Below are 114,159 nucleotides of genomic sequence, written 5' to 3'. Positions count from 1 at the left end.
TCAAATCCGAGCCGACCGGGTTACCCGGTTTATCGAAACGCTCAATCAGGCCAGAGAACTTGGCTTGTCTGTTACCGAGACCACCGAACGCAGCCTCACTCTGTGCCTACCATACAACGACCGAATAATCGGTAACCCAGATACCGGTGTGATTCACGGCGGCGCCATAACAACGCTGATGGATACCACCTCGGGGTCTGTTTTTATCTGTGCGTTGGAAGAATTCGAACTTTGCCCCACGCTGGATCTGCGGGTGGATTACATGCGCCCAGCCGAACCGCGCAAACCCGTTTACGCCCGGGCCGAAGTCTATAAAATGACCCGTAACATCATTTTTACCCGGTGCGAAGCCTATCAAGAAGGCGGCGAAACCGTGGCCAACTGCGTGGCCACCTTTATGCGCATCGGCCCCGAAGCCCTGCCAAAAGCCTACCGCGAAAAAATCACCGGAGGTCCGGTATGACCGACCCAGAAATCCTGCACTACACCCGCGATACCGGTGATTTCTCCCGGCTGATACAAAGCATTCCCTATGCAGGCTTCATTGGTTTGGAGTGCGACCAGTTCGGCGACGACCTTATCTTCCGCCTGCCGGCAAAAGACCGAAACCTAGGTAACCCAGTATTGCCCGCGATTCACGGCGGCGTCATCGGCGGCTTCATGGAGCTTTCTGCCGCGATCTACCTAATGCTCGCCCAAGAAAGCACCCGCATGCCTAGAATCGTCAACTTTTCCCTGGACTACCTACGCGCCGGCCTCGACCGAGAAACCTACGCAGAGTGCCAGCTAACCCGCCAGGGAAACCGGGTGGCAAACGTAATGATCACCGCCTGGCAAAAATCCCGAACCAAACCCATCTCCACCGCAAGAGCACACTTCCTGCTAGAAGACTGATCTCGTTCGCGTGCCGGGGCTTGAAATGTCCCTGCACGCCCCCACTTTTGCTGCATGACTAATCCCCTCACATGCTCAAAGCAGGAGAGACAATTAAAATGACGGTTGAATCGCAAAAAGAGACGTTAGGCTTTCAGACCGAAGTGAAACAGCTACTTCAGCTGATGGTCCATTCCCTGTACTCAAATAAAGAAATCTTCCTCCGAGAGCTGATATCCAACGCCTCCGATGCCGAAGATAAATTGCGCTTTGCCGCCCTGAAAGACAACGCCCTATACGAAGGCGAGTCCGAACTACAGATCCGTCTCGACTTCGACAAAGAAGCCAACATCATCACCCTGGCCGATAACGGCATCGGCATGACCCGTGACGACGTTGTACAGAACCTAGGCACTATTGCCCGCTCGGGCACCGCAGAATTTCTCCAGCAGCTCTCCGGCGACGAAAAGAAAGACAGCAAACTTATCGGCCAGTTTGGTGTGGGCTTCTACTCTTCGTTTATCGTTGCCGACAAAGTGGATGTGTTCACCCGCCGCGCAGGCGCGCCAGTTGAAGAGGGCGTGCATTGGCAGTCCTCAGGTGACGGCGAATTCACCATTGAGCAGGTTGTCCGCGAAAAGCGCGGCACCGAGATTGTTATCCATCTCAAAGAAGAAGCCAGCGATTTTGCCGACGGCTTCCGCCTGCGCAACCTGGTGAAGAAGTACTCTGATCACATCTCCTTCCCAGTGATCATGAAATCTGAGCCGACGGAAGAAGGCGAAGAGAGCAAAGACGAAACCGTTAACGACGCAACCGCGCTGTGGACTTTGCCCCGTACCGAGATAAAGGACGAGGAATACAAAGAGTTCTACAAGCACATTGCTCACGATTTTGAAGATCCGTTGATCTGGTCTCACAACAAGGTTGAAGGCAAGCTCGACTACACCAGCCTGCTGTATATACCAGCCCGTGCGCCGTTTGATATGTACAACCGCGATGCGCCCCGTGGCCTGAAGCTGTACGTACATCGCGTGTTCATCATGGACGACGCCGAACAGTTCTTGCCGCTGTACCTGCGTTTCGCCAAGGGTGTAGTCGATTCCAGCGATCTGTCCCTGAACGTGTCCCGCGAGATTCTGCAGAACGATGCGACCGTGGATAGCATTCGCACCGCGCTTACCAAGCGTGTGCTGGACATGCTGTCGAAGCTGTCCAAGAAAGATGCAGACGAGTACCAGAAATTCTGGGGCGAGTTTGGCACCGTTCTTAAGGAAGGCGCGGCGGAAGACTTTAGCAATCGCGAGAAAATCGGCGGCCTGCTGCGTTTCGCCTCCACACACACAGGTGAGAGCATTCAAAACGTATCTCTGGACCAGTACATCGAGCGGATGAAAGAAGGTCAGAACAAGGTCTACTTCATTACTGCTGATAACTTTATGGCCGCCAAGAGCAGCCCGCACCTGGAAGTCTTCCGCAAGAAAGGCATCGAGGTTCTGATTCTCTCCGATCGTATCGACGAGTGGATGACGGGCTACTTGACCGAGTATGACAGCAAGCAACTCCAGGACGTTGCCCGTGGTGATCTTGATCTTGGCGAGGTGGAAACCGAGGAAGACAAGAAGCACAAGGAAGAAGCCGCGGAAGAGCACAAAGGCCTGCTCGAACGCATCAAAGCAACACTCAGTGACCGGGTTCAGGAAGTGCGGGTAACCAACCGCCTCACGGATTCACCGGCGTGCTTGGTAACGGCCGACTTTGATATGGGTGCTCAGATGAAGAAGATCATGGAAGCGGCGGGCCAGAAGGTTCCGGACAGCAAGCCGATCTTTGAAATCAACGTGGACCACCCGCTGGTTCAGCGCCTAGAAAGTGAGAAGGGCGATGAGCGCTTTAACGAGCTCTCTGCGGTTCTTCTGGACCAGGCCACACTGGCCAGCGGCGAGCAACTGCAGGATCCGGGCGCGTACGTAACCCGCCTGAACCGTCTGTTGCTGGAACTGGCTAACTAAGCTCTATGCACCAGATTATTGTGGACATAAGCATCAGCCCTGAAGAGTGGATAAAGCTCTATCAGGGCGTTGCTGTCGATGTTCGCACTAAGGCCCGGGACGGGCGTTCCGTCTGTTTTCCGGCCCGAATTCTTTCCCGTTTTTATCTCCTGGACGGTGTGCGGGGTAGCTTCCGCATTCTGTTCGACGATTCCGGCAAGTTCTCCTCTATCGAAAGGCTTTGAGCCATTTTGTTCTCAAATATGGCTCGATATCGATAACCAAAACCTTTCAGGTCTTTATTTTTAATTAATTGTTTCTGTATGACTCAGGGGATTAACCTCATTTGGTAGAAGATGATTTTTGCTAATGATGCAGGAAAAGGAGAATACGATGTCTGAGAACAATACGGGTGGCAAATGCCCCGTGATGCACGGTGCTACGTCTACCGGAAACCGCAGTGTCATGAATTGGTGGCCAGAGGGTCTCAACCTCGACATCCTGCACCAGCACGATCGCAAGACCAACCCGCTTGGCGAAGACTTTGATTATCGTGAAGAGGTTAAAAGTCTCGACTTTGAAGGAATCAAAAAAGATCTCCACGCACTGATGACAGACAGCCAAGATTGGTGGCCGGCAGACTGGGGTCACTATGGTGGGCTGATGATCCGTATGGCCTGGCACTCAGCGGGCACCTACCGCATTGCGGACGGCCGTGGCGGCGGTGGCACCGGAAACCAGCGGTTTGCACCGATCAGCTCCTGGCCGGATAACGTCAGCGTAGATAAGGCCCGCCGTTTGCTGTGGCCGGTCAAGAAGAAGTATGGCAACAAAATTAGCTGGGCTGACCTGATTATTCTGGCCGGCACAGTAGCCTATGAATCCATGGGCCTGCCTTCTTACGGCTTCTCTTTCGGCCGGGAAGACATCTGGCACCCGGAAAAAGACATCTACTGGGGCGCTGAGAAAGAATGGCTGGCGCCATCGGACGAGCGTTACGAAGACGTTGACAAGCCCGACACCATGGAAAACCCACTGGCAGCCGCGCAGATGGGTCTGATCTATGTGAACCCAGAAGGCGTGAATGGCCAGCCAGATCCGCTTAAAACAGGTGAGCAGATACGAGTAACCTTTGCCCGTATGGCGATGGACGATGAAGAAACTGCAGCCCTGACTGCTGGCGGACACACCGTTGGCAAGTGTCACGGTAATGGCGATGCCAGCGCGCTTGGCGCGGTGCCTGAAGCTGCCGATGTGGAAGACCAAGGCATGGGCTGGAGCAACCCCAACATGCAGGGCAAGGCCAGCATGGCAGTGTCTTCGGGCATTGAAGGCGCTTGGACCACACACCCAACCAAGTTTGACATGGGCTATTTCGACCTGCTGTTTGGCTATGAGTGGGAGCTGAAGAAGAGCCCGGCCGGTGCCTGGCAGTGGGAACCCATTGACATGGAGGAAGAGGTGAAGCCGGTGGATGCCAGCGATCCCTCAGTTCACCGGAATCCGATTATGACCGATGCGGACATGGCCATGAAGATGGATCCGAAGTACCGGGCCATCTGTGAGAAATTCATGGCCGACCCCGAGTACTTCAGGGACTGCTTCGCCAGTGCCTGGTTCAAGCTGACTCACCGCGATCTGGGGCCGAAAGCTCGTTATATTGGCCCGGAAGTACCGGCCGGAGACCTGATCTGGCAGGACCCCGTTCCAGCGGGTAACACGGAATACTGCGAAGAAGTGGTTAAGGCAAAGGTTGCCGAAAGTGGCCTGAGCATTGGCGACATGGTCAGCACCGCGTGGGACAGCGCACGCACCTACCGTGGCTCCGATATTCGCGGCGGTGCCAACGGTGCCCGCATCCGCCTAGCTCCGCAAAAAGACTGGGAAGGTAACGAGCCTGCGCGTCTGGCCAAGGTTTTGAAGGTGTACGAGCAGATTTCTGCTGACACCGGTGCCAGCGTGGCAGATGTGATTGTTCTGGCGGGTAGTGTGGGTATCGAGCAGGCTGCAAAAGCCGCCGGCCACACCATTCGCGTTCCGTTCCTGAAGGGCCGCGGCGATACCACTGACGAGATGACCGATGCGGCATCTTTCGAACCGCTGGAACCGGTAGCAGATGCCTTCCGTAACTGGCTGAAGGAAGATTATGTAGTCAAACCGGAAGAGCTGTTGCTCGACCGTGCTCAGTTGATGGGCCTTACTGCACCGGAAATGACCGTTCTGATAGGTGGTATGCGTGTGCTTGGCACCAACTATGAGGGTGCCAAGCTCGGCATTTTAAGCGACCGTGAAGGCCAGCTGACGAATGACTTCTTCGTTAACCTGACCGACATGGGCAATACCTGGAAGCCTGCGGGTAACAATCTCTATGAGATTCGCGACCGCAAGACCGACCAGGTTAAGTGGACCGCGAGCCGCGTGGACCTAGTGTTCGGTTCTAACTCCATCCTGCGCTCATACGCTGAAGTGTATGCCCAGGACGACAACCAGGAGAAGTTCGTGAAGGACTTTGTTGCTACCTGGGCCAAGGTCATGAACGCTGACCGTTTCGATATACAGAAGTAAGCCGATAGCAACAGGCCGAACGCTCTCATAGGAGTGCACATAAGAGAGCGTTCGGCTACCAACTTTCCGCTAAATTCCTTACAATCCGCTCCGCCTGATTTTTGATCAGCTGCATTTTCTTTTTTCTTTCAGTTTCTGGAGCCTTCATGCGAATCATCCTTGCCCCGATGGAAGGGCTGGTCGACGCACCTATCCGTGAAACCCTGACCAAAGTCGGCGGTATTGACCGGTGCGTAACCGAGTTCATTCGCGTGACTCACGGCATGTTGCCGCCCCGGATTTTTTACAAGTATGCGCCCGAGCTTAATAACCGGTCCCTCACTCAGGTGGGTACGCCCGTGGCTGTTCAGCTTTTGGGATCGGACCCCGAAATGATGGGTCGTCACGGGCTGAGGGCGGTGGAGCTGGGCGCCACTCAGGTGGATATCAATTTCGGTTGTCCTGCCAAAACAGTGAACAAGCACAAGGGTGGATGTGTGCTGATGCGGGAGCCGGAGTTGATGCATGAGATTGTAGCGGCGGTACGTAAAGCCGTTCCCGCACATGTTCCGGTAACAGCGAAGATGCGCTTAGGGTATGACGATCGCTCTATGGGTGTCGCCTGCGCTCAAGCGCTGGAAGCGGCCGGAGCAGAAGAAATTGTTATTCATGCGCGCAGTAAGGTGGATGGCTACAAACCGCCGGCGTACTGGGAAGAAATCGCCAAGGCCCGGGAAGCGGTGAAGGCCAAAGTGATCGCCAACGGCGAGATCTGGACCGTGGCAGATTACTGGCGTTGCCGTGAGGTTTCCGGTTGTGAGGATGTGATGATCGGCCGGGGCCTGATTGCGCGGCCAGACTTGGCGCGACAGATCAAAGCCAGCCAGCAGGATGTACAGGTTGAAGATATGACTTGGCTAGAAGCGGTGGTACTGGTGAAAGAATACGCCGGAGTGCTTCAAGGTTGGCTGGAAGACAAGTACGTGACCGGTCGCATTAAACAGTGGCTGAACTTGCTACGGCGGGGGTTTCCAGAAGCGGAAGCTCTGTGGCCCCAAGCCCGCAAAATTCGTGAGGTTGCGCCCATGCTGACGTGCCTTGAACAGGCTGTACCCGCTTCAGTTGTTGCTTCCGGGGCTGCCGTTCAGGCAGCCTGATCTCCCTCAGGTTTCCATATCGGAAGTATACTGGCCTTTTGTTGCGGCACTGTTTAAACGTGCCCGCTTGAGCATGGCGGATTGGGTGTCTGAACGATTGCTCAGGTTTCCGGCCCATGCTTTTTGTGCGGGTTCTTGCAGCGCGCGGCCGTAGGAAAAGCTCAGGTGCCAAGGAAGCTGCCCCAGGCTGTTCAGGGCGTTCAGGTTGAGCGTGGCTTCTTCAGGCGTTTGCCCGCCCGAAAGAAAGCTGATACCTGGAACCGCCGCAGGCACAATTTTGCGGAATACCCGCAACGTGGCTTCCGCCACTTCCTCCGGCGATGCCTTCGCACATTCCTTGCCAGGGGTTACCATGCTGGGTTTCAGAATCATCGTTTCCAGTTGCACGCTGTGACGGCGAAGTGCGTTGAAAACCTCTGTAATGACCGCTTCGTTCACTTCCGCAGACCGTTCGATGGTGTGATCGCCATCAATTAAAACCTCTGGCTCCACAATCGGTACAATGCCCATGGATTGGCAGAGTGCGGCGTACCTGGCTAACATTTCAGCGTTGGCTTCCATCGCCGCGCGTGAAGGCAAGGTGTTAGAAATGTTGTACACACCGCGCCACTTGGCAAAGCGGGCACCCTGGTTTTTGTAGACTTCCAATCGGTCGTCTAGGCCGTCTAAGCCATAGGTTATTTCATCACCGGGGGCGTTGGTCAGGGGCTTCTTTCCCTTGTCTACCTTAATGCCTGGCACAATACCCTGACTTTCCAGCAGCTTTGCCATCGGCACGTTATCCAGACTTTTCTGGCCAAGGGTTTCCTCAAAAAGAATCACACCACTGATGAACTCCCCAATCCCCGGCGTGGAGAAAATCAGGCTGCGGTATTCCCGGCGCTTATCTTCTGTGGGTTCAACATCAACAGCGTTGAAACGCTTGGCGATGGTGGGGTCACTTTCATCGGCCGCAAGAATGCCTCTGCCTGGCTGAACAAGCTCCTGAATCGTTGAAAGCAGTTCGCTTTGAGTAGTCATGCTGGCTCCTTTATTAGGTGTGTCATGGCGTATTGCTTTGGGCTATCGCAGCTGGCTGTCTTTACTGCCTCGGCGGTTGATGCCACCTGAAGCCGTGTCCTGCTTTTCCAGCTCTGCTTGGCAGGTTACGCACAGGCGAACACCGGGAATGGCTTTGCGCCGCGCTTCCGGAATAGGGCAGTCGCATTCTTCACAGAATTCCGCGCTTTCACCTGTGCTCAACCGGCTACGAGCCTCGGCAACGGCATCTTCCACACTTGCATCAATCTGATCCTGCACAGCCCCATCGCGGGCCCATCCACCAGCCATAATGTTGCTCCTGCGAAACGCTTAACCTATCGTATGCCCATAGCATACCAAAGCCATAGTGATCGGGCTAAGGTGGCGTTCCGTAAATGATGTGGTGTGAATTTTCGACCCCCAGCTAAACGATCCTCGATTATAAAAGGAACCAGAATGCTTTCAAAAACAAACTCATCCCGCCGTGGCGGAAAATGGCCGTTGGTTACCGCCTTGCTTAGTGTGATTGTGCTGATAACAGCAGCGATGCTGATGGTTGGTTCCGGGGTAGCCTACAAGGCTGAGTGGATAGGATTAGGCACGTCTTTCACATGGCTGCGCCAGGGTGCGCAACTTTCGGTAGCTGCCGCCGCGGCAGGCCTGATAGCACTGGTTGTTGGTGGAATCTGCCGCCGGTGGCGTCCGGCACTCACCGGTGCACTCGTGAGCTTGGCGGTGGTCGCAATGATCGCCATGCCCATGCAGCTGAAACAGCGAGCCCAAAGCGTACCTCCCATCCACGATATCACCACTGACATGGAAAACCCTCCCGAATTTAAGGCGTTAGCCGCGGCTCGTGAGGAAGCGCCTAATGCAGTGGACTACCCCGGAGAAGACACGGCGCGCCAGCAACGTGCAGGCTATCCGCAATTAAAATCGATCGTTCTCAATATGCAGCTGGCAGACGCGATGGACGCCGCCACAGCAACTGTTCAGAAGCGTGGCTGGGAGGTTGCAGAAACCACCGAGAGCACCATCGAAGCGACGGCGACCACGCGTTGGTTCGGTTTCAAAGATGACGTAGTGATCCGCATGACTGAGACGGGAACCGGCGTGCAAGTTGATATGCGTTCCGCCTCAAGGGTAGGGAAGAGCGACGTAGGCACCAATGCCGAGCGGATTCAGGCGTTTTTGGAGGACCTGGCGAGCCGGCGAGTCGTTGTTAATGCACAACATGGGTATACTCTGAAGGTATAGGATTTTGCCGCTTCTTTTCATAGGCTGGCAGAGGGGGGTTGACCCAGGACGGGGAAGGAAAACTAAATTTAGTCGGCGTATGGAAACACACGGGTTTAGCTACTCACACGTTAAACCAGAGCATACCGACTACCTTGAACGGCCGTTCAAGGGACATATATTGAGGTTTTGGCGGGGCGATGTGCAGAGTTTTCCGACCATCCTTTAAGGTCACCCCAAGGTTAGGATAGCAAAGCAAATAGCAACGCCCATTATGAATTAATCGCAACACAGGAATCATTGCCAAACGACGAGCCCTGTGACAAATTGAAAACCGATGTAACGGATTGTTGTAGGAACGACAATCCGGATATTCCTTTCATTTTGGCGGTGTTCTATTTTATGCACGGCCCTTTTAAGGCGAGGAGCGAGTTATGAATAATGACATCATTGAAGGTAACTGGAAGCAACTCAAAGGTAAGGTACGCGAGAATTGGGGCAAGTTAACAGACGACGATGTAGACGAAATCGCCGGCCGCCGCGACCACTTTGTTGGCAAAGTTCAAGAGAAGTACGGCATGAAAAAAGATGAAGCTGAGAAAGAATGGGAAAAGATTTCTGACTTCTAAGTATTTATAGCCGTTACGGTATAAACAAACCGGCGCCCGCTTTCATGCAGGCGCCGGTTTTTTTGGATTACACCAATACTTGACGAGTGTTAGCAATGTAGTGATGAACCTGTCGCTCAATTTCAGGCTCAACCATATTTTCTGGGCGGCGATCGTTTGGGCAGGGCATACTTGGTGTTGTGCCGAACAATCGGCAGACCAAAGGACGCTCCCCGTAAACAGTGCAACCATTAGGGCCAAGGTGTACGCAACTCAGGTCATTTAGCGCCGCTTCATGTTCGGCGTCAGTTTTCACCGGCAGGCGCGACATTTCTTCTGAAGACGTGGTTACCGGACCGCAGCAATCGTGACAACCTTTCACACACTCGAACGTTGGAATGCGCTCGCGCAGTCTCGCGATAATATCTCGATTTTTATACATGTATACCCACCATCTGTGCAGCTGACTACAATCAGTTCTCTACACACAATTCACTATAATGTAGCTACTTCTTTAAAATTTCAGTGCAATATAAAACGCCAAAGCAGCGGGCGGCGAAACCGACCCGCTGCTTTGGGCGTTATGTGCTATCGCTTAAAGTGGAACCACTTTATTTGCACACGGGCCTTTTTGACCTTCGCCAACTTCGAATTCAACAGCTTGGCCGTCATTCAATGTTGCGAATCCGCCGTCTGCTTGAATTTCAGAATAATGAACAAACAAATCCTTGCTTCCGTCTTCTGGAGTAATAAAGCCAAAGCCTTTATCTGGATTAAACCACTTAACTGTACCCTTACTCATAGCGTTCTCTTTATATTGTGGTGAAAAATATAATTCTGTTTTAGCTATCACCATTACAAAAACAGACCTTGAATCGCGTTATGCACAAACTCGCCTGACCCAGTTTTTAGAAACCGGTCAGTTTTTCTTCTCAAGTGCTTCCTTAAGGCCGGCAAACGGATTGTGCGTAGCCGCTTCTCGCCTTTTCTCCGAACTGCCACCGTAGCGCACGAAATCTTCAAACTTACTGTGCTCTTCATCGTGACAGTACACGCACAATAACTCCCAGTTACTGCCATCGGAGGGATTATTGTCGTGATCATGATCAACATGGTGCACGGTTAGCTCCCGCAAATTTATGCGGGTAAACTCGCGGGCGCAACGCCCGCACACCCACGGGTATATTTTCAGGGCGCGTTCACGATAACCGCCTTCGCGTTTCGCGATGTACTCACGCTGCTCAGCCAGTAACTTATCCAGCTTGCTTGTGTCGCCGACGTTCTGGCTCACGAGTGTTCCCTTCCGTGTGATGTTCTCAATTCAGTGTTCTCCAGTGAGGTACCTTAAGCATAGTCACCCTCCGTGGCTATCAATAACTTTTTACCGCTCGATTATACCGCCGGCGAGACCCCCGTGGATTCAGCGGGCTGAAGGGAGGTGCCTCCCAGCATGTTTTCAACCACTGCCGCATTATAGAAGGCTTCCATCGTGTGGATCTTGTCGTCCCGCACACGAAACCAGACGGCAAGCCGCACATCCCCAATCGGTTCAAAGTTGGTCTGATAATCCAGGATCGCGAACACGTGCTCACCGTCGGCACTGAGCTGACGGAGAATTAGGTTTTTCTGGATGGCGGCCATACCGAATTGATAGGACATTATGTCATCCGGGCTAAGAAAGCGCATATTCGGCCCGACATATTCAAACCCTTCAGCAACCAACAAGGTTTTTGCCTCATCAAAACGCTGGGCATGGATGTCAGCGATAAACTGCTCCACGATGGTTTTCGGCTGCATTATTAGACTCCACTTCTAATACGGGGATGATTTGAATGCCCTGTATACCAAAAAAAGACAGACAACACATGTGTATGTGCGCGCCGATAGGTAAATTCGGGAATCCCGGAGATGTTGTATTGCTGAATTATTTGCTATGTTGCGACGCAGGATAGGATTCATTAAAAATCCGACGTGTTAGCGGGAGAGATCGAATCGCACAACTGTGTGGTCGGCGCCGAAGGAGCAACTGCCCCGGAAACTCTCAGGCAAAAGGACCGTTAACATGACGACTTTCCGAAGAGCTGTCGGCGACTGCGTTAGCCGGCACACCGAAGGAGCAAACGGCCGTTTCCGTTGAAACGGTGCGCGAATCTCTCAGGTCCCGTGACGGAAGGGGTGCTTTCTACCGCTAGGCGTAGAGAGGAAACCCTGGACGCTCTTTGGAGATTGCTATGAAGCGAATTGCCGTAATTGGGGGTGGTATTACCGGTATCACGACCGCATACACGCTTGCCAAGCGTGGTTTGGATGTCACAGTTTACGAGAAGCACCGTTATGCGGCGATGGAAACCTCCTTCGCCAACGGTGGACAACTTTCGGCGTCCAATGCCGAGGTCTGGAATAACTGGCAGACTGTCGCCAAAGGCATTAAGTGGATGTTTCGCAACGACGCCCCATTGCTGGTCAACCCCAGGCCTTCTTGGCATAAGTTGAGCTGGTTTGCCGAGTTTGTTGCCGCGATGCCCCAGTACGAAAAAAACACCACCGAAACCGCACGTTTGGCGATTGCCGCCCGTGACTTCCTTTTTGAGTGGGCGCAAGTAGAAGGTATCGATTTCGACCTCAAGAAGCAGGGTATTTTGCATATCTATCGAGACAAAGCCGGTTTCGATCACGCGGCGAACGTCTCAAAACTGTTGGCCGCTGGAGGCCTAGAGCGCCGGGCTGTCTCTCCCGAGGAAATGCGTGCAATCGAACCCACCTTGGCCGGCACCTATTACGGTGGTTTTTTTACCGAAAGCGATTCAACCGGTGATATCCACAAGTTCACCAGCGGTCTGGCAGAGGCCATCCAACGTCTTGGGGTCAAAACCTGCTACGGACACACGGTAACCGAACTGAGTGCGGATCAAACCAATGCGTGGGTAACCTCATTTGACGGCGAACAGCAAACCCGTGAAACCTACGATGGCGTGGTGATTTGTGCAGGCGTTGGTAGCCGGGACCTGGCCGCGAAACTGGGAGACCGCGTTAATATTTATCCGGTCAAGGGCTATTCCATTACCGTTGAGCTGGACGACGAGGTTTCTCAAAACGCAGCGCCGACCGTCAGCCTGCTCGACGATGCCACCAAGCTGGTCACCAGCCGGCTGGGTGATACGCGTTTCCGGGTGGCGGGTACGGCCGAATTTAACGGGTACAACCGCAATATCCGGGATGATCGGATTCAACCGCTCACCCGTTGGGTAGAGCAATGCTTCCCAGGGGTCTGTACCCGGCGTGTTGTGCCTTGGGCGGGGCTGCGCCCCATGTTGCCCAATATGATGCCGCGAGTAGGGCCAGGCAGCCTTCCTACCGTGTTCTATAACACGGGCCATGGTCACCTGGGCTGGACCCTGTCGGCAATCACGGCTGAGATGCTGGCTGATACCGTTGAAGCCGCATCGGCTGGCCATACGGTCAGCGCTACCCGCTAGTTTCCGAATTTAGCCGTCGCTCTGTCTCGCTAAGCGAGGCGGGCGATCTGGCTATCATGGTATTTAGAGAGCAATGCCAAGGCAGAGATAGCCCCAACTAACGCCAGCGCCATATCCGATTGTGTATCCCAAACATAACCCTGAGTCCCCAAAAAGGCTGTAGCCACCATCGCCCATTCACAACACGTTTTCTGATTAAAATTTCTCTGGCAATCAGCGCAGGCACAAAACCCTGGAAGAAGTGGCCGAGTTTGTCGTAGTTGTTTCTTTCCGCGCCAAAAAGACCATCAAAGAGGGGAACCTCTGCATAGGTGTAATGGCCGCCAATCATCAAAACGACGCAATGCGCCAAGATAAGAAAATACACTATTGAGGTCAGCCGGAAGCTTCGATAAGTAAACGCCAGAGCAACAGCGCCGAGCACTGCAGGAAGAACCTCCAGCATCCACGTTATTTGATCTTTTGGGTTTATCCCTGACCAAATTAATACGGCCAGGAAAATGCCAATCCATAGATTTTTGATTGTGCTTCTCCTTGCAAGTGCTTCCTTGAGACAGGTGATTTACTGATCCGAGGCCGAATCTGGCCCATCCACCAGCCGGGCCCGAACACGGGGTAGGTATTCTGGGTAGTGATTCTGGACGAAGGCCACCAGCCCCTCCCGCACTGCGCAGCGCAAATCCCAGGCTTGGCTGGAATTCGAGGCGCTCATGAGGAAGCGTATCTGCAAAGCCCGCTCGCCGGAGTCGGTTACCTGCACTGTCTCTGTTTTTCCGTCCCACAGGGGCGATTGCCGAAGCAGGCGTGCGAATTCCTCGCGCAACGGCTGAACTGGCATGGCGTAATCGAGCGAGAGAAACACCGTACCCATCATGTCTGCGGTATTGCGCGACCAGTTCTGAAATGGGTTCTCGATAAACCATTGCAATGGCACGATCAGCCGGCGCAAATCCCAAACCCGCAACACCACGTAGGTCGCGGTCACTTCCTCCACCCAGCACCACTCGCCCTGAACATGAAGAACATCGTCGATGCGGAACGGCTGGGTCAGTGCAATCTGCATGCCCGCCAGCAGGTTACCCAGCACCGGGCGGGCCGCGAAGCCCAGCACAATGCCACCAATACCCGCGGAGGCCAGCAAACTGCCACCAACGTGGCGCACGCTTTCAAAGGTCATCAGGGCTGTCCCCAGCCCTATAATCACAATCAGGATATTGAGGCCGCGAACCAGAAAACGAGTTTGTGTTTCGACTTTACGGGCACGTTTCCATTGGCCCTCAAGCACCGGGTTGAGCGTGACAATCACATCCCCAATGGCCGAGGTGCAGCGAACCGCTGCCCAGGTCAGCGACAGGATCAGCAGCAGTGTGGCCAGATGCTGCAGCTCCGTCAGCAGGGGAAGGCCTTCGGGTGCGGTTTCCAAGACCCCGTTCAATACCAGCAGACATAAAAACACGCCCAGGGCGCGGGCTGCGGCGTCGAGAAAAATACGGGGAACGGCCTTGGAGCGCGTAAAGCGGCGTGTAAGTGCCAACGCAATGCGATAGGTGGCGTAGGTTGCCACCAGCGCCAGCAACGCAGATGCCCCCGGCAACAGCCATGCGGCGAGACCGGCCTCGATCGACTCCAACATTCTGTACTCCCCGGATAATGACTCTGAAGCCCCAAGTGTTAACCCCGAGCTTTCCCTATGCCTCGACACTCATCAAATGGCAGATTGGCCAGAAAACCTTCTATTTCCAACCTTGAAGCCAGTTGCTATCATTTTTAAAAGTCGTCCACTCTATTGGCTCAGAGCGATTGGATATCACGGCCTCTATCAGACAATAAACGACATCACCCTCTTCGTCGAACTCCAGCGCTGTTACAAGGAAATGCTTCTCCTTATTCACTGGATGGACCGCAGTCCATTTACTATTCAGCAACTTCTTAGCATTAATTTTGTTCACGGATACTTCCTTACCATTACCTGGTGCCTACTTTCCTGTGGTTTGGGTTTTTTTAAGTTGGGTGTTCACGTGCAATCGCCCGTGGCGAAGTGCTTTTATGACAGTGTGCTACGATAAATCATCAACATTGCAAAACATATGAACCAAATCAAAGAGGGCCTGAAGATGTCGCAATTTCAGATACGAAAAGACGATTTCTCACGCAACGCTTGGTTCCTCTTGATACCAACACAGTCGCCTCACCACTCGCGCCCGGACACATCAGGCTTGCGGTAGACAGCTTCTCTTTTACCGCTAACAACATTACCTATGCAGCAGCCGGTGACATGCTCGGCTACTGGCAGTTTTACCCGCCTGCGGGTGAAGACAGCGATGGCTGGGGCGTCATCCCTGTTTGGGGTTTCGCAGACGTAATCGATTCTAGCTGTGATCAGATAACCGTGGGCGAGAGGCTATTCGGTTACTTTCCTCCGGCAACACATGTCGTCATGCAGCCGACACAGATTACTGAGCACCGGCTTGGCCTTTGCACTGGCAGACGACCCAGACGCACCATCTGCGGTTGCGCTCACTTCGTCACACAACCTCCCCCTAGTAAAGCAGCTGGCCCAACTGCTGGGTGAAAACCTGAATTACAGTATCAGAGTTGGCCTGACCCATTGGACCGAGAGCCGAGGAGATGCCGGACTGGACGAGGCTAAAAGCGAGTTTTCTTTGCGCCTACGTACATCTAGAAACGCATGAAAGACTGGGGGCCGCAGGGCTTCTCTGAACAGAGTGAGCGCTTTATGCATGCCTCGGCCGCCTGGAGCCGCAACTGGTTAAAAATCAGAACGGTGCAAGGCTTGAGCGGACTGACAGAGATCTACCCGGATATTTGCCAAGGTAAACTGGCCGCAGACGAAGGAGTCATCGTCGCACTCGCTCCGTTAAACTGAATCGGGGCTTTCTGCAGCCGCACTGCCTAACTTGATGCGATGCAGAACCTGATAGGGGCCTTGAACGTCTCTGGTTTCATATTGAGCGAATACGATTTCGTTGACCATGAGTTCGATATCGTGCGAGCTGATCTCAGAGATCTTTTCCGCGTTTCCGTGGCCTGGCTGGCACCAACTACCTGGTCGACGCGGTTCTCTCAGCCATTGTCCAGTCGATCCGCACCAATCCGATATGGGAAGCAGAGATGCAACGATACTGGCAGGATCACAATCGCAAGATGCAGAAAATTAACAGCGATATCAACGACATAATTGTCGGTGGTTACAAGGAGCGCTCCGCGGCCAGTGATCGTATTCAGGAGCAATACGTGGACACCATACGAGAAGAGACGCCGTACACCACACCTTCAGGTGAGACAATCAAGCTCCCCAGCTTCTACGACCAAGTCTATACTGATGGTAACAGCACCTATATTCTCAATAGCGATGCGCTCTACAACCCCAACACTGACTCGACGGTCAATAACGTCAACTGGGACCGCATTGAAGCTCAGCGCTGAAACACCAATCAATTTTGATTTACATCGGTTAAATAAATCTGTTCTGCTGGTAGTACATCCAGTAGGAAGGGAGAAGGTATAATGGCTAACGTTACTCCGAGCATCGTGGTCGCTTGCGACGGTTCAGATCAATCGTTAAAGGCAGCAAAAATGGCAGCCGAACTGGCAAAAGCCACCGGTCACCCATTGAAGCTGTTATCGGTATTTCCGGGCTCAAAGGTAGAGAGGATGATTATCAGCGGCGCAGCCCCCAGCGATCTTGAGGAAGAACAACAGGAGTATGGGCGCAAAGTGTTCGACGCCGCGAAAGAGGCCGTAAGTGGGAAGCTCAATCCAACCGAAGAAATCCTGCTCAAAGGTGATCCCGCTCATGAAATCATTGAATATCTGGAAGCCAATCCCGGTACTCACCTGGTTTTGGGAAGGCGCGGCCATTCGGCGGTGCGCAGCCTGACTTTGGGCAGTATCAGTGAAAAGGTCGTCAGGCACGCCACTCGTCCGGTTACTGTTGTAAGCGAGTAACAGCATGGAATGCCCGAATATAAGGTATCTCACTGTGTGGAGGAAACGGACATGAAGTGGATCATACTGATCATTATTGGCGCTGTTGTGGCCTTCTGGCTTTATCAGGGCCGTCGCAAGAACAACATTGAAGATCCTGACATGAAGACATTCGAGGAAAAGGATTACTACCTCAAAGCGGATGACAACTCATCCGATGACGATTCATCCTCTGGTGACAGTAACCCGCGTCACTGAGTTGCTGCTGGAGTGCACTGCCAAATGGGGATGACGTTCGATACCGCTCAATTCCGCGTAAAAGAGGGGCGTGCAGTCGATCTCGGCCAGTGGCCGACGAGGGTGGATCCCTTTTACACCTCCAAGAAGGACTATAAAAAGCAGCTGCAAAGCCAAGTGGCTGAGCTGAGTGATCTTCAACAACTGCATTATGCCTCTAACCGTTATGCGATGCTGTTGATTTTCTAGGCGATGGATGCAGCGGGCAAAGATGGCGCCATTCGCCACGTAATGTCCGGCGTCAATCCGCAAGGCTGCCAGGTTTTCAGCTTCCAGCGTCCCAGCGCCATGGAACTGGAGCACGACTTTCTTTGGCGCACGAATAAAGCACTGCCGGATGCATTACTCGACAAAAACACCCTATGGCAGGGCCGGTACCAATCCATCGCCGACATGGAAGCGCACTTACATCGTAACGGTACACGCGTTTGTAAGTTTTTCCTGCACATTTCCAAAGAAGAGCAGCGCCAGCGATTTCTGAGCCGCATTGATGACCCCGATAAAAGCTGGAAATTCAGCTTGGCCGATAGCGAAGAACGGAAATTCTGGGATGACTATATGAGGGCCTATGAAGCCTGCCTGAGCAACACCAGCACTGAGGATTCGCCTTGGTATGTGGTGCCCGCCGACGACAAGAAAAACGCGCGGCTGGTGATCGCTCAGATCATCATCGACACGTTCGAGAGCCTGCAGATGGCCTACCCAAAAATCACCCCCGAGCGCCGGAGCGAACTAGAACAGATACGCAAAACGCTATCTGATTGATTGGAGGGAGCGCCGAGTTGAGATAATAATGCTGCATTCTTCAGTGGCAAGAAAACGTATATTTTCCATGTCAGCGAAGCGGTATATTCCGAGGGTAGGGTATGACACTGAATATATTTGCGGATGTATCGCTGCGTTATGGATGGATCAGGCTTCACCATTCCCGGTGAAACGCCCTGTGCGGAGCCGTCGGTCCGACGCATCGGTACAGGGTGTTGTGGGGGCTGAGGGTTAGATACCCCCGGCTACCCGATTGAATGCTCTTGGTGCAACGCTGGACATGCCGGCAAGTACCAGCACGGGGAATTCCATTTTTCTGACCCAGACGGAATAAATGGCGAAAACGAGCATAGATGCCTGTTCAATGGCCAAGCATGTGCACTTAGTTGCCTTCACGTTGAGAGCTTGGCTTAAAAAGTTTAAACCAAGCGATTAAGCCCGCTATAGACCCAAAGCCTAGAAAAACGAAAAATTCTTCGACGTTAAAGTCGCCAACTTTATACATTAGCCCCAGGAAAACTAAAAGAAACGTCCCAATGGTGCCGACAACCCTTAAATTCATATTTTTGTCCTCGAAATTTTTGGACTCACATAACGCTAAACACAGCGGAGGCTGAAATTCGTCCGCTGCTGTGACTTGTGTACGCCCAGCATGGGCATGAACTAATGGGGTGAAAGTCCCCTGTGGGAAGGTCACCGCTCAGCCGGTTTTAGCCGATTGAACGCTAACCACTAGCGAATGGCAAGGGCCAATCCGTGAGGATCGGTCTCCGGAACGCCGGCCGGAAGTAAGCCGCTAGCAAAACTGCGAGCGGATGAACAAGAACATCATATGAGGCGTAGGCCGGAGGCGAGTTGGCACAAGCCGACGGGGCGGCCTTCCGCGAAGCCGCGTGATCTAACGGCCACCGTAAATGATGCAGTTGTGCAATGAAAGTTCATGTTCTTATCTGGGGCGGTCCGACGCATCGGGGTCTGCTCAACAAGCAATCGGTCAATTACCAGTCAGGCCACTGGTCGATCAAGCCTGGGCGCAGCCGTTGCCATCGGCGGTTGCGAGCGAACGAGGTGGACACCGATAGCGCCGATGGGGGTAACCCTGCCGGTGATTGAGCAGAAGTCAGCAGACGGCATAGTAGCCAAACGCCCATCGTAATGGTTGGGACACGGTGAAGGCCTGAACCCGAAAATCAATGAGGAGCCTGTGCAGCCCAACGATTCCATATCCGACCGGACTGAGGAACGTTGGCGCAAAATCAGAAGCCATCATTGGGGTAGGAGGAGGTAATCGGCCATCTTACTCTGAACGTTTTCGGGAAACGCCCTGTGCGGACCCGCATGCAGGGTGTTGTGGGGGCTGGGGGTTAGATACCCCCGGCTACCCGATTATGTGATGGAAAGTTGGCACTGGCGACTGATATTACCTAGTACTCGCAGCAAGACGTACACCCAAGGTTACAAATAATGCCCCAAGGCCTCGATCCATCCAAAGCCCAACTTGCCGATTTTCCTTCAAAAATGAACCCAGCCGAGAACCTGCCAGAACCAAGGGAGGCTCTATGAAAGCTGCGACAACGATTATGAGGCTTCCGTGGAGAAATAGCTGAGCACCATTGGAGCCGGCTCCCTCAACAACAAACTGTGGCAAAAAAGCGAGGAAAAAAATGGCCACCTTCGGATTAAGTGCTGAAACCAGCACACCTTGCCAATAGACCGAGTGTTTACTCTGATTGTTTGGGTTTTCATTCGAGACAAATGAGTCGCCACGCGAAAGCAGCATCTTGATTCCAAGCCATATCAAATACGCAGCGCCTAGCCATTTAACGATTGAAAAAGCCAACGCTGAAGTTGCGAGGATTGCAGAAAGTCCGGCTGCTGCCATGACCACATGCAATCCAGCACCTGTCCAAATACCGAACATAGCGGCGAGGCCCTGTCGAAGACCATTGCGCAGAGTCTGACCCAAAATGAAGGCAATATCTGGCCCAGGCGAAAGGTTCAAAAGAACCGCTGCCGACAAAAATGTCATCCAGTGTAAAATCGTATACTCAAACATTCCAAGGCTCCCATTGTAGCGACCATATAATCAGCAGCGCGGTATACACATAACGCTTGCAGCACGCGCGCCCTTGAAATGGAGCCGAAGGCGCAATGAAAAGGGCGTCGCCGTGCCTGCACTTGTGTACGCCCAGCATGGGCATGAGCTAATGGGGTGAAAGTCCCCTGTGGAAAGATCACCGTTCAGCCGGTTTTACCGATTGAACGCTAACCACTAGCGAATGGCAAGGGCCAACCCGCGAGGCGCGGTCTGGAGGAAGCCGCTAGCAAAGCTGCGAGCTGATGAACAAGAACATCATATGAGGCGTAGGCCGGAGGCGAGTTGGCACAAGACGACGAAGCCGCGTGATCTAACGGCCACCGTAAATGATGCAGTTGCGCAGTGACAGTGCATGTTCTTATCTGGGGAGATCTGCTCAACGAGCGATCGGTCAATTACCAGTCAGGCCACTGGTCGATCAAGCCTGGGCGCAGCCGTTGCCATCGGCGGTTGCGAGCGAACGAGGTGGACAACCGATAGCGCCGATAGGGGTAACCCCGCCGGTGATTGCGCAGAAGTCAGCAGACGGCATAGTAGCCAAACGCCCATCGTAATGGTTGGGACACGGTGAAGGCCTGAACACTTAGTTGAATAAAGGAGGAGCCATGACAGACTTGAACACACGAACACCGTCCGGTGATGACGTGATTCAGCGTATGGATATGAAGCCAGCCTTTAGCGAAGATCTACTCGGACAAGCGTTGCAACCTGAAAACCTTCAGGCGGCATGGAAACGCGTTCGAGCCAATAAAGGGGCGGCTGGCATCGACGGGATGACCGTTGATGAGTTCCCCTCTTGGGCAAGGTGTGGCCGTTGGAAAGAGGTCGTTGAGGAACTGGAAACAGGTCTCTATTATCCCTTTCCGGTCAGACGTGTTGAAATAGATAAACCTGATGGCGGCAAACGCCAATTAGGGATACCCACGGTCACTGATCGTGTTATTCAGCAAGCCATTGCCCAAATACTAACTCCCATCTTCGATCCAGACTTCTCGAACAATAGCTTCGGGTTCCGTCCAAATCGTAATGGGCAGCAAGCGGTTAAGCAGGTTCAAGGCATCATCAAAACGGGTCGCCGTTTTTCTGTTGATGTTGATCTGTCTAAGTTCTTTGATCGAGTTAACCATGATTTACTGATGACGTACCTTGGCTACAAAGTGAAGGATAAACGGCTTCTTAAATTGATTAAGCGTTATCTCCGAGCTGGGGTTATCGATAACCAGCTCTATAGTGAAAGTCATGAGAGTGTTCCTCAAGGTGGGCCTCTTTCGCCACTATTGGCGAACATCATGCTCGACCCACTAGACAAAGAACTTGAGAAGCGAGGCCACAAATTCGCCCGATACGCAGACGACTTTACGATCTTAGTGAAGAGTAAGCGTGCAGGCGAACGTGTACTTCATAGTATCAGTAAATACCTGCAACGCCGTTTGAAATTGATCGTTAACACGATCAAAAGCCGCGTCGTTAAAACCAATGATAGTAAGTTCCTGGGATTCACTTTCCGATCAGGGAACATTCATTGGCACCCGAATACGTTGAATAAGTTCAAACAACAAGTTCGGAAACTAACGAATCGCAACTGGGGTGTATCAATGCGATACCAACTCTTCAAGCTGAGCCAGTACTTACGTGGCTGGATCAATTACTTTGGTATCGCCAAAGGCTATCAACTCTGTGTCGATCTAGATCAATGGATTCGGCGCAGGGTCAGAATGGCTTACTGGCGACAGTGGCGCAAGCCACGAACCAAGGTAAGAAACTTGATGAGACGAGGTGTGCATGTGCAGTCAGCAGTTGCGTGTGGCATTACCAGCAAAGGGCCATGGCGTAGCGCTAAAACTCCAGGGATCAATCAAGCATTGTCTTTAAAATATTTGAAATCTGAGGGGCTTTATTCGTTGCGTGATGGTTGGATCAAGCTTCACTATCCTAAGTGAAACGCCCTGTGCGGACCCGCATGCAGGGTGTTGTGGGGGCTGAGGGTTAGATACCCTCGGCTACCCGATTAGGTTTTTTATCTTGATTTTGCATACTGTTCCAACTGATCTAATGTGTTTATAGGTTGTTGACCACCTAATGGCTTTTTAACCACCCAGCCGTTGCCTCTAGATAGGAGCCAATAACCTTTTGAGCGCAATAAGGCTTCAGCATTATTTACTCTTTTTTGACGCTCGATGGCCGGTACATTTTTGCGGTTGTACTCTTCCTGTTCTGTAACTGCCTCGGCAATTTCTGATTCATCTTTTATAGATTGAACCCTATATTTGATATACAGAGATTTGGCTTTTTCTTCCGAGCCATCACTGTTTGCCATTGCTTTTGCCCACAATCCGTCGCGCCTTTGACCTTGTGATAGCTCCATGACAACTTGTTCATACAGTTGCTCTTCTAAGAGCCTTGCTGCTGCGGAGTTGCGTCTGAACTTTTCGAACAAATCTCGATTCCTCGTTTTTGAAACCTAACGCCGCATTCAGCGGCTTGTCCGCTGCAATGCCTTGTTGAACGAAGCCGCTACGCGGCAGAGGCCAAATTCGACTGTACTTCTCTGACCCCTTCCATTTCGGAGGGCTTGTCAGGAGAAGTGTGATGAACGCCAACGAACACGCTCGTTTTCAAGCACTGCACCAACGCTACCTCACCGAACTCACCCTGCGCGGCAAAAGCCCCAAGACCATCGATCTGTACACCCGTTGCCTGCGACAGGTCTGCGACTATTTCGAGACCTGTCCCGATCAGCTTAGCACCGATCAGCTCCAGCAGTATTTCATGCATCTGGTCGAGCATCGGTCCTGGAGTCTGGTCAAGATTGCCCGCAATGCGTTGCAGAGTTTCTATCAGTATGTACTGGGCAAGCCCTGGGAATACGTCCCTATCGTCAAGGCCCCCAAGGTTCAGACCCTGCAGGACGTGCTCTCCCTGAAGGAGGTCGAGCGCCTGATTAGTCGCACACGCAAACTCAGTTATCAGGTCTATTTCCTCACCACCTACAGTCTGGGCCTGCGACTGAGCGAGTCCCTGAACCTGACCATCGCCGATGTCGACAGTCACCTGATGCGGGTGCATGTGCGCTGTGGCAAGGGCAAGAAGGATCGCTTCGTGCCTTTACCGCTGATGACACTCAAGGCCTTGCGGCGCTATTGGGCCACTCACCGTCATCCGGACCTGCTGTTTCCCGGGGGGCACCCGCCGTATGCGTCGGTTGCCACCTCCGGCAAGCCCCGGGTGATGGACCGGGGTGGAGTGCAGAAGGCCATCAAACAGGTCGCTCTGGACTGCGGTATCCGCAAAAATGTGCACATTCACTCCCTGCGCCACAGCTTTGCCACCCATCTGCTGGAAAATGGGGTGAACCTGCGCTCGATTCAGACTCTGCTCGGCCACGCCAGCCCGGTAACCACCGCCCGCTACACCCGGATGACCCATGAGGCCCAGCAGAACAGTGCCCTGATGATTAATGCTCTGGTGGAGCGCCTGCAGGTTGACTGGGTGACCCCATGATCACCCTGGCGCAGATTCTGCGCGATCATGAGGCCAGCCTGAAGCAGCACGTCGGGGCACGTATGCGACCGGAACATCACGCCGCCCTGCGGTCGATTCTGGCCTGCCATACGCCGGACTGTGGCGAGGTTCGCTATCACTGTCGCGCCTGTCAGCAGGTGCAACAGGCGTACCCGTCCTGCGGCCATCGCAGTTGCCCTGCCTGTCAGCACGGCACCAACAGCCAATGGCTGGGCCGGCAGCGGCAGAAGCTGTTGCCGGTGGATTATTTCCTGGTGACCTTCACCCTACCGGCCCAGTTGCGGGGCTTTGCCTGGCACCACCTCCGATGGACCTGTCACGCTCTGTTCCAGGCCGCCCGGGAGACGCTGTGCCAGTTCGCCCGCAACGATAAACGCCTGGGCAACCAGCTCGGGCTGGTCGGGGTGTTGCACACCCACTCCCGCCGCTTGGCTTTCCACCCCCATGTCCACATCGTGGTCCCCGGGGGCGGGCTGACGGGCCATCACTGGCACGCCCGGGCCGGGCGATACCTGTTCAACGGCCGGGCCCTGGCCACCGTGTTTCGCGCCAAATTCCTCACCCGGATGCGCGAGCAAGGCTTTGCCTTGCCGGAATCGATTCCCAAACACTGGGTCGCCCAGTGCGAGCAGGTCGGCCGTGGCGACCAGGCGCTGACCTATCTGGCCCGCTATCTGTATCGTGGTGTGCTCCGGGAGCAGAACATCGTGGATTACGACGGTGAGCAGGTCACCTTCCGCTACCAGGACAGCCAGACCCGGCGCTGGCAGACCCTGACCGAACCGGCGAGTCGGTTCCTCTGGCGGGTTCTGCAGCATGTCCTGCCCAAGGGGCTGCGACGGGTGCGGGCATACGGGTTCCTGCACGGCGGTGCCCGCAAAACCTTACACCGGCTGCAGTTGCGCTTGCAGGTGGCGCTACCCGGGATCGTCACCCAACCCCGGAAACAACGCGTTTGCCCCTGTTGTGGCGAGCCCATGGGCATCACGCTTTGGCGGCGACCTTGCCGGTGGCCCGGGCCGACAATCCGGCGACGATGTTTAGCATAGACCCACATCCGTCCGACATGCACCTCACAGGGAGGGATCAGAGCACCCTATGACACCACCAGGACAGATCGGCTATCGGTTTCACCGAGGGTCACGGGAACCTCTGGCCTGACGAAAATGACCGCCCAATGCCAGGGCCAAAGCACCTCTCAGTTCGCCGATGATATTTCCTTAATAGAGAAGCACCGGGCTCGTCCAACACCGGATCAGGTCGCGGCTGCGCGCGACCTATCCTTATTTGTTAGCGCAGTTTCTACGCTGCCAGTTCAATAATGTTTGATCTTGACTCTGTGCAACATAGCAGATCTTACTAGGGTTAATAAATTTATCGGTTCCATATGCCATTTTGTTCCAGCGCCCAATATTTTTTTGATGTGACTGTCCATGATTTATTAATTTGTTAATTATTGACGATAAGAAAATTGGCATGTCCGTGTTGGACGATGAAGCGTCAAAACTATTTCCTGGTATCAAATGAACAGGGCTTTTTAGGCTTTCCTCACCAACAGAGGATAAATCTTGATCGCAAAAAAGGAAGATCATTTTTGGAACTATTACAAGAAAAGCATTTGGCAGATTACCCTCTTTTGGCAAGCTCTCTCCGTGTGCCGCAAGACTTAGAAGATGATTTACTCCTGGTAGAAAATCACAGTCTTGCGTTATTTCTTGATGAACGTAAGGATAAATAAAAATACTTTTTCCGACCTTTGAGTTATCTCGGATTGCATCTTCTGCTATTTTCATTACACATTCTGAATAGTCATGGTTCGCCATTATTGGGGACGTTTCTATGAAATGGATAGAATAGCGATATGCTAACGAAAGTATGAAATTTAAAGACTCTTCATTACTCCAATGATTGTTAGCATTTAGAGGCTCCCTCCAAATCTTGCTTGCAAAGAAATCCTCCCATCCGCTTATCACTTCGTTGTCACATGTTCGACAAAAATACGGCCCCTTGTGCAGATCGTGTTTTGGCTTTTTGTTCCATAAATTTAGCATATAGCCAAATGGGCTATTTTTCTTTATGTGCTTACTCATGAAGTTTGGGACAACATGACTATTGGCTATTGGAGGGGCGCTTTTGCAGAAATAGCATGTCAAATTAGAATCCTCTATTGTTGGTCGCTAACGCTTAACATCACCGGAAAAATAAAGCGTAGTGAGGAACGAGCGCAGCTTTATTTTGTCCGAGTGCATGTTTTTGTTAGGTGCCTTGCTTAAATAGTAAATCACCATAACCCCAAATTACTGTGCCCAATATTACTAAAGTGTGTGAGAATCGAGAAATAAAAACTTTATCTTTTGATGGCTTCGCTTTGAATGGTATGGAAAGATTTATTTTTGTACCCAGAAACATGGCTTTTTGAATTTCTGCGTATATTGAATTAGAAATTCTATACTCAACTATTACTGATACCAACACCATTATAGAACCTGATCTAGAAAACAGTGAATTAGTGCAAGTAGTAAAATCTATATAAAATGATGCCATAACAAAAGACAGAGCCAACAATAAAAATATATAATCCAATTTATACGACTGTTCTTTCATAGGTATTAATTGCAGTAAGTATAAGTTTCAATGACATTACAATATGTTGTTCGCAAATTTAATAACATTGGGTAATGCCATAATTGGTATAACAAGTTGTTGTTTTATTATTTTGTCTTTTCGCTTCACGAGCTGATTTTCTAGCGGCTGATGCTGCTGCTTCCGCTGCCTCTGTTTGTCTAAGTTGTAAAGCGTATCCAGCATCTTGAGAGTAACCATCCCCACTTGGTCTATCCAATGTAATAATTGTCCCACCTTGAGGGTATACTTTTAGATTTAAAGGGTAACTTTTTCTCGCACCGCTAACCCAGTTTGCACTACAGTCACTTACATTTAGAGAAGATCGTTTTTTAACACTTTAATCATAGTAAAGTTTTGTCGGGGTAGGCCCCCAGTTCTTACCACTACAAACTAATGAAGCCCCTTTCGGATTGGAATCAAATGTGACCACATATTTACTTGAGCAACCACCCAAAATAAATACCATTATTGCAATAAAATATATTTTCATATTATTTCTCCATACCCTGTTGGACTTCAAATGAAGATGCATGGGCATTATTGCACCTAACGCTGAGCACAGCGGCGGCACGTCAGTGACGTCCGGCGGCCGTAGGCCGCGCACTGCTGCGATTTGTTAGCTGGGTGTAACTGATAACCCAGCCCCTGGCACTCAAAGTGATAGCCTACTCCGCTGCTGCTCTTGCACCAAAATCCGCCGATGCACAGTGTTAAAAAGCACCGCAGCCGATGCGGCTAACGAACCTGAACGCCAGATTACCAGACGCAGACCCAAGTTTGCGCGGACGGCCCCACACGGCGAACACCAAATTTTATGGCAGTGCCGGTGAACGATTGAACTGCCAAACTGACCACGGACTCAGACGGCCTTGGCGTAGCTGCAAGTTACCAGTTTTGCTACGAACCTGGGGCCAAGGCCACTGGCACCAAGCCACCCAAAAGGTACAACATCAATCCAGCTAACACCTAAGCATTTAATGGTCGTGCGCAGCATGACCTTTAAATGTCTGTTGGACTAAGCCGCCAACGCCGCAGCTATCGAACGGTGCCTAAGGATAAAGTAATTTGGAGGCGAGGCCTGAACGGTACATCTGGGGCCGGGCGGGAAGCAATGCCGGCGGGTTTTAGTCTCATTCGATCCTTCATGAGGCGGTTCCTTGTTGTGATTCCCCTCAGATTACCTTTCAGATACCCCTTTTTCCAGCGTCGGCCCGCAGAAATGCCCAGCTCCTTTAGAACTGCTGTTCTCCTCGCATCGAACCAGGTGGGGATGGGTTAGCCCGTTGGGATCACCGCTGGTTTAAATCGTGGGATCTGACGAATCATACGAACCAGACCGTTGTCACAGAGGAGACAGGGCCAGCACCGCTGAGACGCCGGGCTCTCCAGTGTCGCTTCTGGTTTGGGCGGCTGCGATAAGCAGTGCCGGATAACAGCCAATTTTCGTCGCCGGGTTCGATTGCTCAGGTAGCCAAAATGGCGAATTCGCATGAAGCCTTTTGGCAGAATGTGCATTAGGAACCGCCGTACGAACTCCTGGCCATCCAGCCACTGGGTCTTCAATCGTGAATGATCTCGATAATCCTTATAGCGGAAGGCGATCCGGTCATCCTCCATCGTCAACAAGCGCCCATTGCTGATGGCGATTCGGTGCGTGTAGCGAGCCAGATAATCCACTACGCTCTCGGCCTGGTTCAGGCAGTGTCGAGTGTAGACAACCCATTCCTGCTGCATCAGGCCGTCGAGCACACCATCAATCTCACCGTTGCGGGTCACCCGGTGTAGCTCACCTGCGTTCACCGACGCTCTTAGCAACGACACCATGCGCCCTCGAAAACGCCGGGATAGAGCCCGTACCGGGAACAGGTACTGGCTTTTTGCCTTGTGCCAGTCACCGGTGCCGGTCAACACTCCGCCTGGGATCAGGCAATGCACGTGCACATGACGGCTCAGGTTCTGCCCCCACGTGTGGAGCACCGCCGTCATGCCCAGCTCGCCGCCAAGGTGCCGGGTGTTGCGCCCAAACTGGTTAAGCGTGTCCCAGACTGCGGCGAACAGACAGCGATAGACCACGTCGGGATGGATCTGAACCCAGCCGTTCAAGGTGTGAGGTAGCGTAAACACCAGATGGAAGTAAGGCACCGGCAACAACAGGGATCGCTGACGTGTACTCCACTGCTGACTCGCCCGGCCCTGGCATTGCGGACAATGCCGGTCCCGGCAACCGTAATAACAGACGGAGCGGGCCTGGCAATGATCACAACGCATTTCCATACCGCCCATGCGGGCGGTTCGGCAGTCCGTTAGGCGGGCGCAGACCTTACGGCGGTGACTATCCAGTGTCTGACCCGGCAGAAATCGCGCCAGTATGCTTTGAACGCTCAGTGTGCCCGTCATCACGCACCTCCGAGACTTGCGATCAGGTCAACGGGACCCCCGTTTTGGGGTGTGACGCCTGGCAACCAGTGCAGATACCGTTGAGTACTGCGCAAATCGCTATGCCCCAAGAGCCGTTGCAGCTCGTGAACGGGCAACCCCCGCTCCAGCTGGTGCGTGGCGTAGGCATGGCGCAAGGCATGAATGCCACCGCATTTTTCAATACCACTGGCTGTCTTGGCTGTGTGGTAGACCTTCTGAGGCGTGGTGATATGAAGGTGTCTGTCCGGGAGCAAATCACTGGGAAACAACCAGGTCATTGGTCGACGGATCCGCCAATACTGACGAAGCGCTCGGAGCAACCCGGGGGACAGCGACACCATCCGGTCTTTGGCGCCCTTGCCTTGTTCAATCCGCAGCAGATGGCGCTCACCATCAATGTCTTTCACCTTCAACGCGACCGCTTCGCTGACGCGCAAACCGCATCCATAGGTGACGGATAACAGGGCTTGGTGCTTGGGGTTAAGAACAACGGCCAAAAGGCGTGCAGCCTCCTGACGTGTCGGTAATTCCGGAATACGCTGGGGTCGCTTGGGCAGCATCAGGGTTACATCGAAGTGCGCCCAGTGCAGCACCTTCAGATACAGAAACCGGATACCATGGAGGTAAACACGGCAACTGGCCGGTGACAGGGAACGCTCCTGAACCAGATAGTTGAAATAGACTTGCAAGTCTTCAACCTTCAACTGATCGGGCGAGCGCCGATAATAACGGGCCAGCGCGGTGACGACATAAAGATAGCTGTGCTGGGTTCGGGGGGAAAAGCCATGTTGGCACATGGCCTGGATCATGGTCTGACGTAACGGTGTCATGACGGTAACTCCTCTTTTGAAAGCCCACTTGGGCTAATCAAAAGTATCGGTCAATTCACCTGATCTCGCAGGAAACTTCCAGGCTTACTCGCTACCGCGAAGCGGTTTAGTTCAACAGCGTATTGGGCAGCGCTCTTCGTTATTCAATATTATGACTTCTGCATTTTCACCCACCACGATTACGCACTTCTTAAGCAACCCACGCACAAAACTACTCTAAAACCAAACAATTACCACCGCAGCCTCGTCAAACTTCGTAATATCACCGCGCAATAACGAAGCTGTCACGCGAATACCAGCGGGCGGTGCGCAAGGCCATAAAAAAAGGCCCGAAGCGTCACGTCAACCCCGGGCCTCTTAATCACATACCGGTCAATGACCTCAACCGCACTTACTATCACCACAAGACAAGCAAGTCGCACAACCGTCCATCACAATCACCGCCTTGGTGCTGCACTTGCCGCACATGGTGGAGTTGGGCGGGAAGTCGCCGGCCTTGTCGTCGTTGGTCGCCGTGGTGCTGGCTGCTTCGAACTCGGCACGCTTTTCGGCGAGGATGCGCTTAGTGGTTTCGCTCATCTCTTCGCTTTCCATCAGGCCAACGGCCTTCAGGTGCTTCTCGATAACGGCACCGATTTCAGCTACTAGGGAGGGCATGAATACGCCGCCTTTCTTGAAGTAGCCGCCGTTCGGGTCGTATACGGAGCGCAGTTCTTCCACCAAAAAGGTCAGGTCGCCGCCTTTGCGGAATACCGCAGAGATTACGCGGGTGAGGGCGATCACCCACTGGAAGTGCTCCATGGATTTGGAATTGATGAACACTTCGTACGGCTGCCGGCTTTCGTAGTCTGTGTCTTCGTTCAGCAGGATGTCGTTGATGGTGATGTACATCGCGTGCTCGGCCACCGGCGGTTTGATTTTGTAGGTGGTGCCTACCAAAAAATCTGGCCGCTCGATGTATTCGTTCATCTTAACGAGCGTGCTTTCCGGTTTCGCTGCTGGCAGCTGTTCTTTGGGCGCGTCTGTGTCGGCTTTTTTTACCCGGTAGCCGACGATTTTGTTGCTAATTTTAACGGTCATGTCTTCTGTCCTGTGTCGGTTTTCCGGATCAATACTTTCCGTAGGTGCCTTCTTTTAGCGCGTCAAACAGGTTGGCGGCGGTGTGTATCTCGCCGTCGTAATCTACCTGTTCGTTGCCCTTCAGCTCCACCTTGCTGCCATCGTCGAGGGTGAACTCGTAAAGGGTGTTTTCAAGGTCTATTTCTTTTACCAATACGCCTTGGAAGGCTTCAGCGTTAAAGCGGAAGGTGGTGCAACCTTTCAGGCCCATGTCGTAGGCGTAGAGGTAAATGCTCTTGAAATCCTTATAAGGGAAGTCGGTTGGCACGTTCGCGGTTTTGGAGATCGAGGAATCTACCCACTTCTGCGCGGCGGCTTGGATGTCTACGTGCTGCGCCGGGCTTACGTCGTCAGAGGTGGTGAAGTAGCTGGGCAGTTTTTTGTCTTCTTCGTCTGAGAAGGGCATAGCGCCGGGGTTAACCATGTGGCGGTAAGCCAGCAGCTCGAAGGAGAACACGTCGACTTTTTCTTTGGTTTTGCGGCCTTCGCGGATGACGTTACGGGCGTAATGGTGCGAGAAGCTTGGCTCTATGCCGTTACTGGCGTTGTTGGCCAGGGACAGGCTGATGGTGCCGGTCGGTGCGATAGAGGTGTGGTGGGTGAAGCGGCCACCTTTTTCTGCCAGTGCTTCTACCAGCTTGGGGTCAACGCTGGCAATTTCCTGCATGTAGCGGCTGTATTTGGCGTGCAGTACGCGGCCTTTTAGTTTATCGCCGATTTTGTAGCCATCTTTCGCTAGTTGCGCGCATTTACCCATCATTTTCGGGGTAATTTCAAAGTCGTCGTTCATAATTGGCGCAACGCCTTTCTCTTCCGCAAGGGAGAGAGACTGGCGCCAGCCTTCTACGGCCATTTCACGTACAACCTCTTCCGTGAACTGTACAGAGTCGGCCGAGCCGTAAGGCATGCGCAGCATGGCGAGGGTTGAGCCTAGGCCAAGAATGCCCATGCCATGGCGACGCTTGTAGGTAATTTCGTGGCGTTGCTCGGCCAACGGCAGGCCGTTGATCTCTACTACGTTATCTAGCATGCGGGTGAAAATGCCCACAACCTTGCGGTACTTTTCATAGTTAAAGCTGGCTTTGCTGGTGAAGGGGAAGTCCACAAACATGGTCAGGTTCACAGAGCCCAGCAGGCAGCTGCCGTAAGCGGGCAGGGGCTGCTCGCCGCAGGGGTTGGTGGCGCGGATGTCTTCACAGAACCAGTTGTTGTTCATCTGATTGACCTTGTCGATCAGGATGAAGCCGGGCTCTGCGTAGTCGTAGGTGGAGGTCATGATGGTGTCCCAGATGAACTGGGCTTTCAGGGTGCGGTAAATACGGCACGCCACCTTGCCTTCTTCGTTGACCACGTAGCCTTTCAGTATTGGGAAGTCGCGATACACGTACTGGTTAGTGTCGGCGAGATCTAGGCCTTCTTCTTCCGCTTCCTTCTTGGTAACCGGGAAGGAGAGGCTCCAGTCGCTATCGTTACGAACGGCTTCGATGAAGTCTTCGGTGATCAGCAAGGATAGGTTGAACTGGCGCAGGCGGCCGTCTTCACGCTTGGCTTGGATAAAATCGATTACATCCGGGTGGTGAACATCAAAGGTGGCCATTTGCGCACCGCGGCGTCCACCGGCTGAAGACACGGTAAAGCACATGCGGTCGAAGATATCCATGAAGGACAGCGGGCCAGATGTCGTCGCACCGGCGCCGGCTACATAGGCACCTTTCGGGCGCAGGGTTGAGAACTCGTAACCGATACCACAGCCAGCCTTAAGGGTGAGGCCTGCTTCGTGGTTTTTCTCCAGGATGTCGTTCATGGAATCTTGAACGGAGCCGGACACGGTGCAGTTAATGGTGGAGGTTGCAGGCTTGTGCGCCTCAGCACCGGCGTTAGAGGTGATCCGGCCGGCAGGAATGGCACCGTGCTTCAATGCCCACGTAAAGTTTTTCAGCTGCTCGGCGCGTACAGATTTGTTTTCAACTTGCGCCAAGGCTGCTGCAACGCGCTGGTAGGTAGCGTTGATGTCCTTGTCTACGGCTTCGCCGGTCTTGGTTTTTAGCTGATATTTGCTGGTCCAGATATCAAGCGAAGTGTCCTGCATCGGAATTGATGTAACCACTGCTTCTGCCTTAGCGTTCATTGCCACCCCTCAATTAAAATCACTATATGTAGGTTTATTTTCGACGAGTATAACAGGATATAGTGTTTTGTGAATTTAAACGGGACTATTGAGAAGTCGCTTCTGGCAAAGAAAATCAATGGAAAATGCCTTGCAAGATGGAAAGCTTTGGTAAATCCGGCGCTTGGGGCGAAAATCTCAAAATCCCTATATGTTGTGATCAATAAACACGCGAAAAGAGCGTGTTCGCTCGCAAAATCACGTGGTTTGTGACTTCTGCACGTATTCGGAATACATGTGTCGTTAAAGTGGTGGTGTGGAGTCGAATAGTGCTGTGGCCCACAGGACGTGAACCACTATAAAAAAGGAAGAACAATGAGAGGCCTGAAACCTACATTGCTGGCGCTGTGTATTGCGGGGGTTCCACCTGCAGCTGTGGCGGAGATTCAACGCTTGGATGATTCCATGATGGGTAGCATCACGGGGCAGGCGGGTGTCACAATTGAGCTTGAAACCAAGCTGAACATTGACCGTTTCATCTATACAGATGAGGGGTCACTGGAGATAAACGACATTTTCGTGGGCGGCACCAATCGCACCGATATGTTCTCAGAGATGAATCTGAACCTGAACGGAGCCGCTACAGACCGGCTGGATAATATCCGGATCAACATCGATGTGGCCAGCGATGGCGACGCCATCATCAACCTGTTGCCCTTGTCGTTCAATGCGGTGGATGTGCGGGTATCAACCGGCGCCTGGAATCTTACGGGTACCGGCGGTTCTACGACCATTCTTGATAATTTCAACATGGACGCGTTGATCGGCTCCGGAACCATTCGGATCGATACCGCCACCGACAAGCTGAACTTCAAAACCGACATTGCTATTGATGACATGGACTTCGACGTGCCATTTTTGGCGTTGGGTATCCGTGATTTTCAGCTAACCAGTGCGGATTATGATTTGCAGGCGCCGCAGCCTCTCAAGTTGTTTGCCTACGTGGACCTGGATATTTACAAGGCGCCGAACTCTCAAAATGTCGAGAGCCTAGCGATTGATCTGCAGACCTTTGAAGCAGACATCCGCATTGGCAGCGTTATCGTGGGTGGTACATCTATTGGGTCGGTGGCTTTGGACAATCTGTCGATTACCGACACCTCAATGCTCATTTACGGGCATTGAATCTGGTGTAGTTGGGTATAAAAAAGGCGGGAGAGAATCCCGCCTTTTTCGATGTCAGCCCAATAAGAGGCTGTCGTCATCCACTGAAAGCCCGCGCTGGGTTTCAAACAGCTCGAGAAGATCTTTCACTTCCAGGCCTTCGCGGTTCTTGCCTTCAATATCAAACACCACCTCGCCCTGGTGCAGCATCACTGTGCGGCTGCCAACTTCCAGCGCCTGTTTCATGCTGTGGGTTACCATCAAAGCCGTCAGCTTTTGCTCTTCGATGATTTTGGTGGTGAGTGCCAGCACGAAGGCACCGGTTTTGGGGTCCAGCGCTGCAGTGTGCTCGTCGAGCAGCAAAATGTTGGACGGCGTAAGGCTTGCCATCAACAGGCTTACAGCTTGGCGCTGGCCACCGGAGAGTAAGCCCATTTTGTCGCTCAGACGGTTCTCTAGCCCCAAATTGAGGGACGAGAGGCTTTCCCGGAACTGTTCCCTGTATTGCCTTTTCACCGCTGCACCCAAACTGCGGCGCTGGCCTCGCTTGATGGCAAGAGCTAGGTTTTCCTCAATGCTCAGGCCCTCGCAGGTGCCAGCCAGCGGGTCCTGAAACACCCGCGCCACGCGGCCCGCTCGTTTGTGGGTAGACAGCTTGGTAACGTTTAGGTTGTCGACAACGATGGTGCCGCTATCAACCAGAACTTCACCCGCCAACGCATTCAAAAAGGTGGACTTGCCCGCGCCGTTGCTGCCAATCACGGTAACAAACTCACCCTGATTAACGGTGAGGCTCATGCCCCTAAGTGCGGGGTTTTCCAGCGGAGTGCCTTTGCCAAAGGTAAGCTGGAGATCGGTTGCGCTGATCATATTGCCTCCTCAGGCTTTTTTGCGGGTGAGTTTGCTAACCAGGGAGTTGCGAGCACCGGGCAATACAATCGCCAGGGTCACTAGAACCGCGGTTACCAAGTTTAGATCCTGGGCTTTGAGGCCAAGGAAGTCGGCGTTCAACGCCAAGGCAATGGCCAAACGGTAGATAATAGCGCCAATCACGCAGCCGATTAGGGCGCGAACGACCGTGGTTGGTGTGATAACCGCTTCACCGCCAATCAATGAAGCCAAGCCTATAACGATGACCCCAACCCCCATGGTGACATCGGCTGCGCCTTGGCTTTGGGCGAAGAGTGCGCCCGCCAGGCCAACCAAACCGTTAGACACAGCAACACCGAGAATAATCATGGTTCCGGTGGAAATGCCCTGGGCACGTGCCATTCGTGGGTTGGCGCCGGTTGCGCGCATTGCGAGACCGGTTTCGGATTTCATGAAGCGCCACAAAAGAATTAGGGCGATGAACACCACGATCACAAATAGCAGCACCGGCACATGATGGTAGTCGAGGCCCAGCGAGTACCACGGGGTGAGCACGGTTTCTTCGCCGAGAAGCGCAATGTTTGGCCTGCCCATAATGCGAAGGTTGATGGAGTACAGGGCAATCATAGTGAGGATGGATGCCAACAGATTCAGAATGTTCAGTTTTACGTTCAGCATCGCTGTTACAGCACCGGCAGCCATGCCGGCGAGTACGGCGGAACCTGTGGCCAGCCAGGGGTTCCAGCCTTCCATAATTAGCACTGCCGCAACGGCCGCACCAAGGGGAAAACTGCCGTCAACTGTCAGGTCGGGAAAATCGAGTACACGAAATGAGATATAAATACCGAACGCAACTAGGCCATAAATGAGGCCGGTCTCGATTGCGCCGTAAAATGCAATATCACTCAGCATGGGTAAGATTCACTGTGAAAGAAAAACGGGCGGATCCTTTTGGGTTCTGCCCGTGTAGGTCAGGCGTTACTTATCGCTTTTAATGACTTTTTGAGCGTCGGCAATCACATCTTCCGACAGGGTGATGCCCATGCGCTCACCGGCTTCTGGGTTCACGAACAGGTTGAGCTTTTCCATGGTTTCAACGGGCATGTCGGCGGGCTTTTCGCCTTCGAGAATGCGGGCAACCATTACGCCGGCTTGGCGGCCGTGGTCGTAGTAGTCAAAACCCATAGCAGCGACGGCACCCCGGGCAACCGTGGCGGTGTCGGCTGCGAACACGGGGATATTGGCGCGTTCGCCCACGGAAATGACCGCTTCGGCGGCGCTGATAACCGTGTTATCGGTTGTCAGATAAATAGCATCAGCCTTGCCTACTAAAGAGCGGGCCGCGCCCAGTACTTCAGAGGTCTTGGTGGCTGCGCCTTTTACCAAAGTGAGTCCGCGGGCTTTCATGCGCTCTTCAAGCAGCTCAACCAGTGTTACAGCGTTGGCTTCGCCAGGATTGAATACGGTGCCAATTCGCTTGGCATTCGGCATGATGCGCTGCAACATGTCTAGGTGCTTGTCGATGGGGAGCATGTCGCTTACGCCGGTAATGTTTGCGCCCGGTGCCTCGGCGCTTTTAACCAGCTTTGCGCCTACTGGATCGGTTACCGCAGCAAACACCACGGGGATGTTGCGGGCAGCAGCGGCAACCGTTTGTGCCGAAGGTGTTGCGATAGCCACGATCACATCGGGTTTGTCACCGATAAATTTACGGGCAATCTGGGAGGCGATGGCAGCGTTTCCCTGAGCGCTTTCGTGCATGAGCTTAAGATTGTCACCTTCTTTGTAGCCTCGTTCGGCCAGTTCATCCTTTACGCCTTGATGAACGGCATCCAAAGCCGGGTGTTCGACGATCTGCGTAATGGCGACAACACGTGGCTCTGCAGCCTGTGAAAGACTTGCCATTGCCATTAATGACGCGCCCAACAGGATGCGTAGGGTTTTCTTGGCCATTTGCCCATCTCCGAGGTTTGTTGCGGTATAGGTGCGAGAGTTTATCACAGCCCTGCGGCCTTGGCGGTAGAGCATGTTAATGTGTGTTGGCCTAAACGAGATATTCTCGGGAAGAGTTTTGCCCAGTTGGCCTGAGTCACGCTTTGACTCGCCACAATGTGTTGAAATACCCTACTAGTGCCTAAATAATGTCCTTATAAATCAAATAACGAAAACCAAGGAAGATCCATGCACACAACAAACAAACTTCCCCTGGATATGGTCTATCACTGGGAGACTACTAAGGCTAATTCCCTTTACCTAACCCAGCCTATTGGCGATGGCAAAGTGGTGGACTACACATGGGGAAGGGCGGTTGACGAGGCCCGCCGTATGGCGTCGTACCTCAAATCCCTGAGCCTGCCTGAGAAAAGCCGTATCGGCCTGATTTCGAAGAACTGCGCACACTGGATCATGACCGACTGGGCGATCTGGATGGCGGGGCATGTTTCCGTGCCGCTATACCCCACGCTGAATGCAGATACCGTTACCTATGTGCTGAACCACGCTGAGTGCGAGGTTTTGTTTGTGGGTAAACTGGACGGCTGGGACACGATGAAGCCGGGCGTACCGGATTCCGTTCGTTGTATTTCCTATCCGCTGAGCCCGCCCAATGATTTTGAAACCTGGGACGATATTGTTGCCAAGTATCCGCCTTTGGAGGAGAACGTTCAGCGCGAGGGAGACGAGCTTGCAACGGTTGTCTATACCTCGGGCAGTACAGGCCAGCCGAAAGGCGTCATGCTGAGCTTCCGTAACATGGCCCTTGCGGCCGAAGGCGGCCTTGAGGTTCTGCAGGTTAGCTCGGATGAGCGCATGCTGTCTTACCTTCCCATGGCACACGTTTTTGAGCGCACGTTTGTAGAGCTGGCTTCTTTATATGCGGGTTTCCATCTGTTCTTTGCCGAGTCTCTTGACACCTTTGTTGAAGATATGAAGCGAGCACAGCCAACGTTGTTCCTTTCGGTTCCGCGGCTGTGGGTTAGATTTCAACAGGGTGTTCTGCAGAAACTGCCACAGAAGAAGCTAGATACGCTGCTGAAGATTCCTATTGTGAACCGGCTGATCAAGAAAAAGATCCTGAAGGGGCTGGGTCTGGATAAGGCCAAGCTGGCCGGTAGTGGTTCTGCGCCACTTGCCAGTGACGTGTTGGATTGGTACCGCAACCTTGGCCTAGAGTTGCTTGAGGGCTATGGCATGACGGAGAATTTTGCCTATTCTCACATCAACAAATTCGGGCGCTCTCGCACGGGTTATGTGGGAGAGGCTATGCCGGGTGTGGAAACGAGAATTAGCCCTGAGGGTGAGATTCTGGTTAAGAGCCCTGGCAGTATGATGGGTTATTACAAGGACGAAGAGAAAACCCGTGAAGCCTTTACCGAAGACGGTTTCTTGAAAACCGGCGATAAAGGCGAAATTGATGAGATGGGGCGCCTGAAAATTACGGGCCGAATGAAGGAAATCTTTAAGACCAGCAAGGGCAAGTATATTGCACCTGCGCCAATTGAAAACCGCTTGATGGCACACCAGTCAATCGAGCTGGTGTGTGTGTCTGGTGCCAACCAGACCCAGCCTTTTGCCATGATTCAGCTGGCAGAAGGCGTTAGGCCAAAGATGGCCGATGCGGATTTCCGGAAGGAGATTGAGGCCAGCTTCACTGAACTTGTTGATAAGGTGAACAAGACGGTGGACCCACACGAGAAGCTGGCTTTTGTGATAATCGTCAGCGATGAGTGGTCGATGGAGAACAGCTTCTTGACGCCAACGCTGAAGCTTAAGCGAAATGTTGTGGAAGAGGCCTATGAAAGCCAAGTGAACGAGTGGTATGCGAAGCGCCAGAAGGTGCTCTGGCAGTAACGCACAACCCGTTTTGTTCAGATCAGGAGGGGTTTATGGCTCAGCTTTCTGCATTTCAGAAGCGCATTCATGAGGAAATTCCGCTTTCCCGCGCACTGGGAATTGAACTGCATTCTTGGGATGGCAGTGCGTTACTGATTAGTGCGCCACTTGAACCCAATACCAATCATCAGGGCACCGGCTTTGGTGGCAGCGTCTATTCAGTGGCTGTAACAGCGGCCTGGGGGCTTATGGAGCTTGCACTGGCCGATCTTGGTTTGAAAGGCAATGTGGTGGTGCAGACAGGCAGCATTGATTATCTTGAACCGGTGGCCTCAGGCTTTTACGCGATCTGCCGGTTGCCAGGGGAAGAAGTTCCTGAGCGCTTCAGAAAAGCCTTGGCAAGGCACGGCAAAGCTCGATTGGATCTCACCACTGAGGTGTTTTGCGGAACGCCGAACCCCATGCCACAGGGTGATCCGGTGGCTGTATTTCAGGGGCGGTTCGTCGTGCAGGGTGCCCACTCTGCAATAGCGCCCTAGTTTTGAGGCCGGTATCAGACCATAGAGCGAGTGTTGGAGATTGACCGGCTCATCAAAATGATGGGGATAATGCCCGCCAGTACAATAATGAGTGCCGGCAGCGCGCTGTGATATAGGCGTTCGTCGGAGGCAAACTGGTACACGTAGGTGGCCAGAGTTTCAAAGTTGAACGGCCGCAGTATCAGCGTGGCCGGTAACTCCTTCATACAATCTACAAAAACCACCAGTGCGGCGGTAATCAATGTGCCGCGAAGCATGGGAAGGTGGACCTTCACCAGTGTTTTGCCCGGGCTGTTGCCCAGTGAGCGCGATGCCATATCCATGCTCGGGGTAATTTTCTGCAGTGCGCTTTCTACACTACCGGCAGACACCGCCAAAAATCTCACTGTATAAGCAAATACGATGGCGAAGGCCGAGCCGCTGAGTAGAAGGCCTGTGCTTACACCGAAGTAATCCCTCATTAGGCTATCCAGCCAATTATCAAAGCCTGCCAGCGGCACGATCACACCCACGGCTAGCACCGCACCTGGCATGGCGTAACCCAAGCTTGAGAGACGCATGAGCACTTGCATCCCACGGGTGTTGTGAAGCCTTCGGCTGTAGGCGAGGGTAACGCCGATCAGCAGGGTGGTCAGTGCTGCGGCCCCGGAGAGGAATAGGCTGTTAAGGGTGTTGCGTATAAACACCGGGTTCCAGCTTTGATCAAAGTATTCCCACGCATAGATGCCCAGAGTCACACCCGGGATAACAAAGCCAAAGATTACCGGCGCCGCACACACGGCAACGCAGATGAGTTGCCTTGGGTGCGACATGGTGAAACGGCGAATGGGGTCGCGGTTATCCCGGGCGGCAAATTGTTGCTGGCGTCGACGGGAATAGCGTTCAAGAGTGACCAGAATAACCACAAAAATGAGCATGGTTGTGGCTATCTGGGCCGCACCACCCAAGTTGCCAAGGTTCATCCAGGTATCAAACAGGCCGGCGGTGAGTGTTTGCACAGCAAAAAAATCGACGGTGCCAAAATCGTTCAGGGTTTCCATTAGTACCAAAGAAAGACCCACTGCAACGGCCGGGCGGGCGATGGGCAGAACCACTTTGAAAAACGTGCTAAGGGCCGAGTGGCCAAGGCTGCGACTGACTGCAAACAGTGAGGGAGACTGATCCAGAAACGCGGCCCGGGCGAGAAGATAAACATAGGGGTAGAGCACCAGGCCGAGCATCAGCGTGGCGCCTTCTAGGCTGCGAATTTCGGGAAACCAGTAATCCGAAGCGTTGGCCCAGCCAAACGAATCTCTCAGAATGCCCTGAACCGGGCCGGCATAATCCAGAAGGCTGGTGTAGACGTACGCGATCACATAAGCCGGCACCGCGAAAGGCAACAACATGGCCCATTCGAAAAATTTACGGCCGGGGAACTCGCACATGGTGACGGCCCAGGCAGTTGAAAGGCCGATCACTAGCGTGATAGCGCCAACCCCAGCCATGAGTTTCAGGGTTGTTACAAGATAGCGGGGCAGCGTGGTGTTTATCAGGTGTGGCCATATATTTTCTTCAGGGAAGAAGGCCAAGAAAATAACCGATAGAACCGGCAGAGCAACGATGGCGGTGGTTAGCAGTGCGCTGAAAAGCCAGCGGCGGGAGGTGTGCTTTGCCAGCAAGGGCTGTGTAAGCCCGGGGTTAACGCTGGTCGCGGCCTCGCTCATAGGGTTCCTGTTTCAGAATCATTTACAGCGTTGATAAAAAGCGAAGGTGAGGGCGGCTTGGCCACCCTCACCGAAATACTTACTCGCCGTCGAAGTCTACACGGTCAACCAATTTGACTGCCGCGTTGCGGTTTTCTGCGATTTTTTGCAGAGAAAGGCTGTCTGGCTGAATTTCACCCCATTCTGCAACCAGTCCGGTGGGCTTTACGTTCGGGTTTGCCGGGTATTCAGTGTTAGCCGTGGCGTAGATACCTTGAGCTTCCGGGGCTGTCAGGAATTCCATCAGTTTAATGGCGTTATCGCGGTTCGGGGCGCTTTTGGTCAGGGAAATACCGCTGATGTTGATGTGGGTTCCGCGGCCATCGGCATTCGGGAACACCAGGCGAACAGCTTCTGCAGCCGGGCGCTGATTCTCATCCTGCAGCATGTTGCCGTAGTAATAGCTGTTGCCGATAGCTACATCGCACACGCCTTCTGAAATAGCCTTGATCTGATCGCGGTCGCCGCCCTGGGGTTTACGGGCCAGGTTATCTTTAACTCCATTCAGCCAGGTTTCTGTTTCGGCTTCGCCGTGATGGGCGATCATGGATGAGATCAGCGCAATGTTGTACGGGTGCTTGCCGCTGCGAGTACAGATGCGGTTATCCCACTTGTCATCTGCTAGCTCCTCGTAGGTAGTGATTTCACCTTCCTCAACGCGCTCTTTGGAGGTATAGATCAGGCGCGCTCGGGTGGTGAGGCCAATCCACTTGCCTTCTGGATGACGCAGGCTAGCCGGCACATTTTTATTCAGCACATCGTTGTCCACGCCCTGAACCAGATCACGCTCCACCAGCTCATTCAGCCGCGAGATGTCTACGGTCATGACAACGTCTGCAGGGCTGTTGCGGCCTTCGCGCGCCAAACGCTCAGCCAGCCCCTGCTTGGCGAATACTACGTTACTCTTGATGCCGGTTTCCTGTTCAAAAGCATTCAAAAGTGGCTCAAGAAGGTGCGCCTGACGGTATGAGTAGATGTTAACTTCGCCGTCTGCAGAGGCAGCAAGGGGAAGAGCCGTGAGGGCGATTGCCGCGGTTGCGGCGAGTTTCATGCGCATGGTGCCATCCTTAGGTGATTCGGATCGAGTGTGCGCTTGTGTTTGGGTACTGGTTGAGAGCCACAAGCGCCTAACAACGGCAACCATTCTCATTTGTGTTACGCGGGAAGTCAATATTCCCTTTGGCGTACTTCTTTCAAAATAGTGTTATTCTACCTCGAGTTGTATAAACGATATGATTCGCGAGCACACACAATAATCTACTATGTACCTTAGTAAAGCAGTGGAACGTCGCAGATGGGTGTAGATGATCGCAGAGAGCACTGTCGTACAGCGATGAGTGCCAAGGTAAAAGTAAGCCACGAACAACAAGGGGAGTTTGTCTTCTCTACCCGGGATATATCGGATGGTGGCGTATTTGTTGTGGTGGATAATGAGCCCTTTGCTCCCGAAATGGGGGATAAGGTAGAGGTGCAAGCACAGGGGCTGCCCGTGCCAGCGCCTGTGCTGAGTATGGTTGTTGTCCGCATAACAAATGATGGCTACGGCTTGCAGTTTGACGAGAGTGTTAACTGACAGGCATTTTTACCACGCTTTCCCATGGATGATATCCATCACTCCAGTGAGATTGTCGTTAAGGGACAACGAGAGACTCATGATTGCTTTTAGATTTCATAGAATTTCCAAAGGCGTTGCACGCTTGCTGGCATTGAGCGGGCTGCTGGTGATGCAGTCTGGTTGTGCTACCTATTACTCCCACTACGCCATGTTTCCAGCCGAGAACTCCCAAGGGGAGCCGAGAACCGTCCGGTTATCGTGGCACAGTGCTGAATACCCCTCTTGGTGGTTCGTATCAGATCGCGCCACACCCTTAACTCTCGAAACCCAGTGTAGTGAGCGGGCCTGGCGGTTATACGACGGCAGCCATGCTGAGGCGGGGGCTTGCGGTCAGGGTATTCGCGCCTGTGGCGAAAGCGCGAGTGATCGGCTGGTTCAGGAACAGCCGTCGGTAAATGCCAGCGATGCGTGCATGTTGGTGAATCCTTCTGATTCTGAAGCGCGAATTGCAGATATATCTGGCCGGCTGGAGCTATTGGTTGCCTGTGAGCCGGTTTCCGCTGTTAAAGGCGAAGGAAAAGACGCGGTGAATGTTGATTATATCCGTGCATCAACGGTTCCTTACACCGTTTACACCCGCAAAACGCCTCGAGGCTCTCTCAGCGCTCGGCCGCCAAAGTTCGACCGTTCAGTGTGTAATGCGGACTGATGAGTTGTGATGCCGGTCACGTTGCTACACATTGTTTCCGGCTGAAGAATATCGTTACGGTTTGTCTTGCTGCCGTTACTTTGGGCTACGAAATTGTAATGGACTATTCCCTGCTACCATTCAAGAATGGTAGCTACTAAAAAATACCTATTCAGGAGTGAATAGTGGGCGTTGGTCAGAAAAAAATTGCGGTGCAAGATCTGGAGGTGGGCATGTTTGTGTCTGACCTGGATCGGCCGTGGCACCAGACGCCTTTCCCTATTCAGGGGTTTCACATTCGTTCCCAGGACGATATCCGCGCCCTTATTTCCCATTGCCAGTGGGTCTCTGTCGACGTTGCAGAAAATCGGAACTCTGTTGAGCTTTCCAGAGTTGTTCGGCCGGTTTTTGGAACCGGCGGTCGGCGCGCAGGAGAGGGTCGGGAAGAGCTTCAACTACCTCCGATGAGTATACGTGAGCCTGTAAAGTATCGGGCCGTGACCACGTTGAAGCGTGAAATGAAATCATCAAAGCGCCTGCTTGAAGATGCGGGCGTTGCGCTTGAGCATCTTTACACCGCCGTGACTTCTCAGGAATCCCGGGATCTGCGGCCTATTGCAGTGGTTATCAACAAAATGGTGTGCAGTGTCATCCGTCAACCGGATGCGTTGCTATGGCTTAGCCGGCTTCAGAAGCACGATAACCACGTATACCGGCATGCTTTGAATACATCGGTTTGGGCGCTTGTTTGCGGGCGTCAGCTGGGGCTGAACGAAGGCCTGTTGAACCACCTTGGCTTGGGCTGCCTGTTATCCCAGGTTGGTAAAACACAACTGTCTGAAGATTTGCTTAGCCGGGAAGGGCAACTTGGCCCAGAAGAGTATGCGCTTTACCGCACCTATGTTGAAAAGGGTATGGCGAAGCTCGAAGAGAGCGGGCTTTCGCGGGCGGTTCTAAGTGTTGTGCAGGGCCATCGTGAACGTCATAACGGTTCGGGTTTTCCCGAAGGTATTTGTGGTGACAGGATTCCGCTGCTGGCTAAAATTGCGGGGCTTGCAGAGTTCTTTGAGACACTCATCGAACCTAGGGAAGGTTTGGCAGCGCCTATGACACCAGCGAAAGCCGTAACCCTGCTCTACGATATGCGCAACATTGAGTTTCAGGACGATCTGGTTCAGGGCTTTATTCGAGCGATTGGTATTTATCCCACGGGCAGTCTTGTGGAATTAACGGACGGCCAGCGTGGCATTGTGGTTTCTCATTCCCCCGAGCGCCGGCTGTGGCCACGGGTGATGGTTATGACGGACCGGCACCATTCCCCGTTGAAAGCCGCAAAAGTTGTCGATTTGGCCAAATATAACGAAAGCCGCGCAGCGGCAGAAATATTGGCGATCAAGGAATGCCTTGCCCACGGAACCGACGGGCTGAACCCCGCAGGTTACGATGTGACTGGCGCGGAATCACGTTGGAGTTTTAGCCTTGGCCAGCTGGTCAGTCGGTGATAACAACCCGAAGGTTTTTCCGTACCCACCGGTAAGTGTTTTCTGGTGAAAAACTGATCACAATTTCAGACTCTCCGCCTGCCGGGCCGCTCACGTAATACTCCACCTCTGCCATTTGTTTGCTGTAGGAATGCAAAACCACATCCTGCGGGCGGGTAGTGATGGCGCCTATATCTGAAAGCTCAATACCGCCGCCGATGCGCCGTATTTTTACCTGTTTGATTCCCGTATCGTTAGGAGCGTGTTCGGCTGTGTGGTTGTCTAGGTAAAAGCGATTCCCAATGATGGTTGAAATCTTCTTTAGTTCCCGTTTCAGGTAGTCCCTGGCATCTTCGGCATCAACCTCGTCCATGGAGCGTGCGGCTTCGATAATCCGCTGTTTTTTCGCCTCCAAATCCTGTTTGTACTCCACCTCTGGATCCCATTCGTTATCATCTTCGGGGCGTTCGGGCAAAGAGTCTATGTCGGCTTGAGTTGGGAGCTTTTCGCACAGTTCATCCCCTACCGGGTAGAAGCAGATTTCAGCAAGCAGTTGGTTGGCGGGAGACGAGGCGGTGCCGGTTGCGTCGAACTCGGTTTGGCTTACGGTAAAATCGATGGCCCCGGAAAGGCTGGGCAGCGCCGCATTCAACTGTTGGATGACGCGATCCCGGATCTCGATCCCTTCGCCTTCGCGCACTTTCTCAGTCCAGTTCAGCGCGATGAGAAAGCGAGTGAGGTTGCCTAATGACACGTCGGTAATAAGCTGTTGCTCGGTAATCGTGTGGGTAGAAAGGCCTTCATCATCAACGGATGGGACCTGTAGCTGCGCCCGTAAATCAGGGAAGAATTCCAGTGGTGTTACCCATTCCTGCGCAGGCACGCCTTCCGCGATAGGCAGGTCGCCCACCCAAAGATTGAGCGTTTCACCAGGGTAGTATTGAAACTGGCCCTTGGTATTCGTTTTACCAGACTGGCTGGCGGTCTGGTAGCTTAGCCCGCTGACCCCCAAAGCGTTAACTTTCCCGGTGCTCGTGCCATTGCCGTTGTTATCACTGTCGCCGCCTAAACACCCGGAGAGAAGCGGGCTGATAAAAAGCGCGGTAAGAAGCGCACGGGGCAACATAAATGATGGGCGAGTGAGGTGAACGGCAGCCATGGTTCGTCTTTCATTCCCTGAGTTTGGGCCGTGCCAACGAAATGGGTGTGGACGGCCGATTGTAAATTGTTGTAACCGCATTATAGGCAGCCGGCTCAGGCTATATCGGGATACCTGTCGCAGTTTGCGGATTTCGCGGGCTTTGCGGGATTTTTGCAGCCTCGCGCCAGTCTTGAAATCAGCCTGACGCGCCTCAATAAATAAGTGTTCTCTGAAAGTCGTTTTTTTCGAACTGGAACCTGTTATGACCAATGCTCTGGAAATTGAAGGGCTCACCAAAACCTACGGCAGCGGATTTGAAGCCCTCAAGGGAATTGACCTTCATGTGGCACAGGGGGATTTCTTTGCATTGCTGGGCCCAAACGGTGCAGGCAAATCAACCACGCTTGGCATTGTGTGTTCGCTGGTAACGAAATCTGCCGGCAAGGTAAAGGTGTTTGGCTACGATATTGATACCCACCTTTCCGATGCCAAGCTCCATCTTGGGGTTGTGCCCCAGGAGTTCAATTTCAATCAGTTTGAGAAGGTGTTTGATATTGTCACCATTCAGGCTGGGTACTATGGGATTCCCCTGAAGAAGGCCGCCGTTTCTGCTGAGAAATATCTGAAAAAACTCGGTCTCTGGGATAAGCGCAACACCCCGGCGCGGATGCTGTCTGGTGGCATGAAACGCAGGCTGATGATTGCGCGTGCACTAGTGCATGAACCGAAACTGCTGATTCTGGACGAACCCACGGCGGGCGTAGATATCGAGTTGAGGCGCTCCATGTGGTCATTTCTTGAAGAGATGAACCGGCAGGGCACCACGATTATTCTAACGACCCATTACCTGGAAGAAGCGGAAGCGCTGTGTCGGAATATCGCCATTATTGATCACGGCCGGATTATCCGTAATGCCAGCAAACGAGAATTGCTGCAGCAGCTCAGCCTGGAGACGTTTCTGTTGGATGCGGAGACAGCGCTGAATAAAGTGCCGGAACTGGATGGCTTTTTCTGCAGGCTGGGCGATGAAGGCGTGCTTGAGGTAGATGTGCACAAAGGGCAGTCGCTCAACGACGTGTTCATGCAGTTGGAACAGCAAGGGATAAGGGTAGTCAGCATGCGAACCAAGGCAAACCGGCTAGAAGAGTTGTTTATTCGCATGGTTGAGCACAATGCACCCGCTGCCGAAGGAATAACGGAGGGCAGAACATGAATGCTCAGGCTCTGTTCACCGCATACAGCACGATTGTATCGCGTGAAATACGTCGGTTTACCCGCATTTGGCCGCAAACTCTGCTGCCACCAGCGGTCACCATGACGCTGTACTTTATTATTTTCGGCAACCTGATCGGTTCTAGAATCGGCGAAATGGGCGGTTTCGATTATATGTCGTTCATTGTGCCAGGGCTGATCATGATGGCAGTTATTACCAGCTCTTACGCCAACGTAGTGTCGTCGTTCTTCTCCATGAAGTTCCAGCGTAGCGTGGAAGAACTGCTGGTTTCGCCGGTGCCCAATTGGATCATACTTGCAGGCTACGTAACTGGCGGCATGGTACGAGGATTAGGAATTGGGGTTATCGTAACCCTGTTGTCGCTGGCGTTTACGCGCTTGCAGATTCATAACCTGCCGATGGTTGTGGTTACCGTATTTTTGACCTCGGCGCTGTTTGCGGTGGGTGGTTTTATTAACGCACTGTTGGCGACCAAGTTTGATGATGTTTCCATTGTGCCCACCTTTATTCTGACACCGCTTACGTATCTTGGCGGGGTATTTTACAGCATCGATCTGCTGCCGAATTTCTGGCAGGGCGTGTCTATGGTGAACCCGATTTTGTATATGGTAAATGGGTTCCGGTTCGGCATACTCGGCGTTTCTGATGTAAACCCGTTTGTGTCCCTTGGTATGATTTTGGCGTTCATCGCTGTGCTTACTTTTATTGCGCTTAAATTGTTGGCGCGAGGGAAGGGCATACGCCACTGACGTTCGGCTTGTTTTTCAGAAACATCTATCTTTAGGAAACCCTATGGCTCTCGATAATGCGCCGCTTGGCAAAACCAGCGATTACCCGGATCGCTATGATCCAGCCCTGCTTTTCCCGGTAGCGCGCGAGGAAAATCGCCGCCGCATCGGCCTTGAAGACGGCCGCTGGCCCTGGTTTGGAGGGGATCTTTGGCAAGCTTGGGAGATCTCGTGGCTGCGCCCTGGTGGCATTCCAGATCTTGCTTGGGCGGAAATTCGGTTTCCCGCAGCCTCGCCATCACTTGTTGAGTCTAAGTCGCTCAAGCTTTATTTGAACTCTCTGAATCAAACGGTGTTTTCATCCGCTAAGCAGGTTGTTGAAACCGTGACCGGGGATTTATCCAGCGTCTGTGGTGCGGCGGTGAGCGTCCGCTTCCTAAGCGTGGACGATTCAGGCACCGCCACTGGGCGCCCATCTGGCTTTGAGCTGATTGATAACGAGGCGGTTGACGATGTGGTGTACGACTATGCGCCTGAGTCGCTTTCTGCGAACGGGCCTGCGGTCACCGAGAAGCTCTGCTCCCACCTGTTGAAGAGTAATTGCCCGGTGACTGGCCAGCCGGATTGGGGAACCGTGCTGATCAGCTATACCGGGCCAGCTATCGATCGGGCTGGGTTATTGCGGTACATCGTGAGCTTTCGGCAGAAGCAGGATTTTCACGAGCATTGTGTGGAAACGCTGTTCACCGACCTTCTAAGCCGGTGCAAACCTCAGAACCTGACTGTTTGTGCCCGCTATACCCGCCGTGGCGGCCTGGATATCAACCCATGGCGCAGCACAGAGCCGGTAGAGCAGGTCGGCCCAAGGCTGGTTCGGCAGTAAACAAATCAGTCCCGGGCGCTATCTTCTTCATGCCGCAGGCGTTCTGTGGCATCTTCCAGTGCGCTGAGGATACTCTTGCGCTCTCTGTCTGTGATTTTGTCGGAATCCAAGTACATGGCAAAGCCACTGTGCTCATGTTCCATAAAGCTTCGGTTGGGGCCCATATCTCTGCGGAAATCTACAACTTCATAAATAGGCACGGGTTTGCCGAAGCCTTTCACTGTGATCTCCCCTTTATCACGGCACATGATCCGATCTTTGATCAATGAGAATGTTTCGTAGGACACGAGAATTTCGCCCGGCTCCGCGAGAGATTCCAGCCTGCTGGCAAGGTTAACTTCCTTGCCGATAATGGTGTAATCCATACGGTTTTCAGCGCCGAAGTTACCCACGGTTGTGTAGCCGGTGCTGATGCCCATGCGAATTTCAAGCGGGGTTTTTATGCCTTGGCTGCGCCATTTCTGCCGCATGATTTTCATGTGCTTGCGCATATCAATGGCCATGGATACACAGGCGAAAGCGTCTTCCCGCTGGCCGCGGCTTGTGGGGTCGCCGAAGAACACCATGATGGAATCACCCACAAACTTATCAATGGTGCCGCCGTACCTGAGCGCCACTTCAGCCATCCCGTTGAAGTAGTGGTTCAGCAGCTCCGTGAGAGCTTCCGGCTCCATTTCTTCCGAAAGCTCGGTAAAGCCTTTTATATCCGAGAAAAAAATGGCGAGCTTTTTGCGCTGTGTTTCAAGACGAACGTCGCGTTCGCCAGTAAAGATGGATTGCCATACTTGGGGTGAAAGGTATTTTGACAGCTTGTGGGAAAGCGCGATGGATTGTTCGCGCTGGTTTTGTATTTGAGTTTTTGCCAGCATCAGGGCACGGGCTTGCTGGTGTGAGTAAAAAGCTGTCACACAGATGTAAAGCCCGGTGGCCAGTATGGACATCATGCTAGTGAGCAGTGGTGATTGGAACGACTCAGCTGGGCCGAATATGGCGAAGAACGCCGCAATAGATGCCGCCATAAACCCACAACCGATCAGCCACTGGCGAATACCGCCAATGATGACCGCGCTGAACATTAGCATCAGGATGATTGAAATAGAGGGAATGGCAACCAGGCCGATACATCCGATGAGACCACCGCCAATAATACAATCCCCGATAAGCATTTTCTGGCGGATACGGGGGGATTTTCTTAGACACGTGCGCCGGGTTACTAGGTGCGCAATGTGCGGCCAGATCAGCGCACCGGCAATCAGCCATAGGTGCCATTGCTGAAATGCACCCTGCAGAACACCCGTAACAATAATGGTTGCTGTTGCTGTATACGCCAGCAGGCGCCCGTTATAGTCGGGCATAGGGGGAATGGCCACCGGGCTGTTCAGAGCCTCGGATGCCAGTGATTTTTCTACGCTGTTGCTGGCATTGCGCAGATCTGCTGGAGCACTCATCATGTACGCGGATCACTCATGGCGCTGAAACCGTATAGTTTTGTTCGTGTTATGCGGAGTACGACTAAAGGTTAACAGTATTACGTATAACCCACAATTCACAGGTGTCGCTTGGGTGATATCCGATCAGAATTTAGCTACCGGAAACTATAGATATGAGTTCAGTCACTGACTTTTTGCTCAACCGGGCATCTGAGCCGCGGCTGGAGGCGCCGGCCCCCGATGCCGCAACGCTTGACCGGGCCTTTGCCTGTGCATCCCGCGCGCCGGACCATGCCTTGCTGCGCCCGTGGCGTTATCTGGTCATCGAAGGTGATGGTTTGAAAGCCCTGGGTGAGCTGCTTGCGGCCGGGTACTCCGATATGAGGGGTAAGACCGATGAGAAGAAGTTGGAGATAATACGTAATAAGGCACAGCGTTCTCCCATGATTATTGTCGGAATTGCTTCACCAAAAAAGCACCACAAGGTGCCCGAGGTTGAGCAGATACTTTCAGCCGGTGCAGGCATGGGCTTTCTTGGGCTGGCTTTGCAGGATGCCGGCTACGGGGTTATGTGGCGTTCAGGAGAGTTGTCCCACTACCCCATGGTGCACAAAGGGCTCGGCCTTGTAGAAGGGGAGTCTGTAACCGGCTTTTTATATACCGGGACGGTGTCCTCCACCAAACCTGCAGTTCCCAGGCCGGCATTGGCCGAATTTGTTGCACGCTGGCCTGCGTGATGAAAAGGTATGGTTCCTCCGCTATTTCAATGGGGGAAACAGCTTGCCGCTTTAATTAGGGTTTGCCGCTCCTTTCCCTGCACTTTTACCCCGTTTCCTCCCGTAACTCGCTGAAAGCGCCTTGATTCACAGGGCTTCCAAAAGCTGGCATCAGCATTGCTTTAGTTCTGCCATAGAACAAATCCGGCAAAGTTTTAACCGTCGGTGACAGGATTTCGGAGGTTGTATGGCGATCACTTTTGATAAAGCTCTTGGCATTCATCAGCACGCGCTGGAAGCCAGAGTTAAGCGCGCTGAAATTCAGGCGAATAACATGGCCAATGCCGACACGCCGGGCTTTAAGGCTCGAGATATGGACTTCCAGGCCGTGATGCAAAGGGCCCAGGACAACATGAGTGGCTTTGGCATGGAGAAAACCCACGCGGGCCATATGGATACGTCGGCAGGCGCAGGGGATTCGGACTTGCTGTACCGGGTGCCGAATCAACCTTCAGTAGATGGTAATACGGTTGACTCGCAGGGTGAACAAACCCGGTTCATGCGTAACGCGATGGATTATCAAGCCAGCTTCCAGTTTCTTAACAGCAAGTTTACCGGCCTGACTAAAGCCATTAAAGGCGAGTAAGCCGCCGTTCAACGATTAGCGAAGGAGAGACATCATGTCACTGGGCAGCATTTTTGACATCGCCGGTTCCGGCATGACAGCGCAATCGCTGCGGCTGAATACCACCGCCTCAAACATTGCCAACGCTGAAACAGCCAGTTCGAGCACGGATACCACTTACCGCGCACGCAAACCGGTTTTCTCAGCTATTCAACAGTCCATGATGAACCCGGGCCAGCAAGGCCTTGGTGCTCAGGCGGGAGAGGGTGCAAGTGCGGGTGTTCGTGTGGAGGGCATTGTTGAGAGCGATGCCGAGCTGCAGATGCGCTACCAGCCCCACCACCCGGCGGCTAACGAAGACGGCTATGTATTTTATCCCAATGTGAATGTGGTGGAAGAGATGGCAGATATGATGTCGTCTTCAAGAAGCTTTCAGATGAACGTGGACATTATGAACACGGCCAAATCTATGATGCAGCGCATCCTGACACTTGGTCAGCAGTAACGGGGCGAGGGCCGAATCATGAGTGCAATTAACGCAACACAAGCTTCTGACGTACTGGGTGATTACAGAACCCAGCAGCAGGATGGCGCCAACGGCAAAGGTGAGCTTGGCAAGAACGAGTTCATGGAATTGATGCTGGCGCAGCTCAAAAACCAGAACCCACTGGAGCCCCAGGATAACGGCGAGTTTATTTCGCAGCTTGCGCAGTTCAGCTCGCTGGAAGAGATGCAGAAGCTCTCCGGTTCGGTTGATGATGTGGTTGGACAGTTCCGCTCTACTCAGGCGCTTCAGGCCTCGGCGATGGTTGGCAAGACCGTTCTTGCGCCTTCCGAAGTTGGGATCTTGGGAGCTGAGGGCGAAATTTCGGGCAACATTCAGGTACCAGCCTCTACCGGCGGTGTGCGCTTGTCTATTCAGAGCCCTAACGGTGAGCTGGTGCGCCAGATTGATCTAGGCAATAGCGCGGCAGGTGTTAAGGCGTTCAGCTGGGATGGCAAGGACGGCGACGGCAACAGCTTGCCGCCCGGGCCATACAAGATTGTGGCTGAAGGGTCTTATCCGCAGGGCAGTGTGCAGCTTCCGACCCTTGTTAGTGCCAATGTAGACAGTGTTTCGTTGGGCCAGGGTGGCTCCGTTACTCTGAACCTGGCGGGCATGGGCTCTATTGCACTATCAGATGTTAAACAAATTAATTAATACCGGTGTCAGACCAGGGGTGAATTATGGCTTTTAATACAGGGCTCAGTGGCCTTAGGGCGGCAGCGGTTGATCTGGACGTAACCGGCAACAACATTGCGAACGCCAGTACCGTTGGATTTAAAGGCAGCCGGGTACAGTTCGGTGATCTGTATGCCAGCGGTTTTCTAAGCGGTGGCAGCAACCCGGTTGGGGATGGTGTAAGCGTTCAGAACGTAAAACAGTCCTTCAGCCAGGGTAACATCAGCTTTACCGACAGTGGTCTCGACATGGCCATTAGTGGTGATGGTTTCTTTATGCTGAATGACGGCGGCGAAACCCGCTATTCCCGCGCTGGCCAGTTCGCCATCGATAAAGATGGATTTGTGGTGAATAACCAGTCTATGCGGGTTCAGGGTTACACCGCCGACGATGACGGTAATCTCTCTGGTATCCGGGGCGATCTGGAGATTGGAACCGATAACCTGGCGCCGCGCCGAACCACCAACCTACGCTCTGACCTAAACCTGGATTCCCGCGAATCGGTGCTTGAATCCCGGGTGCGTGATGTTGGCCCCCTGGCATTTAACGATATCAGCGGCGAGCAATTCCAAGTGACGTACACCGACGGAACGCCTGCTTATTCGGTAGATTTGAGTGGTTTAACCACCGCAAGTCAAATTGCAGACAAGCTCTCCAATGCGCCGGGTTTGAGTGCTTCAGCGACAACAACCGCGAACGTGCCACTCATCGACGCCGATATTGCAGCGGCAGGCACCTCCTTCGAATTCAATCTAAGTATCAATGGCGCACCGCTTCAGATAGATACAAGCAGCGTGAACACGCTTGAGGATTTGAGGGCGGCGGTTAACCGCTCAAGTGATACCGCCATTTCCGCCGCTATTGTGGATGATGGCGGTGATAACAACGTGCTACGCGTAAGTCATAACCAGGGCGAGAATCTTGATATCACCTACACAGGTGGTTCGGTGTCGGAAAAAGGCGATATCAATGCGACCGGCGAAAGGACGATTGCGGGCGTTGATGTCACTGGAACCTCTGGCAATAATTTTGTTACTGAATACGGTCTGTCCCCCATCCGTATAACCAATGAGTTCAACCCGCAAGATCAGCGTACATATAATCACGCCACATCTACGTCGATCTTCGACAGCTTGGGTAACTCTCATGAGTTAACGCAGTTTTTTGTTAAAAGCCCTCCGCCCGGAAACGGCGTAGGGGTGAGTGAATGGTCTGTTTACTTGCAGATTGATGGCGAGATGGCTGCCGGTACGGATACTACGCCCTATACGGCGAGATTTGATCAGGACGGTACTCTGCAGTCCATTAATGGTGATGCAAATGGCGAAATTCTAATCGCCGACTGGGTGCCAAAGGATAAGAACGGCCAGCCTAACGGCGCCGATGGTCCTCCCGCACCGGGTGCAACGGTGGTTACTCCGATCCCGGATCCACCGACCACGTCAGCCTTCGTGTTGAGCCTGGGGGAGACTACCCAGTATGGCGCGACGTTTGGGGTTGATGACCAGCGCCAGAATGGCTACACCACCGGTCGGCTTTCTGGTCTTGATGTGTCTACTCAAGGTGTTCTGTTTGCCCGCTATACCAATGGCCAGTCCAAGGCCCTTGGGCAGGTTGCACTGGCTTCGTTTAACAACACAAATGGTTTGTCACCGGTAGGGGATACCAGTTGGGTTGAAACCTTTGAGTCGGGCCAGCCGGTTGTTGGCAAGCCAGACACAGGAACATTAGGCGGCATCAAAGCCAGCTCTGTGGAGGAATCCAACGTGGATCTTTCGGCCGAACTGGTGAACCTGATTATTGCTCAGCGCAACTACCAGGCGAACGCCAAAACTATTGAAACCTCCGATGCGGTCACTCAGACCATCATCAACCTCCGCTAACTGGCTTTGATGTAAATATGGCATGACTCCTGCAAGAATGTCTGAAAGAGCACTGGAAACAGTCAAAATTCCGGCAGGGGTTTACCCATGGACAAAGCACTTTATATCGGTATGTCTGGCGCCAAGCAGAATATGCTATCCCAGCGCGCCCATGCCAATAACCTAGCTAACGTAAACACCACAGGCTTCAAGAAAGACTTTGCCCAGGCCCGGAGCATGCCCGTGTTTGGCGAGCACCATCCTACCCGTGCCTACGCCATGGCAGAGCGCCCCGGTACCGATCTATCTGCCGGAGCGCTGATGGAAACCGGCCGAAAGATGGATGTCTCTCTGAAAGGTGAGGGCTGGCTGGCTATTCAGAACAATCTTGGCGAAGAAGTCTTTACCCGCTCCGGCAGTATGCAAGTTGATGTGAATGGCATGGTGCGCCTTTCTACTGGCGAAATGGTGCTGGGCAATGGTGGCCCGGTCGCTTTGCCTCCCTTTGATAATGTGCAGATTGGTGCTGACGGCACTGTCTCTATCATTCCAGTAGGCGGCCCCCCGGATCAGCTGGTGCAGGTCGATCGTCTTAAGTTGGTAAATCCGCCGCGAGAAGCGCTTGAGAAGGGCTTGGACGGGTTTATTCACCGCAAGCCCGATCAGGCTATTGATGGCGGAGAGCCCGCAGATGCTGCGTTGCGTGTAGCTTCCGGTTTTCTTGAAAGCTCAAATGTTAATGCGGTGGAAGAAATGATCTCCAACCTTCAATTGTCTCGCCAGTACGAGATGCAGGTGAAGGTTATGAGCACGGCAAACGAGAATTCCGAAGCAACGGCACGGCTGTTGCAGAACCTTTGATAGCTTTTGAAAAAAACGTGAAAACAACGCCAGCCTGGCGAGAAGCGGCAAACTTTAGCCGCACGCCAGACATCGGCAAGGAGTATTAAATATGCATCCGGCTCTTTGGGTTAGTAAGACGGGTCTCAGCGCCCAAGACACCAATATGACCACCATTGCCAACAACCTGGCGAACGTAAATACCACGGGCTTCAAGCGAGATCGGGCGGTATTTCAGGATCTGTTGTACCAGATCAAGCGACAGCCTGGCGGCATGAACACGCAAAACTCTGAGCTGCCCTCGGGTTTGCAATTGGGCACCGGTGTGCGAGTGGTCGGCACTGTAAAGCAGTTTAGCCAGGGCAACCTTCAGATTACCGAGCAGCCTCTCGACCTTGCAATTAATGGCCGTGGCTTTATGCAGATCCAGCTTCCGGATGGCCAGTCAGCCTATACGCGGGATGGTCAGTTCCAGCTCAACGCAGACGGCGACATGGTTACGCCGGATGGTTACGCACTTCAGCCGAACATCAACGTGCCTGCGAACGCCACAACCGTAACGATCGGCAAAGACGGCACGGTAACTGCCATCACCGATGACCAGGCTGCACCGATTAATCTGGGCCAGATCACGTTGGTGAATTTCATCAACCCGCAGGGCCTGCAGGCGATCGGCAACAACCTGTTCAAGGAAACCAACGCCAGTGGCGATCCTGCCGAGGGCGAGCCGGGTTTGGCCGGGCTGGGTTCTCTGGAGCAGGGCTCGATTGAGTCGTCGAACGTGGAAGTGGTTGAAGAGCTGGTGAACATGATTACTACCCAGCGCGCCTATGAGATGAACTCGAAAGTTGTCTCCACAACGGATCAGATGCTCCAGTTTATTACCCAAAACATTGGCTAATATTCTGAAAGGCTGAGGTTTTAAGATGAATGGTGCGAAGCACGAGATGGGGAGCGAGCTCATGAAACCGACTACATCAACCTGGTTAATCAAGCCGGTGGGAACCTTGGTGCTGGTTTGGCTGCTTATCTTGTTGCAGGGATGTACCGCCATGAGCCGGCCACGAGCCGAGCCGGACGATCCCGCCTACGCACCTGTGCGTGCTCAGGCAATGATGCAGCGTGATCCGGAATCCGGAGCTATCTACCAAAGCTCGCGGAACTACAATTTTTACGGGGACACGGTAGCTCTGAATATTGGTGATGTACTCACAGTCACGCTCAATGAATCCACCCGCGCCAGTAAGAATGCTGAAACCAAGATCAGCAAGGATAGCGATATCGCGCTACTGGAACCCAACATTCTGGGCAAAAACAATATTGGCATTGCGACGTCCATCAAGAATGAAAGGGACTTTAAAGGCAAAGCAGAGGCAGACCAGAGTAACAGCCTGGCAGGCAGCATTACGGTGACGGTTATTGAAGTTTTGCCGAATGGTGTCCTTCGGGTTCGTGGTGAGAAGTGGCTGTCGCTGACCAATGGCGATGAGTATATCCGCCTGACCGGGCTTGTGCGCCCGCAGGATATTGCCCCAGGCAACATAGTGGCTTCCAGCCGCATTGCGGATGCCCGCATCGCCTACGGCGGCACAGGTGATTTTGATCAGGCGAACCAGATGGGCTGGCTGGCCCGGTTCTTCAACAGTGAGTGGTGGCCCTTATGATGATACGCCGATGCTTCGTTCTCTCGCTGATGCTTGCTGTAATGGTGGCGCCGGTGATGGCAGATCGCCTGAAGGATCTGGCGCGGATCAAAGGTGTGCGTAATAACCAGCTTGTGGGCTATGGCCTGGTAGTGGGTCTGCATGGCACAGGCGACAAAGCACCCTTCACCAATCAAACATTCCGCAACATGATGAACCAGTTCGGTATCACGTTGCCAGAAGGGGTGAATCCGAACCTCGCCAACGTAGCGGCGGTTACCGTGACAGCTAACCTGCCACCGTTTGCCAAGGCCGGCCAGGATATAGACATCACAGTTTCGTCTATCGGTAACTCAGACAGCTTGCGGGGAGGGATGCTGCTGATGGCACCTCTCAAAGGCGCCGATGGTAACGTTTACGCCATGGCGCAGGGCAGTCTTGTAGTAGGCGGATTCGGTGCCCAGGGTAAAGATGGTTCACGCATAACAGTGAACGTGCCCAGTGTTGGCCGTATTCCTAACGGGGCAACGATTGAACGCGAAATAGCCTCTCCCTTTACCCGCGGCGATACGATTACGTTTCACCTTATGCGCCCGGATTTCACAACGGCACGGCGAGTGGTGGAAGTTGTCAATGAGAGCCTTGGTCCGGAGATGGCTTATGCCCACGATGCTACGTCGATCTCCGTGCGCGCTCCCCGCGACCCCTCTCAGCGTGTGAGCTTTCTTTCCATCTTGGAAAACCTTGAGGTGGACCCGGCGGAAGAAGCCGCAAAAGTGGTTATTAACAGCCGCACGGGCACCATTGTTATAGGGCAGAACGTCAGGGTAAGCCCGGCGGCCGTCACCCACGGCAATCTTACGGTGACCATTCAGGAGAATCCGCAAGTGCAGCAGCCCAATCCGTTTGCCGGCGGCGGCACTGCGATTGAGCAGGATACCCAGATTGCCATTACCGAAGAACCGGCGCGCATGTTCAAGTTTGGGCCAGCGGTAACACTGAATGAGATTGTTCAGGCCGTGAACCAAGTAGGCGCAGCCCCAGGGGATGTTATGGCGGTACTGGAAGCACTTAAACAGGTTGGCGCGTTGCGCGCCGAGCTCATTGTTATCTAGGTGACATGATGCAGGATTATCAGCTTCAACAGGCTAGGGTATACACAGATTTCAGTGGATTGAATGCGCTGAAACACGATGCCAAGAATGACAAGCAGGCAGCGCTTGAAGAAGTCGCGCGTCAGTTTGAAAGTATCTTTCTGTCTGAAATGCTGAAATCCATGCGTAAGGCAGGGGATGTGCTCGCCGAAGGTAACTATCTGAATACCAATCAGTCGGAGATGTACCGCGACATGTTCGACAGTCAGTTGAGCCTTACCATGGCGGGCGGGCGGGGCACTGGGCTTGCGGAAGCCTTGGCTCGGCAGCTGGGGGAAGATATCCCCGGAACAGATAAAAAAGGTGGCTCTCTGGCCTCGCAAAAAACAACGCTGGCGGACTATGAGCGCAGTTTACCGCGGCTTTCGCCACGGCTGCCTGAGCGGGTTGAAGACGTCACCGACGTTGCTGAGGCTAAAACTTTAGCGCCTGCGGGAGAAGCTGGCGCGTTGCCTGCAACGTTTGATTCTCCGGAGCACTTTGTGAGCACGCTACTGCCAGTAGCAGAGAAAATTGCTGCGGATACAGGGATTAACCCGAAATTGATGGTTGCACAAGCGGCTCTGGAAACAGGTTGGGGGCGCTACATGATACAGGGCGATGGTAGCCAGCCTAGCCATAACCTTTTCGGTATCAAGGCAGACAGCCGCTGGCAGGGTGACGCAGTAACCATAACCACCACTGAATTCCGTGAAGGTGTACCTATGAAGGAACGCGCGGATTTCCGTGCCTACCCCGATTACGAATCCAGCTTCCGGGATTATGTTTCGTTTCTAGAGTCTAACCCTCGGTATCGGGATGTGCTTGCCAGTGCAGATCAACCGGATGTGTTTGCCAGAAAGCTGCAGGAAGTGGGCTACGCTACAGATCCCCGATACGGCGATAAGATAAACCGAATTATGAATCGTGATTCTCTGACGTCACTTTCAATGGGCAACGGAGCCGGGGAGTAAAATTATGGCGGGACTTATTGGCATTGGCCTCACCGGAATCCTTGGCCACCAGAGTGCTCTGAATACCACGGGTAATAACATCACTAACGCGAATACGCCTGGCTACAGCCGGCAAGAGGTGGTGTTTGAAACCCAGCAGGGGCAGCGCACTGGCGCCGGAACCGTGGGCAAAGGTGTCAGCATTGTTGATATCCGCAGGTTGGCCAACGAGTATCTTGTTCAGCAGGTTCGTGAAGACAGCATGCTCACTGGCGAGCAGCAAGCATTGAACTCCGAACTTAGCCGGCTGGACAACCTGTTGGGTGGGGAATCTACCGGGCTTAACAATGCCCTGAATAATTTCTTTGCAAGCCTGCAAAACGCTGCAGAAGATCCTGCCTCTTTGCCCCAGCGCCAACTGGTACTCAGCGAGGCGAAACAGGTGGTTAATCGCTTTCAGGCGCTGAGCCAAGAGTTCATCCAGCAGCGTGAGTCCGTAAAGACGCAAATGCAGCAGGGTGTTAAAGATGCCAACACTCTGTTGAAAAACATCGCGGGGCTTAACTTGGCTATTTCTGAATCCCCGGGCCTGGCCCAGGGCAGAATGCCGAACGAGCTATTGGATCAGCGCGATGAAGCGCTGCGACAGCTTTCCGAGCTGGTCAACATACGAGTAACAGAAACCGAGGGTAGCCAGGTAAACGTGTCGCTTTCCAACGGCTTGTCGTTGGTTGTTGGGAATGACGCAGCACGGCTTGGCACCGAGGGTAGTGCGGAAGACCCCACTCGCCTTGAGTTTACGCTTACCAGTGGCGGCCGCACGCTCAATATTGATGAGCAAATTACCGGCGGCAAACTGGGTGGGCTGAGGCGTTTTGATAACGAGGCGCTTAAGCCGGCGTTTGATGAGCTCGGCCGAATTGCTATCGGAATTTCCGTCAGTGTGAACCAACAGCACGAAATCGGTATGGACCTTGAAGGTGATCTCGGCGGCCTCTTTTTCAACGACGTTAACGATCTGGCGGTTCAGAGAAGCCGAGTAGTGGCTAACGCCAATAACCAATTGCCGAGAGACGGTCAGCTGGCGGTTGAAATTACCGACAGCACAAAATTGCCCGCCGGAAGCTGGACGCTACAGTTTAGTGGCGATGGGCGTAGTTTTGAGCTCATCGACAAAGCCTCTGGAAAAGTTGTGAACCAGGGCCGGCTGCCCGACCCAGTGCAGTCTGAAATCTCCATGCCCGGGTTTAATATTCGTGTTGAAGGCGGAACCTTCAATGCGGGCGATAAGTACCTGATTCAGCCTAGCCGAAACGCTGCTGAGTCCATCGACTTACAGGTAACCCGAGAGGAAGATTTGGCGTTTGCCAGCCCGGTAAGAGCCACCTCTGGTGATCAGAATGCCGGGACTGCAGAGATCGATCAGGGAACCATGTTGAACGTGCGCAACCCGTTCACTGGTTCGCTGTTGCCTGGTTTCGAGACCAGTGGTGAGCTGGCTAACGGGCCGCTGACCATTAGCTTTGCGCCCGATCCTAGTGATCCTTCTGCTTTAACCTTTACTGTTACTGGGCCACCGCCGGCCAGCACGCCTGTTGGTACGCCGAATCAGTCCTATGAACCCGGCAAGATCAACACCGTGTTCAGCGGCGACCCAGCCGCAGGTGACGATTACCAGGGGTTTCAGTTTAAGCTCACAGGCAAGCCGGCAGTCGGCGATACCTTTGAGATTGATTACAACAGCAACGGCGTTTCAGACAACCGTAACGCTGAGCTGCTCGCCTCACTGGGCACTGCGAACACGCTGAATGGCAAGAGCCAGAGCTTCACCGAAGGCTACGCCGGCTTAGTAGAAGATATTGGTGTAAAAACCCGCCAGAGCCAGTTCGATCTAGAAGCTGGCAAAACCCTGCTGGAGCAGTCTACCGCTCAGCGCGAGTCGGTTTCAGGTGTAAACCTTGATGAGGAAGCCGGCAAATTGATTCAGTACCAAGCGGCCTATAACGCCTCTGCGCAGGTAATTTCGGTGGCTCAGGATTTGTTCAACACGCTGTTGCAGACGTTCCGGTAACAGACGAGGTGATGTGACATGATTAGAATTTCATCACAACAGATATTCTCAAGCGGTATCAATCGGTTGCAGGAGCTGAACAGTACTCTGAACAGCACGCAACAACAGATAGCTTCTGGTAAGCGGGTGAATAAGCCCTCAGACGACCCGGTGGCTGCGGCCCGTATTCTAAAACTCGATCAGGAGTTGTCACGGGTAAAAACCTATGAGCGCAACGTAAGCCTTGCAGACAACCGTCTCAAGCAGGAAGAAAGCTCGCTGGCCAGTTCTATTGACGTGGTTCAACGCATCCGCGAGCTGACCGTGCAGGCAGGTAACGGGTCGCTCTCTCCCAATGACCGCAAGTCTATTTCTTCAGAAATGAAAGAGCGGCTGGGGCAGCTTGCCAACATTGCGAACACTCGGGATGCATCTGGAGAGTATATTTTCAGTGGATTTCAGGGTTCGGTTCAGGCGTTTCAGCAGAATGAAGAAGGTAACTATGTCTACCAAGGCGATGAGGGCCAGCGAGTTCTGGAAATTGATGACGGGGTGACGGTGCCGATCAGTGATCACGGCAAAGGTATTTTTGTGAATGTGCCGGCGGCGGTGACCGGAAGTTATACCAACGACGTGTCGGGTGGCTTCATTTCAGGTGTGTCTGTTGTGAATGAGGCGGATCTGAACGCGAGTTTCAGCGGGACATTCCCAGGTGATATCAGCATTGAAGTAGACGCAAGCGGTAATATCCAAGCACAGGATATCAATGGAAACACTCTGCCTGTAGCGCCGCCTGTGTATCAAAGTGGCGAGCCTTTTGTGGTGGCCGGCGTGGAAGCGACGATATCAGACGTAACCGCGGGATCTGGCGATACGTTTACTCTGAATATCAACAACAAACAGTCAGTATTTGGCACCATCGAAAACCTGATTACCGGCCTCGATTCCATTAATAAGGGGTCTCCTGAGGGCCGTGCCGCGTATGACGATTTAGTTGCACAATCTTTGGCCAATCTCGACAACGCCCAGGAAAGCGTTGTTCTAAAGCAGACTGAGCTTGGCGGGCGGATGAACGCGGTAGAGTCTACTAAGGGTTTTCTGGCAGATTCTTCTTTGTACACCAACGAAATTCGCTCCCAATTACAGGATGTGGATTATGCCGAAGCGATCAGCAATCTTAGCTTCCAGAGCTTTGTGCTGCAGGCTGCGCAGCAATCGTTTGCACAGGTTTCGCAGTTGTCATTATTCGACCGATTATAAGTGCTGGGGCCTGTGTGGAAACTAGCGGGCCCTGTGTGTTGCATTCACGATCAAGCTAAGTATAATTCCCCCACTCTTCGTTGGCGGCGTGGTGGAATTGGTAGACACGACGGATTCAAAATCCGTTGCTAGTAATAGTGTGGCGGTTCGAGTCCGCCCGCCGCTACCATCATTTAAGTCGCATAATGCGGCGTCGTGAACAGCCCAGTCCATGAACGTCTCCGATTTTCATTTCGAACTCCCGAACGAACTCATTGCCCGGTACCCTCTCAGGGAGCGCAGCGCTTCTCGCTTGCTATGCTTAGATGGCACCACCGGCGACACAACACACCGTTTGTTTACTGACCTCCCAGATTTACTACAGCCGGGCGACCTGCTCGTTTTTAACAATACCCGTGTAATCCCAGCCCGCTTGTTCGGAAAAAAAGAAACCGGTGGCCAGGTTGAAATATTGGTGGAGCGACTGACCGGTGAGCGCGATCTTGTTGCACATGTTCGCGCGTCCAAAGCGTTGAAGGTAGGGCAGAAGGTGATTCTTGAGGATGGCTCCGCGCTGCGCATGACCGGCCGAAGTGACGCATTATTCCATCTTGAAAGTGAAGCCGGTGAGCCGGTGTTGGATCTACTTGAGCGCATCGGGCACATGCCGTTGCCACCTTATGTAGACCGGCCTGACGAATCAACCGATCGTGAGCGCTATCAAACTGTTTACGCGAAGGAATCTGGCGCCGTTGCAGCGCCGACAGCTGGCCTACACTTTGACGACACCGTTCTGGATGCCCTGAAAGCTAAGGGTGTGGAGAGTACCTTTGTAACGTTGCACGTGGGGGCCGGTACGTTTCAGCCGGTTCGCGTAGACCACATAGACGACCATGTTATGCACAGTGAAATAGTGCATGTGCCCGAGGAAGCAGTAGAAGCAGTTAATCGCACCCGTGCTCGGGGTGGCCGCGTGGTTGCCGTTGGTACAACATCTGTGCGATCTCTTGAATCTGCAAGCCGTGGTGGTTGCCTGAGGGCTTTGCGGGGTGAAACGGACATCTTTATTCACCCGGGCTACAGGTTTCAAACCGTTGATGCGCTGGTCACCAATTTTCATTTGCCGGAGTCCACGCTGATAATGCTGGTCAGCGCGTTTGCGGGTTACGAGCATGTGATGCATGCCTATCGCGATGCGATTGCCGAAAAGTACCGTTTTTTCAGTTATGGCGACGCCATGTTCATTACCGGGCAGGAACTGAGTCGGGGTATGCTATTTGGCGCACCCGATGAGCCTGCCCAAACAGATCGCCCATCTTCACTTAATACCGGAGACAAGCCGTGAGCCAGCCCTGTTTCATGTCCTTTGAAAAACTGGGAGAAGACGGCCTTGCACGGCGTGGCCGACTGACCTTTCCCCGTGGAACTGTTGAAACTCCTGCGTTTATGCCCGTAGGCACCTACGGGACGGTTAAAGGGATGTTGCCCCGCGATATTCACGAAACCGGCGCCGAAATTATTCTCGGAAACACGTTCCATTTGATGCTACGCCCTGGTACAGAGGTGATAAGAGCACACGGTGATCTCCACGATTTTACACAGTGGAAAGGGCCGATTCTGACAGACTCTGGTGGCTTTCAGGTCTTCAGTTTGGGTGCGACACGCAAGATTACCGAAGAAAAGGTGACGTTTCGTTCGCCGGTAGACGGTTCACCTGTCGAGTTGTCACCGGAAATTGCCATTCAGGTCCAGCGCGACCTTGGCTCTGACATTGTGATGATTTTTGATGAGTGTACTCCTTACCCTGCAACTGAAACGCAGGCGAGTGAATCCATGGAGCTTTCGTTGCGCTGGGCAAAGCGCAGCAAGGATGCTCATGAGGGCAGCCCTTCGGCTCTGTTCGGTATTGTTCAAGGTGGAATGTACGAGTCGCTCCGGGATCGCTCTTTGGAGGGCCTTGAGGAGATTGGGTTTGACGGTTATGCCATTGGCGGGCTTTCCGTTGGCGAACCGAAAGACGATATGATTCGCATACTCGACCACTTGCCGCCGAAAATGCCTGAGGACAAGCCTCGCTATTTGATGGGGGTAGGGCGGCCTGAAGATATAGTTGAGGCGGTGCGCCGGGGCGTCGATATGTTCGACTGTGTAATGCCCACGAGAAACGCCCGCAATGGCTACCTGTTCACATCTACCGGAACCGTAAAGATTCGCAATGCTCGGCAGCGCCACGACACTGCGCCACTGGATGATCGTTGTGACTGCTATACCTGCGAGAATTTTTCGAGAAGTTATCTGCATCATCTGGATAAGTGTGGGGAAATGCTGGGTGCTCAGCTGAATACTATTCACAACCTGCGCTACTACCAGAACCTTATGGCTGGATTGCGCAGAGCCATTGAAGCAGGTACATTGTCGGACTTTATAAATGACTTCTATGCTCTGCGCGGCGAGACAGTGCCCGCCATGGGTAATGAGTAAATCCTTTTGCTTAATCAACGGAGAGTTTTGATGAAATCAGTCAAGTTGTTTTTGGCCGGCCTTTTGGCAATGATGCCCACCCTGGCAATGGCTCAGGACGGTGCTGCTGGCGGTATGGGTGTTATGGGGCAGGTGATCTTCTTCGCCGGCTTTATTCTGATTTTTTACTTCTTGATTTGGCGCCCGCAGTCCAAGCGTTCCAAAGAGCACAAATCGCTGATGTCCGGCCTTAACAAAGGTGATGAAGTGGTCACCTCTGGTGGCATTGCCGGAAAGATCACCAAAGTATCTGACGATTTCATTGTTGTTGAGATTTCTGACAACGTTGAAGTGAAGGTACAAAAAGTAGCTATTGCCGCCGCACTGCCGAAAGGTACGCTCAAAGACATCTGAGCAAGGACTCTCTGGCCGGCCCTGATACCCGCCGGCCTGAACCTTCCTGGCTGAAACACCAAGGCCGGCCTCTGTGTCGGCTACAAGGGATCCCATGCTGAACAAGTACCCGCTTTGGAAAAACCTGGTTATCCTGGTCGCGATAGTGATCGGGTTTGTCTACGCTTTACCCAACCTGTTTCCCGATGATTATGCTGTGCAGATCACCGGTGCACGTAGTAGCACCGAAGTTGATTCTGCCGTACTCGAAAGAGCTGTCAAGGCCTTGGAATCGGATGGTATTGAGGTTAAAAGCAGTACGCTTGAGGATCGGGATGCCCTTATCCGATTAAATAGCTCCGATGACCAGTTGCGTGCTCGCCCTGCGGTTCAAGCTGCGCTGGGTAGAGACTATCTCGTTGCACTAAATATGGCACCTTCCACGCCGGCCTGGCTGAAGAGCTTGGGCGCCGGGCCGATGAAGCTTGGGTTAGACCTACGTGGCGGTGTTCACTTCCTTCTGGAAGTAGATATGGTTACGGCCGTTGGTCAGAGGCTTGAGGCTGTTTCGGGCCAGATCAAGCGGGAGCTCCGTGAAGAGCGTATTCGCTATCGGGGCGGTGATGTTGATGGCAAGAGAGACATCGTTCTGAGTTTCCGGGATGAAGACTCACGCGCTGAAGCATTCGAGCAGATCAAACGTCAATACAACGAGTTTCTGATGGATAGAAGAACCATCGGTGATGAGCTCCAAATTGTTCTTACCTTGTCTGAAGGTGAGGTAGATTCCATCCGGAAGTACGCTCTTGAGCAGAACCTGACCACCATTCGTAACCGAGTGAACGAGCTTGGTGTTGCAGAGCCTTTGGTTCAGCAGCAGGGTGCTGATCGGATTATTGTTGAGCTTCCGGGCGTACAGGATACCGCGCAAGCCAAGCGAGTTCTTGGTGCCACGGCAAACCTGGAATTCCGTATGGAAGCGCGCCAGGATGCAGCAGCAAGCGAGACAGAGCAGTTCAGTTTCCGTAACGAGCGCCAGCGTAATGCCCGCCTAGAACGGGATACTATTGCAACCGGTAATAACGTTGCTAACGCACAGCAGGCCTTCGATGAGAATGGTCAGCCGCAGGTCAGCATTACCATGGATTCTGTTGGTGGCGATTTGATGAATCGGTCCACACGTAACGCCATTGGTCGGCGCATGGCTGTTCTGTTTATAGAGTTCCGCACGGAAACCGAAACCAAAATGGTAAACGGCGAGCCGGTGGAAACAGACAAGCGTGTTATCGAGAAGGGTATTATCAGCCTGGCTACCGTTCAGTCCGCTCTGGGTAGCAGCTTCCGTATTACGGGTCTGGATTCCATTCCTGAGGCTTCGGAACTTGCCCTGCTTCTGCGGGCAGGTGCTTTGGCAGCGCCCATGTACTTTGTACAGGAGCGCACCATTGGGCCGAGCTTGGGGCAGAAGAACATTGATGCCGGCATGATGTCCGTGGCGCTAGGCTTTATTCTTGTGCTGATTTACATGTTGGCTTACTACCGTGGGTTTGGGGTTGTGGCGAATGTCGCTCTGACTATCAACATGATGCTGCTTATTGCCTGCATGTCCATTCTCTCTGCCACGCTGACGCTGCCCGGTATCGCCGGTATCGTGCTAACCGTAGGTATGGCGGTGGATGCCAACGTATTGATATTTGAGCGTATCAAAGAGGAGCTCAAGGCGGGTGTGTCACCCCAGCTGGCCATTAACTCCGGCTACTCCCGGGCGTTTGTGTCCATCTTTGATGCCAACATCACGACTTTGCTTGTGGCCGTTATCCTATTTGCAATGGGTTCTGGCCCGGTAAAAGGGTTCGCGATAACACTGTGTATCGGTATCCTGACGTCGATGTTCTCTGGGCTGATGGTCAGCCGGAGTATCGTCAATATGGTTTATGGCGGCCGCAAGGTCGAGAAACTGTCGATCGGAGGAAAACTCGCCAATGTCTGATGATCAGAAGCAAGCGTTTGATTTTATGGGTTTCCGGAAGATTGCTTCCGTAATTTCCATCGTTCTGGTGTTAGCGTCTATCGCACTTCTGGGGATTCGTGGCCTTAACTTTGGCATGGACTTTACCGGCGGTACGTCGGTAGAGCTGGAATATGCACAAGCGCCGCAACTGGGCCAGATACGCTCCACCCTTACGGAAGCCGGATACGATCAGTTTGTGGTGCAGAACTTTGGCGCTGATACGATTGTTCTTGTGCGCTTGTCTGAATCTGGCAATGACAAGCTGGCACCAGAGATTGTCGCAGTTTTGACTGAAAATGGTGACGATCTAAAGCTGATAAGTTCCGCGTTTGTGGGGTCACAAGTGGGTGGCGAGCTTAAAGAGGACAGTGGCCTTGGGCTTCTAATCGCACTTGTGGTTGTACTCATCTATGTGGGTATGCGGTTCCAATTCAAGTTCGGTATTGCGTCGGTGGTGCCTCTGGCTCACGACGTTATTATTGTTCTCGGGATTTTCGCACTGTTCCAGTGGACCTTTGATCTTACGGTTCTGGCAGCTCTGTTGGCGATTATCGGTTACTCGCTGAACGACACTATTGTTGTGGCGGACCGAATCCGTGAAAACTTCCGCAAAATGCGGGTGGGCGACTCTTGGGATATTATCAATGAGTCGATTCACCAGACCATTGCTCGTACCATAAACACGTCGGGCACCACGTTGGTGGTACTGCTTGCCCTGTATTTCCTGGGTGGTGAGGCGATTAACAACTTTGCCCTCGCGTTGATTATCGGTGTGGTGGTGGGTACCTACTCATCCATCTATGTATCCGCTAATCTTCTGATAGCGATGGGCATTTCCCGCGAGGATCTTATGGTGCCGGTGAAAGAAGGCGCTATAGATGCCGAAGAAGAGGAAGAGCCGCCACCGGAATGGCTCGACCGTATGTAGCCCTATTCAGGGGGAGGGTTCCGGGGTTAATCCCCGGACACAAAAAAACCGCCACTTTTCAGTTGGCGGTTTTTTTGTGTCCGAAGCTTGGCTTTAGTACGACCCCGAGCCTTAGCTTTGGAGTCGGTTACTAGCGTTAACCGGGTATACGGCCACGAAACGGATGCAGGATTTTCAGAATCTCCCGGAACAGTTTGGGGTTAGCAACCACCAGTTGGCGGGCTTTGTCTGTTGATGGGTTACCTGAGAAGTCGGCTGTGAGAGCACCGGATTCCATCGCCAAGGTTATACCTAGGTCCAGGTCTACCGTTTCTGGGCGGAATATAACCGCTGCATCCAAAAGGCCTGCAGATACCCGCGCAATATCAAGAACCACGCAGCCGGATGTGCGAAACATGGAAGAGTTCTGGGCCAACACGGCAGCCATCTCACCCCAGAGAAGCGGGTTATCACTCTTGCGAGCCTGATCCAACAGGTTGGTTGCAAAGGCTGCTTTATCTGCATGCCTAACTTCTGAAACCCGGACTCTGCGGCTGTTCAGTGCGGCTCCTCGGCCACGGCTGGCAGAATATTCTTCGCCCGTAACCGGGTTCACCAAAAGCAGGCTTTCGGTACGGTTGTTTTTCTTCTGGGCCAAGGCTAGGGCAAACTCGGGAATGCCTCTGATAAAATTTTCGCGACCCATAACCGGAAAAATATGCCAGCTTCTTTCGCTGGTTCCGGCGTCTGCTTCATTCAGCGGCGCGATGGTATGATCTTTGTAAGCTTTTTCGAGTTGCTCAGCAAAGTTGTCATAAATGGATTGCTCGACCCGGTCCAACTGGAGGCGACGTTCGTCGTCATCCTTCCCGGTAGGCTCCTGGCGCTCGAAGTGGGCTTTCAGGTAATCCGACCCTTGACGCGCGACGCGCAGGGCCATTTTAATAGCTGGTTGCATCTGAGTGATCGTTATCCGGGTGTGTGAAGGCCGGGCATGATAGCAAAGATTAGCCCCTCTTGTATGTTTTTTGACTCAGGGAAAGCACGGACAACACGATATCAGGGGTTATCCGGGGCGCAGGGAGGGGATGCTTTCTGATATCATTGCCGCCCTTAATTTATAACCGTGGGCCTGCCGCCAATGCATAAACCATCTCCGCCACTGGAAGGGCCGGACGCGTTTCAGGATCAGATTCGGATTGTCCTTGTTGAAACTTCCCATTCAGGGAATATCGGAGCCGTTGCTCGGGCCATGAAAAATATGCGGCTCGCCAACCTGTGGCTGGTTAACCCAAACTCTTTTCCGGATGAAGCCTCTTACGCTCGCGCTGCCGGTGCCTCCGATATACTCGATCGGGCTCAGGTAGTATCTACGCTGGATGAGGCATTGGAAGATTGTGTGATGGTGCTGGGCACCAGCGCCCGGGGCCGGAAGATACCCTGGCCGGTTGTGCCACCACCAGAAGCTGCCGCAATCGCTGCAGAAAATAGCCAAGCGGGACCGGTAGCGTTGGTCTTTGGGCGGGAAAATCACGGGTTGAGCAATGATGAGCTCCATCGCTGCCACTACCATATTCATATCCCTTCGAACCCCGACTACAGCTCGCTGAACCTGTCTATGGCGGTTCAGATTATGTGCTATGAATTGCGAATGCTGTATTTGCGCGGCCTTGAAGGCGGCGAAGGCAGTCCCTATTTAAAACCGATGACGGCACCTGGCGATGCGGGCTGGGATGTGCCGGCGGCTAAGGTGGGGGATGTTGAGGGCTTTTTTGGCCACCTTGAGCAAACATTGCATAATGTGGATTTTCATCGCAGGGATAACCCGCGGCAGCTAATGTCTCGTTTGCGCCGGTTGTTTCAGCGGGCAAAGCTTGATCAGATGGAGATTAATATTCTCCGGGGCGTTCTGAGTGCCGTGCAGAAGGCCGCAGGGGCTTCGGGAAATACGAAATCAACTCAGGCCGGTACTGAGCCGACCGGACAGGAAGATGGCCATGTTTAGGCATTTACGTGAAGACATAAAAAGCGTTTTTCACCGGGACCCGGCTGCCAGAAATACCTTTGAGGTGCTAACCAACTACCCGGGGCTTCATGCTCTGCTTATTCACCGGTTTTCTCATTGGTTGTGGAATGCAGGGTTCAAATGGCTGGCCCGCACTATTTCTACGCTGGCGCGGTGGTTTACCGGTATAGAAATACACCCAGGTGCTACGATTGGCCGGCGGTTCTTTATTGATCACGGTATGGGCGTGGTTATTGGTGAAACAACCGTTATCGGTGATGACGTTACCTTGTATCAGGGGGTCACCCTCGGCGGGACAAGCTGGCATAAGGGTAAACGTCACCCTACTATCTGCGACGGCGTTGTTGTGGGTGCCGGAGCAAAGATACTGGGGCCTTTTGAGGTAGGTGAAGGTGCCAAAATCGGCTCGAACTCTGTGGTTACCAAAGCAGTTCCCGCTGGCGCTACCGTTGTGGGTATCCCGGGTCGAATCATTGTGAGGCCAAAATCGGAAGACGATGCCCGCCGCAAGGTTATGGAGGAGCGCATGGGTTTTGATGCCTATGGCGTGACCGAAGAAATGCCAGACCCAGTCGCGCGTTCTGTGCGTGCTCTGCTTGATCACATGCATGTTGTAGATGAGCGCCTTGAGACTATGTGCAAGGCGCTTCGGAAAGTTAACAGTGAATACCAGAACGGCGAGTTGCCCGTTCTGGATGAAGATGACTTTGATTGTGTGCGTGATGACAGCGAGGAACGTGGCTGAATACTTGACTGAATTACTTGGTCAATTCATACTCGGCTTCTTATACCAAGATTCAATCCCATCACGGGGCTGATGCCATGAAGTTGACTACTAAAGGCCGCTACGCCGTTACGGCAATGCTGGATCTCGCTCTGCACGGGGGGAAGAAGCCGGTTACTCTTGCGGATATTTCAGCCCGTCAGGAAATATCGCTTTCCTATCTGGAGCAGCTTTTCTCACGTCTTCGCCGCCGGGAACTGGTGACCAGCATTCGTGGTCCCGGTGGTGGATATCACCTGAGCCGTGGTGCAGCCGATATTTACATTGCGGATGTTGTCGATGCGGTCAACGAGTCACTCGATACGACTCGATGTGGAAATAAAGGTGATTGCCAGAATGGTGAAAAATGCCTGACTCATCACCTATGGTCTGATTTAAGCGATCAGATTCATCAGTTTCTCAGCGGGATCAGTCTCGGGGATCTGATGGAAAGACACGAAATCCGCCAGGTTGCGGACAGGCAGAACCGTCGTCAGTCTGAAGGCGCTTCTGACACGATTAATACCGAGCGTCTGACTATCGATCAGGCGCCCGCCTGAATCAAGCCTTTGTATTTTATGAAAAAACCCGTATACCTCGATTACGCGGCAACGACGCCCGTTGACCCCGATGTCGCTGATGAAATGATCAAGTACCTGACGCCAGATGGCTTTTTTGGCAATCCGGCCTCTCGCTCCCACGGTTTTGGCTGGCAAGCGGAAGCTGCTGTGGAAGCTGCTCGGGGGCAAGTGGCAAGTCTGATTCACGCCGATCCCCGTGAAATTGTTTGGACATCTGGCGCAACCGAATCTGATAACTTGGCCATCAAAGGGGCGGTTGCCGGTCGCGATAGCGCGCATCTCATAACGTCAACGATTGAACACAAAGCGGTTGTTGATACATGCAAGTGGCTAGAGGCGCAGGGTACTGACGTTACTTGGCTAGAGCCTGGTCACGATGGCCGGATACAGCCAAGTCAGGTGTTTAACGCGCTTAAGCCCGAAACCGTTCTGGTCAGCTTGATGCTTGTTAACAATGAGCTGGGCTGTGTGACCGATACGGCCACCATTGGCGCCGAGCTCCGCAATCGCGGCGTTCTGTTCCATGTGGACGCAGCCCAAGCCGCTGGCAAGCTCCCCATTGATGTTTCTACCATGCCGGTGGATCTGCTGTCTCTGTCTGGCCATAAAGTATACGGCCCCAAAGGTGTAGGTGCGCTCTATGTGAGACGATCGCCGGATGTGCGCATAGAGGCGCAGATTCATGGTGGTGGCCACGAGCGTGGCATGCGTTCCGGGACCCTGGCGACCCACCAAATCGCCGGAATGGGCAAGGCGTTCGCAATTGCTGAGTCTTCTCTTGAAAGCGAAATCAGGCAATTGGAGGGTTTGCGCGCATCTTTCTTGAAAGGTTTGAGCGAGTTGCCAGGCATAACTCTCAACGGCTCGGAGGCTTGTCGTGTGCCGGGAATCATTAATCTTTCATTTGATGGTGTGGATGCTGAGTCTCTTATGTTGGGCCTCAGGGATCTAGCGGTATCCTCTGGCTCGGCCTGTTCTTCCGCCGCCGTAGAGCCGTCTTACGTGCTCCGTGGTATCGGGTTGAGCGATGAGCTGGCCCATCGGGCACTGCGTTTTTCAGTAGGGCGCTACACAACTACTGAAGAAATCACCTTTGCTAGCGCGCAAATTGTTGATGTTGTTACTCGCCTTCGTGCAGTGCGGTAGGCAGTGGGCCTCCGACTGCGTATAATCTCAAGCCTAAAATTTATCCGTATCCTTTTAACCCAACCCATACCGGAGAAATACCATGGCTAACGAACGCACGCTTTCGATCATTAAGCCCGATGCAGTTGCAAAGAATGTAATCGGTGAAATTTACAGCCGTTTTGAGAAGGCTGGCTTGAACATCGTTGCTTCACGCATGATGCATCTTTCACAGGAGCAGGCTGAAGGTTTCTACGCCGAACACAAAGAGCGTCCGTTCTTCAACGATCTGGTTGCATTCATGACATCCGGCCCAGTTGTTGTTCAGGTTCTGGAAGGCGAAGGCGCCATCCTGAAAAATCGCGACCTGATGGGTGCTACTAACCCGAAAGAAGCTGAAGCTGGCACAATCCGCGCCGATTTCGCTACATCAATCGATGCCAACGCGGCTCACGGTTCTGATTCTGCAGAGTCCGCAGAGCGTGAAATCGCCTATTTTTTTAATGACAACGAAATCTGCCCGCGCGGCTGATTTTGTTGGCCGGGGATTGCCGTTGGCTGTCCCCGCATTGGTTATCTGATCGAGGTTATAAAATGACAGCGGCCGCTGAAAAAACCAATCTTCTGGGGATGCCGAAGGACAAGCTTGAGGCTTACTTCGAAACCTTGGGGGAAAAAAGTTTTCGTGCCACTCAGTTGCTGCAGTGGATGCATCAGCGCGGCGTGGATGATTTCGATCAAATGACCAATGTGAGCAAAACCCTGCGGGAAAAGCTCAAGCAAGTGGCAGTGATTCGTGGCCCGGAAGTTGTCTATGACCAAACGTCAAAAGACGGCACCCGCAAGTGGGTCATGCGCATGGATAACGGCAACAGTATAGAAACTGTGTTGATCCCCGACGGCGAGCGAGGCACCTTGTGTGTCTCTTCGCAAATCGGTTGCACGCTTGACTGTACCTTCTGTTCAACGGGCAAACGTGGCTTTAACCGAAACCTAACCGCTGCAGAAATTATTGGGCAGGTATGGGTTGCGCGCAAAGCGTTCATGCCGTTTGAGCCAGGCCCTGAGCGGCCAATTACCAACGTTGTCATGATGGGGATGGGAGAGCCTCTGTTGAACTTTGACAACGTGGTAGATGCGATGAATCTGATGATGGAAGATCTCGCATACGGCATCTCCAAACGCAGAGTTACGCTGAGTACTTCAGGCGTTGTGCCAGGCATCGATAAGCTTGCCGAAGTTACCGATGTTTCACTGGCCATTTCGCTGCACGCCCCCAATGATGAGTTGAGGAACAAGCTGGTTCCGCTCAATAAGAAGTACCCGATCGCGGAGCTTCTGGCGGCAACGAAACGTTATTTCAGTCGTTTGCCCGAAAAACGTAAAGCGACAATTGAATATACGGTTATTGAGGGTATGAACGACAAACTGGAGCACGCCCATGAACTTGCTGAGCTGCTGCGGGATCTTCCATGTAAGATCAATCTTATTCCCTTTAATCCGTTCCCCGAGAGTGATTTCCGTCGGCCTAGCATGAATGCTACCCGGCGTTTTCAGGCTGTGCTGAATGAAGCTGGTTACGTCGCGACGATCCGAACGACCCGTGGCGATGATATAGACGCTGCTTGTGGTCAGTTGGTTGGGGAGGTAGAAGATCGTACCCGTAGAAGCCAGCGATACATTAATGTTCAGCAGGTGAGCTCCTGAACGGACGCTCGCAGTGCTTAACCCGCGAGGAGTGCAATCTGTGGCTCTGAAATTGATAAATGGACGTTTTGCTGCTGTAGCAACCTTGCTGGTCGCTATCCTTGTTACCGGGTGTGTCACCACAACAGACAGCCGTTTTACCCGGGAAGCCGATCGGCAGAAAGCCGTTGATAATTATGTTCAGCTTGCTACGGCCTATATCGGCCAAGGCAATACCGGCCGGGCGCGGTATCACTTGGATCGTGCTCTTGAGCTTGAGCCAGATAGCCCACAGGCTCTTGCGGCACTTGGGTTAATCTACAATAGTGACGGCGATGCGCAGCTTGCGGAAAAGAGCTTTCGACATGCTATTGCCAGTGACGCCGGTTACACCCGTGCCAGAGTGTATTACGGTGCATTTCTCTATTCCCAAGGGCGGTTGGATGAATCCCGTAAACAGTTCTATACAGCCTCCAAGGATACCGATTACAAAGATCGTGGTTCTGTGTTTTACAATCTCGGTATGACCCAGGAACGTCTTGGGCTTCAGGAAGAAGCTATTGTGTCTTTTCGTCGGGCGTCGGAGTTGACTCGAGGCGACGCTCGCTCGTTGCTTTCACTTTCCCGGGTGATGGTGGAATCCGGCGATGTTGCTGGCGCTGCGCGTCATTATGATCGGCTGATGCAGATCATGCAGAAAAACGAACGCCTACAACACTCTCCTGAGAGTCTTTTGACGGGTATTCGTATTGCGCGGCACTTTGGAAACGGAAACCAAGAATCCAGCCTAGTACTGCAATTGAAAAACAATTACCCGGAGTCAGTAGAGTACCAACAATACAAGGCGCTGATTTCTAATGACAAGTGATGACACCCAGCAAACCGTAGCAAATGAAGCCGTTGGCCAGCAGCTGAAGCAGGCAAGGGAAAAACAGGGGCTAAGTGTTTCTCAGGTTGCTGATGCACAGCATTTGAGAAGCTGTATCATCCAGGCTATTGAGAACGCGGATTACGGGCAGATCGACAGTGAGCTCTTTCTTAAGGGCTATGTTCGAGCCTACGCGAAGCAGGTTGGTCTCGATGGTGATGCAATTATTTTGGAGTTGAATCGCGAGCTTGAGCCCGCGCGACTACAGAAAGAACGCGAGTTGGAGGCTAACCCGTTAGTTGATATCGAGCGCCGCAGGCGCAAAAAACGCAGGGTTGCCAAACTGCTTCTGCTGGTGGCGGCGATTGTGATTATTGGTGCTTTAGTTGTCATGTTTGTTATGCCGAAGTTCAGCTCAGGCGCCGCCGATGCTGAGCAATCAGCTACGGCAGAAACCGAACAGCAAGCCAGTAAGGAGGCATCAGCGACGGTCTCGGACATGCAGGTAGTGTCGGGTAGTGGCATTGAGCCTGAACCCAGTGATTCTGTTTCGCCCGAAGAGTTAGTAAAAGACCAGATACCGGTCGTTGCTCAAACCACCGAGCCTGTTTTGGCTCAGCCACCGGTGAGTGGCGAGCCCAGCCCTGTATTGGGCCAGCTCGAAATAGTGTTTGCCGGTGACTGCTGGGTACAGGTTAGGGATGCCGCAGGAAATCGCCTTGCAAGCTCTATGAAGAGGGCGGGCGAGCGGCTCGATGTATCAGGTAAGGCGCCTTTAAATGTGGTTATAGGCGCGGTGGATACTGTCAAAACAATTCGCTTTCAGGGTGAAATCGTGAACATTGGCGACTTTCCCGTGGTGAACAATCGTTCTGAGTTCACGCTGACAATCTGAACACATTTTTGCATTTATCTATCTCGGTTATAAACAAATGAAACAGGAATCCCCGATCATTAGACGCAAATCCCGCCAGATTATGGTCGGGGATGTACCCGTTGGCGGTGATGCACCCATCGCAGTGCAGAGCATGACCAACACTAACACCTGCGATGTTGACGCAACGGTGGGTCAGATCGCTGCGCTTCAGGATGCGGGTGCCGATATAGTAAGAGTGTCAGTGCCGTCAATGGAGGCCGCTGATGCGTTCGGAAAGATTCGCCAACGTGTGTCAGTGCCTTTGGTCGCAGATATTCACTTTGATCACAAAATTGCACTGCGAGTGGCCGAGCTGGGCGTAGATTGCTTGCGTATCAATCCAGGCAATATAGGTCGTGAAGACCGGGTGAGTGCTGTGATCAGCGCATGCCGTGATCGCAATATACCTATGCGTATCGGCGTAAATGCCGGTTCATTGGAGAAAGAGCTTCAGCGCAAATATGGGGAGCCTACGCACGAGGCACTGGTTGAGTCGGCGATGCGCCATATCGACATTTTGGATCGGCATGATTTTCAGAACTTCAAAGTTAGCCTAAAAGCCTCGGAAATCTTCATGACGGTGGCGGCTTATCGCAAAATTGCGACCCAGATTGATCAGCCACTGCACCTTGGTATCACCGAAGCCGGCGGGCTTCGGTCTGGTACGGTGAAGTCATCCATCGGCCTTGGCATGCTGTTGATGGATGGCATTGGCGATACTATCCGGGTGTCTCTGGCGGCGGATCCGGTTCAGGAAATCAAGGTAGGTTTCGATATCCTCAAAAGCCTTCGGTTGCGCAGCCGGGGCATTAACTTCATTGCCTGCCCAAGCTGCTCGCGCCAGAATTTTGATGTAATTCAGACCGTGAACGATCTGGAAACGCGGCTTGAAGACGTGAATGAATCTCTGGATGTCGCCATTATCGGCTGCATTGTGAATGGGCCGGGTGAAGCCAAAGTAGCTGATATCGGGTTGACCGGTGGTAGTCCGAAAAACCTGTATTACATGGACGGCAAGCCGAATCAAAAACTTGATAATGCCAATCTCACCGATGACCTAGAACGGCTCATCCGGGAACAGATCGCACGTCGCAAAGAGCAAGAAGATGCCATCATTGTGCGTTCAGACAAGTGATCGGTTAACTCGGTCAGGCACGATTATCCAGAAAGAATTAAGGGTTTACATTGGCTAAGATTCAGGCAGTACGCGGGATGAACGATATCTTGCCGGAACAGACACCCATCTGGCAGTTTGTTGAATCCACCGCGCGCAAAGTGCTGCGACAATATGGATATCAGGAAATTCGTATGCCGGTGGTGGAGCAGACTGATCTGTTCAAGCGTTCCATCGGTGAAGTTACGGACATCGTTGAAAAGGAAATGTACACGTTTGCGGATCGCAACGGTGACAGCCTGACCCTCCGGCCTGAAGGTACCGCTGGATGTGTTCGTGCGGCAGAAGAGCACGGGCTGCTGTTCAATCAAACTCGCAGATTGTGGTACACCGGCCCGATGTTTCGGCACGAACGTCCGCAAAAAGGGCGCTACCGTCAGTTTCATCAAATTGGCGTGGAATGCTTTGGTATTCAGGGCCCGGATATTGATGCGGAGCTGCTGATTCTTACGGCCAGGCTTTGGAAAGAGTTGGGGCTGGGCACCCATGCGCGCTTAGAAATCAACTCTATCGGCTCATCGGCTGCGCGCAAAGAGTTTCGCGGCGCCTTGGTAGATTATCTGGGGCAGTACAAAGCGCAGCTTGATGCAGACAGCCAGCGACGCCTTGATACCAACCCACTTCGTATTCTGGATAGTAAAGACCAGAGCACACGTAAGCTACTTGTCGACGCGCCGCGCTTGGAAAACTATCTAGACGAAGAATCGCGGGAGCACTTTGCCCGGCTTAAAGAGCTACTTGATGCGGCAGGTATTGCTTACACGGTTAATCCGGCTCTTGTACGGGGGCTCGATTATTACAGCAAAACCGTTTTCGAGTGGGTTACCGACAGCCTCGGCGCCCAAGGAACCATCTGTGCGGGCGGTCGATACGATGGCCTGGTAGAGCAACTTGGCGGTAAGCCGACCACTGCCGTTGGTTTTGCCATGGGGCTAGAGCGCCTCATTCTTCTGTTGGAAGCGCTTGGGCTGGTGCCTGACGAGGCAAACAACAACGCGGATGTTTACGTTACGGCTATGGGTGAAGCCGCTGTCGCTCCGGCGCTGGCACTTGCAGAGACATTGCGCAATGAACTTCCGGGCTGTGTAATTGTTAGTCATTGCGGTGGCGGTAGCTTCAAAAGCCAGATGAAAAAGGCAGATAGAAGCGGTGCCCGGTACGCTGTAATTCTAGGCGATAATGAGCTGGAGAATGCAACGGCGAGCCTTAAACCGCTGCGTTCAAATGAAGATCAAAGCAGTGTGGCGCAGCGGGATCTGGCAGCGGCGCTTGCGAAAGCCTTGGCGAACTGATTCGCACCAATACAAAATTAAAAAACCATTACAGGAGTCAACATGGCGGAATTGAACACTGACGAAGAACAGGTGCAAGCGATCAAGGACTGGTGGAAGCGAAATGGCAGTTCTCTTCTCATTGGTATCGGTGCCGCTCTGGCAATTGTATTTGGCTGGCAGGCTTGGCAAAACTACCAAGATCAGGAACGAGCCGAAGCTGCTAATCAGTTTGTCACCCTGTTAAACGCGTTTGGTAACGAGGCGGATGAAACCGCTGGAGAGACGGTAGCATTTGTAGCGAAAACTCTGCGTGACGATTACGCCGATAGTGCCTATGCGGTATATGGCAATCTGGTTCTGGCGCGACAGCAGCTGATTGCAGACAGCAATGCGGAAGCAGCCATTGATTCACTCCAGTGGGCTCTTGAAAAATCCGGTGAGCACAAAGCACTGGCGTTGGTAGTACGTAACCGCCTTGCTCGTGCTCAGTTCTCTGCCGAGCGTTATGACGATGCACTGGCGACAATCGATGGCGCTGGAAGCGTGGAGAGTGCAGATGCGTTTGCGGCAATCTTCTCTGAGTTGCGCGGCGACATCCTGTTAGTCCAAGGCGATGAATCGGGTGCGCGCGATGCCTACCTGGCCGCTCGTGAGCAGAGCCAGCAAGGGCGTAGCGGTATTCTGGAGCTGAAGCTATCTGACCTTGGTGTCGGGGAGGAGGCTTGATGCGGTTGACCGGCAACAGGCTGGTTCAGGCTGGCGTTTTTTCAGTCTTAGTGGCCGCACTGGGTGTTTCTGGGTGCAGCACAACCGATACCTTTGAACAGCCGGTGCCGGTTCCCGACGTCGACAACGCTGTAGAGTTCAAAACAGTTTGGAGCACGTCGGTCGGCGACGGGCACGATGGCGACTTTTTGTACCTGGCGCCACTTAACGCCGGCGATACAGTTTACGCAGCTTCGGCTGATGGTGAGCTGGTCGCTGTGGATGCAGAGACCGGAAAATTACGCTGGGAGCGAGATTTAGACGATCGAATCTTTGCCGGTGTAGGCGGGGATCTGAGCCAGCTCTATTTGGTTACCCGAGAAGCCGATTTAATCGCACTTTCCATCGAAGACGGTAAGGAACTGTGGCGCGTTGCGCTGCCAACAGAAGCGCTGGCTGCTCCGCAGTCGAACGGGGCGCTGGTGGTAACCCAGACCACCGATGGTCGAGTTATTGCTTTTGACACGGCTACCGGTGAGCAACGCTGGCAGTATGATGGCGTGGTGCCTGCGCTTTCCTTGCGTGCAGCGGCAGCGCCACTGGTCGGCGGCGACGTTGTGCTTGCTTCGTTTTCCAACGGCAAGCTTATTGCGTTGTCAGCCGATGCGGGTCAACCCCTCTGGCAGTACGAGGTGGGGCAGCCCCAAGGCCGCACAGAGCTTGAAAGACTGGTCGACATAGCCGGTCAGCCGTTGGTTCTTGATACCGCAGTGATGGTTTCGGGATACCAAGGCACGCTTGCTCTGGTTGATATCCGTACAGGTCAAGAAATCTGGAGCCGCAAAGCGTCCAGCCTGCATGCTCCGGTGGTGGGGGGTGGTAACATTTACCTGTCTTCCGCAAACGGTGATGTTGTCGCTTACCGGGGCTCAGACCGTAGAGAATTATGGCTTCAGGATCGTTTGTCCTGGCGTCAGTTAACGCAGCCAGCGGTTTACGAAAACTATCTGGTTGTTGGCGACTATGAAGGCTATTTACACGTGCTTTCGGGTGACGATGGCAGCCTCGTAGGCCAGAAACGTTATGACAGTGATGGCCTGCGGGTTCCATTGCAGCGCATGGCCAACGGAAACCTAATGGTTTTCGGAAATGGCGGTAAACTGTCCGTATTCAAACTGAAGGAACGGAACTGATCCGTACTCCCTCAACGCTCTGCCGCACGCTGAGCCTAAAACGACTGTATAGCGAATCATTATGACCCCAGTAATTGCCCTTGTCGGCCGGCCAAATGTTGGCAAATCGACAGTATTCAACCAAATGACGCGCTCTCGAGATGCTCTGGTGGCCGACTTTCCCGGTCTGACCCGGGATCGCAAGTACGGTGAGGGCATGTACGATGACCAACGCTTTATCGTAATTGATACCGGCGGACTTACCGGCACAGAAGAAGGGCTGGATGCCGAGATGGCTCGGCAATCTATGCAGGCTGTAGACGAGGCAGACATTGTTCTGTTTATCGTTGATGGTCGTGCGGGGCTTACCGCGGGTGATGAATTGATCGCCGATCATATGCGCCGATCGGGCAAGAAGGCTCATCTGGTGGTCAACAAGACGGACGGTCAGGATCCCGATATCGCGGCCGCTGATTTTTATAGCCTCGGATTTCAATCAACCTTTATGGTAGCGGCATCCCACAACCGTGGCATCCGCTCGATGCTCGAGTTGCTGTTGCCCTCTGAGGAAGACCGGGTTGAAGCCGACCAAGCTGGCCGCTACCCGGGTATTCGCATCGGCGTTGTTGGCCGGCCGAACGTCGGCAAATCCACACTGGTTAATCGGATGCTGGGCGAGGAGCGGGTGATTGTTTATGACATGCCCGGTACTACTCGGGACAGTATTTACATCCCTTATGAGCGTCACGACAAGCAGTACACTCTTATTGATACTGCGGGTGTTCGGCGGCGTAAGAATGTTGATGAGACGGTGGAAAAATTTTCTATCATCAAGACCCTTAAAGCCATTGATGATGCCCATGTGGTGATACTCGTTATCGATGCGCGTCAGGGGCTGGTCGACCAGGATTTGCACTTGATCGGTTTCGTGCTTGATGCCGGTCGTTCACTGGTGATTGCGGTCAATAAATGGGATGGAATGGATCCGGAAGACCGCGCCAAGGTAAAAGAGCAGGTAAAGCGTCGCCTGGATTTTCTTGATTACGCCGACAAGCATTATATATCTGCGCTTCATGGATCCGGCGTGGGTGTTATGTATGAGTCGGTGGAAGCTTGTTATGAATCGGCCATGGCGAAGTGGCCAACCAACCGCCTTACTACCATCCTTGAGGATGCGATTTCTCAGCATCAGCCGCCGCTGGTTCGCGGGCGCAGGATCAAGTTGCGCTATGCTCACCAGGGTGGCTCTAACCCTCCGGTTATTGTTGTTCACGGCAACCAGACAGCTTCATTGCCAGGTTCCTACAAACGTTATCTTGAAAATACGTTTCGCAAAGTACTGAACGTGACTGGCTCGCCGATCCGGTTTGAATTCCGTTCCAGTGAGAACCCCTTTGCTGGGAAGGTTGACCGACAGACTCCTCGCCAGAAGGTCAAAAAAGACAACGACGAAAAAGAAGGGCGCAAAGTAAAAAGGGTCCGTCAGAAAAGCACCAAGCGCTGACAGGTCTGGTTATTCAGCGGGGCGGCTCAAGCCAGCCCCGCATCCTCTACCTGCTTTGCCTGTACCGCAGTTAGCGCAATCGTAAACACAATATCCTCTACCAGCGCACCCCGCGACAGATCGTTAACCGGCTTTCTCAAACCCTGAAGCATAGGCCCGATACTTACGACATTGGCGCTACGTTGAACCGCCTTGTAGGTGGTATTGCCAGTGTTGAGATCCGGGAAGATGAACACAGTTGCTTTACCTGCCACCTTGCTATTCGGCGCTTTGCTTCGGGCAACACTTTCGATAGCGGCAGCATCGTATTGCAGCGGCCCATCAATCAGCAGGTCTGGTCGGCGCTCACGGGCTATTTTGGTTGCCTCCCGAACTTTCTCCACATCGTGCCCGGTTCCGGACTCTCCGGTACTGTAGCTGATCATGGCGACCACAGGCTCAACACCAAAAGCTTCTGCGGACTCCGCACTCTGTATGGCTATATCCGCGAGTTCCTCAGCATTTGGGTCTGGGTTAATCGCGCAGTCGCCGTAGACCACAACCTGCTGTGGCAGCAGCATGAAAAATACCGAGGAGACAACCTTGGCTTGATCGTGGGTTTTGATCAGTTGCAGGGCCGGGCGCACGGTATTGGCGGTGGTGTGGATGGCACCGGAAACCAGGCCGTCGGCCTCATCCAGCGCGACCATCATGGTACCCATAACCACGTTGTCTTCGAGCATGGCTTCCGCCATATCCGGCGCCAGCCCCTTGTGTTTGCGTAGCTCAACCATCGGGGCTATGTAGCTTTTTCGTACTTTGGTGGGATCGATGATTTCAATATCATCGGGCAATTCCAAGCCTTGGGACGTGGCGATATTTCGAATTTCGGTTTCGTCGCCGATCAACGCGCAACGGGCGAGCTTACGCTGGTGACAGATAATGGCGGCCTGCACTGTGCGAGGTTCGCAGCCTTCAGGAAGCACGATGCGCTTGTTAGCCGCCCGAGCCCGCTCAGAAAGCTGGTAACGGAATGCCGGAGGTGACAGGCGGCTCTGAACCGCAACACGCAGATGCTCTTGAAGCCAGTCGGTGTCAATTTTTGTGGCTACCGCCTCCATAGCTTTTTCGATTCTATCCGGGTCATCGGTTGGAATCGCAGCAGAAAGGTTAGCCAGCATGTGAGCGGTTTCATAGGTATTGGTGTGCGAGCTCAGCACCGGCAAACCGGTGCTCAGTGCCCGGGAGCATAAGTCGATCACCCGTTGGTCTGGCATAAGGCCGCCCGTGAGCATCATACCGGCAAGAGGCACGCCGTTGAGAGCGGCCACCGCAGTGGCCACGATAATATCTTCGCGATCTCCAGGCGTAACCATCAGTGTGCCTGGGCCTAGGGTTTGCGTCATATTGCGGATCGATCGAGCGCACACAGACACTTTCTGAACCCGGCGGGTGTACATCTGACCTTCGTGTAGCACCGGAATATCCAGCTCCCGGGCAATATCGGATACTCGGGGTGCCATCAAGTTCGGCTGCCAAGGAATTTCTGCTAGTAGCCGAAAACGCCCATCTCGAAAGACGCTGCAAGCGTTTTGATAATCAACGGTTTCCCCAGCAATCTGGCTTATGTCGCTATAGGGTTCGAGCCCCGATCTTTCAGGTTCGCCGAGTTTGTTGAGGATAACGGCAATCACATCTTGTGCCGACACATCAGAGAATAGGCGCGCTGAAAAATCTAGATCTTCATCCAGTTCGGTAGCGCTGCTTTTGCCTGGCGTGCTGACAAGCACCACCTCGGAGCCAAGGTTGCGAGCTACTTCTACGTTAAGCCGTGCTATGTAAGCTTCACTGCGATCGGGTACCAGCCCCTCGATGATCACAACATCAACGTCTTTGGCAACTTTCTGGTACTCGCCGACCACGGTTTCCATTAGAAAATCGGATTTTCCGCGATTTACAAAGTGCTGAGCTTTTTTTAATGGAATCGGTTCCGGCGGCTGCAGGTGGCTGCGCAATCGAACGAAGGTAACGGACGCGTCCTTGCCGTTGTTGTGCTGCGATTCCCCCTGGTTCACCGACTGACAAAAGGGTTTGTAGAACCCAACGCTGATACCCACACGCTCCATGGCACGTAGCAGGCCCAAACAGACGGATGTGAGGCCGGACCCCATAGATGTCGGAGCAATAAACAGACTCTTGGCCATAAAAATTCCCGGTGTTTCAGTAAAAAAGGTTGCTTTAAATGGTTTAGCTGTGAGTGTCGCTCAGGATGCTTGGGCCAGGCGGAATGCTTCGCGGGCAATGACCAGTTCTTCGTTTGTTGGGATGACCAGAACGGGAAAGCGTGAGTCGGCGTGCTCGATTCGGCCGTCAGTGTGCCGACCATGATGCTCATTTTTATCGGTATCAATATCAAACCCTAGAAGTCCCAGATGGCCCAGGGTTTTCTCACGCACCTGCACGCTGTTTTCTCCGATACCACCCGTGAACACCAGTGCATCTAGATGGCTTAGAGAGGCCATCATAGCCCCCACGTACTTAGCCAGACGGAAGCAGAAGATCTCGATGGCGAGAGCGGAAGGCTCGTGGCCGCCATCCGCCAATTCACAGAGTGTGCGCATGTCGTTGGTTCGCCCCGATATCCCAAGAAGCCCACTGTCGTGGTTAAGCACTTTGTGAACCTCCTCCAGGGCAACACCTCGTGTGCGCAGATATTCAAAAAGCCCAGGATCGACATCGCCGCTGCGGGTGCCCATAACCAGCCCTTCGAGAGGTGTCAGTCCCATGCTGGTATCGACACTTAAGCCATCCTTAATGGCCGTTATGCTGCAACCGTTGCCAAGGTGAGTTGAAATGATAGAGGTGGTTTCGGGGGTTTTTCCAAGCCGTCGAGCCGCTTCATTAGCCATGAAGAAGTGGCTTATTCCATGAAACCCATAACGCCGCACGGCCCAGTCACGATAGTAGGCTTCTGGCAGTGCATAGAGGAAGGCGCGTGGCGCAAGCGTTTGGTGGTAAGCCGTATCGAACACGGCGATCTGTGGCGTGTCAGGAAACTGCTCCCGCGTGGCTTCGATCCCTGCAAGGTTGACCGGGTTGTGAAGAGGCGCAAGCCCAGCGCAATTACTGATGGCCTTCACTGCATCGTCGTCAATCAGAACAGCTTCGCGAAAGGTTTCTCCGCCATGTACCACGCGGTGACCAATAGACGCGGGAGCCTCAGACATGAGTTGGCGCTCCCGAAAAGCGGAAACCAGCGCCTGCAATGCCTGTTTATGATTGGCGTTGTCAGGAAGCGCAACGCACGGGTTGTCGCCATCAATTCGTGCGAATGCATCCTGCCCGTTAAGGCGTTCTGCCATTGCCGATGCGAGTTTTGTTTCATTTTCGTCGAATAGGGCGAGCTTTAACGATGAGCTGCCGCAATTAACAACAAGAATGGATTCTGTCATGTTCCCGCAGATCCTTGGGTGTCAGATTGGTATACGGTGATTGGTTTTTAGCCATTCCATAAACTCCCCGGCAGGGAGTGGGTGACTGTAGAAGTACCCCTGGGCGAAGTCACAGCCTTCCTGTTGTAGGAAGTAGGTTTGAGATTCATCCTCAACGCCTTCCGCTATGATAGACAGCCCAAGGCTGTGAGCCATGTTGATAATCGCACGCACAAGAGCGGCGTCATCCGGATCTTTCATCACATCTTGAATAAAAGATTTGTCGATTTTAAGGGTGTCAAACGGATAGCTCTTAAGGTAGCTGAGGGCAGAGTAGCCCGTGCCGAAGTCGTCGACGGAGAGGCGTATGCCCGCTCGATCCAGTTCCCTGAGAATTTCTGCTGTTTCGATCGAATTATCGAGTAACAGGCGTTCGGTTATTTCCAATTCCAGTCTTTCGGGAGCCAGGTTATTCCTTGAGAGAGCACTCATAACGGCAGCGGTGAAACCAGGATCGCGAAACTGCCGCGGGGAGACGTTAACCGATATGCCAATGTCCTGACCCACTGATTCCTTCCAGCCCCGTGCTGCAAGGCAGGCCTGCTCAAGTACCCACTCACCAATGGGAATGATCAACCCTGTTTCTTCGGCGAGCGGGATAAAACGATCAGGCATAACCATGCCCATAATGGGGTTTTTCCAGCGCAACAACGCCTCAGCTGCTCGCAACTCACCGGTGTCAGTGTCTACGATAGGTTGAAAATAGAGTTCAAACTCATTTAGCTCCAGCGCTCGCCGCATGCGGGATTCCATTTGCAGGCGCTCATGGGATATCTCAGACATTTCCGGAGTAAAGTGCGCATAAGAGCTCTTGCCCTGATGTTTTGCCTGATACATGGCTGCGTCTGCATGTTGGAGCAGGGTGCCGCTGTTATCGGAATCCGTAGGGAAGATCGCAATGCCAATACTGGTGCTAACAAATATCTCCTGGCCATTCAGGACATAGGCAGGGGTAAAGTTTGCAAGAATACGTTCTGCCACCTGAGAGGAGGATTCTGGCCCGGTAAGGCCTGGCAGAATCACCAGAAACTCGTCTCCCCCAAGGCGCGCAACGGTGCTGGTTCCGCGCAGACAGCTGGAAATTCGGCGAGCCGCCTCAATCAGCAGGTTGTCACCTGCGTCATGGCCCAGGGTATCGTTAATGTGTTTAAAGTTATCAAGATCCAAAAACATGACGCCAACCATGGAGCCTTCGCGCTTGGCCTGTGCCAGCGCCAATTTTAGCCGATCCAGTGCAAGCATACGGTTGGGGAGGCCCGTTAAGATGTCGTAGTTTGCTTGGCGCAATAGCTGTTGTTCGTAGCGTTTTCGGATGCTGATATCTTCACCGAGTATGAGATACCCCGTGGCGTCACCAGCAGCATCTTTAATGGGCGTAATGATCAGTTGTTCCCAGAACCGTTCGCCGTTACGCCGTACGCTGTTTACTTCGCCCTGCCAAACTCCAACGCGCTGAACCTGTAAGCGGATGGATTGCCAGAGGTTGCGGTTGTCACGATTTTCTAGGTTGTTATCGCTCAAGGCACCGGGGTGCCGGCCAACAATCGATTTTGCGTTATAACCGGTGAGTTGCGTGAATTTTTGATTGGCAAACTCGACCCGCCACTGGCGATCGCACATAACAACGGAGGAAGGGCTTTGTTCGATCGCTTTGGAGAACTTGTGAATCTCAGCTGCGTCTTTTTTCTGGCGCACCATGTCGTCGTTCAACCGTTCGCGCATCTGATTGATCGCTTCGGTAACGCGGCCGATTTCATCGCTGCGGTGCGAGGGCGTGTCCGGACGGTCGAGCGTAAGTGGCGCGCTGAGGTTTTTTAGGGAAAAGTCCTTTGCGTAATTCGCCATGGTTGTTAGATGGCGGGTTACAAAGTGCTGGAAAACCACGATGATTAGTATGGATACAAAAAAGGTCTTTAGAAACTGGGTGGCCAGAATGATGCCAACCTTTACTTTCAAATCCTCGTAAACACGATCCAGATTGGCCGTTACGGTAAGTTCGCCGAGCTTAATCGCACCCTCGCCCGGATGGATAACATCGAATTTGTGAGACTTGGTATCAGCACCACGAGGGATTTCGCCCATGATCAGTTCGGAGTCGGGTTCAATTCCAAGCCGCAGATGAACAATGTCTGGGAGGCTAAGAATACCTTCCATCTGGGTCTGAAGCAGTGTTTGATCGAGTGCCCATAGGCTTCTGGCAAGGCTGGAGGCATACCCGGATTCAACCACATGCATGCGGCTATCAATCTGGGAGAGTTCTTTGCGGTAATCGGAATAGATTTGGATAGCCGACGCAATCAGGGTAAAAACCGAGATAAACAGAAGTATCCAGGCAAGCAGCCTGAAAGACAGGGGAGAGCCCGAGCGGAAGCGTTGAAAGCGTGTCGGCAGTTTCGGCATGTCGTACGTCAGCCACCCGGAACGGTTGATAAAAATGGACTGTCATTTCTTGGCCGACTATAGCAGCACTTCTTGGCAAATTCCCTGCAAATCATCGAAATTGTGGGAGAATCTTGCTCACTTTGGTGTTCGTTGGATTTTCGGTTCGAAGAGTGATGTCGGCCATTGACGTAGATCAATACTCGCATCTTGGGGTGACGTAACCTGAGCTTAATCAAGTTTGATATGGGCTGGGAGAAGAGTCATGTATATGGATGTGGTCGTTTTCGCCGGAATCGCAACTGTACTACTAACAGTGGCGTTTTTTATTGGTGTGGGGGTTTTCATTGTGCGTGACCAAAAGGCTCACGGGGATGCCCAAAAAGAGAAAAATCTGAAGACTGGTGAGAAAGCGGCCTGATCAGGCTGGCTGAAACCTCTATAACTTAAGCTACTTTCTACTTCCGGGCTTATTGAGATGAGAAGTAGAAATGGCGTCCCCTAGGGGGTTCGAACCCCTGTTGCCGCCGTGAAAGGGCGGAGTCCTAGGCCACTAGACGAAGGGGACGCAACGCTTAAAAATATTACCTCGTCGAGGTGGCGCGTATAGTAAGTAAGCTTCCCCTACCTGTCAACGCTTTTATCAAAAATTGCGCGTTTTAACCTGTAGCATTTTCAAGCGCTTTCCCAAGGGTTGGGTAGAGAAACCCGAATCCGGAACCTGTCAGTCTTGCGGGCAGTGCCTGTTGGCCGGTAAGTAAAAGGCGTGACATTTCCCCGAGAGCTATTTTCAGAATCGGTGCAGGCGCCGGAAATACTGCGGGCCTTCTGAGCACACTGGCCAGGCAGCGAGTGAAGTCACGGTTTGTAGCTGGGTTGGGGCTGACCACATTGTATGCGCCTTCAGCTTCCGGTGTCTCCAGCATCCAGATAAGCGCTGCTACAACATCATCACGATGAACCCAAGGCATGTACTGGTGACCATTCCCCAGGCGGCCGCCCAGTCCAAGCTTGAATGGCAGCATCATGCGCTGTAGAAAACCGCCTCCGGGGCCCACCACGACACCTGTTCTTGACAGGCATACGCGCACATTTAGAGATTGCAGCTTAAGGGCCGCGTTTTCCCAATCCCTGCACAATTGATGGGCAAACTCATCATGGGGTGCCGTATCTTCAGTTACTAGGGTGTTGCCCTGATCCCCATAAAAGCCTACAGCAGAACCTGAAACCACGACCTCGGGCGGCTGAGCCCAGCTGCGAATGATCTCCGTAAGGGTGTTGGTCAGGCCTATACGGCTATCCCGCAGTATCTGCTTTCGCTCATCAGTCCATCGTTTATCCGCAATGCCTTCTCCTGCGAGATTAATCACGGCATCGTAACCGGTATGTGATCTAAGGCTCTCAAGATCATTGATAGCCTCAACCTGGCCACACAGTGCGCGCACTTTGTCCGCAGGCTGTCGGCTTAAAACAGTCAACTCATAGCCTCGGCCGCGCATTTGAGGGCACAGAACGCTGCCGATAAACCCAGTACCGCCGGTAATAAGTACGCGTTTATTCATGATGGCTTCCTTATTCGCTGGTGCTTTGGGCAAGCTGAAGTGCAACTACATCTTTGATTGCCTGCCCCAGAAGCGGGTTTTCGCCAATAGGAGGGGAAAGCTTGATGCTGGCCCCCGTAGCTTTCTCAAGTGCTTCTATCATTGCCGGCACATCCTTGCGCAGGTGACGCCCCGCTGCCAGGAATAGAGGTACGATGGTGAAATCGTGGGTACCTGCAGCAACCCCTTCATGAACGACTGCGTTTAGGGACGGCTCTGCCAGCTCCATATAAGCAATTCTGGAGTTGCTGACAGCCTTTAAAGTGGGTTCAGCGAGAGCTTCGAACGTGTCGCACCAGCGTTTGTCGCTACTGCCATGTGCTAATAGAATAATGCTTCGGCTATTCATTAAAGCTCCCGGGTCGTTGGTATAGAGATGTGTCTGTCGTAATTTCTTTTGTGGGCCGGTATTCTCTGCCTGTATCGTCAATCAAGATAACAGGGTGTCATCTAATGTTCGATTGGAAAGAGATTCTGGATTTCTGGTTTGGAGATCTTGATGAAAATGGCCTACCTGATAGCCTTCATCGCAACCATTGGTTTCGTTCAAGCAAGAAGTTTGATCAGGAAATTCGCCGTCGGTTTTTTTCCATGGTTCTATTTGCATCTGAACAAGGCCTTGATCACTGGCGCAAAGCGTCAGGTGGCCGGCTAGCGGAGATTATACTTCTGGATCAATTTTCTAGGAATATATTCCGGGGTGGAGCGCTGGCCTTTGAGCAGGACAAGCTGGCAAACAAGCTCTGCAAAGAGGCTATGTATAAAGGCCATGATATGGCGCTCCCTCCTGTGCAGCGCGCGTTCATCTACATGCCGCTTGAGCACGTTGAGCGCCTTGAGGATCAGGTTTTGTCCGTTGAGTGTTATGAGCAGCTGGTTGCCTCGACGTCCGGAATGCTCCAAGGCTTTATGAAGAGTTTTTTGAAATCGGCGCTGGATCATAAAGAAATCATCGAGCGTTTTGGCCGCTTTCCCCATAGAAACCAGGCTCTCGGGCGGTCGTCTACCGACGCTGAAAAAGAATACCTGGGCTCTGCCCGCCGCTTTGGGCAATAAAAGTTCAGAAATGGGGTTGACGAAAAAGGCAGGGTGCGTAGAATACGTTTCCGTTGTCGGTGTCAGCCGCTCAACATTGCGGGAATAGCTCAGTGGTAGAGCACGACCTTGCCAAGGTCGGGGTCGCGAGTTCGAATCTCGTTTCCCGCTCCAGATTCCAAAAACCCGGTCTCGTAAGAGGCCGGGTTTTTTGTTTTTGGTTATACTGGCCGCCTCGTTAACACTTACGCTCTGCTCCGGAGACGCGCCTTGTGAAAGTTCACTCACTTCATATTTATCCGGTTAAATCTCTCGCCGGTATTCAAGTTTCCTCGTTTGAAATGGACGACTTCGGCCCAAAAGATGACAGGCGCTGGATGATCGTTGATGAGGATCGAAACTTTGTTACCCAAAGAGCATTGCCGGAGTTGGCAAGGGTGACCACTTCTTTGGAGGGTGGCAGCGTCAGTGTTCATGTTCCGGGCGAGGGTGGCTTTACGCTGCAGGCGACGAGCCAAGAGTTGCGAGTTCTGGTCTGGCGCGATTGGGTAAAGGCTCACGAAGGTGAAACCCCTGCCAGTGAAGCTCTGAGCCGCTTCTGTGGAAAGGAACTGCGCCTTGTCTATATGCCAGACTCATCGTTCCGGCGTGTTGATGTCGGGCGAGTAACCGACTACCGTCGCGTTGGGTTTGCCGACGGGTTTCCTTTTTTGATCACCAGCCTTGCATCGCTGGAAGACTTGAACGGGCGCCTCGATGCGCCAGTGGACATGCGCAGGTTCCGGCCCAATATTGTTGTTGAGGGTTTCACCGCTTGGCAAGAAGATAAATGGTGCAAGCTAAAGCTGGGTAATCAGAGCTTTGATATCGTAAAGCCCAGCTCCCGTTGTGTGTTGACTACCGTTGACCCAGATACCGGAATAAAAGATCCCAGCCTGCAACCGCTGAGGATGCTCTCTTCCTATCGAAGAACGGCAGACGGTGTGATTTTCGGCCAGAACGCAATCCACGAAACACCCGGAATTATCCATGTGGATGATTCCGTCACTGTTATTGAATCGGAGTAAAAAGCAACGTGCCACTGTTAACGCTGGACTCGATATCCCTATCCTTCGGGATGCACCCACTGCTGGATCAGGCATCTCTTATTATTGATGCCGGAGAGCGAGTGTGTCTGTTAGGAAGAAACGGCGAGGGCAAATCTACCCTGCTTAAAGTTGTTAGCGGGGAAGTCGTGCCCGATGGCGGGCATGTTCGCCTCGAAGATGGCGCCGTACTGGCCGTACTGCCACAGAATCTCCCAACTGACGATACGAGAACGGCGTATGAGGTTGTAGCGGGTGCGTTCCCTGAGACAGGCCAGCTCTTAGCCGAGTTTCATGCACTTACGCAGCATGCGGATGAAGCCAGCTTGAACCGCATGATGAAGGTTCAGGAGCGCATTGAAGCGCTTGATGGATGGCGGCTTGATCAGAAGGTTACGGCTGTTCTGGCGCAATATGGCATAGACCCGGACCAGCGTCTCAATACGCTTTCTGGCGGCTGGCAACGCCGAGTATTGCTGGCCAGGGCCCTAGTAGGAGAGCCTGATATTCTGTTGTTGGACGAGCCCACCAACCATCTTGACGTACCAGCCATTGCTTGGCTTGAAGGGGCGCTTGGGGCTTTCCGTGGTGCCATACTGTTCGTGAGTCACGACCGTGCTTTCATAAGGCGTATGGCTACTCGGGTTGTGGAGCTAGATCGTGGCAAGCTGATCAGTTTTGCGGCTTCTTATGATCACTATCTCGAGCTGAAAGAAAAGGCGCTTGAGGAAGAGGATCGAGAAAACGCGCTTTTTGATAAACGCTTGAAGCAGGAAGAGACCTGGATTCGCCAAGGGATCAAGGCTCGCCGTACCCGTAACATGGGGCGGGTGAGGGCGCTTAAGGCGATGCGCGAAGATCACCGACAGCGCAGAGTTCGCGGCGGAACAGCAACGTTTGCCGTGGAAGATGCAGTGCGCTCCGGCAAGCTGGTGGTCGAGACGGTTGATGCCGGCTTTGCTTATCCCGACGGGGCGCCGGTTATGCGTGATATGAATCTAACCGTATTCCGGGGCGACAAGATCGGCCTTGTGGGCGAAAACGGAACGGGTAAAACAACGCTGGTAAGATTGTTACTGGGCGATCTTGAGCCGACGGAAGGCACGATCCGTTTGGGTACTAACCTTCAAGTTGCCTATTTTGATCAGCTCCGCGGCGAGCTGGATCTGGATCGCAATGCCCTCGATAACCTGTCAGAAGGGCGGGAGTTTATCGATATTAACGGTCAGAGCAAGCACGTGCTCGGGTATTTGCAGGACTTTCTCTTTACGCCAGAGCGTGCACGGTCTCCTGTTAGCGTGTTTTCTGGAGGCGAGCGCGCACGGCTTTTGCTGGCCAAGCTGTTCAGTAAGCCAGCGAATATTTTAGTGCTTGATGAGCCGACCAACGATTTGGATGTTGAAACTCTGGAACTGCTGGAGGAGCAGCTTGCCGAATTTGCTGGCACGGTGATTGTTATCAGCCACGATCGTGAGTTCTTGGACAACGTTGTTACTGAAACTGTCTTTTTGGATGGCACAGGCAGGGTTCTGGAATACGTGGGCGGTTACAGCGACTGGCGTCGGCAGGGCGGCTGCTTCCCTGCCGAAACAAGCGGTGCGCGCCCCGACCGGCACGACAAGGCAACTAAGTCTGGTAAGCAGGGCGCCGGTGGTAAACGGAATGAATCGACAAAATCCACAAAGTCTAAGCCAGAGGTGCAAGTCGAATCTTCCAGCAACACTAAGCCAGCCAAGCTGAGTTACAAGCTAAAGCATGAGCTCGAGCAGTTGCCTGGGCAGATTGAGGAGTTGGAGAAAAGCGTCGCCAGCACTAAGGAGCGCATCTCGTCGTCGGACTTTTATTCGGGCTCGCCCGATGATATTGCAGCGACGCTGGAAGAGCTGAAGCAGAAGGAAATGCGCCTGGAGAAAGTGATTGCGCGATGGATGGAGCTTGAAGAGCAGGCGCATAGCTGAGTTTTCTGGGGATAAAAATAAGCCCGGCGGCAGTGTATATGCCCCGGGCTGTTTTCAAATCGTGTTCTTGAAGGGCGTTGTCAACGAATCCTGATGGCCAAAACATCGCATTCAGTTCCGTGCAAAACGCCATTGGCAGTTGAGCCCAGCAGCAACTGAAAACCTTTTCTGCCGTGGCTTCCCACGATCACCAAATCCGCTGCGTGTTCTTTGACCAAGCGATGAATCTCAGACTCTGGCCGGCCTACAGTGACAATTTGGTTGGCCTTGTCAACGCCATACTTTTCGCCGTAGGCAGCAAGCTGTTCTCGAGCGGCTTTGTCGAGCTGATCCTGAAGTTCTGTTAGATCCATGGGGATATCACCGCCATAGGCGTAACCCACCGGTTCTACAACGTGTACCAGAACAAGATTTGCACCGTGCGCATCGCTCATGGCTCTGGCTTTATCCAGAACCTGAGGCGCCTCCTCGGTAAGATCTATGGCAACAAGCATTTTTTTGTAGACAGACATCCCTAACTCCTTAGTGTATCGGCTTCGCTACAGCATAGTACGCAAGCCAGTTCGGGGGAAGGGGCTGCGGGGCGTTCAGTCGCTTTGCTGGAGCAATTCGATAGCTGTTGTCAGGCCTTCGAGAATCCGCTTCGAGTACCTGTCGATTACAAAACTTACGTTGTCTTCGTTGTAGTTGATGTAAGAGCCGCGAATAAACTGCCACTTCGAGGCGATATCGTTCAAAAGCGCTTTCAGTTCACCTTTACTATCGCCCTTCGTGAGAGTGCTCAGCAACTGGTCAAATTCCTTGGCCTGCACGTCGAGCGGTGTTTCCTTGGATGTGCCTTGGAAAGTCTGGGCCACGGAGGAATTAGTCCGGACTGAGTACTTTGCCATCATCTGGGCAATCGTGACGGCGCCCATCCTGGCAGCCTCAACCCTGGGGCTCGTGTTTGCCTTGGAGCTTTCTTGAGCCACCTGGTAGAACTCGGCTGCCTTGTCGTTCATGACCAAAGCTTGGTTGGCCATGTCAGACGCCAGACGTAAATCCGGATAGCCAGTATTTCGCACATCGGTGATATTATTGCGCATCAGGCTTTTGAATTTGTCGAACTCGCTGTTGAGGCTCTCTACTTGCTCGTTCGTTAGCACGCCACTTGTGCTTTCTGCCAGAAGGTTCATGGAGTCGTTGGCTGAGTTAATACCTGCTACGATCTCGTTTAGTATGTCGGTGCTGCCGTTTCCGAGGAACCGGTAGAATGCATCCAGAGAGGTGTAATTGCTGACACGAAAGTTGTGAAGCTGGGCTAGGGGGTCTTCAGCCTCTTGAGCCTGCACGCCTATAGAGGTGAGCATGAACAAGAAGAGCGCGGCTACCAGGGATCGTGTCCGCAGGTGTGTGGTTTTCATCGGATTGAGTCTCCGTAATGCGTTTATTATTGTGTACCAAAGTCGTAGATCGAAGGTAAAGTAACTTCCCCGGCCAATCAAGCGGTTTTGAAGATGCTGGTTCCGGGAAATGTAAATATCTTTGAAATTTGCGTGATAAAGCTCAATTTTTTCTGCGAAGTGTCGTGTAGGTAACTGAAAGTAAAGAACTCTAAGCAAAAGTGCCTAAAAAAGCAGTGTCTGTAATAGGTGTTCAGAAAGAAACAAATTGACAAACGTGTGGTTTTTTCTCATCGTGTGCCCTCACGATTCAAACGACTGTATGAATTTTTTGAGTCGATTAATCGGGCAGTGACCGAAATCTCGCTGCATAAAACAGCTCTGGCAGCTCGTTAATGAGCCCGGCCGGGGCTGGTAGCAGTTCCAAACACAGACTGGAGATCAGTTGATGATTTACGAAGGTAAAGCCATCACGGTTAAAGAGATCGAAGGCGGGATCGCTCAGTTGGACTTCGACTTGCAAGGCGAGTCGGTAAACAAGTTCAACCGTCTTACTATTGAAGAGCTCCACGCCGCGACTGATGCACTTAAAGCACAGAAGAACCTCAAGGGTCTGGTAGTAACCAGTTCCAAGGATAGCTTCATTGTTGGTGCGGACATTACAGAGTTTACCGAACTGTTTGCCGGTTCTGAAGAAGACCTGGTAGCCAACAACCTGAAAGCCAATGCCATTTTCAGTGCGGTAGAGGACCTTCCGTTCCCGACCGTAACAGCCATTAACGGCATGGCTCTGGGTGGCGGTTTTGAAATGTGCCTTGCGACCGATTATCGGGTTATGGCTCCGAAGGCAAAAGTTGGCCTGCCGGAAGTCAAGCTGGGCATCTTCCCGGGCTTTGGCGGTACTGTTCGCCTGTCTCGCTTGGTAGGTGTGGATAACGCCGTTGAATGGATTTGTGGCGGTACAGAAAACCGTGCTGACGCCGCTCTGAAAACTGGCGCTGTTGATGCCGTTGTTGAGCCTGCAAAGTTGGTTGAAGCCGCTATTGCAATCATCAATGAGTGCAACGAAGGCAAGCTTGATTACGAAGCACGTCGCGAAGAGAAAAAAGGCAAGATTAAGCTGAACGCCATGGAAAGCATGATGGCCTTCGAAATCTCCAAGGCCTTTGTTGGTGCCAAAGCGGGTAAGAATTACCCAGCACCAGTAGAAGCTATCAAGGTGATGCAGAAGCATGCAGGCTTGACTCGCGATAAGGCAATCGAAGTAGAGGCCAAAGGCTTTGCCAAGATGGCGAAGACCAATGTGGCAGCTTGCCTTGTTGGCCTGTTCCTGAACGACCAGGAGCTGAAAAAGAAAGCCAAGGCGTGGGAAAAGGAAGCTTCTGAAGTGAAACTGGCTGCCGTACTGGGTGCTGGAATCATGGGTGGTGGCGTAGCCTATCAGTCTGCACTGAAAGGTACCCCCATCATCATGAAGGACATCAACCAGGACGGTATCGACCTGGGTCTGAAAGAAGCCAAGAAGCTGCTGGTTAAGCGTATAGGCAAAGGCCGCATGAAAGCAGACCAGATGGCCGATGTACTCAACAGCATTACTCCGACCCTTAACTACGGTGATTTCAAGAACGTAGATCTGGTTGTTGAAGCCGTTGTTGAGAATCCGAAAGTAAAAGATGCTGTGCTGTGTGAAGCCGAAGGCATGGTTCGTGATGACGCTATCCTTACGTCTAACACGTCTACTATTTCCATCGACCTTCTGGCGAAAAATCTGAAACGTCCGGAAAACTTCTGCGGCATGCACTTCTTCAACCCGGTACACATGATGCCGCTGGTTGAGGTTATTCGTGGCGAAAAGACCAGTGACCGCGCCATTGCAACGACAGTTGCTTACGCCAAGTCCATGGGCAAGACCCCAATCGTTGTAAAAGATTGCCCAGGCTTCCTGGTTAATCGTGTTCTGTTCCCGTACTTCGGAGGCTTTATCGGCCTGGTGCGTGACGGTGCGGATTTCCAGCACGTAGACAAGGTTATGGAAAAGTTCGGCTGGCCTATGGGCCCGGCGTACCTGCTTGACGTTGTCGGCATGGATACTGGCAAGCACGCTGGTGCCGTTATGGCTGATGGCTTCCCGGATCGTATGAAGCACGAAGGCACAACGGCTATTGACGTTATGTTCGATAACAACCGTTACGGCCAGAAAAATGAAAAAGGCTTCTACAAGTACGAGCTCGATCGCAAGGGCAAGCAGCAGAAGGTTGTAGATGAAGAGACCTACAAGCTGCTCGAGCCGGTTGTTCAGGGTAAGAACGATTTCAGTGACGAAGACATCATCGCTCGCATGATGATCCCTCTGTGCATGGAAACTGTTCGCTGCCTGGAAGACGGCATTGTTGAAGACCCGGCTGATGCCGATATGGGTCTGATCTTCGGTATCGGCTTCCCGCCGTTTCGTGGTGGTGCCCTGCGTTATATCGATGATATGGGCGCAGACACGTTCGTAGAACTGGCAGACAAGTTTGCAGATCTGGGTCCTTTGTACCACCCGACCGAGAAGCTGCGTGAAATGGCCAAAACTGGCGAAAAGTTCTTTGGTTAACCCTGAACGAGATTTCCGAACGGAGAAAGATCTATGAGCCTTAATCCGAGAGACGTTGTCGTCGTCGATTGCGTGCGGACTCCGATGGGCCGTGCCAAAAACGGTTGTTTCCGCCACGTGCGCGCGGAGACCCTGTCGGCTACGCTGATCGATGCACTGTTCGATCGCAACCCGAAGCTCGACCCGAAAGAAGTTGAAGATGTGATCTGGGGCTGTGTAAACCAGACTAAAGAGCAGGGCTTTAACGTGGCTCGGCAGATTTCTCTGCTGACCCGTATCCCTCATGAGTCTGCAGCCCAGACTGTCAACCGTCTGTGTGGTTCCGCCATGAGCGCAATCCATACGGCGGCTCAGGCCATCATGACCGGCAACGGTGATGTGTTCATGGTAGGCGGTGTAGAGCACATGGGGCATGTCCCCATGACGGAAGGTTTCGACCATAACCCGGCTGCTTCTAAATACACTGCCAAGGCATCGAACATGATGGGCCTGACAGCAGAAATGCTGGCGAAGATGCACGGTATTACCCGTGAGCAGCAGGATGCGTTCGCGGCGCGTTCACACCGCTTGGCACAAGAAGCGACGTTGGAAGGCCGTTTCAAGAACGAAATCGTGCCAATTGAAGGTCACGATGAAAATGGCTTTAAAACGCTGATTGAGCACGATGAGACCATTCGCCCGGACACCACGGTGGAGTCCCTAGGCAAGCTTAAGCCAGCCTTTGATCCAAAGAACGGCACCGTGACTGCAGGTACTTCGTCGCAGTTGACTGACGGTGCTTCGGCTATGGTGTTGATGTCTGCAGAGCGGGCAGAAGCACTGGGTCTGAAGCCCATCGCGAAGATTCGCAGCATGGCGGTAGCTGGCTGTGATCCCGCGATCATGGGTTATGGCCCTGTGCCGGCCACCAAAAAGGCGCTGAAGCGTGCAGGCCTAAAAGTTGAAGATATCGACTTCTGGGAACTGAACGAAGCGTTTGCTGGCCAGTCTCTGCCGGTACTGAAAGACCTGAAATTGCAGGGTGTAATGGAAGAGAAGGTTAACCTGAACGGCGGTGCGATTGCCCTTGGCCATCCGCTGGGTTGTTCTGGTGCGCGTATCTCCACCACTTTGTTGAACGTAATGCTGGCCAAAAACGGTAAGCTTGGTGTTTCCACCATGTGCATCGGCATGGGTCAGGGCATTGCGACTGTCTGGGAGCGTCTGTGATCCGATAGACGGGCACAGTAACGCTTTCATTGAAAGGCTCGGCATGCGCCGGGCCTTTCTGCTTTCAGGGCGCTCTACAGGCGCTTCCTGAAATGGTGAAAAAAATATGACTGAAACAAAGAATGGGTTGTCTTGCTATTCTTGACCCTGTAAAACAGTGAGCTTATGCAAAATGGCGGCTCCTATAGTTTTTCCAGCCGATTGATTTTACAGCGAGTTTACGGTCTTCTTGTTTGCCGACCGATTTATCGCCAAGGATATAGATCTCCGATATGGGTAAAAGTCTCGTAATTGTCGAGTCACCAGCGAAAGCGAAGACCATCAACAAGTACCTGGGCTCTGACTTCATTGTTAAGTCTAGCGTTGGGCATATTCGTGATCTTCCCGTCAGTGGCAGTGGATCCCAGTCTGATCCAAAAGAGCGTGCTAGGCAGGCAGCAATCACCCGCAAACTCAGTCCTGAAGACAAAGTTGTGCACAAAAGGCGCAAAGCCAAGGATCAACTGATTGCCCGGATGGGTGTTGATCCCGATCAGAATTGGAGCGCGCGCTACGAAGTCCTACCTGGAAAGGAAAAGGTCGTCAGCGAGCTCAAGCGTCTGGCCAAATCGGCTGACCATATCTATCTTGCAACGGATCTCGACCGCGAAGGGGAGGCTATTGCTTGGCATCTCCAAGAGACTATTGGCGGCGAACCGGAAAAGTATCGTCGTGTGGTGTTCAACGAGATCACCAAACGTGCGATTCAGGAAGCGTTTGAAAACCCAGGAAGTCTTGACACCAACCAAGTGAATGCCCAGCAGGCACGGCGCTTTCTTGATCGTGTTGTGGGTTACATGGTATCGCCGCTGTTATGGGCAAAAGTTGCCCGCGGGCTGTCGGCAGGTCGAGTTCAGTCGGTTGCCGTGCGCTTGATTGCAGATCGAGAGCGGGACATCCGGGTGTTTGTACCCGAAGAGTACTGGCAATTGTTTGCCGGGCTCGGTGCCAAAGCCAGTGATCAACCCGTGCCGTTTGAGGTTACCCGCTATAGTGACAAGCCTTACCGCCCTGTTAGTGAACAGCAGAGTGTCGAGCATGTAGAGCGTCTTAAATCCGGCAGCTTTAAGGTATCCAAGCGGGAAGACAAGCCAACCAAATCCCGCCCTGGGGCGCCGTTTATTACATCAACGCTGCAGCAGGCGGCGAGTAATAAAATGGGCTTCAGTGTGAAGAAGACCATGATGCTGGCCCAGCGTCTTTATGAAGCCGGCTACATTACTTATATGCGTACCGATTCGACAAACCTGAGCCAAGACGCTGTCAGTGGCTGTCGTGATTATATTCGGGAGCAATTCGGGGACCGGTACCTGCCAGAGAATCCCAAAGTTTATGGCAGCAAACAAGGTGCTCAAGAGGCGCACGAAGCTATTCGCCCCACAGAAGCCACTCGCCAGGCTTCAGCCATCAGTGGCCTCGAAAAAGATGCAGAAAAGCTATACGAGCTGATCTGGCGCCAGTTTGTGGCGTGTCAGATGTCAGAAGCCGAATTTCTCAGTACATCGATTGTGGTGTCCAACGGCGACTATGAGCTGCGTACACGCGGCCGTATTAGTAAGTTTGATGGTTTTCTCAAGGTCGCACCTCAGTCGGCCAAAAAGGAAGAAGATGTTGCTCTGCCTGACATCAAGGTAGGAGAGACCCTGAGCCTCGAAAAACTTGACCCTACCCAGCATTTTACCAAGCCGGCACCGCGTTATACGGAAGCCAGCCTGGTGAAAGAACTTGAGAAGCAGGGCATTGGCCGTCCTTCTACCTATGCTTCGATTATCTCGACTATTCAGGATCGAGGTTATGTGCGTCTGCAGAACCGGCGGTTTTACGCTGAAAAAATGGGTGAGATTGTCACTGACCGTTTGTGTGAGTCGTTTTCCAATCTGATGGACTTCGATTTTACCGCGAAGATGGAAGGCGACTTGGATCACATTGCCGAAGGTGATGTGGACTGGAAGAAGGTTCTTAACGATTTTTATGCGCGATTCCGTAAGCAGTTGGAGTCAGCCGAGGCTGCCGATGGCGAAGGCGGCATGCGCCCGAATGATCCGACGGAAACCAGTATTCCATGCCCGACCTGCAGCCGTAATATGCAGATACGGGTAGCCAGTACCGGCGTGTTCCTTGGTTGCTCCGGCTATTCGTTACCGCCGAAAGAGCGTTGTAAAACCACCATCAACCTTGTGTCAGGCGATGAGGTTGTCAGTGCTGATGATGACGTTGAAGGCGAGGGCGAAACCCGACTGTTGCGCAAAAAGCGTCGTTGCCCAAAATGCTCTACGGCCATGGACAGTTACCTGGTGGATGAGACCCGCAAGCTGCACGTATGCGGTAACAACCCCGATTGTTCCGGTTATGAAGTAGAGGAGGGCACATTCCGTATTAAAGGTTATGATGGCCCCACCTTGGAATGTGATAAATGCGGTTCTGAGATGCAGCTTAAAACAGGCCGTTTTGGCAAGTATTTCGGTTGTATGAGCGACACCTGTAAAAACACCCGTAAGCTCTTGAAGAGTGGCGAGCCGGCACCCCCCAAAATGGATCCGGTGCCCATGCCCGAACTGCAGTGCCAAAAAGTGGAGGACACCTATGTATTGCGTGATGGTGCCTCTGGAATGTTTTTGGCGGCCAGTAAGTTTCCGAAAAATCGTGAGACCCGGCCACCTCTGGTGATGGAGATCAAACCGCACCAGAAGGAAATCGATCCGAAGCACGATTACCTGATGGAGGCCCCAGAACGTGATCCAGAGGGTAACCCTACGGTTATCCGTTACAGTCGCAAGACGAAAGAGCAGTACGTGATGTCGGAAAAAGACGGCAAGGCAACGGGCTGGTCTGCGTGGTATGTGGACGGAAAATGGCAGCCCCGGCAGAAATAGTCACGCCGGCGCCAGCATGGTAGAGAGTTAAAAAAGAGGTCAGGAGCGTTGCTCTGACCTCTTTTTTATTTACCTTATTTTTTTCGACTATCTGAATTTTCGTAGCCTTTGGATCAGCGAAGACGTATCCCAACGCTTTCCGCCCATCTCCTGAACGTCACCGTAGAACTGATCTACCAGAGCCGTCACGGGCAGTGAGGCGTTTACCTTGCGTGCTTCATCCAGGCATATGCCCAGATCTTTGCGCATCCAATCAACGGCAAACCCGTGATCGAACTCACCATCAATCATGGCTCCTGAGCGGTTTTCCATCTGCCAGGATTGCGCAGCCCCTTTTGAAATGACATCCACAACTTTCCGCACATCTAAGCCCGCCTGCTCAGCAAAGTGCAGCGCTTCAGAGAGCCCTTGTACCAACCCAGCGATGGCAATCTGGTTAACCATTTTAGTTTTCTGACCGCTGCCTGCAGGCCCCATCAGGTTGAGGGCTCTGGCGTAGTGTTGTAACAGGGGTTTGGCTTGGGCGTAGTCTGGCTCAGTGCCACCACACATGATGGTAAGTTGGCCGTTCTGGGCCCCTTGCTGGCCACCTGAGACCGGGGCATCGATAAAACCCATGCCAGCTTTGCGCGAAGCTTCGTCCAGCCTCTCGGCAACGCCTGCGGACGCCGTTGTGTGGTCCACCAGAACGGCTCCAGGCTGCGCATGGGCCAGAATGCCATCACTCCCTTCATAAACCGCAATAAGATCTTTGTCGGCGCCGACGCAAGTCATCACAAAATCAGCGCCTTTCACGGCTTCTTCAATGGTCTGGCAAGCGGATCCTGGATACTCCTTGGCCCACTGCAGAGATTTTTCAGCTGAGCGGTTCCATACCCGTACGGTAAGGCCCGCATTAGCCAGATGACCAGCCATGGGGTACCCCATAACGCCGAGGCCAATAAACGTTGCGGTTGTCATTATTTTCTCCTTGTAGGGATCTGGAGCTTAACTTAGCACAGAGTTCAGGGGTTGCCGGAGCAAAAGGGATATTCGCTAAATTCGTCAAAAAAAAGGCCGCTGAGTCAGCGGCCTTTTAGTTTCCTGAATTGGCAGAGATTTACTCTTTAGGGTAATCCCGTGCCGTAGGGCCGGTGTAAAGTTGGCGCGGACGGCCAATGCGGTAGTCGCCGCTGACCATCTCGTTCCAGTGGGAGAACCAGCCAATCGTCCGTGACATAGCAAAGATTACGGTAAACATGGACGTCGGAATGCCCATTGCCTTAAGGATCAGGCCGGAATAGAAATCCACGTTCGGGTAGAGCTTGCGCTTGACGAAGTATTCGTCTTCCAGAGCGATCTGCTCAAGACGCTGGGCGATTCTTAGGAGTGGATCATTTTCCAGCCCAAGTTCACTCAACACTTCATGTGCAGTTTCGGCCATGACTTTCGCGCGCGGATCGAAGTTTTTGTATACCCGGTGACCAAAGCCCATCAGGCGGAAAGGATCGTCTTTGTCCTTGGCCTTGGCAATGAACGTATCAATGTTGGACTCGTCGCCGATTTCCGCGAGCATGTCTAGAACGGCTTCGTTGGCGCCCCCGTGAGCCGGGCCCCAGAGGGCTGCAATGCCGGAAGCAATGCAGGCGTAGGGGTTGGCGCCAGAAGAGCCTGCCAGCCGCACGGTGGAGGTCGATGCGTTCTGTTCGTGATCAGCATGCAAAATGAAGATCTTATCCATGGCTTTGGCCAGGATCGGGTTTGGCTTGTATGTCTCGCAGGGCACGCCAAACATCATCTGCAGGAAGTTTTCAGAATAGGACAGATCATTCCTTGGATACACAAACGGCTGGCCAATGCTGTACTTGTAACACCAAGCTGCAATGGTCGGCATCTTCGCTATCAGGCGGTGCGCTGTGATTTCCCGCTGATGCTCGTTAGTGACATCCATCTGGTCGTGGTAAAACGCAGAAAGCGCACCAACAACACCGCACATGATGGCCATTGGATGCGCGTCCCGGCGGAAGCCGTGGAAGAAATTGCGCATCTGATCGTGCAGCATGGTGTGGTTTTTAATGGTGTTGTGAAACTGCGTATTTTCTGCGGCCGTGGGCAGTTCGCCTTTCAGCAGCAGGTAGCAGACTTCTAGGTAATCTGAGTGCTCTGCGAGCTGCTCGATCGGATAACCTCGGTGTAGGAGAACGCCGTTTTCACCATCAATGTACGTGATCGCCGACTCACAGGAGGCTGTTGATACAAACCCCGGATCGTAAGTGAAAACGCCTTGCTGTACTAGGCCTCGAACGTCGATGACGTCAGGGCCAGCGGTGCCGGAATAAACCGGTAGCTCAATGGACTTGTCCCCCACCGAGAGCGTGGCTTTCCTGTCGGTCATAGTGCTCTCCTATTTATCAGCTTTAACAGCGCGAGCTGTCTTTGTTGCGCGAGAAAGCGCGTATTATCGCAAAACTGGCGGCAAAATATAGGGCGTTGGCTTTTTTTGTCAATGAAAGAGTAAGGAAACGCCGTAAACGTGCCTTATTGTAAATCAGGGATATCACGAATAATGCGGGCCCGGGCTAAAAAGTAAGTTTGTCAATACGCCTAATGGCTGGCTCGGTTACGGTTTGCAGGGAGCTTTGGCGTGGGTTGCGCGTTTGTAATTATACGGGCGCCTCCTTATAATCAGTAGCTCGGAATCGGGGATCCACCTAGATGGATGTTTGTGCGTAGCAAGCTACCAAGTTGGTGTCCGCCCTTCTGAACCAATCGTCTGTCGATATCGTATTGTACATTCGATCTTTACATACCAACTAACCGCCACCGGCTCGCCGGTTCTGCGGTACCAAAAGAGAGAGTGAGAGCGCTGTGAATAGCAAACGACCAGTAAATCTCGATCTCGGCAAGTTTCATTTTCCGCTGCCAGCCATTACGTCCATATTGCATCGCATCAGCGGCATCATCATTTTTGTTGGTGTTGCGTTCATGCTTTACGGGCTTCAGCTTTCCCTTTCCGGGGAAGAAGGCTTCAGTCAGGTCAGTGAACTGCTGAACAGCTTCCTTGCCAAGCTGATCATCTGGGGCATCCTGTCTGCTCTGCTTTTCCACCTGGTTGCGGGCATCAAACACCTGCTCATGGACATGGGTATTGGTGAAGAGCTAGAGAGCGGGCGTGCGGCCGCCAAGATTACAATTGTAGTTTCCGTCATCCTCATCGTGCTGGCAGGAGTCTTTGTATGGGCATGAACAGTGCTACAACTATTGGCCGTAACGGTGTCCAAGACTGGATTATCCAGCGGGTTTCTGCCTACGTATTAGCCTTCTATACGCTGTTTTTGATTGGCTTTTTTGTAACAACCGATGTTGACTATCCGTCTTGGTCAGCTCTGTTTGGTCAAGCCTGGTTCAAAATATTTACGCTGGCAGCGCTGCTTTCCATCGGGGCTCATGCGTGGGTCGGGCTTTGGACCGTTTCTACCGACTACATCAAATCTGCAATGCAGCGCTTCCTGTTTCAGGCAGCATTCATTCTGGTGATTTTTGTGTATGTGGTCTGGGGTATTCAGATTATTTGGGGGCTTTAATCGATGTCTAATATCAAGACCATGTCGTATGACGCGATTGTTATCGGCGGCGGCGGTGCCGGTATGCGAGCGGCCCTGCAGTTGACCGAGTCGGGCGTCAAAACCGCGTGTATTACAAAAGTATTTCCTACCCGTTCGCACACGGTATCTGCCCAAGGTGGTATTACCTGTGCGATCGCAAGCGCTGATCCCAATGATGACTGGCGCTGGCACATGTATGACACCGTAAAAGGGTCTGATTATATTGCCGATCAGGACGCAGTGGAATATATGTGCTCGGTGGGGCCGCAGGCTGTTTTTGAGCTTGAGCACATGGGCCTTCCGTTCTCCCGCACCGAGCAGGGTCGCATTTATCAGCGCCCGTTTGGTGGCCAATCCAAAGGTCCGGATGATCCTACTCAGGCAGCACGTACCTGTGCTGCTGCCGACCGAACCGGTCACGCACTGTTGCACACGCTGTACCAGGCAAATCTTAAAGGTGGCACTACTTTCCTGAATGAGTGGTATGCCGTTGATCTGGTCAAGAACAGCAAGAACGAAGTTGTTGGTGTTGTAGCCATTGAAATCGAAACGGGTGAAGTGGCGTACATCAAATCTAAGGCCGCAGTTATGGCCACGGGCGGCGCAGGCCGGATTTACGCGTCGACTACGAACGCGTTGATCAACACCGGCGACGGTGTTGGCATGGCATTGCGTGCGGGTTTCCCGATGCAAGACATGGAAATGTGGCAGTTCCACCCAACGGGAATCTACGGTGCTGGTACGCTGGTAACGGAAGGTTGTCGGGGTGAGGGCGGTTACCTGATCAACTCTGAAGGCGAGCGCTTCATGGAGCGCTATGCTCCGAACTCGAAAGACCTTGCCGGCCGTGATGTTGTTGCGCGCTCCATGGTTATCGAGATTCTTGAAGGTCGCGGCTGTGGCCCAGACAAGGATCACGTTTTACTGAAGCTGGATCACCTAGGTGAAGAAACACTGAACCTGCGTTTGCCGGGTATCTGTGAACTGTCCCGTACGTTTGCTCATGTGGATCCGATAAAAGAGCCGATTCCGGTTGTACCTACGTGTCACTACATGATGGGTGGTATTCCGACAAACGTAGGTGGTCAGGCGCTGACTCAGGACGAGAACGGTAACGATCAGCCGATTCCAGGCTTGTTTGCCTGCGGTGAGGCGGCTTGCGTATCAGTGCATGGCGCCAACCGATTGGGTGGTAACTCGCTGTTGGATCTGGTTGTCTTCGGTCGCGCAGCGGGCTTGCACATTGAAGAACAGTTGCGCGGTGGCTTTGATACAGACGATGCAACCGATGAAGATATCAAGCGCGCAATGGCTCGTTTGGATCGCTTGAACAGTGCATCCGAAGGTGAAAGCGTAGCTGAGGTTCGCAAGGAGCTTCAGAGCTGCATGCAGCTTTACTTCGGCGTATTCCGTGACGGCAAAAGCATGGAAGAAGGCCTGAAGAAGCTTGAATCAATCGGCAAGCGTGTTCGCAACACCAAGCTGGCAGATACCAGCAATGCGTTCAATACCGCGCGCATTGAGGCGCTGGAGCTGGATAACCTTTTTGAAGTGGCGCTGGCTACTGCGACTGCTGCAAATGAGCGTAAAGAGAGTCGCGGTGCGCACGCCCGTAACGATTTCACCGAGCGTGATGACGAGAACTGGCTGAAGCATTCTCTCTACTTCCCGCTGGATAAGCGTATTGGCAAGCGTGATGTGAATTTCTCGCCCAAGACTGTCGATACTTTTCAACCGACAATCCGGACTTACTAAGGGGGACGTACACTATGTTGGTAAGCCTTTACCGTTACAACCCGGAAACTGACAGCGTCCCTTACATGCAGGACGTGGATGTTGAGCTTCCGGCTGGCAAGGATCTGATGGTTCTTGACGTGCTCAACCTCATCAAAGAGAAAGATGAGTCTATGGCCTATCGCCGCTCATGCCGTGAAGGCGTTTGCGGTTCAGACGGCATGAATATGAACGGCAAGAATGGCCTAGCCTGTATTACGCCTATGTCTCAGGTTGTCAAAAAAGACAAGCTGGTGCTGCGCCCACTGCCAGGTCTACCGGTTATCCGCGATCTGGTCGTTGATATGAGCCTGTTCTACAAGCAGTACGAAAAAGTAATGCCGTACTTGATTAACGATCAGCCCGTGCCGGCTATGGAGCGTTTGCAGTCACCAGAGGAGCGCGAAAAGCTGGATGGTTTGTACGAGTGTATTCTCTGTGCATGCTGTTCAACGGCCTGCCCATCGTTCTGGTGGAACCCGGACAAGTTTATTGGCCCGGCAGGCCTGCTGCAGGCATATCGCTTTTTGGCTGACAGCCGGGATACGGCTCAGGCGGAGCGTTTAGCCGATCTGGATGATGCGTTCAGCGTGTTCCGCTGCAGGGGCATCATGAACTGTGTTAGCGTTTGCCCAAAAGGCCTTAACCCCACAAAGGCAATTGGCAACATACGGAATCTTCTGTTGCACCGAGCTACGTAAGTAGCAGAGTTGTAATCAGGCGCTATACTGGTCTGAACAGGTTGGAACCCCGGAAGGCCTCGCATAAATGTGGGGCCTTCAACCAAAGGCTTATAGTCAAAGGTCTTACCCGGGTGCACACTACGCAGGCCGTGGCGGGAACTTACCTTGTTTTCTTACGGCGTTGCTGAATATAAAAATCATTGGGGGACGGAAAATATCCGTGTTGAGTGTGGTGGCCGCAGTCGATCCCGTAAAAACCCGTATTGACTGATAGTTACCGCTGGCCGACCATACTTGGCTCCCCCGCACCAGCCCAAGGTGAGCTATTCAAAATGCAAGAAAGCATCATGGAGCAGTTATGGCAGACTTCCCACTTGCAGGGTGGAAATCTGACCTATGTTGAACAGCTTTTTGAAACCTACCTGACAGACCCCAATGCCGTTCCGGAAGAGTGGCGGAGCTATTTTGACAGGCTTCCCAGCGTTGATGGCTATCAAGGCCGCGACGTTAATCATTCTTCGATCCGTGAACAGTTTAAACACATATCCCGTAATCAGCGTTTTCTCGCGAATGGCGGCGTGCCTGTCAGTGCAACGTCAGATGCTGATAAAAAACAGATTCGCGTTCTCCAGCTAATCAATGGCTATCGCTTCCGCGGTCATCAGGAAGCCAAACTTGATCCTCTCGGTGTATGGCAGCGTCCGAAAGTAGAGGATCTCGATCCGGCTTTTCATGAGCTGTCTGAGTCCGATCGTGACTTGGAATTCCAAACGGGTTCTCTGAGCTTCGGCTCTGAAACCATGAAGCTCGGAGATATTGTCGACGGGCTGCGCCAGACATACTGTGGCAGCATCGGCGCCGAATATATGCACATAGTTGATACCCGCATTAAACGCTGGTTTCAGCAGCGCATGGAGCCTGTTCGCTCCGAGCCGGGTTATGAGGCCAGTACCCGTAAGCATATTCTGGAGCGCTTAACGGCGGCTGAAGGCCTAGAAAAATATCTTGGCTCCCGTTATCCGGGCGCAAAGCGTTTTGGCCTTGAGGGTGGCGAAAGCCTCATCCCCTGCATGGACGAGCTGATTCAGCGTGCAGGTCATTATGGTGCCAAGGAAATCGTACTGGGCATGGCACACCGTGGTCGCCTGAACGTTTTGGTGAACACGCTCGGCAAAAATCTGAAAGAACTGTTTGATGAGTTCGAAGGTAAAACGCTCGCAGCCTCTGGCACCGGTGATGTGAAATACCATCAGGGTTTCTCCTCCAACGTACTGACGGATGGCGGCGAAATTCACCTGGCGCTAGCCTTTAACCCGTCTCACCTCGAGATTGTATCTCCGGTGGTTGAGGGTTCGGTACGTGCACGCCAGACCCGCCGTGAGGACACCAAAGGCAATCAGGTGGTTCCCGTCATCATGCATGGCGATGCTGCGTTTGCCGGCCAGGGTGTGGTGATGGAAACCTTCCAGATGTCCCAGACCCGAAGCTTCGGTGTGGGTGGTACCATCCACATTGTTATCAATAACCAGGTTGGCTTCACAACCAGTAAGCAGGAAGATGCGCGCTCCACGGAATACTGTACCGACGTTGCGAAAATGGTTCAGGCGCCGATTCTTCACGTGAATGCAGACGATCCCGAAGCGGTGGTCTTTGTTACGCAGATGGCCATGGACTATCGCAATGAGTTCAATAACGACGTTGTGATTGATTTAGTGTGCTATCGCCGCCGCGGGCACAACGAAGCCGATGAGCCTGCTGCAACCCAGCCGATGATGTATGAAAAAATCCGTAAGCTGAAAACGACCCGCACCATTTATGCAGAGAAGTTGATCGCCGCAGGTGTTGTGACCGAAGACGAAGTTAAGCAGATGGAAAATGACTACCGTGACGCGCTTGATAATGGCGAGCACGTGGTCAAGTCTCTTGTAAAAGAGCCCAACAAAGATCTCTATGTTGACTGGGCACCCTATCTTGGCCATGAATGGACTGCCAAGTGTAAGTCCAGTGTGCCACTGAAGACCGTCCAAAAGCTGGGCAAAAAGCTGACGCAAGTACCCGAAGGGTTCAGCATTCAGCGCCAGGTTTCCAAAATTGTCACTGATCGCGAAAAAATGACTGCCGGTGCACTGCCCATTAACTGGGGTTACGGCGAGATCATGGCGTATGCGACCTTGTTGAATGAGGGCCATCCAATCCGGCTAACGGGTCAGGATGTGAGTCGTGGAACCTTCTCTCACCGTCACGCAGTTCTGCACAACCAAAAAGACGGCTCCAGGCATATTGCGCTTGCAGAGCTTTCCGACAAACAGCCGAAGTTTGAAATTTACGACTCGCTGCTTTCTGAAGAAGCGGTGATGGCGTTCGAATACGGCTATGCAACCACCACGCCGGACACTTTGGTGGTCTGGGAAGCTCAGTTTGGCGACTTCGCAAACGGAGCTCAGGTTGTCATCGACCAGTTCCTCACCAGTGGCGAGCTCAAGTGGGGGCGCCTATGCGGGCTCACCCTGCTATTGCCGCACGGGTATGAAGGGCAGGGGCCTGAGCACAGTTCTGCGCGCCTTGAGCGGTTCCTCCAGCTCTCTGCACAGCACAACATTCAGGTATGTGTGCCTACAACGCCTTCTCAGGTCTTTCACATGTTGCGTCGACAGGTGAAGCGCCCACTGCGTAAGCCTCTGATCGCACTCACGCCTAAAAGCCTTCTGCGCCACAAAGAAGCAACGTCAAATCTTGAAGACCTGACGTCGGGCACCTTCCAGACGGTGCTTCCCGAAAAAGAAGCGCCAGATGTGAAGAAGGTTACTCGGGTTGTTCTTTGCAGCGGTAAGGTTTATTACGACCTGCTGGAAAAGAAGAAGACCGAAGAGCGTGACGACGTTGCCATCGTACGTATTGAGCAGCTTTACCCGTTCCCCAATGAAGATTTGGACGAAACTCTGGCTCAGTATCCTAAGCTTAAGCATGTTGTATGGTGTCAGGAAGAGCCAATGAACCAGGGTGCCTGGTATTGCAGTCAGCATCACATGCGCAATGCGCTGCAGCGCCTGAGCCCCAAACTGAATCTTCAGTACGCCGGCCGTGATGCCTCCGCCGCCCCGGCAGCTGGACATATGTCAGTGCACATTGAAGAGCAGAAAAAACTTGTTAACGACGCGTTTGACATCTGACGAGCTACCGAACTAAGGAACTGTAATGTCTACTGAGATTAAAGCCCCCGTTTTCCCGGAGTCGGTCGCAGAAGGTACCGTCGCGACCTGGCATAAACAGCCTGGCGAAGCCTGTTCACGTGACGACCTGATTGTCGATATCGAAACCGATAAAGTGGTTCTTGAAGTTGTTGCGCCGGCTAACGGCGTCATTGAAGACATCCTCAAAGGTGAAGGCGACACCGTGGAAAGCGGTGAAGTTATCGGTAAATTCAAAGAAGGTGCTGTGGATGATTCCGGCTCCGCCGATAGCAAGAACAGTAAGGCCGATGCCGATGCCGATACCGATAAGGGCGAGGCCAAACCTGAGCAGAATGAAGATTCTGGCGACGCGATTCTTAGCCCAGCAGCACGCAAGCTGGCCGATGAGAACGACGTTGATCCGAGTGCAGTGAAAGGCACCGGAAAAGACGGTCGCGTCACGAAAGAAGACGTTCAGAGCCATGTGGATAAAGCCAAGTCCTCAGGTGGCTCCTCGAAGGCGGCGCCAGCAGCCATGCCTGAGGTGAATGTTGCTGCGGGCGAGCGCCCGGAAAAGCGAGTCCCCATGACTCGCCTGCGGGCCAGCATCGCCAAGCGACTGGTTAATGCACAGCAAACTGCCGCCATGCTGACGACCTTTAATGAGGTCGACATGGGCCCCATCATGGAGCTGCGCAAGCAATACCAAGAGAGCTTTGTGAAGCGTCACGATATCAAGCTGGGCTTTATGTCGTTCTTTGCCAAAGCCGCAACCGAAGCGCTGAAGCGTTTCCCCGCGGTTAACGCGTCTATCGACAGCAACGATATGGTGTATCACGGCTACCAGGATATCGGTGTCGCAGTGTCCACCGAACGAGGCTTGGTGGTTCCGGTCATTCGCGATGTGGATGCGTTGAGTTTGGCAGACATCGAGAAACAGATTGTTGAGTACGGCACCAAAGCAAAAGGTGGCAAACTTTCAATTGAAGATATGACCGGTGGTACCTTTACTATTACCAACGGTGGTATTTTTGGATCGCTTATCTCTACACCGATCCTTAACCCGCCGCAAACAGCTATTCTGGGTATGCACAAAATCCAGGAACGCCCGATGGCGGTAAATGGCAAGGTGGAGATTCGTCCGATGATGTACCTTGCGCTGTCCTATGACCACCGCATGGTCGATGGCAAGGAGGCGGTGCAGTTCCTTGTGACCATCAAGGAAATGCTCGAGGACCCGGCGCGTATTCTGCTGGACGTGTGAGCTGACACTTAACGAATCGGAAAACAGGATTAACTATGTCTGATAAGTACGACGTAATCGTCATTGGCTCTGGCCCGGGTGGCTATGTTGCCGCCATAAAAGCTGCTCAGCTTGGCCTCAAAACCGCATGTGTCGAGTCGTGGACTTCCATCGATGGTAAAAGCCAGGTGCTTGGTGGTACTTGCTTGAACGTGGGCTGTATTCCATCCAAAGCATTGCTGGAAATTTCTCACAAGTTTGAGGAAGCGAGCCACGACTATGAGATGCAGGGCATCATCGCCAAGGATGTCAAAATCGACATCGCTAAAATGATGGAGCGCAAGAGTGGCATTGTTAAACAGCTGACCGGTGGTATTGCCGGATTGTTTAAAGCTAACGGCGTAACTTCTATTTATGGTCACGGCAAGCTACTGGCGAACCGCCAGGTTGAAGTCACCGATAAAGACGGTAAGACAAAGACCTACGAAGCCGATAACGTAATCATCGCCAGCGGTTCCAAGCCTATCGAGATTCCCCCCGCACCCATGACGGAAGGGTATATTTTTGATTCGGAAGGCGCATTGGAATTTGATGAAGTTCCCAAGCGTCTTGGTGTTATCGGTGCCGGTGTTATCGGCCTTGAGTTGGGCAGCGTATGGGCGCGGCTGGGCTCCGAAGTGACGGTACTTGAAGCTCAGGACACCTTCCTGCCGGCAGTGGATCAACAGATTGCCAAAGATGCTCTGAAGCACTTCCGTAAGCAGGGCCTGGATATCGTAATGGGCGGCCGTGTAACCGGCGCAGAGGTCAAGCGCAAGCTGGTCAACGTGAGCTACGAAGACAGCAAGGGCAAACAGGAACTAAAAGTCGACAAGTTGATTGTTGCGGTTGGCCGCCGGCCATACACCGACAATCTACTGGCAGCGGATTCTGGCGTTAACCTGGATGAGCGTGGTTTTATCTTCGTTGATGACCAGTGCAAAACCGAGGCGCCGGGCGTCTGGGCCGTTGGCGACGTGGTACGTGGCCCGATGCTGGCGCACAAAGCTTCGGAAGAGGGCGTTATGGTTGCGGAGCGTATTGCCGGCCAGAAACCCCAAGTGAACTATGACTGCATTCCTAATGTTATCTACACATCGCCAGAAGTGGCCTGGGTAGGTAAAACCGAAGAGCAGCTCAAGAAAGAAGGTGAGGCTTATAAGGTTGGCACCTTCCCGTTTGCGGCTAACGGCCGCGCGATGGCGGCAAACTCCGCCTCTGGCATGGTGAAAATTATTGCCGACGAGAAGACTGACCGAATTCTTGGCTTCCACGTTGTAGGCCCACAAGCATCAGAAACCGTTGCTCAGGGTGTTATTGCCATGGAATTTGGCTCCAGTGCAGAAGATCTGGCGCTGACCTGTTTTGCACACCCAACTCTGTCCGAGTCTGTGCACGAGGCAGCACTGGCCGTTAACGGTGGCGCGATTCATATCGCGAACCGTCGCAAAAAGAAGTAACGCAAACCAGGAAGCAGGGGCGCCCGTGATGGCGCCCCTTTACCATAAAAACAGCTGATTTCCGGTTGCGATCATGGCGAGCTAAGGTGTGACCCCCTGCTCGCCGAGCCGAATTCGCAGTAAAGATTCCCCTTATGGGGAGTCGCGGGTTCACTTTCCGTACGTGGTTATCCTCCATCAAAAAGTGGGACACTAACTATGAATTTGCACGAATATCAGGGCAAACAGCTTTTCGCTGAATATGGCTTGCCTGTATCACAAGGCATTGCCTGCGACACCGCCGATGAAGCAGTCGCAGCTGCAGAAAAAATTGGCGGCGATAGCTGGGTTGTTAAGGCTCAGGTTCACGCTGGTGGTCGCGGTAAAGCCGGCGGTGTAAAGCTGGTTAAGAGCACCGACGACATCCGCGCATTCGCGGAACAGTGGTTGGGTAAGAAGCTGGTTACCTTCCAAACCGACGAGCACGGCCAGCCGGTCAGCAAAATTCTAGTTGAATCTCTGACGGATATCGATCAGGAACTGTATCTGGGCGCGGTTGTCGACCGTGGCTCTCGCCGTATCGTATTCATGGCGTCCACCGAAGGTGGTGTTGAAATTGAAACGGTTGCGGAAGAAACTCCAGAGAAAATCCTGAGAGCCGAAATTGATCCGTTGGTAGGCGCACAGCCATACCAAGGTCGCGATTTGGCGTTTCAACTTGGCCTGGAAGGCAAGCAGATTGGTCAGTTCGCCAAGATCTTCATGGGCCTGGCGAAACTGTTTGAAGACTATGATCTGGCGCTGATGGAAATCAACCCGCTGGTTATCACTCC

General features: G+C 53.0%; 107 protein-coding genes, 3 tRNA genes, 1 pseudogene and 1 riboswitch (2 of these 112 cut by a window edge). Of the genes and pseudogenes, 77 read left to right on the top strand and 34 right to left on the bottom strand.

Translation table 11 applies throughout. The features are described from left to right. From CPH80_RS07135 to CPH80_RS07110, 6 genes are all read left to right on the top strand, one after another. Positions 1-463 carry the 3' portion of a PaaI family thioesterase gene (locus CPH80_RS07135; RefSeq protein WP_096276463.1) on the top strand. The gene continues 8 nt to the left of window position 1, outside the view, so only the last 463 of its 471 coding nucleotides appear in the window; the start codon falls outside the window, past its left edge; its stop codon occupies positions 461-463. Further along, positions 460-894 carry a PaaI family thioesterase gene (locus CPH80_RS07130; RefSeq protein WP_096276461.1) on the top strand — a complete coding sequence of 145 codons (435 nt, stop codon included), beginning with the start codon at positions 460-462 and terminating at the stop codon, positions 892-894. The genes CPH80_RS07135 and CPH80_RS07130 overlap by 4 nt, the downstream gene beginning before the upstream one ends. Positions 895-992: 98 nt before the next feature. Continuing rightward, on the top strand, positions 993-2,885 hold the full coding sequence (htpG, locus tag CPH80_RS07125) for a molecular chaperone HtpG (RefSeq protein WP_096276459.1): 1,893 nt from the start codon (positions 993-995) through the stop codon (positions 2,883-2,885). A 5-nt stretch (positions 2,886-2,890) separates the two neighbouring features. Next, positions 2,891-3,109 (top strand): DUF2835 domain-containing protein, encoded by a 219-nt coding sequence (locus CPH80_RS07120; RefSeq protein WP_096276457.1) that lies wholly within the window; start codon positions 2,891-2,893, stop codon positions 3,107-3,109. A 148-nt stretch (positions 3,110-3,257) separates the two neighbouring features. After that, the gene (gene katG, locus CPH80_RS07115) at positions 3,258-5,429 is read left to right on the top strand and encodes a catalase/peroxidase HPI (protein WP_096276455.1); all 2,172 of its coding nucleotides are present in this window, start codon (positions 3,258-3,260) and stop codon (positions 5,427-5,429) included. Positions 5,430-5,575: 146 nt separating this feature from the next. After that, entirely contained in the window at positions 5,576-6,565 is a 990-nt protein-coding gene (locus CPH80_RS07110; protein WP_096276453.1) for a tRNA dihydrouridine synthase, read from the top strand. 6 nt (positions 6,566-6,571) lie between these two features. Here the strand turns inward: CPH80_RS07110 and CPH80_RS07105 are convergent, their stop codons facing one another. Next, complete coding sequence (locus tag CPH80_RS07105; protein WP_096276451.1) at positions 6,572-7,585, bottom strand: class I fructose-bisphosphate aldolase; 1,014 nt, start codon at positions 7,583-7,585, stop codon at positions 6,572-6,574. A gap of 42 nt (positions 7,586-7,627) precedes the next feature. Beyond that, the gene (locus tag CPH80_RS07100; RefSeq protein WP_096276449.1) at positions 7,628-7,894 is read right to left on the bottom strand and encodes a DksA/TraR family C4-type zinc finger protein; all 267 of its coding nucleotides are present in this window, start codon (positions 7,892-7,894) and stop codon (positions 7,628-7,630) included. Between the two features lie 147 nt (positions 7,895-8,041). Here CPH80_RS07100 and CPH80_RS07095 point away from each other — a divergent pair, with 147 nt between their 5' ends. Together CPH80_RS07095 and CPH80_RS07085 are read left to right on the top strand one after the other, a co-directional pair. Next, the gene (locus tag CPH80_RS07095) at positions 8,042-8,842 is read left to right on the top strand and encodes a DUF1499 domain-containing protein (RefSeq protein ID WP_096276447.1); all 801 of its coding nucleotides are present in this window, start codon (positions 8,042-8,044) and stop codon (positions 8,840-8,842) included. A gap of 413 nt (positions 8,843-9,255) precedes the next feature. Further along, on the top strand, positions 9,256-9,450 hold the full coding sequence (locus CPH80_RS07085) for a CsbD family protein (RefSeq protein ID WP_096276443.1): 195 nt from the start codon (positions 9,256-9,258) through the stop codon (positions 9,448-9,450). A 67-nt stretch (positions 9,451-9,517) separates the two neighbouring features. On the opposite strand, the gene CPH80_RS07080 is transcribed toward CPH80_RS07085, so the two are convergent. From CPH80_RS07080 to CPH80_RS07065, 4 genes are all read right to left on the bottom strand, one after another. Further along, a complete protein-coding gene (locus CPH80_RS07080; protein ID WP_096276441.1) occupies positions 9,518-9,871 on the bottom strand; it encodes a YkgJ family cysteine cluster protein in 354 nt (117 codons plus the stop codon). Positions 9,872-10,024: 153 nt separating this feature from the next. Then, positions 10,025-10,231 (bottom strand): cold-shock protein, encoded by a 207-nt coding sequence (locus tag CPH80_RS07075; protein ID WP_096276439.1) that lies wholly within the window; start codon positions 10,229-10,231, stop codon positions 10,025-10,027. A 117-nt stretch (positions 10,232-10,348) separates the two neighbouring features. Beyond that, on the bottom strand, positions 10,349-10,720 hold the full coding sequence (locus tag CPH80_RS07070) for a YajD family HNH nuclease (protein ID WP_096276437.1): 372 nt from the start codon (positions 10,718-10,720) through the stop codon (positions 10,349-10,351). Positions 10,721-10,821: 101 nt separating this feature from the next. Next, on the bottom strand, positions 10,822-11,226 hold the full coding sequence (locus tag CPH80_RS07065) for a nuclear transport factor 2 family protein (RefSeq protein WP_096276435.1): 405 nt from the start codon (positions 11,224-11,226) through the stop codon (positions 10,822-10,824). 171 nt (positions 11,227-11,397) lie between these two features. Then, positions 11,398-11,496, top strand: a riboswitch (glycine riboswitch). Positions 11,497-11,660: 164 nt separating this feature from the next. Between CPH80_RS07065 and CPH80_RS07060 the strand changes: the two genes are divergently transcribed. Next, positions 11,661-12,905, top strand: coding sequence for a D-amino acid dehydrogenase (locus tag CPH80_RS07060; protein ID WP_096276433.1), 1,245 nt, complete (start codon positions 11,661-11,663; stop codon positions 12,903-12,905). Between the two features lie 29 nt (positions 12,906-12,934). Here the strand turns inward: CPH80_RS07060 and CPH80_RS07055 are convergent. From CPH80_RS07055 to CPH80_RS07045, 3 genes and pseudogenes are all read right to left on the bottom strand, one after another. Beyond that, positions 12,935-13,350 (bottom strand): annotated as a pseudogene (locus CPH80_RS07055) (DUF2238 domain-containing protein). Positions 13,351-13,467: 117 nt separating this feature from the next. Next, positions 13,468-14,538 carry a mechanosensitive ion channel family protein gene (locus tag CPH80_RS07050; RefSeq protein ID WP_096276431.1) on the bottom strand — a complete coding sequence of 357 codons (1,071 nt, stop codon included), beginning with the start codon at positions 14,536-14,538 and terminating at the stop codon, positions 13,468-13,470. Positions 14,539-14,638: 100 nt separating this feature from the next. Next, positions 14,639-14,854 (bottom strand): TIGR02450 family Trp-rich protein, encoded by a 216-nt coding sequence (locus CPH80_RS07045; RefSeq protein WP_096276429.1) that lies wholly within the window; start codon positions 14,852-14,854, stop codon positions 14,639-14,641. A 209-nt stretch (positions 14,855-15,063) separates the two neighbouring features. Here CPH80_RS07045 and CPH80_RS23310 point away from each other — a divergent pair, with 209 nt between their 5' ends. The 9 genes from CPH80_RS23310 (at position 15,064) to CPH80_RS21615 (ending at position 19,028) form a co-directional block, all read left to right on the top strand. Next, positions 15,064-15,477 (top strand): DUF2855 family protein, encoded by a 414-nt coding sequence (locus tag CPH80_RS23310; protein ID WP_197703620.1) that lies wholly within the window; start codon positions 15,064-15,066, stop codon positions 15,475-15,477. Further along, positions 15,374-15,598: a hypothetical protein gene (locus CPH80_RS22350; RefSeq protein ID WP_227520571.1), complete on the top strand. Its 225-nt coding sequence runs from the start codon at positions 15,374-15,376 to the stop codon at positions 15,596-15,598. The genes CPH80_RS23310 and CPH80_RS22350 overlap by 104 nt, the downstream gene beginning before the upstream one ends. Then, a complete protein-coding gene (locus CPH80_RS07035) occupies positions 15,595-15,792 on the top strand; it encodes a hypothetical protein (protein ID WP_096276425.1) in 198 nt (65 codons plus the stop codon). Before CPH80_RS22350 ends, CPH80_RS07035 begins: the two co-directional genes overlap by 4 nt. 245 nt (positions 15,793-16,037) lie before the next feature. After that, positions 16,038-16,352 (top strand): hypothetical protein, encoded by a 315-nt coding sequence (locus CPH80_RS07030; RefSeq protein WP_096276423.1) that lies wholly within the window; start codon positions 16,038-16,040, stop codon positions 16,350-16,352. 81 nt (positions 16,353-16,433) lie between these two features. Further along, positions 16,434-16,874: a universal stress protein gene (locus CPH80_RS07025; RefSeq protein WP_096276421.1), complete on the top strand. Its 441-nt coding sequence runs from the start codon at positions 16,434-16,436 to the stop codon at positions 16,872-16,874. A gap of 51 nt (positions 16,875-16,925) precedes the next feature. After that, a complete protein-coding gene (locus tag CPH80_RS07020) occupies positions 16,926-17,111 on the top strand; it encodes a hypothetical protein (RefSeq protein ID WP_096276419.1) in 186 nt (61 codons plus the stop codon). 24 nt (positions 17,112-17,135) lie between these two features. Next, positions 17,136-17,339, top strand: a complete 204-nt coding sequence (locus tag CPH80_RS22345) for a hypothetical protein (protein ID WP_227520391.1) — start codon at positions 17,136-17,138, stop codon at positions 17,337-17,339. Between the two features lie 3 nt (positions 17,340-17,342). Then, positions 17,343-17,915, top strand: a complete 573-nt coding sequence (locus CPH80_RS07015) for a hypothetical protein (protein ID WP_227520390.1) — start codon at positions 17,343-17,345, stop codon at positions 17,913-17,915. A gap of 930 nt (positions 17,916-18,845) precedes the next feature. After that, positions 18,846-19,028 (top strand): hypothetical protein, encoded by a 183-nt coding sequence (locus CPH80_RS21615; protein WP_157746866.1) that lies wholly within the window; start codon positions 18,846-18,848, stop codon positions 19,026-19,028. A 307-nt stretch (positions 19,029-19,335) separates the two neighbouring features. Here the strand turns inward: CPH80_RS21615 and CPH80_RS07005 are convergent, their stop codons facing one another. Beyond that, entirely contained in the window at positions 19,336-19,971 is a 636-nt protein-coding gene (locus CPH80_RS07005) for a LysE family translocator (RefSeq protein WP_096276415.1), read from the bottom strand. Positions 19,972-20,618: 647 nt separating this feature from the next. Here CPH80_RS07005 and ltrA point away from each other — a divergent pair. Next, positions 20,619-21,953, top strand: coding sequence for a group II intron reverse transcriptase/maturase (ltrA, locus tag CPH80_RS07000; RefSeq protein ID WP_096276413.1), 1,335 nt, complete (start codon positions 20,619-20,621; stop codon positions 21,951-21,953). A 77-nt stretch (positions 21,954-22,030) separates the two neighbouring features. On the opposite strand, the gene CPH80_RS06995 is transcribed toward ltrA, so the two are convergent. Beyond that, a complete protein-coding gene (locus CPH80_RS06995; protein ID WP_096276411.1) occupies positions 22,031-22,450 on the bottom strand; it encodes a hypothetical protein in 420 nt (139 codons plus the stop codon). Positions 22,451-22,602: 152 nt separating this feature from the next. Here CPH80_RS06995 and CPH80_RS06990 point away from each other — a divergent pair, with 152 nt between their 5' ends. After that, positions 22,603-23,514, top strand: coding sequence for a tyrosine-type recombinase/integrase (locus CPH80_RS06990; protein ID WP_096275964.1), 912 nt, complete (start codon positions 22,603-22,605; stop codon positions 23,512-23,514). Then, positions 23,511-24,584: a transposase gene (locus tag CPH80_RS06985; RefSeq protein WP_096275965.1), complete on the top strand. Its 1,074-nt coding sequence runs from the start codon at positions 23,511-23,513 to the stop codon at positions 24,582-24,584. The genes CPH80_RS06990 and CPH80_RS06985 overlap by 4 nt, the downstream gene beginning before the upstream one ends. A gap of 234 nt (positions 24,585-24,818) precedes the next feature. Here the strand turns inward: CPH80_RS06985 and CPH80_RS21610 are convergent, their stop codons facing one another. From CPH80_RS21610 to CPH80_RS06955, 5 genes are all read right to left on the bottom strand, one after another. Next, entirely contained in the window at positions 24,819-25,328 is a 510-nt protein-coding gene (locus CPH80_RS21610) for a hypothetical protein (RefSeq protein ID WP_157746865.1), read from the bottom strand. A 2,107-nt stretch (positions 25,329-27,435) separates the two neighbouring features. After that, the gene (locus CPH80_RS06970; RefSeq protein WP_096276407.1) at positions 27,436-28,557 is read right to left on the bottom strand and encodes an IS91 family transposase; all 1,122 of its coding nucleotides are present in this window, start codon (positions 28,555-28,557) and stop codon (positions 27,436-27,438) included. Further along, on the bottom strand, positions 28,557-29,408 hold the full coding sequence (locus CPH80_RS06965; protein WP_096276405.1) for a tyrosine-type recombinase/integrase: 852 nt from the start codon (positions 29,406-29,408) through the stop codon (positions 28,557-28,559). Before CPH80_RS06965 ends, CPH80_RS06970 begins: the two co-directional genes overlap by 1 nt. Positions 29,409-29,789: 381 nt before the next feature. Then, entirely contained in the window at positions 29,790-30,488 is a 699-nt protein-coding gene (locus CPH80_RS06960) for an NrdJb (RefSeq protein ID WP_096276404.1), read from the bottom strand. 28 nt (positions 30,489-30,516) lie between these two features. Then, positions 30,517-32,655, bottom strand: a complete 2,139-nt coding sequence (locus tag CPH80_RS06955; RefSeq protein ID WP_096276402.1) for an adenosylcobalamin-dependent ribonucleoside-diphosphate reductase — start codon at positions 32,653-32,655, stop codon at positions 30,517-30,519. 354 nt (positions 32,656-33,009) lie between these two features. Between CPH80_RS06955 and CPH80_RS06950 the strand changes: the two genes are divergently transcribed. Continuing rightward, positions 33,010-33,819, top strand: coding sequence for a DUF6160 family protein (locus tag CPH80_RS06950; protein ID WP_096276400.1), 810 nt, complete (start codon positions 33,010-33,012; stop codon positions 33,817-33,819). 54 nt (positions 33,820-33,873) lie between these two features. Here the strand turns inward: CPH80_RS06950 and CPH80_RS06945 are convergent, their stop codons facing one another. From CPH80_RS06945 to CPH80_RS06935, 3 genes are all read right to left on the bottom strand, one after another. Further along, the gene (locus CPH80_RS06945; RefSeq protein ID WP_096276398.1) at positions 33,874-34,668 is read right to left on the bottom strand and encodes an ABC transporter ATP-binding protein; all 795 of its coding nucleotides are present in this window, start codon (positions 34,666-34,668) and stop codon (positions 33,874-33,876) included. Positions 34,669-34,677: 9 nt separating this feature from the next. Next, complete coding sequence (locus tag CPH80_RS06940) at positions 34,678-35,580, bottom strand: ABC transporter permease (protein ID WP_096276396.1); 903 nt, start codon at positions 35,578-35,580, stop codon at positions 34,678-34,680. Between the two features lie 66 nt (positions 35,581-35,646). Beyond that, complete coding sequence (locus CPH80_RS06935) at positions 35,647-36,621, bottom strand: ABC transporter substrate-binding protein (protein WP_096276394.1); 975 nt, start codon at positions 36,619-36,621, stop codon at positions 35,647-35,649. A 228-nt stretch (positions 36,622-36,849) separates the two neighbouring features. Between CPH80_RS06935 and CPH80_RS06930 the strand changes: the two genes are divergently transcribed. After that, a complete protein-coding gene (locus CPH80_RS06930; protein WP_096276392.1) occupies positions 36,850-38,517 on the top strand; it encodes an AMP-binding protein in 1,668 nt (555 codons plus the stop codon). A 35-nt stretch (positions 38,518-38,552) separates the two neighbouring features. Beyond that, a complete protein-coding gene (locus CPH80_RS06925) occupies positions 38,553-39,038 on the top strand; it encodes a thioesterase domain-containing protein (protein WP_096276390.1) in 486 nt (161 codons plus the stop codon). Positions 39,039-39,052: 14 nt separating this feature from the next. On the opposite strand, the gene CPH80_RS06920 is transcribed toward CPH80_RS06925, so the two are convergent. Further along, the gene (locus CPH80_RS06920) at positions 39,053-40,741 is read right to left on the bottom strand and encodes an ABC transporter permease (protein WP_096276388.1); all 1,689 of its coding nucleotides are present in this window, start codon (positions 40,739-40,741) and stop codon (positions 39,053-39,055) included. Positions 40,742-40,820: 79 nt separating this feature from the next. Further along, the gene (locus tag CPH80_RS06915) at positions 40,821-41,837 is read right to left on the bottom strand and encodes a Fe(3+) ABC transporter substrate-binding protein (RefSeq protein ID WP_096276386.1); all 1,017 of its coding nucleotides are present in this window, start codon (positions 41,835-41,837) and stop codon (positions 40,821-40,823) included. A gap of 237 nt (positions 41,838-42,074) precedes the next feature. Between CPH80_RS06915 and CPH80_RS06910 the strand changes: the two genes are divergently transcribed. From CPH80_RS06910 to CPH80_RS06900, 3 genes are all read left to right on the top strand, one after another. Beyond that, entirely contained in the window at positions 42,075-42,353 is a 279-nt protein-coding gene (locus tag CPH80_RS06910; protein ID WP_096276384.1) for a PilZ domain-containing protein, read from the top strand. Positions 42,354-42,432: 79 nt separating this feature from the next. Continuing rightward, positions 42,433-43,044 (top strand): hypothetical protein, encoded by a 612-nt coding sequence (locus tag CPH80_RS06905; protein WP_227520388.1) that lies wholly within the window; start codon positions 42,433-42,435, stop codon positions 43,042-43,044. Between the two features lie 164 nt (positions 43,045-43,208). Then, on the top strand, positions 43,209-44,525 hold the full coding sequence (locus CPH80_RS06900) for an HD-GYP domain-containing protein (RefSeq protein WP_096276382.1): 1,317 nt from the start codon (positions 43,209-43,211) through the stop codon (positions 44,523-44,525). Here CPH80_RS06900 and CPH80_RS06895 read toward each other — a convergent pair. Continuing rightward, a complete protein-coding gene (locus tag CPH80_RS06895) occupies positions 44,515-45,663 on the bottom strand; it encodes an organic solvent ABC transporter permease (protein ID WP_096276380.1) in 1,149 nt (382 codons plus the stop codon). The two genes, CPH80_RS06900 and CPH80_RS06895, sit on opposite strands and share 11 nt — an antisense overlap. Positions 45,664-45,907: 244 nt before the next feature. Between CPH80_RS06895 and CPH80_RS06890 the strand changes: the two genes are divergently transcribed. From CPH80_RS06890 to queF, 3 genes are read left to right on the top strand one after another with little or no spacing between them, the layout of a single operon-like run. Continuing rightward, positions 45,908-46,858, top strand: a complete 951-nt coding sequence (locus CPH80_RS06890) for an ABC transporter ATP-binding protein (RefSeq protein ID WP_096276378.1) — start codon at positions 45,908-45,910, stop codon at positions 46,856-46,858. Next, positions 46,855-47,628: an ABC transporter permease gene (locus tag CPH80_RS06885; protein ID WP_096276376.1), complete on the top strand. Its 774-nt coding sequence runs from the start codon at positions 46,855-46,857 to the stop codon at positions 47,626-47,628. Before CPH80_RS06890 ends, CPH80_RS06885 begins: the two co-directional genes overlap by 4 nt. Positions 47,629-47,671: 43 nt before the next feature. After that, positions 47,672-48,490 carry an NADPH-dependent 7-cyano-7-deazaguanine reductase QueF gene (gene queF, locus CPH80_RS06880; RefSeq protein WP_096276374.1) on the top strand — a complete coding sequence of 273 codons (819 nt, stop codon included), beginning with the start codon at positions 47,672-47,674 and terminating at the stop codon, positions 48,488-48,490. 5 nt (positions 48,491-48,495) lie between these two features. On the opposite strand, the gene CPH80_RS06875 is transcribed toward queF, so the two are convergent. Beyond that, the gene (locus tag CPH80_RS06875) at positions 48,496-49,941 is read right to left on the bottom strand and encodes an adenylate/guanylate cyclase domain-containing protein (RefSeq protein WP_096276372.1); all 1,446 of its coding nucleotides are present in this window, start codon (positions 49,939-49,941) and stop codon (positions 48,496-48,498) included. A 152-nt stretch (positions 49,942-50,093) separates the two neighbouring features. On the opposite strand from CPH80_RS06875, the gene CPH80_RS06870 reads away from it, so the two are divergent. From CPH80_RS06870 to secF, 18 genes are all read left to right on the top strand, one after another. Further along, the gene (locus CPH80_RS06870) at positions 50,094-50,657 is read left to right on the top strand and encodes a nitroreductase (protein WP_096276370.1); all 564 of its coding nucleotides are present in this window, start codon (positions 50,094-50,096) and stop codon (positions 50,655-50,657) included. Between the two features lie 226 nt (positions 50,658-50,883). After that, the gene (flgB, locus tag CPH80_RS06865) at positions 50,884-51,282 is read left to right on the top strand and encodes a flagellar basal body rod protein FlgB (RefSeq protein WP_096276369.1); all 399 of its coding nucleotides are present in this window, start codon (positions 50,884-50,886) and stop codon (positions 51,280-51,282) included. A gap of 34 nt (positions 51,283-51,316) precedes the next feature. Further along, positions 51,317-51,766, top strand: coding sequence for a flagellar basal body rod protein FlgC (gene flgC, locus CPH80_RS06860; protein WP_096276367.1), 450 nt, complete (start codon positions 51,317-51,319; stop codon positions 51,764-51,766). An 18-nt stretch (positions 51,767-51,784) separates the two neighbouring features. Beyond that, positions 51,785-52,462, top strand: coding sequence for a flagellar hook assembly protein FlgD (locus CPH80_RS06855; RefSeq protein ID WP_096276365.1), 678 nt, complete (start codon positions 51,785-51,787; stop codon positions 52,460-52,462). Positions 52,463-52,488: 26 nt separating this feature from the next. Beyond that, positions 52,489-54,366: a flagellar hook protein FlgE gene (locus CPH80_RS06850; RefSeq protein ID WP_096276363.1), complete on the top strand. Its 1,878-nt coding sequence runs from the start codon at positions 52,489-52,491 to the stop codon at positions 54,364-54,366. An 87-nt stretch (positions 54,367-54,453) separates the two neighbouring features. Beyond that, positions 54,454-55,206, top strand: coding sequence for a flagellar basal body rod protein FlgF (locus CPH80_RS06845; RefSeq protein WP_096276361.1), 753 nt, complete (start codon positions 54,454-54,456; stop codon positions 55,204-55,206). Positions 55,207-55,297: 91 nt separating this feature from the next. Further along, the gene (gene flgG / locus CPH80_RS06840) at positions 55,298-56,086 is read left to right on the top strand and encodes a flagellar basal-body rod protein FlgG (RefSeq protein ID WP_096276359.1); all 789 of its coding nucleotides are present in this window, start codon (positions 55,298-55,300) and stop codon (positions 56,084-56,086) included. A 61-nt stretch (positions 56,087-56,147) separates the two neighbouring features. Next, positions 56,148-56,849, top strand: a complete 702-nt coding sequence (gene flgH / locus CPH80_RS06835; RefSeq protein ID WP_096281462.1) for a flagellar basal body L-ring protein FlgH — start codon at positions 56,148-56,150, stop codon at positions 56,847-56,849. Further along, entirely contained in the window at positions 56,846-57,943 is a 1,098-nt protein-coding gene (locus tag CPH80_RS06830; RefSeq protein ID WP_096276357.1) for a flagellar basal body P-ring protein FlgI, read from the top strand. The genes flgH and CPH80_RS06830 overlap by 4 nt, the downstream gene beginning before the upstream one ends. Before the next feature lie 8 nt (positions 57,944-57,951). Beyond that, positions 57,952-58,935 (top strand): flagellar assembly peptidoglycan hydrolase FlgJ, encoded by a 984-nt coding sequence (flgJ, locus tag CPH80_RS06825; RefSeq protein WP_096276355.1) that lies wholly within the window; start codon positions 57,952-57,954, stop codon positions 58,933-58,935. Positions 58,936-58,939: 4 nt separating this feature from the next. Further along, positions 58,940-60,985: a flagellar hook-associated protein FlgK gene (gene flgK / locus CPH80_RS06820; RefSeq protein WP_096276353.1), complete on the top strand. Its 2,046-nt coding sequence runs from the start codon at positions 58,940-58,942 to the stop codon at positions 60,983-60,985. Positions 60,986-61,003: 18 nt separating this feature from the next. Beyond that, a complete protein-coding gene (flgL, locus tag CPH80_RS06815; RefSeq protein ID WP_096276351.1) occupies positions 61,004-62,224 on the top strand; it encodes a flagellar hook-associated protein FlgL in 1,221 nt (406 codons plus the stop codon). A gap of 82 nt (positions 62,225-62,306) precedes the next feature. After that, positions 62,307-62,393 (top strand) — tRNA-Leu (locus CPH80_RS06810). Between the two features lie 42 nt (positions 62,394-62,435). Continuing rightward, positions 62,436-63,548, top strand: a complete 1,113-nt coding sequence (queA, locus tag CPH80_RS06805; protein ID WP_096276349.1) for a tRNA preQ1(34) S-adenosylmethionine ribosyltransferase-isomerase QueA — start codon at positions 62,436-62,438, stop codon at positions 63,546-63,548. Between the two features lie 14 nt (positions 63,549-63,562). Then, a complete protein-coding gene (gene tgt / locus CPH80_RS06800; RefSeq protein ID WP_096281461.1) occupies positions 63,563-64,684 on the top strand; it encodes a tRNA guanosine(34) transglycosylase Tgt in 1,122 nt (373 codons plus the stop codon). 30 nt (positions 64,685-64,714) lie between these two features. Beyond that, positions 64,715-65,077, top strand: coding sequence for a preprotein translocase subunit YajC (gene yajC, locus CPH80_RS06795; RefSeq protein ID WP_096276347.1), 363 nt, complete (start codon positions 64,715-64,717; stop codon positions 65,075-65,077). 94 nt (positions 65,078-65,171) lie between these two features. Beyond that, entirely contained in the window at positions 65,172-67,046 is a 1,875-nt protein-coding gene (gene secD, locus CPH80_RS06790) for a protein translocase subunit SecD (protein ID WP_096276345.1), read from the top strand. Next, positions 67,039-67,995: a protein translocase subunit SecF gene (secF, locus tag CPH80_RS06785; protein WP_096276343.1), complete on the top strand. Its 957-nt coding sequence runs from the start codon at positions 67,039-67,041 to the stop codon at positions 67,993-67,995. The genes secD and secF overlap by 8 nt, the downstream gene beginning before the upstream one ends. 136 nt (positions 67,996-68,131) lie before the next feature. On the opposite strand, the gene CPH80_RS06780 is transcribed toward secF, so the two are convergent. Next, on the bottom strand, positions 68,132-68,932 hold the full coding sequence (locus tag CPH80_RS06780) for an inositol monophosphatase family protein (RefSeq protein ID WP_096276341.1): 801 nt from the start codon (positions 68,930-68,932) through the stop codon (positions 68,132-68,134). 183 nt (positions 68,933-69,115) lie between these two features. Here CPH80_RS06780 and trmJ point away from each other — a divergent pair, with 183 nt between their 5' ends. The 13 genes from trmJ (at position 69,116) to der (ending at position 81,768) form a co-directional block, all read left to right on the top strand. Continuing rightward, complete coding sequence (gene trmJ / locus CPH80_RS06775) at positions 69,116-69,979, top strand: tRNA (cytosine(32)/uridine(32)-2'-O)-methyltransferase TrmJ (protein ID WP_096276339.1); 864 nt, start codon at positions 69,116-69,118, stop codon at positions 69,977-69,979. Then, the gene (cysE, locus tag CPH80_RS06770; RefSeq protein WP_096276337.1) at positions 69,972-70,745 is read left to right on the top strand and encodes a serine O-acetyltransferase; all 774 of its coding nucleotides are present in this window, start codon (positions 69,972-69,974) and stop codon (positions 70,743-70,745) included. The genes trmJ and cysE overlap by 8 nt, the downstream gene beginning before the upstream one ends. A 77-nt stretch (positions 70,746-70,822) precedes the next feature. Beyond that, positions 70,823-71,323, top strand: coding sequence for a Fe-S cluster assembly transcriptional regulator IscR (gene iscR, locus CPH80_RS06765; RefSeq protein ID WP_096276336.1), 501 nt, complete (start codon positions 70,823-70,825; stop codon positions 71,321-71,323). Between the two features lie 18 nt (positions 71,324-71,341). Then, complete coding sequence (locus CPH80_RS06760; protein WP_096276334.1) at positions 71,342-72,490, top strand: IscS subfamily cysteine desulfurase; 1,149 nt, start codon at positions 71,342-71,344, stop codon at positions 72,488-72,490. 82 nt (positions 72,491-72,572) lie between these two features. Further along, positions 72,573-73,001 carry a nucleoside-diphosphate kinase gene (gene ndk / locus CPH80_RS06755; protein ID WP_096276332.1) on the top strand — a complete coding sequence of 143 codons (429 nt, stop codon included), beginning with the start codon at positions 72,573-72,575 and terminating at the stop codon, positions 72,999-73,001. A 62-nt stretch (positions 73,002-73,063) separates the two neighbouring features. Then, the gene (gene rlmN / locus CPH80_RS06750; RefSeq protein ID WP_096276330.1) at positions 73,064-74,176 is read left to right on the top strand and encodes a 23S rRNA (adenine(2503)-C(2))-methyltransferase RlmN; all 1,113 of its coding nucleotides are present in this window, start codon (positions 73,064-73,066) and stop codon (positions 74,174-74,176) included. 40 nt (positions 74,177-74,216) lie between these two features. Further along, the gene (pilW, locus tag CPH80_RS06745) at positions 74,217-75,023 is read left to right on the top strand and encodes a type IV pilus biogenesis/stability protein PilW (protein ID WP_227520385.1); all 807 of its coding nucleotides are present in this window, start codon (positions 74,217-74,219) and stop codon (positions 75,021-75,023) included. Further along, positions 75,013-75,918 (top strand): RodZ domain-containing protein, encoded by a 906-nt coding sequence (locus CPH80_RS06740; RefSeq protein ID WP_096276328.1) that lies wholly within the window; start codon positions 75,013-75,015, stop codon positions 75,916-75,918. Before pilW ends, CPH80_RS06740 begins: the two co-directional genes overlap by 11 nt. Before the next feature lie 37 nt (positions 75,919-75,955). Continuing rightward, the gene (ispG, locus tag CPH80_RS06735) at positions 75,956-77,074 is read left to right on the top strand and encodes a flavodoxin-dependent (E)-4-hydroxy-3-methylbut-2-enyl-diphosphate synthase (protein WP_096276326.1); all 1,119 of its coding nucleotides are present in this window, start codon (positions 75,956-75,958) and stop codon (positions 77,072-77,074) included. Between the two features lie 50 nt (positions 77,075-77,124). After that, entirely contained in the window at positions 77,125-78,405 is a 1,281-nt protein-coding gene (hisS, locus tag CPH80_RS06730; RefSeq protein ID WP_096276324.1) for a histidine--tRNA ligase, read from the top strand. A gap of 42 nt (positions 78,406-78,447) precedes the next feature. Next, positions 78,448-79,113, top strand: a complete 666-nt coding sequence (locus CPH80_RS06725) for a YfgM family protein (protein ID WP_096276322.1) — start codon at positions 78,448-78,450, stop codon at positions 79,111-79,113. Next, a complete protein-coding gene (gene bamB, locus CPH80_RS06720) occupies positions 79,113-80,285 on the top strand; it encodes an outer membrane protein assembly factor BamB (protein ID WP_096276320.1) in 1,173 nt (390 codons plus the stop codon). Before CPH80_RS06725 ends, bamB begins: the two co-directional genes overlap by 1 nt. 61 nt (positions 80,286-80,346) lie before the next feature. Continuing rightward, a complete protein-coding gene (gene der, locus CPH80_RS06715; protein ID WP_096276318.1) occupies positions 80,347-81,768 on the top strand; it encodes a ribosome biogenesis GTPase Der in 1,422 nt (473 codons plus the stop codon). Between the two features lie 26 nt (positions 81,769-81,794). Here the strand turns inward: der and pta are convergent, their stop codons facing one another. The 3 genes from pta to CPH80_RS06700 are packed head-to-tail and all read right to left on the bottom strand — an operon-like array spanning position 81,795 to position 87,638. Continuing rightward, positions 81,795-83,951: a phosphate acetyltransferase gene (gene pta / locus CPH80_RS06710; RefSeq protein ID WP_096276316.1), complete on the bottom strand. Its 2,157-nt coding sequence runs from the start codon at positions 83,949-83,951 to the stop codon at positions 81,795-81,797. Between the two features lie 60 nt (positions 83,952-84,011). Continuing rightward, on the bottom strand, positions 84,012-85,199 hold the full coding sequence (locus tag CPH80_RS06705) for an acetate/propionate family kinase (protein WP_096276314.1): 1,188 nt from the start codon (positions 85,197-85,199) through the stop codon (positions 84,012-84,014). Positions 85,200-85,220: 21 nt separating this feature from the next. Next, positions 85,221-87,638, bottom strand: a complete 2,418-nt coding sequence (locus CPH80_RS06700) for an EAL domain-containing protein (protein ID WP_096276312.1) — start codon at positions 87,636-87,638, stop codon at positions 85,221-85,223. A gap of 244 nt (positions 87,639-87,882) precedes the next feature. Between CPH80_RS06700 and ccoM the strand changes: the two genes are divergently transcribed. After that, positions 87,883-88,038: a cytochrome c oxidase subunit CcoM gene (gene ccoM / locus CPH80_RS21860; RefSeq protein WP_172898590.1), complete on the top strand. Its 156-nt coding sequence runs from the start codon at positions 87,883-87,885 to the stop codon at positions 88,036-88,038. Between the two features lie 71 nt (positions 88,039-88,109). Here ccoM and CPH80_RS06695 read toward each other — a convergent pair. From CPH80_RS06695 to CPH80_RS06685, 3 genes are all read right to left on the bottom strand, one after another. Beyond that, positions 88,110-88,185, bottom strand: a tRNA-Glu gene (locus CPH80_RS06695). Positions 88,186-88,276: 91 nt separating this feature from the next. Beyond that, positions 88,277-89,179, bottom strand: a complete 903-nt coding sequence (locus CPH80_RS06690) for a TIGR01777 family oxidoreductase (RefSeq protein ID WP_096276310.1) — start codon at positions 89,177-89,179, stop codon at positions 88,277-88,279. 10 nt (positions 89,180-89,189) lie between these two features. Then, positions 89,190-89,567: a sirohydrochlorin chelatase gene (locus CPH80_RS06685; protein WP_096276308.1), complete on the bottom strand. Its 378-nt coding sequence runs from the start codon at positions 89,565-89,567 to the stop codon at positions 89,190-89,192. Between the two features lie 104 nt (positions 89,568-89,671). On the opposite strand from CPH80_RS06685, the gene CPH80_RS06680 reads away from it, so the two are divergent. From CPH80_RS06680 to CPH80_RS06665, 4 genes are all read left to right on the top strand, one after another. Continuing rightward, positions 89,672-90,274, top strand: a complete 603-nt coding sequence (locus CPH80_RS06680) for a DUF924 family protein (protein WP_096276306.1) — start codon at positions 89,672-89,674, stop codon at positions 90,272-90,274. A 78-nt stretch (positions 90,275-90,352) separates the two neighbouring features. Further along, positions 90,353-90,427 (top strand) — tRNA-Gly (locus CPH80_RS06675). A gap of 98 nt (positions 90,428-90,525) precedes the next feature. Continuing rightward, on the top strand, positions 90,526-91,320 hold the full coding sequence (locus CPH80_RS06670) for an MOSC domain-containing protein (protein WP_096276304.1): 795 nt from the start codon (positions 90,526-90,528) through the stop codon (positions 91,318-91,320). Positions 91,321-91,328: 8 nt separating this feature from the next. After that, positions 91,329-93,296 carry an ATP-binding cassette domain-containing protein gene (locus CPH80_RS06665; protein WP_096276302.1) on the top strand — a complete coding sequence of 656 codons (1,968 nt, stop codon included), beginning with the start codon at positions 91,329-91,331 and terminating at the stop codon, positions 93,294-93,296. Positions 93,297-93,376: 80 nt separating this feature from the next. On the opposite strand, the gene CPH80_RS06660 is transcribed toward CPH80_RS06665, so the two are convergent. Both CPH80_RS06660 and CPH80_RS06655 read right to left on the bottom strand, forming a co-directional pair. Further along, entirely contained in the window at positions 93,377-93,808 is a 432-nt protein-coding gene (locus CPH80_RS06660) for a universal stress protein (protein ID WP_096276300.1), read from the bottom strand. Between the two features lie 75 nt (positions 93,809-93,883). Next, complete coding sequence (locus CPH80_RS06655; protein ID WP_096276298.1) at positions 93,884-94,699, bottom strand: hypothetical protein; 816 nt, start codon at positions 94,697-94,699, stop codon at positions 93,884-93,886. Between the two features lie 427 nt (positions 94,700-95,126). Here CPH80_RS06655 and fadB point away from each other — a divergent pair, with 427 nt between their 5' ends. The 3 genes from fadB (at position 95,127) to topA (ending at position 101,395) form a co-directional block, all read left to right on the top strand. Next, a complete protein-coding gene (gene fadB, locus CPH80_RS06650) occupies positions 95,127-97,274 on the top strand; it encodes a fatty acid oxidation complex subunit alpha FadB (RefSeq protein ID WP_096276296.1) in 2,148 nt (715 codons plus the stop codon). A gap of 33 nt (positions 97,275-97,307) precedes the next feature. Further along, positions 97,308-98,483: an acetyl-CoA C-acyltransferase FadA gene (gene fadA / locus CPH80_RS06645; RefSeq protein WP_096276294.1), complete on the top strand. Its 1,176-nt coding sequence runs from the start codon at positions 97,308-97,310 to the stop codon at positions 98,481-98,483. Positions 98,484-98,755: 272 nt separating this feature from the next. Next, the gene (gene topA, locus CPH80_RS06640) at positions 98,756-101,395 is read left to right on the top strand and encodes a type I DNA topoisomerase (RefSeq protein WP_096276292.1); all 2,640 of its coding nucleotides are present in this window, start codon (positions 98,756-98,758) and stop codon (positions 101,393-101,395) included. Between the two features lie 87 nt (positions 101,396-101,482). On the opposite strand, the gene CPH80_RS06635 is transcribed toward topA, so the two are convergent. Continuing rightward, on the bottom strand, positions 101,483-102,355 hold the full coding sequence (locus CPH80_RS06635; protein ID WP_172898589.1) for an NAD(P)-dependent oxidoreductase: 873 nt from the start codon (positions 102,353-102,355) through the stop codon (positions 101,483-101,485). A gap of 139 nt (positions 102,356-102,494) precedes the next feature. Further along, positions 102,495-103,769 carry a citrate synthase gene (gltA, locus tag CPH80_RS06630; protein WP_096276289.1) on the bottom strand — a complete coding sequence of 425 codons (1,275 nt, stop codon included), beginning with the start codon at positions 103,767-103,769 and terminating at the stop codon, positions 102,495-102,497. A gap of 473 nt (positions 103,770-104,242) precedes the next feature. Between gltA and sdhC the strand changes: the two genes are divergently transcribed. From sdhC to sucC, 8 genes are all read left to right on the top strand, one after another. Continuing rightward, positions 104,243-104,620 (top strand): succinate dehydrogenase, cytochrome b556 subunit, encoded by a 378-nt coding sequence (gene sdhC, locus CPH80_RS06625; protein ID WP_096276287.1) that lies wholly within the window; start codon positions 104,243-104,245, stop codon positions 104,618-104,620. Beyond that, positions 104,617-104,958 carry a succinate dehydrogenase, hydrophobic membrane anchor protein gene (gene sdhD, locus CPH80_RS06620; protein ID WP_096281457.1) on the top strand — a complete coding sequence of 114 codons (342 nt, stop codon included), beginning with the start codon at positions 104,617-104,619 and terminating at the stop codon, positions 104,956-104,958. Before sdhC ends, sdhD begins: the two co-directional genes overlap by 4 nt. A 3-nt stretch (positions 104,959-104,961) precedes the next feature. Beyond that, positions 104,962-106,734, top strand: coding sequence for a succinate dehydrogenase flavoprotein subunit (sdhA, locus tag CPH80_RS06615; protein WP_096276285.1), 1,773 nt, complete (start codon positions 104,962-104,964; stop codon positions 106,732-106,734). 14 nt (positions 106,735-106,748) lie between these two features. Beyond that, positions 106,749-107,453, top strand: coding sequence for a succinate dehydrogenase iron-sulfur subunit (locus tag CPH80_RS06610; protein WP_096276283.1), 705 nt, complete (start codon positions 106,749-106,751; stop codon positions 107,451-107,453). Between the two features lie 314 nt (positions 107,454-107,767). Continuing rightward, on the top strand, positions 107,768-110,605 hold the full coding sequence (locus tag CPH80_RS06605) for a 2-oxoglutarate dehydrogenase E1 component (RefSeq protein ID WP_096276281.1): 2,838 nt from the start codon (positions 107,768-107,770) through the stop codon (positions 110,603-110,605). Positions 110,606-110,630: 25 nt separating this feature from the next. Next, on the top strand, positions 110,631-111,869 hold the full coding sequence (gene odhB, locus CPH80_RS06600) for a 2-oxoglutarate dehydrogenase complex dihydrolipoyllysine-residue succinyltransferase (protein WP_096276279.1): 1,239 nt from the start codon (positions 110,631-110,633) through the stop codon (positions 111,867-111,869). A gap of 35 nt (positions 111,870-111,904) precedes the next feature. Beyond that, on the top strand, positions 111,905-113,347 hold the full coding sequence (gene lpdA, locus CPH80_RS06595; RefSeq protein WP_096276277.1) for a dihydrolipoyl dehydrogenase: 1,443 nt from the start codon (positions 111,905-111,907) through the stop codon (positions 113,345-113,347). A 198-nt stretch (positions 113,348-113,545) separates the two neighbouring features. Next, positions 113,546-114,159, top strand: partial view of an ADP-forming succinate--CoA ligase subunit beta gene (gene sucC / locus CPH80_RS06590; RefSeq protein WP_096276275.1) — the 5' portion only. 553 nt of this gene lie beyond the right edge of the window; the window shows 614 of its 1,167 coding nt (coding positions 1-614); its start codon is at positions 113,546-113,548; its stop codon lies off the right edge, out of view.

This window comes from Marinobacter sp. LV10R510-11A, assembly GCF_900215155.1.
Classification (GTDB): Bacteria; Pseudomonadota; Gammaproteobacteria; order Pseudomonadales; family Oleiphilaceae; genus Marinobacter.
Note: the sequence above shows the minus strand (reverse complement) of the source record. Positions and strands in the feature narration are given on the sequence as shown.

Excerpts from the sequence above, each read along its gene's own strand:
- CPH80_RS06845 (WP_096276361.1), top strand. The coding sequence starts at position 54,454 with ATGGACAAAGCACTTTATATCGGTATGTCTGGCGCCAAGCAGAATATG.
- CPH80_RS06965 (WP_096276405.1), bottom strand. The coding sequence starts at position 29,408 with ATGACACCGTTACGTCAGACCATGATCCAGGCCATGTGCCAACATGGC.
- flgL (WP_096276351.1), top strand. The coding sequence starts at position 61,004 with ATGATTAGAATTTCATCACAACAGATATTCTCAAGCGGTATCAATCGG.
- ccoM (WP_172898590.1), top strand. The coding sequence starts at position 87,883 with ATGTATATGGATGTGGTCGTTTTCGCCGGAATCGCAACTGTACTACTA.
- CPH80_RS07035 (WP_096276425.1), top strand. The coding sequence starts at position 15,595 with ATGAAAGACTGGGGGCCGCAGGGCTTCTCTGAACAGAGTGAGCGCTTT.
- secF (WP_096276343.1), top strand. The coding sequence starts at position 67,039 with ATGTCTGATGATCAGAAGCAAGCGTTTGATTTTATGGGTTTCCGGAAG.
- topA (WP_096276292.1), top strand. The coding sequence starts at position 98,756 with ATGGGTAAAAGTCTCGTAATTGTCGAGTCACCAGCGAAAGCGAAGACC.
- ispG (WP_096276326.1), top strand. The coding sequence starts at position 75,956 with ATGAAACAGGAATCCCCGATCATTAGACGCAAATCCCGCCAGATTATG.
- odhB (WP_096276279.1), top strand. The coding sequence starts at position 110,631 with ATGTCTACTGAGATTAAAGCCCCCGTTTTCCCGGAGTCGGTCGCAGAA.
- iscR (WP_096276336.1), top strand. The coding sequence starts at position 70,823 with ATGAAGTTGACTACTAAAGGCCGCTACGCCGTTACGGCAATGCTGGAT.
- CPH80_RS07080 (WP_096276441.1), bottom strand. The coding sequence starts at position 9,871 with ATGTATAAAAATCGAGATATTATCGCGAGACTGCGCGAGCGCATTCCA.
- CPH80_RS06660 (WP_096276300.1), bottom strand. The coding sequence starts at position 93,808 with ATGTCTGTCTACAAAAAAATGCTTGTTGCCATAGATCTTACCGAGGAG.
- secD (WP_096276345.1), top strand. The coding sequence starts at position 65,172 with ATGCTGAACAAGTACCCGCTTTGGAAAAACCTGGTTATCCTGGTCGCG.
- CPH80_RS07085 (WP_096276443.1), top strand. The coding sequence starts at position 9,256 with ATGAATAATGACATCATTGAAGGTAACTGGAAGCAACTCAAAGGTAAG.
- CPH80_RS06780 (WP_096276341.1), bottom strand. The coding sequence starts at position 68,932 with ATGCAACCAGCTATTAAAATGGCCCTGCGCGTCGCGCGTCAAGGGTCG.
- CPH80_RS06925 (WP_096276390.1), top strand. The coding sequence starts at position 38,553 with ATGGCTCAGCTTTCTGCATTTCAGAAGCGCATTCATGAGGAAATTCCG.
- sdhA (WP_096276285.1), top strand. The coding sequence starts at position 104,962 with ATGTCTAATATCAAGACCATGTCGTATGACGCGATTGTTATCGGCGGC.
- fadB (WP_096276296.1), top strand. The coding sequence starts at position 95,127 with ATGATTTACGAAGGTAAAGCCATCACGGTTAAAGAGATCGAAGGCGGG.
- CPH80_RS06605 (WP_096276281.1), top strand. The coding sequence starts at position 107,768 with ATGCAAGAAAGCATCATGGAGCAGTTATGGCAGACTTCCCACTTGCAG.
- CPH80_RS06990 (WP_096275964.1), top strand. The coding sequence starts at position 22,603 with ATGAACGCCAACGAACACGCTCGTTTTCAAGCACTGCACCAACGCTAC.
- yajC (WP_096276347.1), top strand. The coding sequence starts at position 64,715 with ATGAAATCAGTCAAGTTGTTTTTGGCCGGCCTTTTGGCAATGATGCCC.
- tgt (WP_096281461.1), top strand. The coding sequence starts at position 63,563 with ATGTCCTTTGAAAAACTGGGAGAAGACGGCCTTGCACGGCGTGGCCGA.
- queF (WP_096276374.1), top strand. The coding sequence starts at position 47,672 with ATGGCTCTCGATAATGCGCCGCTTGGCAAAACCAGCGATTACCCGGAT.
- CPH80_RS06890 (WP_096276378.1), top strand. The coding sequence starts at position 45,908 with ATGACCAATGCTCTGGAAATTGAAGGGCTCACCAAAACCTACGGCAGC.
- CPH80_RS07075 (WP_096276439.1), bottom strand. The coding sequence starts at position 10,231 with ATGAGTAAGGGTACAGTTAAGTGGTTTAATCCAGATAAAGGCTTTGGC.
- CPH80_RS06855 (WP_096276365.1), top strand. The coding sequence starts at position 51,785 with ATGAGTGCAATTAACGCAACACAAGCTTCTGACGTACTGGGTGATTAC.
- CPH80_RS06875 (WP_096276372.1), bottom strand. The coding sequence starts at position 49,941 with ATGATGAGTGCTCCAGCAGATCTGCGCAATGCCAGCAACAGCGTAGAA.
- CPH80_RS07025 (WP_096276421.1), top strand. The coding sequence starts at position 16,434 with ATGGCTAACGTTACTCCGAGCATCGTGGTCGCTTGCGACGGTTCAGAT.
- CPH80_RS07105 (WP_096276451.1), bottom strand. The coding sequence starts at position 7,585 with ATGACTACTCAAAGCGAACTGCTTTCAACGATTCAGGAGCTTGTTCAG.
- CPH80_RS06635 (WP_172898589.1), bottom strand. The coding sequence starts at position 102,355 with ATGACAACCGCAACGTTTATTGGCCTCGGCGTTATGGGGTACCCCATG.
- CPH80_RS07060 (WP_096276433.1), top strand. The coding sequence starts at position 11,661 with ATGAAGCGAATTGCCGTAATTGGGGGTGGTATTACCGGTATCACGACC.
- CPH80_RS07065 (WP_096276435.1), bottom strand. The coding sequence starts at position 11,226 with ATGCAGCCGAAAACCATCGTGGAGCAGTTTATCGCTGACATCCATGCC.
- CPH80_RS07110 (WP_096276453.1), top strand. The coding sequence starts at position 5,576 with ATGCGAATCATCCTTGCCCCGATGGAAGGGCTGGTCGACGCACCTATC.
- htpG (WP_096276459.1), top strand. The coding sequence starts at position 993 with ATGACGGTTGAATCGCAAAAAGAGACGTTAGGCTTTCAGACCGAAGTG.
- flgG (WP_096276359.1), top strand. The coding sequence starts at position 55,298 with ATGCATCCGGCTCTTTGGGTTAGTAAGACGGGTCTCAGCGCCCAAGAC.
- flgK (WP_096276353.1), top strand. The coding sequence starts at position 58,940 with ATGGCGGGACTTATTGGCATTGGCCTCACCGGAATCCTTGGCCACCAG.
- CPH80_RS21615 (WP_157746866.1), top strand. The coding sequence starts at position 18,846 with ATGAAAGTTCATGTTCTTATCTGGGGCGGTCCGACGCATCGGGGTCTG.
- CPH80_RS06655 (WP_096276298.1), bottom strand. The coding sequence starts at position 94,699 with ATGAAAACCACACACCTGCGGACACGATCCCTGGTAGCCGCGCTCTTC.
- der (WP_096276318.1), top strand. The coding sequence starts at position 80,347 with ATGACCCCAGTAATTGCCCTTGTCGGCCGGCCAAATGTTGGCAAATCG.
- flgJ (WP_096276355.1), top strand. The coding sequence starts at position 57,952 with ATGCAGGATTATCAGCTTCAACAGGCTAGGGTATACACAGATTTCAGT.
- CPH80_RS06870 (WP_096276370.1), top strand. The coding sequence starts at position 50,094 with ATGAGTTCAGTCACTGACTTTTTGCTCAACCGGGCATCTGAGCCGCGG.
- CPH80_RS06700 (WP_096276312.1), bottom strand. The coding sequence starts at position 87,638 with ATGCCGAAACTGCCGACACGCTTTCAACGCTTCCGCTCGGGCTCTCCC.
- CPH80_RS06945 (WP_096276398.1), bottom strand. The coding sequence starts at position 34,668 with ATGATCAGCGCAACCGATCTCCAGCTTACCTTTGGCAAAGGCACTCCG.
- CPH80_RS06740 (WP_096276328.1), top strand. The coding sequence starts at position 75,013 with ATGACAAGTGATGACACCCAGCAAACCGTAGCAAATGAAGCCGTTGGC.
- sdhD (WP_096281457.1), top strand. The coding sequence starts at position 104,617 with ATGAACAGTGCTACAACTATTGGCCGTAACGGTGTCCAAGACTGGATT.
- CPH80_RS06850 (WP_096276363.1), top strand. The coding sequence starts at position 52,489 with ATGGCTTTTAATACAGGGCTCAGTGGCCTTAGGGCGGCAGCGGTTGAT.
- CPH80_RS07030 (WP_096276423.1), top strand. The coding sequence starts at position 16,038 with ATGCAACGATACTGGCAGGATCACAATCGCAAGATGCAGAAAATTAAC.
- ndk (WP_096276332.1), top strand. The coding sequence starts at position 72,573 with ATGGCTAACGAACGCACGCTTTCGATCATTAAGCCCGATGCAGTTGCA.
- flgC (WP_096276367.1), top strand. The coding sequence starts at position 51,317 with ATGTCACTGGGCAGCATTTTTGACATCGCCGGTTCCGGCATGACAGCG.
- CPH80_RS06920 (WP_096276388.1), bottom strand. The coding sequence starts at position 40,741 with ATGAGCGAGGCCGCGACCAGCGTTAACCCCGGGCTTACACAGCCCTTG.
- CPH80_RS06760 (WP_096276334.1), top strand. The coding sequence starts at position 71,342 with ATGAAAAAACCCGTATACCTCGATTACGCGGCAACGACGCCCGTTGAC.
- CPH80_RS06685 (WP_096276308.1), bottom strand. The coding sequence starts at position 89,567 with ATGAATAGCCGAAGCATTATTCTATTAGCACATGGCAGTAGCGACAAA.
- queA (WP_096276349.1), top strand. The coding sequence starts at position 62,436 with ATGAACGTCTCCGATTTTCATTTCGAACTCCCGAACGAACTCATTGCC.
- CPH80_RS06955 (WP_096276402.1), bottom strand. The coding sequence starts at position 32,655 with ATGAACGCTAAGGCAGAAGCAGTGGTTACATCAATTCCGATGCAGGAC.
- CPH80_RS06950 (WP_096276400.1), top strand. The coding sequence starts at position 33,010 with ATGAGAGGCCTGAAACCTACATTGCTGGCGCTGTGTATTGCGGGGGTT.
- CPH80_RS07120 (WP_096276457.1), top strand. The coding sequence starts at position 2,891 with ATGCACCAGATTATTGTGGACATAAGCATCAGCCCTGAAGAGTGGATA.
- gltA (WP_096276289.1), bottom strand. The coding sequence starts at position 103,769 with ATGACCGACAGGAAAGCCACGCTCTCGGTGGGGGACAAGTCCATTGAG.
- CPH80_RS06970 (WP_096276407.1), bottom strand. The coding sequence starts at position 28,557 with ATGACGGGCACACTGAGCGTTCAAAGCATACTGGCGCGATTTCTGCCG.
- CPH80_RS06985 (WP_096275965.1), top strand. The coding sequence starts at position 23,511 with ATGATCACCCTGGCGCAGATTCTGCGCGATCATGAGGCCAGCCTGAAG.
- CPH80_RS06705 (WP_096276314.1), bottom strand. The coding sequence starts at position 85,199 with ATGACAGAATCCATTCTTGTTGTTAATTGCGGCAGCTCATCGTTAAAG.
- ltrA (WP_096276413.1), top strand. The coding sequence starts at position 20,619 with ATGACAGACTTGAACACACGAACACCGTCCGGTGATGACGTGATTCAG.
- CPH80_RS06905 (WP_227520388.1), top strand. The coding sequence starts at position 42,433 with ATGATTGCTTTTAGATTTCATAGAATTTCCAAAGGCGTTGCACGCTTG.
- CPH80_RS07095 (WP_096276447.1), top strand. The coding sequence starts at position 8,042 with ATGCTTTCAAAAACAAACTCATCCCGCCGTGGCGGAAAATGGCCGTTG.
- CPH80_RS06895 (WP_096276380.1), bottom strand. The coding sequence starts at position 45,663 with ATGGCTGCCGTTCACCTCACTCGCCCATCATTTATGTTGCCCCGTGCG.
- CPH80_RS07005 (WP_096276415.1), bottom strand. The coding sequence starts at position 19,971 with ATGTTTGAGTATACGATTTTACACTGGATGACATTTTTGTCGGCAGCG.
- CPH80_RS06960 (WP_096276404.1), bottom strand. The coding sequence starts at position 30,488 with ATGACCGTTAAAATTAGCAACAAAATCGTCGGCTACCGGGTAAAAAAA.
- CPH80_RS06610 (WP_096276283.1), top strand. The coding sequence starts at position 106,749 with ATGTTGGTAAGCCTTTACCGTTACAACCCGGAAACTGACAGCGTCCCT.
- fadA (WP_096276294.1), top strand. The coding sequence starts at position 97,308 with ATGAGCCTTAATCCGAGAGACGTTGTCGTCGTCGATTGCGTGCGGACT.
- CPH80_RS07020 (WP_096276419.1), top strand. The coding sequence starts at position 16,926 with ATGAAGTGGATCATACTGATCATTATTGGCGCTGTTGTGGCCTTCTGG.
- CPH80_RS06725 (WP_096276322.1), top strand. The coding sequence starts at position 78,448 with ATGGCGGAATTGAACACTGACGAAGAACAGGTGCAAGCGATCAAGGAC.
- rlmN (WP_096276330.1), top strand. The coding sequence starts at position 73,064 with ATGACAGCGGCCGCTGAAAAAACCAATCTTCTGGGGATGCCGAAGGAC.
- CPH80_RS07015 (WP_227520390.1), top strand. The coding sequence starts at position 17,343 with ATGGATGCAGCGGGCAAAGATGGCGCCATTCGCCACGTAATGTCCGGC.
- katG (WP_096276455.1), top strand. The coding sequence starts at position 3,258 with ATGTCTGAGAACAATACGGGTGGCAAATGCCCCGTGATGCACGGTGCT.
- CPH80_RS06680 (WP_096276306.1), top strand. The coding sequence starts at position 89,672 with ATGTTCGATTGGAAAGAGATTCTGGATTTCTGGTTTGGAGATCTTGAT.
- CPH80_RS07050 (WP_096276431.1), bottom strand. The coding sequence starts at position 14,538 with ATGTTGGAGTCGATCGAGGCCGGTCTCGCCGCATGGCTGTTGCCGGGG.
- CPH80_RS21610 (WP_157746865.1), bottom strand. The coding sequence starts at position 25,328 with ATGAAAATAGCAGAAGATGCAATCCGAGATAACTCAAAGGTCGGAAAA.
- bamB (WP_096276320.1), top strand. The coding sequence starts at position 79,113 with ATGCGGTTGACCGGCAACAGGCTGGTTCAGGCTGGCGTTTTTTCAGTC.
- CPH80_RS06885 (WP_096276376.1), top strand. The coding sequence starts at position 46,855 with ATGAATGCTCAGGCTCTGTTCACCGCATACAGCACGATTGTATCGCGT.
- flgH (WP_096281462.1), top strand. The coding sequence starts at position 56,148 with ATGAAACCGACTACATCAACCTGGTTAATCAAGCCGGTGGGAACCTTG.
- flgB (WP_096276369.1), top strand. The coding sequence starts at position 50,884 with ATGGCGATCACTTTTGATAAAGCTCTTGGCATTCATCAGCACGCGCTG.
- cysE (WP_096276337.1), top strand. The coding sequence starts at position 69,972 with ATGTTTAGGCATTTACGTGAAGACATAAAAAGCGTTTTTCACCGGGAC.
- CPH80_RS06910 (WP_096276384.1), top strand. The coding sequence starts at position 42,075 with ATGGGTGTAGATGATCGCAGAGAGCACTGTCGTACAGCGATGAGTGCC.
- CPH80_RS06690 (WP_096276310.1), bottom strand. The coding sequence starts at position 89,179 with ATGAATAAACGCGTACTTATTACCGGCGGTACTGGGTTTATCGGCAGC.
- CPH80_RS06940 (WP_096276396.1), bottom strand. The coding sequence starts at position 35,580 with ATGCTGAGTGATATTGCATTTTACGGCGCAATCGAGACCGGCCTCATT.
- CPH80_RS06915 (WP_096276386.1), bottom strand. The coding sequence starts at position 41,837 with ATGCGCATGAAACTCGCCGCAACCGCGGCAATCGCCCTCACGGCTCTT.
- CPH80_RS07100 (WP_096276449.1), bottom strand. The coding sequence starts at position 7,894 with ATGGCTGGTGGATGGGCCCGCGATGGGGCTGTGCAGGATCAGATTGAT.
- CPH80_RS07130 (WP_096276461.1), top strand. The coding sequence starts at position 460 with ATGACCGACCCAGAAATCCTGCACTACACCCGCGATACCGGTGATTTC.
- CPH80_RS22345 (WP_227520391.1), top strand. The coding sequence starts at position 17,136 with ATGGGGATGACGTTCGATACCGCTCAATTCCGCGTAAAAGAGGGGCGT.
- CPH80_RS06935 (WP_096276394.1), bottom strand. The coding sequence starts at position 36,621 with ATGGCCAAGAAAACCCTACGCATCCTGTTGGGCGCGTCATTAATGGCA.
- pta (WP_096276316.1), bottom strand. The coding sequence starts at position 83,951 with ATGGCCAAGAGTCTGTTTATTGCTCCGACATCTATGGGGTCCGGCCTC.
- lpdA (WP_096276277.1), top strand. The coding sequence starts at position 111,905 with ATGTCTGATAAGTACGACGTAATCGTCATTGGCTCTGGCCCGGGTGGC.
- CPH80_RS06930 (WP_096276392.1), top strand. The coding sequence starts at position 36,850 with ATGCACACAACAAACAAACTTCCCCTGGATATGGTCTATCACTGGGAG.
- trmJ (WP_096276339.1), top strand. The coding sequence starts at position 69,116 with ATGCATAAACCATCTCCGCCACTGGAAGGGCCGGACGCGTTTCAGGAT.
- CPH80_RS06830 (WP_096276357.1), top strand. The coding sequence starts at position 56,846 with ATGATGATACGCCGATGCTTCGTTCTCTCGCTGATGCTTGCTGTAATG.